Here is a 115,343-nt window from a genome sequence, read left to right on the forward strand (position 1 = left end):
GCCTCCCCGGCCCGTCCCGACGACGCCGCCTCGATGCTGCGCAGCTGCCTGGCCGCCGCCCGTACCGACGGCAGCGTCTGCGTCTTCCTCGAACCCATCGCCCTGTACAACACCCGCGACATGTTCGAGGACGGCGACGGCGGCTGGCTCTCCCCCTACGCCCCCCCGGCCCGCTGGGCGGAGACGCACGTCCCGATCGGCCGCGCCCGCAGCTACGGCGACGGCCGCGACCTGACCATCGTCACCTTCGGCAACGGCCTGCGGATGAGCCTGCGCGCCGCGGTCAGGCTGACCGCCGAGGGGTACGGCTGCCGCGTCCTGGACCTGCGCTGGCTCTCCCCCCTGCCGGTGGAGGACCTGATGCGGGCCGCCGACCTGACCGGCAGGGTGCTGGTCGCCGACGAGACCCGCCGCACCGGGGGCGTCTCCGAGGGCATCGTCACCGAGCTGCTCGACGCGGGCTTCACCGGCAGGATCGCCCGGGTGACCTCCCGCGACAGCTTCGTCCCGCTGGGCGAGGCCGCCGGGCACGTGCTGCTGTCGGAGGACGAGATCGAGACGGCCGCACGCAAGCTGCTCGGCCGACCCGCCAGGGTCCCGTGAGCGGCCCGGCCGAAATCCCGGAAAACCGCCTCGCGACGGTGACGTCTCGTGTTCAATCTGTGCCACGTCGTCACGGACCACGGCCCCGGTCCCGCGACGGTCATCCCTCCGCATCCCCCTGATCAGGAGGTAACATGCCCGACGTGGCGATCAAGAACACCGGTCAGCGCGTGGCGGACCTGGAGGCCTGGGCCTTCCGGACGGGTTCCGACCTGGCCGGCATCAAGGAGACCCTGAACGATCTCCCCACGATCATCCGTGAGGAGATCGTGACGTACACCGCGCCGATGTTCGAAGAGATCATGAACAGGATGGCGACCAGGGAGGACCTCTCCGCGCTGTCCGCCAAGGTCGACGGCCTGGACGTCAAGGTCGACGGCCTGGAGACCAAGGTCGACGGCCTGGAGGTCCGGATGGGCGCCATGGAAGGCGCCATGGGTTCCATGAACACCCGCATGGACTCCCTGGAAAGCTCCATGGGTTCCATGAACACCCGGATGGACTCCATGGAGGGACGCATGGACTCCATGGAGGGCAAGCTGGATCTGATCCTGACCAGGCTCGGCTGATCGCGCCGGCGGGTCCTGCGGGACCCGCCGGCGACGTCGTCGGCGAGGGCGGGACCGGTCTCGTCGGCGACCGGGCCGTGGCTCGTGCCGGTGCGCGGATCGACGCTGAGGACGGCGTTGGGACGGCGTTGGCGTGTTCTCCCCGCGCCGTGCCGGGCTCGTCATCCGGGGACGGGGGCGCCGGGGGCGATGAGCCTCCGCTCCCGCAGGTCCTCCCAGAGCTGTGCCGGGATCGGGTGGGAGAGGAGACGGTCGTTGTCACGTACCTCCCGCTCGTTGCGGGCGCCCACCAGGATGCTGCCGATCGCCGGGTGGGCGGTGGGGAACTGCAGGGCCGCGGCGATGAGCGGTACGTCGTGGCGGGCGCAGACCTCGGCGACGGCGCGTGCCTGCCGGAGGCGTTCGGCCGACGCGGGGACGTAGTCGAAGGTGGCGCCGGGTGACGGGTCGGCGAGGATGCCGCTGTTGAGGACACCGCCCGCGTTGATCCCGATGCCGTTCTCGAGGCAGAGCGGCAGCAGCTCGTCCAGCGCGCCCTGGTCGAGCAGGGTGTACCGGCCGGCGAGCAGGAAGTAGTCGAACCGTGCGTCCCGGGCGAAGTCGGCGAGCATCCCGGACTGGTTCATCCCCACCCCGATCGCACGGACGACCCCTTGCTCGCGCAGGCTGTCGAGTGCCCGGTACGCGCCTTCCACCGCCTCGGCGTAGTGGTCGTCGGGGTCGTGGATGTACAGGAGGTCGACGCGGTCGAGCCCGAGCCGTTCCAGGCTCTCCTCGAGGGATCGCATGACCCCGTCGTAGCCGTAGTCGAAGACCGGGTTGGCCCGTCCGGAGGTCTTGTAGAAGTGCTCGCCGTCGTGCAGCTGCTCGGGCGAGGGCGGGGCGCCCTCGCGGATCAGGCGGCCCACCTTCGTGGAGATCGTGTACTCGTCCCGGGGACGGTCGCGCAGGGCGCGTCCGAGCCTGCGCTCGGACTCGCCGTAGCCGTAGAGCGGCGCGGTGTCGAACGACCGGATCCCCAGGTCCCAGGCCGTCCCGATGGCGGCCGCCGCGTCCTCCTCGGGCACGCCGGTGAACAGGTTGCCCAGGGGCGCGGTGCCGAGGCCGAGGGGGCGGGCGGTTCCGGCCGCTGCGGCCACCGGGGCGAGCGGGGCGATCGGCGATGCCATGTGACGTCCTTTCGTACGGTCGGGCGGATCAGGCCGGGGTGGGTGCCTGGACGTCGAACAGGTACCGCTGAGCCGGGGAGAGCCGGTCGTACAGGCCCTCGGTGAGGTGGTCCTGCTGCACGAACTGCTGCATCAGGTCCCGCCGCGTGTACGTCAGGTGCAGCATGCGGCGGCGGGCGCCGTCCCTGTTGGACGTGCCGCCGTGCCACAGGCTCGCGTTGCAGACGGCGACGGAGCCGGCGGGGGCGGTGAAGAGGATCTGGCCGGGGTACTCGGCGTAGGGGTCCTCGGGGAACCTGGACTGGTCGCCGTAGTCGCCCCGCTGCTCCTCGCCCTCGGCCAGGTTCACCGTGGGCGTGTTGTTGTGCGGGAGGCGGTGCGAGCCGGGCACGATGCGCGTCGGGCCGTTGTCCAGGGTCAGGTCGTCGAGCACGATGAGCGCGTTCACCAGGCGCCAGTCCTCCTCCCCGCTCTTGGGCACGTCGCTGTGCAGGGGCTGGTCGCCCCCGCCCCGGTGCGGGTCGCGGATGTTGGCGCCGTGCAGCTTGAAGTCGCCGAGGAGGTAGTGGGAGGCCGCGAGCACCGGCTCGATCGCGAGTGCCGCGTCGAAGACGTCCGACTTGTTGAAGAGGTCGGAGAGCCGGGTCGCGCCGGCCTCGGCGTCCATGACCACGCCGCTGCCGGCCTCCGCCTCGACGATGCGGTCGAACTCCTCGCGCATGGCCGCGCACTGCTCGGGGGTGAGCACGTTCTCGACGACGAAGAACCCGTCGCGGTCGAGGGCCTCGCGCTGCTCGGGGGTCAGGGCGGGGGTCACGCCGAGCTCGGCGAGCGCCTGCATGCTGTCCATGGTTCGTACTCCTCTTGCTGTGCCGGCGCGGTGTGGCGCGGCCGGTGACCGGAGATCGTTACGGGTGTGGGCGAGCCGGCCCCGCCGACTCGTCGAGGATGGCGCGGAGACCGCGCTGGGTGGAGTGGACGTGCGCCAGGGCGGTCGCCTCGGCGAGGGCCGGGTCGTGTTCGAGGAGGGCGTTGAAGATGTCCTCGTGCTGGCGCAGGGTGAGCTGGGAGACGTCCTCCTGGGAGGCGACCCTCAGCCGCCGGGAGCGGATCGTGGGATCGGCCAGGCCGCGCAGCACCGCGGCCAGCCACATGTTGCCGGTCGACTCGGCGATGCAGTTGTGGAAGGCGGCGTCGTGCTCGACGAACGACTCGGGATCGCCGGCGGTCCTGCGCATCGCCTCCAGGTGCGTCCTGAGGGTGTCGAGGGCCTCGTCCGACATGCGCAGCGCCGCGAGGGCGGTCGCGGCCGGCTCCAGGAGCCTGCGGACCTCGATCACGTCGAGAACGGTGTCGTTGCGGGCGAGCTGGGCGGCGAACCCGATCCCGCGGAGCAGTTCCTCGGGCTGCAGGTCGGTCACGTAGGTCCCGTCGCCGCGCCGTACCGAGAGCATCTGGGCGTGGGTGAGGGCCCTGACCGCCTCGCGCATCGATCCGCGGGAGATGCCGAGCTGCTGCGCCAGCTCCGTCTCGGAGGGCAGCCTGGCCCCGGGGGGGAACACGCCGGACACGATCAGCTCGCGAAGTCGCTCGATGGCGATGTCTGTGATTCGCACGGCGGGGCCCCTCCGGGGTGAGGTCGGTGTGGTTACTTCTCGACCGGCGGGTTGATCAACTTCTCGATCTTCGGATCGTCGATGTTGTCCGGAGTGACGAGAGTGGCGCCGGTGTCGACATTCTCCACCGTGCCCCCGTCGACCATCTTCTTCAGCGCCATCACGCTCTCGTAACCGATCTTGTACGGGTCCTGGACCACCAGGGCGGCCACGGTGCCGGCCTTGAGCGCCTTGACCTCGTCGGGGGCGTTGTCGAAGCCGACGACGGTCACACCCTTGGTCTTCTTGGCCTCGAGCGCGCGGATCGCGCCGATCACGCTCGGCTCGTTGAGGCCGAACACGGCGTTGAGGTCGGGGTGGGCGCTGAGGACGTCGTTCATGATGGTCAGCGACTTGTTGACGTCGCCGTCGGTGTACTTCTTCGCGACGATCTCGATGTCGGGGTACTTCTCGGTGAGCCGGTCGGTGAAGCCCTTCTCCCGGGCCTGCGAGGTGGCCGAGGTGGCCAGGAACGGCAGGAGGGCGACCTTGCCCTTGCCGCCCAGTTTCTCGCCGATGAAGTCGGCGGCCTGGCCCGCGGCGTTCTCGTTGTCCGTGGCGATGAGCGGGATCGACTGCGGGTCGATGCCCGCGTCCGCGCTCACGATCGGGATCTTGGCCGCCGCGGCCTGCTCGACGATCGGGGCCAGGGCCTTGGTGTCGTTCGCCGCGAAGGCGATGCCGCTGACCTTGCGGTTGACGAAGTCCTGCAGGATGTTCGTCTGGCCGGTGATGTCGCTCTGGGTGGCGGTGCCGCGCCACACCAGTTCGGCGCCCAGCTCGTCCGCGGCGGCCTTGGCCCCGGCGTGCAGGCTTCCCCAGTAGAAGTAGCCGGTGGATCCGGGCACGACGGCGATGGTGAGCTTCTGGCCCCCTGCCCCGCCGCCGGACGCGGTGGTGGTGCCCTGGTCCCTGCCGCACGCGGTGAGGGCGAGTGAGAGGCACACGACGGAGACGAGGGCGAGCGAGCGCCGCGTCCTGCGGTGTGCCGGGTTCCTGCTGGTGTTCATGGTGACCTCGATCAGGCGGGGTGGTGCACGGCGGTGGAGGACGGGCGGCGGGGCGGTCTCTTGGGCCGGGCCGCGTGGGGCGGATGGGGGGGTCAGGTGGCCTTTCTGGCCCGGCGGTGGCGTATCTGGTCGTAGAGGACGGCCAGGATGACCACGACGCCGACGATGACGCTCTGCCAGAACGTCGAGATGTTGAGCAGGTTGCTGCCGTTGCCGATGAGCTGCAGGATCATCGCGCCGACGACGGCGCCGACGATCCTTCCCTCGCCGCCGAAGAGGCTGGCGCCTCCGATGACGGCCGCCGCGATGGCGTTGAGGTTGTAGTTGGTCCCCGCGGTGGGCTGGCCGCTGACGACCCGCGACGCCTCGAGGATGCCCGCGAGCCCCGCCAGGAGGCCGGAGATCACGTACAGCGCGATGAGGATCGCGGCGACGTTGATGCCCGACAGCCGGGCGGTCTCGGGGTTGCCCCCGATGGCGTACGCCGCGCGGCCGAGGGTGGTGCGGGAGAGCAGGAAGTGGCCGGCGAACGCCACGACCAGCATCAGGATGATCGGGACCGGGATCCCGAGCACGGTGCCGTTGCCCAGCCACTTGAAGCCGTCGGGCAGCCCGTACACGGCCTTGCCGTCGGTGATCAGCAGCGCCGCGCCTCCGCAGACGCTGAGGGTGCCGAGCGTGGTGATGAAGGCGGGAAGCCCCAGTTTGCTCACCAGGAGGCCGTTGACGAGCCCGACCAGCCCGCCGGCCGCGACGCCGGCGAGCAGCCCGAGGGGGACGCCCGTGCCGTACTCGACGATGGACACGGTGGAGACGACCCCGGCCAGGCCGACCACCGTGCTCACCGACAGGTCGATGCCGGCCGCGACGATGACCATGGTGGCGCCGACCGCGATGATGGCGAGGCTCGACATCTGGACGAGGTTGCCCAGGATGTTCGAGGTGGTCAGGAAGTGCGGGGTGAGGATCCACAGCACGACGCAGATCACGAACACGATCGTGAAGGGGGCGAGCTGCTGGCCCAGCGGGGCGACGAGGGCGCGCCAGCGCGCGCCGGGTGGCGACGAGGGCACGCCCGGTGAGCCGCCCGCGAGCCGCGGTGCTTCGTCGGTGGTCTTCACGGACGCTCCTTCGGGGTGCCGGTGGGTCGGGCGGGGGTGGGAGCGGCGGGGGTTCCGGGATCCCCGGGGGGCTCGGTGGTCCCGGGATCCCCGGTCGCTCCGGGGGCGGGCCCTGTGGCCCCGGTGGCCCCGGTGGCGGGCCCGGCCAGGAGCGAGTCGACGTAGCCGGTGACCCGGGTGAACTCCTCGGGTTTGGCCTGGCCGGTGGCGTCGTACATCACCGACTCGGACGTGGCGTCCTCGCGGTCGTACTCGCCGACGATGGAGCCCGCGCGCATGACGAGCACCCGGTCGCTCATGCCGAGGACCTCGGGCAGGTAGGAGGAGACCAGGATGACGGCCTTGCCCTCCCTGGCGAGGTCGTTGACGAGCTGGTAGACCTCCGCCTTGGCGCCGACGTCGATCCCCCGGGTCGGTTCGTCGAGGATCAGCACCTCCACGCCCGCGGCCATCCACTTGCCCAGGACGACCTTCTGCTGGTTGCCCCCGGACAGCTCCCCGACCTTCTTCTCGACGCCGTTGGTCACGATGCGCAGCCGTTCGGCGGTCGTGACGGCCAGGCGTCTCTCCTGGAGCGACCTCATGACGCCGTACCGGGCGTTCAGCGACAGGCAGGCCAGGCCGATGTTCTCGCGGACGCTCAGGCCGCCGACGATGCCGCTGGCCCGGCGGTCGTCGGACAGGTAGCCCAGGCCCCTGCGGATCGCGTCGCCGGGACGGCGCGGGTCGAGGGGCCGGCCGTGCAGCTCGACGGTCCCCGAGGTGCGGGGGATGTCTCCCACCAGGCAGCGCATCAGCGCCGTGCGGCCGGCTCCGAGCAGGCCGGCGAATCCCAGGACCTCGCCGCGGTGCGCCTGGAAGCTGACGGGGACGTCCTTGCCGTCGACGACGAGGTCGCGGACGTCGAGGACGACCTCGCCCCGGGGGATCGACTCCTTGGGCATCATGTCCGACAGCACGCGGCCGACCATCTCCCCGATGAGCTGGTCGACGTCCGTCTCCGCGGTCCGGTGGGTGGCGATCGTCCTGCCGTCGCGCATCACGGTCACGCTGTCGCAGACGACGAAGATCTCCTCCAGGTTGTGGGAGATGTAGACCACCGCGATGCCCCGGGCCGACAGCCTCCTGATCAGCGTGAAGAGCTCCTGCGTCTCGGTCTCGGTGAGCGCGGAGGTCGGCTCGTCGAGGATCAGGACCTTCAGGTCGCCGGCGACCGCCTTGGCGATCTCGACCATCTGCTGCTGCGCGATCGTGAGGGTGCGGGCGAGGGCGTCCAGGGGGACGCCCACGTTCAGCTGCTCCAGGGCCTCGGCGGCCCGCTCGCGCACGCCGTTCCAGGACACCACGCCGTACGAGGCGGGCGGGCGGCCGAGCGTGATGTTCTCCGCGACGGTGAGGTTGGGCGCCAGGCTCATCTCCTGGAAGACCATGGCGATCCCCAGCTCCCGCGCGTTCCTGGGGGTCTGGTGGGCGACGACCTCGCCGTCGACGCGGATCTCTCCGTCGTCGGGCCGCTCGGCGCCGGCCAGCACCTTCATCAGCGTGGACTTGCCGGCGCCGTTCTCGCCCAGCAGGGAGCGGATCTCCCCCGGTTCGATCTCGAAGTCCGCGCCGTCCAGTGCCTGGGTGCCCGGGAAGGCCAGCCGCACCCCCGACATGGACACGACCGGGCTCATCGGGCGTCCGCCCAGACCGCGCCGCCGGGCCAGGCGTGGTCGCGCAGGGTGGCCTCGTGCATCTGGGCGCTGTAGCCGGGGGCCGAGGGGGCGACGTAGCGGCCGTTCCTCATCCGCACCGGGTCGAGGAAGTGCTCGTGCAGGTGGTCCACGTACTCCACCACCACGTCGTCGAAGGAGGCGCCGACGGCGATGTAGTCGAAGATCGACAGGTGCTGGACGTACTCGCACAGGCCCACCCCGCCGGCGTGCGGGCAGACCGGGATGCCGTGGTGGGCGGCCAGCAGCAGGACCGCGACGACCTCGTTCACCCCGCCGAGCCGGCAGGCGTCGATCTGGCAGAAGCCCATCCCGCCCGCCTGGAGGAACTGCTTGAACATGACGCGGTTCTGGACGTGCTCGCCGGTGGCGACGCGGATCGGGGCGATCTTGCGGGCGATCTCCGCGTGCCCGAGGACGTCGTCGGGGCTGGTGGGCTCCTCGATCCACCACGGGTCGAACGGCGCCAGGGCCTCCATGTTGCGGATCGCCTCGTCGACGTTCCACACCTGGTTGGCGTCCATCATCAGCTTGCGGTCAGGACCGAGCACCTCCCGCAGGATGCCCGCGCGGCGGACGTCGTCGCCGATGTCGGCGCCGACCTTGAGCTTGAGGTGCCGCCAGCCGGCGTCGACCGCCTCGGTGGCGAGGGTGCGGAGCTTGTCGTCGCTGTAGCCGAGCCAACCCGCCGAGGTGGTGTACGCGGGCACGCCCTCGCGGTGGATTAGGGCGGTGCGCTCGGCCCGGCCGCCGACGCGTGACTCCAGCAGCTCCAGGGCCCGCTCGGGCGACAGGACGTCGGCGATGTGGCGGAAGTCGACCAGGTCGACGATCTCCCGGGGGCTCATCTCCGACAGCAGGCGCCACAGCGGCTTGCCCTCCCGCTTGGCGCGCAGGTCCCAGACCGCGTTGACGACGGCGGCCACCGCCAGGTGCACGACCCCCTTCTCCGGCCCGAGCCAGCGGAGCTGGCTCTCGCCGGTCAGCCGCTTCCAGAACCCGCCGAGGTCGGCCAGGGTCTCCTCAAGGTCGAGGCCCACCACGAACGGGGCGTAGGAGTCGATCGCGGCGGTGCACAGCTCGTTGCCCCGGCCGATCGTGAAGGTGAACCCGTGCCCTTCGAGGCCGTCTCCGGCGTCGGTGCGGATGATCACGTACGCGGCCGAGTAGTCGGGTGCGGGGTTCATCGCGTCGGAGCCGTCGAGCCAGCGCGAGGTGGGAAAGCGGAGGTCGACGGACTCGACTGCGGTGATCTTGGTCAAGGGGGCTTCCTTCGTCACGGCTCGTACGGCGGACCTCGTCACACCAAACATCGAATGTTTAGGCCACGAAACACCCGGCCCCGCGTGTTGTCAATAGATTTCCGGCAGGTAAAAATCCGGCGTTCCGGGCGCGGAGTCGTCCCGGGAAGGTTCACTCGTTGTCGGAGAAAGACCTGTTCACATCTTGTCGGTCGGAGCCTCAGGGAAACATTCGTCGCTTCTGTCCGGAGTTTACGGACCGACGTCTTCCTCGAGGACGCCTGGGGACGGAACCCTTGACTTTGAGCGCACAGGGACTTAAACATCGTATGTCTGACAGGACGTGGTGTCCTTGTGGCTTCCGGGCCGTCCAGGACACCGTCGCGAACCACGCTGAGGAGCCCCCCGTGCACATCGTCCGTTACCGCCGGGATCGCCGGTCACCCGCCGGCGTCGGCGTGCTCCGCGAAGGGCGGGTGGTCCCGGTCGAGGGGGCGGAGACCGTGGCCGCGTTGCTGCGGCTGCCCCTTGGGCGGGCGCGCGACCTGTGCGAGGGGGCCTCGGGAGCCGGGACCGCCCTGGAGGAGGTCGTCCTGCTGCCTCCCGTCGACGGCCGCACCGAGGTGTGGGCCGCGGGCGTGACGTACCAGAACTCGCGGCTGGCCCGGATGGAGGAGAGCCTCAACGAGGCCGACGTGTACGAGCGCGTCTACCACGCCGACCGGCCCGAGCTGTTCTTCAAGGCCGTCGCCTGGAAGGTGGTCGGGGACGGCGAGCCCATCGCCGTCCGGGCGGACTCGGCGATCAGCGTGCCCGAGCCCGAGGCGGCGCTCGTCCTCAACAGCGCGGGCGAGATGTTCGGCCTGACCGTGTGCGACGACGTGAGCTCGCGGAGCCTGGAGGCGGAGAACCCCCTCTACCTGCCCCAGGCGAAGATCTACGACGGCGCGTGCGCGCTCGGCCCGGCGATCCGGCCGGCCTGGGAGGTCGAGGACCCCGGCGCCCTGACCGTGGAGCTGTCCATCACCCGGGCCGGGCACAGGGTCTGGCACGGCTCCGCCTCGACCGCGCAGCTCAACCGCGGCTTCGCCGAGCTGGCCGGATACCTGTTCCGCGACAACACCTTCGCCGACGGGGCGGTCCTGTCGACGGGCACCTGCCTGGTCCCGGACCTGCCGTTCACCCTGGAGCCCGGCGACCTCGTCGAGATCGGCGTCGCCGAGGTCGGCACCCTGCGCAACACGGTCGTCCGCGGGGCCGGGGACCACGCCCGCGAACTGGAGCGGGTCCGCTCCGGGACGCTCTCGTGACCTCCACCCCCGGGTACAACGGGACCCTGCTCAGGGTCGACCTCGGCACCGGCGCCACCCGCGTCCTCACCCCGTCGGCCGACGACTACCGCCGCTACGTCGGCGGCGGGCTGATGGGCACCAAGCTCCTCCTCGACCTCACCCCCGCCGGGCTGGACGCGTTCGCGCCGGAGACGCTGCTGACGTTCTGGTCGAGCGTGATCGCCGGGCATCCCTACGTCGGGCTCCCCCGCTTCGCGGTCCTCGCCAAGTCCCCGCTCACCGGCGGGATCGGCGAGGCCCGGGTGGAGGGCCCGTTCGGCCTGGCCCTCAAGGCGTCCGGGCACGACGGGCTGATCATCGGCGGGGCCGCCGACCGGCCCGTCTACCTCCTCGTCGAGGACGGGCGGCCGAGCCTGCACGACGCCGGGGACCTGTGGGGCCTGGACACCGCGGCCGCCACCGACCGGCTCGTGGAACGGCACGGGCCGGACGCGCACGTGGCCGTCATCGGGGAGGCCGGCGAGTCCCTCGTCCGCTTCGCGAGCATCGTCACCGACCGGACGTTCCCGGCCGCCCGCATGGGGCTGGGCGCCGTCATGGGCTCCAAGAGGCTCAAGGCGGTCGTCATCGCCGGCGGTTCCGCCCCCGCCGTCCATGACGCGGCGGAGCTGGAACGGCTCACCGCCGAGTACGCCGGGCGGATCGCGGGGAACGACCTCACGGCCGTGCAGCACGACCCCCCGGGGTTCGGCGCGTGGATCGCCGACGGCGACGCGAACGCGGGCTACGGCGGAGGGACGAACTACAGCACCAGTCGCCTCCCCGCGCTGCCCGGCGACATGCGCGAGAGGCTCGTCTCCGCTCTGGTCAAGGGCGAGGGCAACTGTCCCGGCTGCCCGAACGACTGCATCAAGATCTTCGACAACGGTGTCGACGCCCGCGCGGGCGGCCTGCACCAGGAGGCCTTCGCCGCGTTCGGCCTGGGGCTGGGCATCACCGACACGGCGACCCTCCTCGACCTCAACGCCCGCTGCCACCTGTGGGGGGTCGACCCCGTCTCGCTGGCCTTCACCGTGTCGTTCGCCTGCGAGGCGGCGGCCAGGGGGCTCCTGGACGCGCGCAGGCTCGGCGCGGAGCCTCCGGCGTTCGGGGACACTCCCGCGCTCGTCGCCTTCCTGGAGACGGTGGCCCTGGGCAGGGAGCCCGTGCGCCTGCTGTCGGAGGGGGTGAGACGGGCGGCCGACGCCCTCGGCGAGGAGTTCGGCCCGCTGGCGATGCACGTCAAGGGACTGGAGATGGTCTCGTTCGAACCGCGCGCCTCGGCCGGGCAGGCGCTGGCGTACGCCGTGAGCCCGGTCGGGCCGCGGTACGAGATCGTCGAGCACGACATCGACTTCGACCCGGTGGGCGGGTGGCGGCACGGCCTCGACCAGATGCGGACGCTCGGCACGCTCGAATACGAGCCGATGGAACTGCTCGACGACCGGCGCGTGGTGCGGACCGGCCTCCTCGTCGACATGTGGAGCGGGATGGACGCGCTCTGCCTGTCGCTCTTCGCCGGTCCCCCGGTCCGCGAACTGGACCTGCCGGGCATCGCGCGCCTGGTGGCCGCGGTCACCGGCTGGCGGACGAGCGACAGCGAGCTGTTCGTCTGGGGCAGGCGGCGCTGGCAGCTGATGCGCGTCTACAACCTCCGCGAGGGCCTGCGCGCCGCCGACGACGCCCTGCCCCGGCGCTTCCACGAGGAGCCCGTCGACGCCGGACGCCACGAGGGGGTCCTGCTCGACGAGGACGGCTTCGCGGCGGCGCTGCGGCTGTACTACCGGATCACCGGATGGGACGACGACGGCGTCCCCACCCCGGAGACCCTGCGGACGCTCGACCTGGCCTGGGCACAGGCCCATCTCCCCCGTCCCTGACCCGCCCGGCGGGGACCCGGGACGGACGCGGCCGGTCAGAGCCAGTCGCGGCGCTTGAAGACCACGTACAGGGTGAGGCAGACGCCCGCCATGAGCACGACCGCGAACGGGTACCCCCACCTCCAGTGGAGCTCGGGCATGACGTCGAAGTTCATGCCGTAGATGGTCCCGACGAGGGTGGGGGCGAACAGGATCGCGGCCCAGGCGGAGATCCGCTTGACCTCCTCGTTCTGGGCGTTGCTCGCCTCGGTGAGGTTGGTCATGTGCTCGTTCTGCGCCTGGGCGACCATGGTGGAGTTGACCACCAGGATGTCCTGGAGCATCTGGCGGAACCCGCCGACCCGCTCGGCGACGGTGATCGCGTGGTCGGCCACGTCCCGCAGGTAGCGCTGCAGCTCCTGGTCCACCCCGTACTTCGCGGCGCCCGCGATGAAGCCCTCGATCATCCCCAGCAGCGGCTGGGTGGCCCGCTGGAACTCGATCACCTCGCGGGACAGCTCGTAGATGCGGCGGGAGACCCCGGGCTCGTTGCCGAAGACCTGCACCTCGATCTCGTCGATGTCGTTCTGCAGCCCCGCGACGACCGGGGCGTACCCGTCCACGACCGCGTCCAGGATGGCGTAGAGCACGGCCTGCGGGCCCTGGGCGAGCAGGTCGGGGTCGTGCTGCATCCGCCGGCGGACCTGGGACAGGTCGGGGGCCTCGCTGTGCCGTACGGTGATCACGAAGTTCGGGCCGACGAAGACGTGCAGCTCGCCGAAGTCGACCTCCTCGGTCTCGTCGAGGTAGCGGGCCGGGCGCAGCACCACGAAGAGGGTGTCGCCGTAGCGGTCGGCCTTGGGCCGCTGGTGGGCGACGATCGCGTCCTCGACCGCGAGCTCGTGCAGGTCGAACTCCTCGGCGACGTTGACGATGACCCCGTCCTCGGGCCGGTAGAAGCCGATCCAGGCCATGCTGCCGGGGGTGTTCTTCAGGCGCTCGAACGCCTCGGGCAGCGATCCGGGGGTGGCGGCGCGGTGCCCGTCGACGTAGATCGCGTTGTCGATGACGCGCGAGCGGGGCGGGGGCGGCTCGTCACCGGCGGACCGGGGGTCCATCGACCGCTCCGGGGAGTCCCTGCCGGTGGCGGAACGGCCGCGCACCAGGCTGCGCAACCCCCTCAGTCGCCGGTCGGTCACGCGTCCCTCCTCATCGGGTGCTCATGAACTCCTGCAGCGACTCCATCGCCGTACTGCGGATCCTCGCCCTGAGCATAGGGGTCCAGCCGAGGACGACCCCGGCCGGCCGTCCCATCGCCATCTTGGACCAGCGCCTGAGGTCGAAGTCGTCGTGGTGGCGGACGATCAGGCCGTCCTCGAAGCGGAACTGGGCGTCGATCTCGTTGACGACCTTCCTGCCCGTCCTGCCGAAGGTGTAGCGGGCGGTCCAGTGCGCGGCGCCCTCGTGGTCGCGGGCGGTGACGTCGCGGACGGTCACGCTGAGGTCGGCGCTGCGGCCGAGCAGCATCCGCCACATGCCCATGACCCTGTCGCGTCCCTCGAGCTCCTGGAAGACGGGGTCGCCGAAGGTGACGTCCGGGTGGTAGCAGCGCTCCATCGCGTCGGGATCGCGTCGTGCGAAGGCGTCGTAGAACGTTTCGATGAGCGCGGCGTTCCGGTCGTTCACGAGTCTCTCCCGACCATCGGTGTCCTGCGGACCGAGTGTAGTGCGCGCGGGGTCCCGGGCCCGGCGGCGTGCGCGGGACCCGGAATCATGTTCGGCACGGCCCGACTTTATCGCCAGCACACCGGCGGACGTGGGACGCTTTGCTCCCATGTCGCGAAGGAGAAGTGAGCGTTGTCCGACGTCTGGGTGACCCTGACCACGGCCCGTTCCGGGCCGCCCCTGTGGGTGGTGCTGCTGTCGGCGCTGGTGGCGCTGGGCGTGGTGTCGTGGTCCACCTCCTGGCAGCTGTCCCGGGGGCTGATCACCATCGCCCACGAGGGCGGGCACGCGCTGGTGGCGCTGCTCACCCGGCGCAAGCTGGAGGGGATCCGGCTGCACTCCGACACCTCGGGCGTGACCCTCACCAGGGGCAGGCCGCGCGGGCTCGGCATGATCCTGACCGCCGCCGCCGGGTACGTCGCCCCTTCCCTGCTGGGGCTGGGAGGGGCCTGGCTGACCGCGTCCGGCTACGTGGCGGTGCTGATCACGGTCGTGATCGGACTGCTGTTCTGCATGCTGCTGCTGATCCGCAACCTGTTCGGCGTGGTGAGCCTGCTGGCCACCGGGGGCGCGATCGCCGCCTTCACCTGGTACGCCGCGCCCGACATGGACGCGGTCCTGGCCTACCTGGCCGTGTGGTTCCTGCTGCTGGGCGGGGTGCGGCCGATCGTGGAACTGCAGGGCAAGCGCCGTCGCGGCCGGGCGCCCGACTCCGACGCCGACCAGCTCGCCCGGCTGACCTTCCTGCCCGGAGGGTTCTGGGTGTTCCTGTTCCTGCTGGTGGCGGGCGCGTGCCTGGTGGCCGGCGCCTACCTGCTGTTCCCCCCGGCGTTCGCGCTGCTCTGAGCGTCCCGCGCCGTCGTGCCGCGGCCCCGTCGTGCCCTGCCCCGTCGTGTCCTGCCCCGTCGTGTCCTGCCCCGTCGTGCCCCTGCCCCGCCGGTCCCTGCTCCGTCGGGTTCTCGTCCCGGCCGGGGTGGTGTCAGCCGGGGAGATCGGTGTTCGAACCGGCCGACCGGATGCGTTCGGTGAGGAACTCCTGCTCGGCGACGTTGCCGCCGAGCTCCAGGGCCGCCCGGTAGGACCGCACCGCCTCGGTGTCGCGGCCGAGACGGTGCAGGAGGTCGGCCTTGGTGGCGTGCAGGTAGAGGTACCCGGCCAGCCGTCCCTCCCGTTCGAGCGCCTCGACCTCGGTCAGCGCGACCTCGGGGCCGTGCACCATCGACACCGCCACCGCGCGGTTCAGCGCCACGACGGGCGACGGCCAGATCCGCAGCAGCTCGTCGTACAGGGTCAAAATCTGCGGCCAGTCGGTCTCCGCGTAACCGGGGGCCTCGGCGTGCAGCGCCGCGATCGCGGCCTGCAGGGTGAACCGGCCGGGCGGCCCGGCGGTGAGCGCCTCGACCACGAGCCGGTCGGCCTCGGCGATCATCTCGCGGTCCCAGGCCGAGCGGTCCTGCTCCTGAAGGCGCAGCAGGCGGCCGTGGGCGTCGGTCCGGGTGGCGCGGCGCGCGTGGTGGGCGAGCAGCAGCGCGAGCAGCCCGGCCACCTCGCGGTCGGCGGGCAGCAGGAGCCTCAGCGTGCGCGCCAGGTCGAGCGCGCGTCCGGCCAGCTCGTCGCGGACGAGGCCGGTGCCCGAGGGGGCGGTGTGCCCGGCCGCGTACAGCAGGTGCAGGACGGTGAGCACCGCGTCGACGCGCTCGGGCAGGTCGGCGGCGGACGGCACGGTGTACGGGATGCGCGCAGCGGCGATCTTCTTCTTGGCCCGGGTGAGGCGGGCGGCCATCGTGGCCTCGGGCACCAGGAAGGCCCGCGCGATGTCGGCGGTCGTCAGGCCGCACACCAGGCGCAGCGTGAGCGCGGTACGCGCCTGCTCGGCCAGCGCCGGGTGGCAGCACGTGAAGATCAGCCGGAGGCGGTCGTCGGGGATCGCCCCGCCGTCCGTCCCGGACGCCCCCGGCGCCCCGAACACCTCGGGCGCCTCCGGGTGATCGGGCTCCCCGGTGTCCTCGGGGCCGAGCAGCAGGGGCAGCTTCGTCTCCAGCGTCCGGCGGCGGCGGATGGCGTTGAGCGCGTTCCGCCGGGCGACCGTGGTCAGCCAGGCACCGGGCCTGTCGGGCACGCCGTCGCGCGGCCAGGTCCGCAGGGCCTGGACGTAGGCGTCCTGCACGGCCTCCTCCGCGGCGTCGAGGTCGCGGGTCACCCGCACCGTCGCGGCGAGCACGTAGGCCCACTCGCGACGGTGCGCGTCGGCGACCGCCCGTTCGGCGGGGTTCAGTTCTCCTCCTCCAGGACGTCGAAGCCGACCAGCGGCCTGACCTCGACGCCGCCGTTCACGATCGGCGTCAGCCGGGCCAGCGCCAGCGCGTGGTCGAGGTCGCGCGCCTCCAGCACGAAGACCCCGGCCAGCGCCTCCTTGGTCTCGATGAAGGGGCCGTCCGTCACCAGGTCTCCGCGGACCGCGGTCGCCGTGCCGGACTGTTCGAGCGACAGCCCGGCGACGATCCGGCCGCCCAGCCCGGCGACCCGGCCGGGCAGTTCCCCATGGGCCCGCATGACCTCCGGCGGGATGTCGGCCACCCCGCCGGGCGTCTCCCGCTCGTAGATGAGCACCGCGTACCGGGCCATCACGCCTCCCTCTCGCTCGTGAACACGTCGTCCAGCCATGTCGCCCATGCCCGCCGGGCGGCCTCCGCGTCCGCGTCCTCGGCGAACAGGTGGTGCGCCACCCCGACCGGCCATCCCCACGCGTCCCGTCCGTGGAAGCGGTAGAGCGCGTCGGCGGACCGTACCCCGAGGAAGGCGGGTGCCACGAAGTCGGCCACGCCCTCGATCGGGTCGAGGCCGGCCGGTGTCAGCGTCACCGGGTCGCCCGCCTCGATCCCGTCGGGGACGCCCAGCGCCCGGCACAGCCGCGCGAACCCCCCGGACGCGGAGCCGCCGGGCGCGTCGAGCCTGAGGTAGGCCGCGTCGCGCCCGGGGAAGTGGCGCAGGTACTCGCCGAGCGAGTGGTAGTAGAGCGCGGTGTGCCTCCGGCAGGCGTCGAGTTCCGCGTCGTAGTCGTCCCCGGCGATGACGCCCCGGTGGGTGAGGGTCAGCAGGGTGCCCCGCGGGGTGGGCCGGAGCCGGTGGTCGAGCTCGTTGAACTCGTCGGCGCCCGGCAGGGTCCGCGTGGTGAAGTGCCGGGGCGGTTCCCAGACGCTCACCACGCCGCCCTTGCCGGTCAGCCCCCGCTCGGCCCCTCCGACCCGGGGCTCGTAGTCGATCTCCCAGTACCAGCCGGTGGTGTGGAGCGTGAACGCCTCCCAGACCTCCTGCGGGCTCGCGGGCAGCTCGCCCTCCCACGTCACCTCGAACGCCCGGCCCGCCGTCTCCGTCGCCGTTCCCGCCGTCGTGTCCGCCGTCATGTGCCTCGTCATCTCCGTCGTCCTGATCGTCGCTCCCGGACCGCCTCCGGGCGGCCCCTCATGAGGACGACACGCGGGGAGCGCCGGAATCGACAACCGCGCACGGACATCTTCCACGATCACCCACCGTGACCGGATCTTTCCACGCCGTGGTCCGGGGATCGCGGCGTACGGGGGCGTGCCGGCGCGGCCGCCGCCCGGCCGTCCGGCACGCCCCCGTACTCCCGGGGACGGCGTACGCGGAGGGCGTGCGGCACCTTCCGGGGCCGGTGGGGGCGGGGCGCGAGGGAGAGCCGTCCGGGGTGACGGAAGCGTGATACACCGGTTTATTAGACATTGCACCGAATATGTGATTCATATCTCGGCGGTCGGGTAATTACCTGAAATTCGTCGCCCCCGTCATCACACCGCGTGACCGTCTTCCGCATTGACACGGGGCCGGTTTTTCACGTTTATTATCGGGAATATCATTTCTTCTGGGAGAGGCACTCGATGTCGCAGGCCGCCTATCTCGTCGGAGCGGCAGGGGCGGGTGCGCTTCTGGTCTCGCTGGGCGTCACCTGCGCCCTCACCCTGCACATCAGACGGCTGCGGCTCGAACGGGAGCGGGCGCTCTCCAGGGCCTACGAGGGGTTCGCCCGCGACATGCACGACCTCGTGGGGCACTGGCTCTGGCTGGCCTCGATCAGGGGGGAGCTGGCCCATCGCCGGGCGGCCGGTGACGGGCCGCTGCGCGAGGACCTCGAAGAGGTGCTGCGGGCCGTGCGGCAGGCCGCGCACTCGGTGCGGAACCTCTCCGCGGCGGGCCACCGGATCTCCTTCCCCGGCGAGGTCGCGCGGGCCAAGGTGCTGCTGGAGGGCTTCGGGGCCTACTGCTCGGTACGGGTGGACGTGGACGGGCTCCCCGAGGCGGTGAGCACCGCGCTGGGCGTCGTGGTCCGCGAGGGCGTGACGAACATGCTGCGGCACAGCCGGGTGAAGCGGTGCGCCGTCGAGCTGGTCGAGCAGGGCGGCCGGCTGCGCCTGACCCTCGTCAACGACGGGGCGCCCCGGCGGGAGACGTTCCCGCCCGGCAGCGGCGTGGGCAATCTGCGCCACCGCCTGGAGGAGCTCGGCGGCACGATACGGGCGAGTGGTGGCAAGGACGGGTGGTTCACCCTGATAGCCGAACTTCCTGGTAATTTTTCCGAATAAGCTTCACGTCCCTCGCAAAAGTGCAGGTAGCGCACACCCTCACGGTTAGCACTGTGAGTTTCGCATATGCGAGTGGTTCAGTTTGTAACTGGTGGTTTCTCGGGTTATCCGTAATTCTCTCTTCTGGAAGACAGCAGGGGAGAATGCCGTGGATGACCAGTATGAGCTTTATTGCCTGGCGGACCCGCTTTTCTATGACACGCTCAACGGCCGCCGGGGCGACCACCCCGACTTCGCGCTCGCGAGCCGGGACCTGCCCGAGGGCTGGCAGCACCAGGCGACCGACACCTGGATGCACTACGCGCCGCTCGCCGGCCGTACGCCCTTTCAGGGCTGGAAGATCCACGTCTCGGCCCGCGTCGAGGACGCTGAGCGCGCCATAGAGGCGGTCTGGGACTACTGCGTCCCCCGCGGCATCGCGTTCAAGTTCCTGCGCAGCCTGCCGGTCATGGCCATGCTGAACTCCAAGGCCGCCCCCCGGGGCGCCAGCGGCAAGCTCGTGACGATCTACCCGGTGGACGAGGCCCAGCTGGAGCTCACGCTCAAGGAGCTCGACGAACTGCTCACCGGCATCGAGGGGCCGTACATCCTCAGCGACCTCCGCTACGGCGAGGGCCCGCTCTTCGTCCGGTACGGCGGCTTCGCCGGGCGGCGCTGCCTGGCCGACAACGGCGAGCTGGTACTGGCCATCGAGGACGGCGAGGGGCGCCTGGTCCCGGACGTGCGGGAGCCGGCCTTCGGCGTGCCGTCCTGGGTGACGCTGCCCGCCTTCCTCGAGCCCCACCTGGCCGCCCGCAACGCGGTCACCACCGAGGGACTGCCGTACCGGGTCGAGAGCGTCATGCAGTTCTCCAACGGCGGGGGCGTCTACCTCGCCGAGGACGTGCGCACCGGCAAGCGGGTCGTGCTCAAGGAGGGGCGCCCGCACGCCGGGCTGGACGCCGCGGGCCGGGACGCCGTGGCGCGGCTGGCCCACGAGCGCGACATGCTGGAGCGCCTGTCCGGGCTGGAGGCGGTACCCGCGCTGGTCGACTACTTCACCCTGGGCGGCCACCACTTCCTGGTCGAGGAGTTCGTCGACGGCAACCCGCTGCAGCGCCAGCTCGTGCACCGCTACCCGCTGACCAGCGCGACCTGCGACGAGCAGACCATCGCCGAGTACACCGCCTGGGTGCTCGACGTCCTTCCCAAGGTGCGCCGGGCGGTGGAGTCCCTGCACGAGCGCGGGGTGGTCTTCGGCGACCTGCACCCGAACAACATCCTGGTGACCGAGGACGGCCGCCTGACGCTGATCGACTACGAGGTGGCCACGCTGACCGCCGACCGCGGGCGGGCGGCGCTCGGCCACCCGGCGTTCGGCGCGCCGGCCGACCGGCAGGGCGTCGAGATCGACCACTACGCCCTGGCCTGCCTGTGCCTGGGGCTGTTCGCCCCGCAGCTCACGATCATGCTGTCGCTCGACCGCGCCAAGGTCCTCGACCTGGCCAGGATGATCCGCGAGACCTTCCCGGTGCCGTCCGAGGTGATCGACGAGGCGGTCCGGGCCATCACCGGCCCCGAGCCCGCGGCGCCCACACCGTTCCCGAGGCCCGGCGCCGAGGACTGGCCCCGGCTCAGGGAGGCGATGACCCGCGCCATCCTCGCGAGCGCCACCCCCGAGCGCGAGGACCGGCTCTTCCCCGGCGACGTCGCCCAGTTCCAGCCCGGCGGGGGCGTGAACCTCGCCTACGGCGCGGCCGGCGTGCTGTACGCGCTGGAGCGGACGGGCGCCGAACGGCTTCCCCGGTACGAGGACTGGCTGCGCGCCAGGGCACTGGCCCCCGCCCCGGGGACCGCCCTGGGGTTCTACGACGGCCTGCACGGCGTGGCCTACGTCCTCGACCTGCTCGGGCACCGCCAGGACGCGGTCGACACCGTCGACCTGTGCCTGCGCGAGAAGTGGGAGTCGCTGGAGCTGGGGCTCTTCGGGGGCCTGGCCGGCATGGGCCTGAACCTCCTCCACCTGGGCACCACCACCGGTGAGCGCGCGCTGGGCGAGACGGCCATGAAGATCGTTGACATCTGCTCCGACCGGCTGGGCGGCCCCGACGACGTGCCGGAGATCAGCGGCGGCGGCAAGCCCCGCGCCGGGCTGATGTACGGCTCCTCAGGACCGGCCCTGCTGTTCCTGCACGCCTACGAGCGCACCGGCGACACCTCCCTGCTGGAGCGGGCCGAGGTCGCGCTCCGCCAGGACCTGCGGCGCTGCACCACCGGCGCGGACGGGACCCTCCAGGTCGACCAGGGCTGGCGCACGCTGCCCTACCTGGACGAGGGGTCCGTGGGCATCGGCGTGGTCCTCGCCCGCTACCTGGCCCACCGGGACGACGAGACCCTCCGCGCCGCCCTGGACGGCTGCCGGCTCGTCACCCGGGGACGGTACTTCGTGCAGTCCGGCCTGTTCACCGGCCGGAGCGGCATGGTCGGCGCCCTGGGCTGGGGACTGGCGCCCGAGCCGCGTGCCTCCGTCCCCGAATCCACCTACCTGGCCGAGCAACTGCGCGGACTGGACTGGCACGCGCTGCCCTACGGCGGCGGGCTGGCCTTCCCCGGCAACCAGTTGCTCAGGCTCTCCATGGACTTCGCGACCGGCACGGCCGGAGTCCTGTTCGCGATGAGCGCCGTGCTGCACGACCGGCCGGTGTTCCTCCCCTTCATCGAACCGCCCGGCGACACGAACACCCCGCAAGGGGTGTCGGCGCACGGATTCGCCGGGCGGTTTGGCCCCTGCGACACAGCGAAGGAGGTGTAACGAAATGGTCCTTCTCGACCTGCAGTCCCTGGAGACCCCCACCGGCGGTGGCGGCGGCGGCGGCGGCAGCACCCTGACCGTCCTCGGGTGCGAGTCCGGCAAGCCCAGCAACCTGAGCGTCGTGCTCTGCCACTAGAAACCCCTCTCCACCCCGAGTCACAAAACCCAGAAACGGAGCGATTCCCATGGTCCTTCTCGACCTGCAGTCCCTGGAGACCCCCACCGGCGGTGGCGGCGGTGGCGGCGGCAGCACCCTCACGGTCCTCGGCTGCGAGTCCGGCAAGCCCAGCAACCTGAGCGTCGTGCTCTGCCACTAGTGAGATCCGGTGCCCGGGACGGCCAGCGACGGCGGCCGTCCCGGGCACGCCCGTTTCCCGAGGGAGGAGGACCCGTGCGGGCAGCCGACCGGCTGGTGGCCGAGACCGTACGGCGGGGCGGACCGTGGCTGGCCGTGCTCGCGGTCGCCTCCGTCCTGGGGGCGTTCGCCCAGCTGGCGCTCCCGCTGGTGCTGGGCAGGACGGTCGACGCGCTGGTGGCCGGTGGAGCGGGCATGACCGGTGACGCGGCGGCCTGGGTCGGCGTCTGCGCCGGCGTCGTGGTGGCGGCCGTGGTCTGCGACGCCCTCGGCGTCTGGGCCGCCGGGTCGAGCGGCGCGCGTTCGGCGGCCTGGCTCAGGACCCGGGTGGTGCGCCACGTCCTCGGCGTCGGGCCCGCGATGACCCGCAGGTTCCCCGAGGGGGAGCTGGTGACCCGGATGGGCCTGAACACCGAGGAGATCGGACGCGCCCCCGAGGCGGTCGTCACCGCGGCCGCGCTGGTCATCCCCACCGCGGGCGCCGTCGTGGCCCTCACCTTCATCGATCCCCTGCTGACCGTGACGCTGGTCGCCGGGCTCGTCCTCATCGGGCTCGTCCTGCGCGCCTTCCTCAGCGCGAGCACCACCATGGCGGGCGAGTACCAGGCCGCGCAGGGCGACATCGCCGGCCGCCTGGTCGACGCCCTGGCCGGGGCCCGTACCATCGCCGCCGCCGGCACGGCCGACCAGGAGCGGGCGCGGGTGCTGACCGCGCTGCCCCTGCTGCGCAGGCACGCCATGGAGATGTGGCGGGTCAACGCGCGCGCCGGTGTGCAGGCCGGGGCCGTGGTCCCGCTGCTGGAGGTCGTCGTGCTCGGGGTGGGCGGGCTGCGGCTGGCCGCCGGGGACCTGTCGGCCGGCGAGCTGTACGCCGCCGCCCGCTACGTCGTGCTCGGCGCGGGCCTCGGCTCGGCGCTGGGCCAGGTCGGCCGCCTGGCCAGGGCGCGGGCCGCCGCGTCCAGAGTGAGGGAGCTGCTGGCCGAGAGTCCTCGCGTCTACGGTGCCCGGACGCTGCCTCCCGGGCCCGGCACACTGGAGTTCCACGGCGTCGAGGCGGACGGCCTGCGCGACGTCGACCTCGTCGTCCCCGGCGGGCAGGCGGTGGCCGTGGTCGGCCGCTCCGGCGCCGGGAAGTCGCTGCTCGCCGCGGTCGCGGGCCGCCTGGTGGACCCGTGCCGCGGCACGGTCCTGCTGGACGGCGTCCCGTTGCCCGAGCTCTCCCAGGAGGCGCTGCGCGCCGCGGTGGGGTACGCCTTCGAGCGCCCGGTGCTGCTCGGCGGGACCGTGGGCGGCGCCGTCGCCCTGGGCGCCGACCTCCCCGCTCCCGGCTCCCTCCCGCCCTCCGATCCGGTCTCCGCGCTCTCCGCAGGCTCCGCGGGCTCTGTGGTCTCTGTGGTCTCTGTGGGCTCTGTGGGCTCTGTGGGCTCTGTGGGCTCTGTGGGCTCTGTGGGCTCTGTGGGCTCTGCGCTCTCCGGCCGCGGCCCCCGGCACGCCCCCCGGTACGCCTCCGGGGGGGACGAGGTCGTGCGGGTGGCGGCGCGGGCGGCGCGGGCCGACGCCTTCGTCCGCAGGCTCCCGCTCGGGTACGACACCCCGCTGGAGGAGGCGCCCATGTCCGGCGGGGAGCGGCAGCGGCTCGGCCTGGCCCGCGCCTTCGCGCAGGGCCGTCGCCTGCTCGTCCTGGACGACGCCACCTCCAGCCTGGACACCGTCACCGAGCGCCAGGTCGCCCGCGCGCTCTCCGGGGAGCTGCGCGACCGGACGCGGCTGATCGTGACCCACCGGGTGGCGACCGCCGCGGCGGCCGACCGGGTGATCTGGCTGGACGAGGGCCGGATACGCGCCTGCGCGGCACACGGCGTCCTGTGGGCCGACCCGGCCTACCGCGCCGTCTTCCAGGCGGACGCCCCGTGAACCGGCCGCTGCGCCGGGCGCTGCGCAGGGATCCGTACCAGCTGGTCAGGCTGGCGGGGTGGTCGGTCGCGGAGACCGCGCCCTCGCTGGTCATCGGGCTGGCCATCGCGCGGGCCATCGACGAGGGCTTCGGCGCGGGACGGCCCGGGACCGGGTTCGCCTGGCTGGCCCTGCTCGGCGGCGCGTGGCTGCTGGCCGCGGTCGGTGCGCGGCAGGTCGTGCTGGCCGTCGCCGCGATCGTGGAGCCGTTCCGCGAGGATCTGCTCGCCCACGTCGTCGACGACGCGCTGCGCCACTCGGCCGCCTCCGGGCAGGGACCGGGGGCGGGTGCGGTGGCGCGCTCCAACCTCCAGGTCGAGCTGGCCCGCGACGCGTTCGCCTCGGTCATCACGGTGGTCAGGTCGTTCGCGTTCACCGTGGTGAGCGTGGCGCTCGGGCTGGCGGCCCTCGTCCCGCAGGTGCTGGTGCTGGTGCTGCCGCCGTTCGTCGCGGGGCTCGTCGTCTTCCTGCTGTCGCTGCGCGCCCTGGCCCGGCGGCAGCGGGAGTTCATCCTGGCCGACGAGCGCACCGCCACGGCGCTGGCCGGCATGGTCGGCGGGCTGCGGGACATCACCGCCTGCCGCGCCGAGCGGCGGATGGCCGACGAGGTCGGCCTGCAGGTGGCCGAGCAGGCCGGTGCGGCCCGGTCGCTGGCCCGGGTGACGGCGCTGCGCACCGTGTCCCTGGCGGTGGGCGGCCGGCTGCCGATCCTGCTGATCCTGGCCGGCACCCCCTGGCTGATCGGCGAGGGCGCGGGCGCCGGGGTGATCCTGGGCGCCCTGGCCTACGTCACGCAGTCGCTGGCGCCCGCGCTCGGCAACCTCGTGGAGGGGCTGGGCATCAACGGGGTCCGGCTGCGGGTGGCGCTCGACCGGCTGCTGCGCGACGGCGAGCCGCCCGCGCGGGCGGGCGCGCGGGTCGCGGCCGTGACCCGGGACGGGGGGGCCGAGCTGCGCGGCGTGACGTTCGCCTACGGCCCGCACGCCGAACCGGTGATCGACGGCCTGGACCTGTCGGTGGCCGAGGGCGAGCACATCGCCGTGGTGGGCCCCAGCGGCATCGGCAAGTCCACGCTCGCCGCGCTGCTGACCGGGCTGCTGCGGCCCGCGTCCGGACGCATCGAGGTGTGCGGGGTGCCGGCCGACCGGCTCGACCCGTCCGGCCGGGTGCTGATCCCCCAGGAGGCCTACGTGTTCCGGGGCTCCCTGCTGGAGAACCTCGTCTACCTGGCCGGTGACGCCTCGCCCGAGGCGGTCGGCGAGGCGGTGGCCGAGATCGGCCTGACCGGCCTGGTGACGCGGCTGGGCGGCCTGTCCGCCGAGGTCCGCTCCGATCTGCTCTCCCCCGCCGACCGCCAGCTGATCGCCCTGGCCCGCGCCTACCTGGCCCCGGCCCGGCTGGTCGTCCTCGACGAGGCGACGTGCCACCTGGACCCGGTGGCCGAGGCCCGCGCCGAGGAGGCGTTCGCCCGGCGGGGCGGCACGCTCGTCGTCATCGCCCACCGGCTGACCTCGGCCCTGCGGGCCCGGCGGATCCTCGTGATGGACGGCACCAGCGTCCGGCTGGGCACCCACGAGGAGATGCTCGCCACCTCCCCGCTGTACGCCGACCTGGCCGGACGGTGGGACCCGTCGAGCGCGCAGGAGCTGGTGCCGTGACCACCCGAGGGCCTGGGCCGTGACCCCGGCGCCGTCCCCGGCGTCCCCGGGCTCCCCTGTCTTCCCTGACCCTCGGGCCGTCCCACCGCGTTTCCCGTCCGGAGCCCAGGCCCGCCGTCCCCACCCCGGAGGAACCCGATGATCTACCCTCCCGCCGAGCGGCGACCGGTCGTCGACCACCTGCACGGACGTGCCGTGCCCGACCCGTACCGGTGGCTGGAGGACCCCGGCTCCCCGGAGACGCGGAGCTGGTCGGCGGCCCAGGAGGAGCTGTGGCGCGCCCACGCCGAGGAGCTGCCCGGCCGTGACCTGTGGCGCTCGCGGGTGGCCGCGCTGACCGGGGCCGGGATGGTCGGCACCCCGGCCTGGCGCGGCGAGCACCGGTTCTTCGTGCGCCGTACGGCCGACCAGCGGCACGCGGTCCTGTACCGGTGCGGTCCCGCGGGGACGGAGGAGGCGCTGATCGACCCGGCGGAGCTCGACCCGAGCGGGCTTACCACGCTCGACCACTGGCAGCCGTCCCCGGACGGCCGGCTGCTGGCCTACCAGCTGTCCAGGAGCGGGGACGAGCGCTCGGAGCTGCGGGTCATGGACGTCGTCACCCGGCGGGTGGTGGACGGCCCGATCGACCGGTGCCGGTACGCGCCGGTGGCGTGGCTGCCCGACGGGAAGTCCTTCTTCTACGTCCGCTCCCGCCAGGTCCGCCTGCACCGGCTGGGCACCCCCGCCGAGGACGACGCCATGATCATGGAGGAGGACCGCTCCTACGGCCTCGGGATCGGCCACGACGGGCGCTGGCTGACGATCTCGGCGATGGCCGCGGGGGGCAACGACCTCTGGCTGGCCGACCTGTCCGCCTCCTCCCCGGAGCGTCCGGACCTGCGGGTGATCCAGCGGGACGCGGGCGCGGTGACGGCCCCGGCCGTCGGCCGCGACGGGCGCCTGTACCTGCTCACCACCCTGGACGCGCCGCGCGGGCGGCTCTGCGTGGCCGACCCGGCGCGGCCGGGCCCCGAGGACTGGGCCGACCTGGTCGCCGAGGACCCCGAGGCGGTGATCGGCGAGTTCACCATCGCCGACCGGACGCTCCTCGTCGCGCGGACGCGGCACGCGGTCGCCGAGATCGACGTCCACGAGCTGGCCACCGGGGAGCGGCGCGGGCGGGTGCCGCTGCCCGGTCTGGGGTCGGCCGGCGGGATGACCGTCCGTCCCGAGGGCGGGCACGAGGTCTGGTTCACCTACACCGACAGCGTCACGCCCGCGAGCGTGCACCGCTACGACACGCGCACCGGCCTGACGACGCCGTGGGCCGCCCCGCCCGGCGCCGTGCAGGTGCCCGAGCTCCAGGCCCGCCAGGTGGTCTTCCCCTCGGCGGACGGCACGCCGGTGCGGATGGTCGTGCTGGCCCGCCCCGGCTCCGGCCCCCGGCCGGCGATCCTGTACGGCTACGGCGGGTTCGGGCTCTCGCTCACGCCGTCGTACTCCAGTTACGTCCTGCCCTGGGTCGAGGCGGGCGGGGTCTTCGCCCTCGCCCAGCTGCGCGGTGGCGGCGAGGAGGGCGCGGACTGGCACCGCGACGGCATGCTGGAGCGCAAGCAGAACGTCTTCGACGACTTCGCGGCGGCGGCCGAGAAGCTCGTCGCGGACGGCTGGACCAGCCCTTCGCTGCTGGGCGCGTGCGGCGAGTCCAACGGCGGCCTGCTGGTGGGCGCCGCGCTGACGCAGCGCCCGGACCTGTTCGCCGCCGCGGTCTGCTCGGCACCGCTGCTCGACATGGTCCGCTACGAGCTCTCCGGGCTGGGGCCGTCCTGGCGTCCCGAGTACGGCTCGGCCGACGACCCCGAGCAGCTGGGCTGGCTGCTGGGCTACTCCCCCTACCACCGGGTCACGAAGGGCGTCGACTACCCGGCGACGCTGCTGACGACGTTCGGCGGTGACTCCCGCGTCGACCCCATGCACGCGCGCAAGATGTGCGCGGCGCTGCAGTGGGCGACGTCGGGCTCGCGGCCGATCCTGCTGCGCCACGAGGGCGACGTCGGCCACGGCGCCCGCTCGGCGGACCGCGCGATCGGGCTGGCCGCGGACATGCTCGCCTTCCTCGCCGCCCACACCGGCCTGGAGGTCGGTTCCCCCCCGCGCCCGGCGGCGGGTGGTCAGCGGTAGCGGATCACGCCCAGCTCGGCCGGGTCGTCGGACCAGAGCCAGCCCGCCTGCCTGGCGATCCTGACCGCCTCGACGCGGGTGCGGGCGCCGACCTTGGTGAGGATCCGCGCCAGGTAGTTGCGCACGGTCCCGCCGGACAGGCAGAGCCGGTCGGCGATCTCGCCGACCGGGGCCCCCTCGGCCGCGGCCCCCAGGACCTCCAGCTCGCGCGCGGTCAGCGGGTTCCGCTTGGCGTGCAGCGCGGCGACGGCCAGTTCCGGGTCGACCACCTGCTCCCCCGCGGCCACCCGGCGCACGTACCCCGCGAGCTGGTCGGCCGGGGTGTCCTTGACCACGAAGCCGCGGGCCCCGACGTCCAGCGCCCGGCAGAGCGCGGCCGGGGTGGCGAGCCCGGTCAGGATCACGGGCGCGCACTCGGGAAGCCGGTGGCGCAGCTCCGCCGTCGCGGTGAGACCGTCGGTGCCGGGGAGCCCGATGTCGATGAGCGCGACGTCCGGCCGGAGCTGCACGCAGGAGGGGACGACCTCGTCGCCGTGACCGGTGTCACCGATGACCTTGATGTCGCTCTCCATGGAGAGCAGGGCGACCATGGCCCCCCGAACGAGATGCATGTCCTCGGCGATCAGGACACTGATCATGAATGGTCTCCCCTTGGTTCACGGTGAGGTCTCGCTCAATCCGAGTTCACTACCCCTGGAAGTCGGGTGATTACCGCAAGTCCGAGTTAAACACGGATCAGACGATATAGAAGTGGGATCAGTGCAGGTAGGAGGCTTCGCCGTACGCGAAAAGAATTTAATTCCAGAGTGATGTTTCCAATATGAACCGCAATTTCCTGATTTTTCCCAGCTCGGGGTTTTTTTCGGATGACCGATTTCGCGGCGATGCATACCGGTGGCACACCGGTGGCGTGCCGGTGCCCTCAGGGGCCGTCGGGCTCGCGGTTCTCCCAGGCCCAGGCGGCGATCTCGACCCGGTTGCGCACTCCGAGCTTGGGGAGGATGCCGGAGATGTGGCCTTTGACCGTGCTCAGCGAGATGAACAGCTCGGCGGCGATCTCGTGGTTGGTCAGGCCCCTGGCGATGGCCCGCGCCACCTCCGTCTCCCGTTCGGAGAGCGGCCGCCCCGGCCCGCGGGCGGAGGGGGCGGCGGCCGCCGTGAACCGGCGCAGCAGCCGCTGGGTGACCGACGGCGAGACCAGGGCGTCACCGGCGTCCGCCGCCCGGACGGCCTCGACGAGCAGGACGGGACCGGCGTCCTTCAGCACGAAGCCGGCCGCCCCGCCGCGCAGCGCGTCGTGGACGTACTCGTCGAGGTCGAAGGTGGTGACCACGACCACCCGGAGCGGGTCCGCGACACCGGGACCGGCCAGGAGGCGGGTGACCTCGATGCCGTTGAGCCGGGGCATCCGGACGTCCACCAGGCACACGTCCGGGCGCAGCCGCCGTGCCAGGAAGACCGCCTCGGCACCGTCGGCGGCCTCGGCGACCACGCTGATGTCGGGCTGGTCCTCCAGGATGAGCCGCAGGCCGCGGCGGACCATCGACTGGTCGTCGGCCAGCAGCACCCGGATCGTCATCGGCGGGCCCGCGCGGGGACGGGCAGGGTGGCGCGCACCAACCAGCCGGCCCCCGGGCGCGGGCCCGCGCTCAGCGTGCCGCCCAGGGCCTCGAGGCGTTCGCGCATCCCGACCAGGCCGTACCCGCCGCGGCGGGGGTACCCGGCCGGGACCGGCGGGGAGTCGTCGAGGACCTCGACGACGACGGATTCGCCGTCCCGGCCGACGCGGACCGAGACCGAGCGGGCCTGCCGGGCGTGGCGCGAGACGTTGGTCAGCGACTCCTGGACGACCCGGTGGACGGTGACGGCCACCTCCGGGGGCCACTGCGACTCGTCGGCCGAGCACAGCAGGCGCACCCGCGGGCCGCCTTCCCGCTCGCCGAAGCGCCCGACCAGGTCGCCCAGGGATCCGGGGCCGGCCGTGGCGGGGGACGCGTCGCCGTCGTCGCCCAGCAGGCCGACGACGCGCCGTACCGCGCGCAGCGCGTCGGACCCGGCGGCCTCGATCTCCGAGAACGGGCCCTGCGGTATCGCGGGCCGTCTGCGGGCGGCGAGCTGCGCGGCCTGGGCGTTGAGCACGATGCCGGTGACGTGGTGGGCGACGACGTCGTGCAGCTCCCTGGCCAGCGCCAACCGTTCGTCACGGCGCACCTTCTCGACGGCGGCCCGGTGGCGGGCCTCGAACAGCCGCGAGCACAGCCCCGTGGCCAGGGCGGCCGACCAGGCGACGGCGTTCAGCAGCGTCACGGGCGGGAGCCCCGGGGACGGCGGGGCGGCGAACCAGGTGGCGGCGACCAGCCCGAGCCCGCCGGCCGCGACGGCGGCGGCGCGCGGCGCCGGGAGCGTACCGACCGCGGAGCCGACGAGCACGGCCAGTCCCAGGGCCATGGCGGGGCCGGGTTCGCTGGGCAGCGACGCGAGACGGGCGACCACCAGGGCGGCCCCCGCGACGGCCAGGCCCGCGAGCGCCGCCCGCGTCCGGTCGCGCCGGCGCGCCAGGGCGATCGCGCACACCGCCGCCCCGGCGGCGCAGCCGAACCACCAGCGGGCGCCGCCCCAGGTGATCGCGATCTGGTACGCCCACAGGACGAGCGTCATCGCGGACACGACACCGAACCCGGCGTCGGCCGCGTTCCGCACCCGCCCGCCCGGCCGGTCCCGTACCTTCACGCCGTTCAGGCTAGAGGTCCCGGCCGCGCGCCGTACCGGCCGAAAGTACCGCCGCAGACGGCGCCGCCCCTGCCTTCGGCCGATATCCGGCACCGGGCGGGGCCCGCAGGATGAGGCCCATGCCACACGAAGATCCACTTTTGTCCGGGTCCCCCGGTACCCTCGCCGCGGCCCCGCCGGGCAGGCCGCGGATCGCCGCCCTCGACGTGCTGCGCGGGTTCGCGCTCTGCGGGATCCTGCTGGCCAACGTCAAGGCGATCGCCAACGCAGGCGAGGTCGTCCTGCGACGCTCACCGGCAGGCCCGCAGGAGACGCACGACGGCGTCCAGCAGGTCATGGGCATGCTCGTCGACCATCGCTTCTTCCCGATCTTCTCGCTGCTGTTCGGGATCGGGTTCTCGCTGCTGCTGGCCTCCGTCACGGGCCGCGTCGCCCACCCCCGGCTGCTCCTGCTGCGCCGGCTCCTCGCGCTGCTCGCGATCGGCCTGGCGCACTTCCTGCTGCTGTGGCAGGGGGACATCCTGACCGTCTACGCCGCCGTCGGCCTGCTGGTGCTGCTGCCCTCGACCTGGCTGCCGCGCGGGGCCGTGGCGGGCCTGGCCGTCGCGCTCGTCACGACGGCGCTGGTCCTCGGCGGCGACAGGACCGTGCTGGTCGCCGGGCTGTTCCTGCTGGGTTCGGCGCTGGTCCGGTACGGGGTGGCCGACCGGCTGGAGGACTCCACCCGGGTGCCGCTCCTGCTGGGCCTGGCCTTCGCCACGGCCGCGGCGCCCGCCCTGTGGGTGCAGACCGAACTGGCCGGCGGCATGGACGACCGGTCCTTCAATTTCTGGATCCACACGGCCGGGGCGCTGGTCGCGGGGGTGTACGTGTGCGTCCTGCTGGTGCTGCTCAGGACGCCGCTGCGACCGGCGCTGTCGGTCGTCTTCGCGCCGCTGGGCCGGATGGCGCTGACCAACTACCTGAGCGCCACGGTCCTGGTCCTGGGGGTCCGGCAGGTCCTGGGCTCCCCGCAGGACTGGTCCCCGGCCAGGGTGTACCTGATCGCCGCCTGCGTCCTCTGCGTCCAGTGGCCGCTGTCGGTCCTCTGGCTGCGCAGGTACCGACAGGGCCCGCTGGAATGGCTCTGGCGCTGGATCACCTGGGCCCGCCGCCCGCCGTTGCGCCGCGCGCCGGGACGGCAGGACTCCTCTCCCTAGGGCCGCGCTCAGATCGGGGCGGAGGCGGCGTGGTGCTCCATGAGAACGTCCGCCGTCAGGTAGCCCCCGCGGATCAGGTGACCCGGCGGGCGGGCGCGCAGCTCCCGGTAGTGACCGGCGATCCGGCTCGCCGCCACGGCCGGGACGGTGGCGCTCGTCCACAGCGGCCTGCGCCTGCCGACCGAGGCCGGGACCACCCACCAGAAACGGCACGCCTCGTCGATGCGGACGACGAGCCCGTAGTAGACGGAGACGACCGGCTCGCCCGAGGGCAGGCGGTGCACGTCGGCCGGGATGTTGTGCGCCCGGGCCAGCAGGGCCGCCAGTTCACCGGCCCGGAGGTCGACCGGGTGGGGCGCGAGCTCTCCGGGAGCGGTGTGATCAACGGTCACGCTGGCGAGGGTAGGGACCGGGCGGCCCCGGGCTCAACGTTGTTGCGCGATGTTGCGCGTTCACCCCGCGCGGAACGTCTCCGCCGCGGCCCGCAGCATGTCGCGGGCCTGCCGCCCGTACACGGCGGCGCCGCTCAGCGCCTGGAACGCCTTCTCGTACGCGGCCACGTCGCTCGGGGTGCGGTGCTGGATCTGGCCGGGCACGGTGTCGATCCGGACCCGGTCGGTGTCGTAGATCCAGAAGTTCTCCGGTGGCATGAGCGGCGGCCTGACCACCGCGGGGAGGATCCCGAAGGACACGTTGGCGACGCCGGAGGTCAGCTCCGCCAGCCGGTCGAGCTGGCCGGCCATCTCCTGCGGCCCGGCCAGCGGGGTACGGAGCGCCTGTTCCCCGACGACGAACGCGAACCGCTTGCCGCCGTCGCGCAGGACCTCCCGCTGCCGCAGCCTGGCCTCCACCGCGGCGTCGATGTCGTCGGGGATGCCACGGAAGTCGATGACGGCGCGCAGGTGTCCCCGGGCGTAGTCGTCGGTCTGCAGCAGTCCCGGGACCGCGGAGTGCTGCCAGACGCGGAACTGGCGCGTCCGCTCGTACAGCGGCTGGAAGGAGCGCTGGACGTGACCGAGGCCGTTCTCCTCCAGCCGGCGCCATTCGACGTACATGGCGTCGATGTTCTGGGCGGCCGCGATGAGGTCGACCACCTGCTCGTGCGCGTCGCAGGCCTCGCACCACGTCCGGATGTCGGTCTGGTTGGGCATCTGGACCGCGTTCTCGATCTTGGAGATCTTGGTGTGGTCCAGGCCGGTCTTCGCCGCCAGCGCCCTCCCGGTCAGCCCGGCACCGGCGCGGAGCGCCTTGAGCCGGGCCGCGAGAATGCCCTTGGCCTCGTCGATGCGCGCCGTGGAGGTCGCCATCTCCGTCACCTCGTCACCGCAGGGGGGTTGGTCCTTCGACCGTATGCCGCGTATCACGACCTGTCGCGAAAATTGCGAATCGTTGCGTACGCCGTCGGCGTGCTCCTCCCTGTGCTCCGGCGGCGTCCGGACGGGACCGCCCCGTCCGCGCACGCGCGGAATCCCCGCCCTCCGGGACGGGCCCGGAGGGCGGGCACGACCGTCGCGGGTGTGGTCGAATGGATCATCATGGACATCGCCTTGGACGACGCGACGATGACGGCGCTCGCGCGACGGCTGGTGGAGGTTCCCGGGATCGTCGCGGTGGCGCTCGGCGGCAGCCGGGCCCGCGGCACGCACCGCCCCGACTCCGACGTCGACCTCGGGCTGTACTACCGGGGCGACCTGGACGTGGCGGCGCTGCGCGCGCTGGCCGTACGGGAGGCCGGTGAGGGGAGCGAGCTGACCGAGCCGGGCGGCTGGGGGCCGTGGGTCGACGGCGGCGGCTGGCTGACGATCGGCGGACGGCGGGTCGACTGGCTCTACCGCGACCTCGACCGGGTGCACCGCGTCTGGGAGGACTGCCTGCGGGGCCACTACGAGATCGGGACGCAGGCCGGGCACCCGCTGGGGTTCTACTCCCACGCCTACGCCGGTGAGGTGGCGCTCTGCCGGGTGCTGGCCGATCCCGGCGGAGAGCTCACCGAGCTGCGGGAGAACGCCCGGTCCTACCCCCCGGCGCTGGGGACGGCGCTGGTGGACGGGCTCTGGGAGGCGGACTTCTCGGTGGGCCTGGCCCGGTACGGGGCGGCCGGAACCGACCCCGCGTACGCGGCCGGGTGCCTGTTCCGCGCCGTCGGCGTCGCCTGCCAGGGCCTGCACGGCCACGCGGGCCGCTGGCTGATCAACGAGAAGGGCATGGTGGCCTCGGCCGGCCGGCTGCCGGGGGCGCCGGGGGACTTCGCCGCGCGCGCCGGGCGGCTGCTCGCGGGCGTCGGCGGCTCCACGGAGGAGATCGGGCGGACCGTCGCCGACGCGGCCGTCCTGATGGCGGAGGTACGGGCGGCCGTCGGCCGCTGACCGGGCGCGTGTCCCGCGCCACGGGCCGGGCACGTCCGCCCGTACGGGCCAGGAATGTCGGGCGCAGGCCTTACGGTAGGGCGCGTGCCAGAGACGAACCACGAGATCACGCTCGACTCGGCCCTCACCGAGGAGGCCGTGCTCTCCACCTACCGCCGCATGTTCGCGGCGCTCGCCCGCGACAGCGGCGCGGTGGTGGACGACCCGGCGCTCGTCGACATCGCCGAGACGCTGTTCGCGGCGTTCGCCGAGGCCGGCGAGGAGTGGCTGACCCACGAGCAGATGCGCCACGTCTGCCGGGCCTACCCGCTCGACCGGTTCGAGAACCGGCTCCGGGTGCTGCGCGGCCTCGGCGCGATCCGCGAGGTCTTCCCCAAGCCCAACCAGCTCCGCTACCGCGCCTCCTTCACCAGCGTGGTGGGGCTGATGTTCATCCGCCGGATGATGGACGACGGCGGCCAGTCGGAGATGCACCGGCTGCTCGCGCTGGAGGACCTCAACGTGGCCGATCCTGCCACGACGATGGAGGAGGCCCGCACCAGCGCGCAGAACCTCTCGCGCGCCTTCCGCCTCTGGGCGCTGGAGCTGATCACGCTGACCGGCGGGACCATCGAGGAGCTGCGCGAGCAGGCGCCCAAGCTCTGGGGCACCGAGGAGATCACCCGGCGGGCGCAGAGCCTGCACGGGACCATCCTGAACCGTTGGCCCGACCTGGACCGCACCTGCACCGAGCTGCGCGCCGCGATCTACGCCTACAGCGACGCCTCGCGCCGCGCCGCCGGACGGCTGGCCGACTCCGCCGGTACGACGAGGAACCTGACGCTGCTCCCCGCGGAGACCTGGCGCACGTTCGCCCAGACCGCGAGCAAGGAGCGTCTGGCCGCGGTGCTCGACGGCTTCGTCTTCGACGCCCCCGCTCCCTGGCACGACCCGGCGGCGATCGTCCGGGCCGTGGACGAGAGCCCGCGCCCGGCCCCCGCCCAGCCCACTCCCCCGCGTTCGGCCCTGCCCGACCCCGGTCCCGCCGACACCTACGACCCAGGCACCGGCGGCCTGGACCACCTGACCTCGGTGGCCGAGGCCGCGCTGGCCGGGCGTTCCTCGGCCCGGCTGGAGCAGTTGCTCACCGCCGACGGCGAGTGGGTCTCGGCCCGCCGCCTGCTGGCCGACCTGGTCGCGGCCGATCTGCGCCCCGACTCCCCGTACCGGCTGCGCTGGTCCGACGGCCTCACCGCCGATCCCGCGGCCGAGCCCGCCTGGCTCTCCCACGGCCGGCTGGAGAGGACCGGCGGTGGCGACTGACCCGCACGCCCTCCCGGTCACCGGGGTCGCCGGGGCGGCCGGTGACACCGGAGGCTCCGGAGGCTCCGCGGCCGGGGCCGCGGCCGTCGGGCCCTTCGTGACGGAATCCGTTCCCGAGCGGCCCGAGGTGGCGCACGTCCGCGCGCGGGCCGGGGGTCCGCTCCGGCTCGGCACCGGGCGACCGGCTCCGCCGGGGATGGCGCGGCTGGGACGCGGTGACGGCACCGGCCTGGCGCTGCCGGTCTGGCCGGACGGCGCGACCCCCTCGCTCCTGGAGGAGTACCAGGTCACGCCGGTCGCGGTGGAACGATCCGGGGAGACCCGGCGGGTGCTGGCCGCCGCGCTGCGCTGCTGCTGGACCGACCTGTCCGCCGACCCCTGGCCCGGTGTCCCGGCCCCGATGGACGACGTGCTGTCGGCGTACCGGGCACTGATCGGGCGCGGCGACGACCTGATGCGCAACTGGGCGATCGGCGCGCTGCGCCGCCTGCACGACTCGGCCTGGCTGGAGGTCGCCGACGGCCATGTCCGGCTCGGTCCCCGGTGCGCCTCGTGGCCGGCGTCGTCGCACGCCCAACTGCGCGAGCTGATGCGCCGCCTGCCCTCGGGTGAGGAGGCGCGCGGAGGTCCGGCGGTCCTTCCCGTCACCGCCGACGGCGACGCTCTTCACGACCGTCCCGTCATCGCCGACGGCGACGCTCTCCACGACCGTGCCCCCGGCGAGGACGCTCCCGACGGCAGGGCTTCCGACGGCGGGACTCCCGACGGCGGGGGTCCCGGTGACGGTGCTCCCGGCGAGGGTGCCGGCGCCCTGGGTGACGACGCTTTCGGCGGACCCGGCGGGGAGTTCGAGGCCGCCCCGAGCGTCAGCGCTCCGGAGAACGTGGACGAGGACCTGCTCGGCCCCTTCGACGAGCGGCGCAGGGCCGAGATCGTGGCCGCGTTCATGGCGGTGGAGCACGCGGCCGAGCCGGTGCACGAGGCCCGCTTCCCCGCGCTGCGCGAGCCCGCGCTGCGCCACACGCTGGCCGGGATGCTGGAGCGCCGCGGCCGGGTTCTGATCCACGAGCGCGAGACGTGGACGTCGGGGTACGCGGACGGCGTGACCGCGGGGATGGGCCCGGTCCTGGGCCAGGCCGAGCGGGCGGTGCTGGTGCTGGTGCTGATCCACTCGGTGGCGATCCCCCGGGCCGACGGGCTCCTTCCCTCCGACAGCTGGCTGTCGCCGTTCCCCGCCCAGGTCGACGAGCTGCGACGGCACACCCGGCTGCCGATCGGCGAGCTGGAGGCCGCGCTCCGCGTCCTGCGGCACGCGGGCCTGGTGACCCAGGTGAAGGCGGGTGAGGAGGCCGGTGGCTACGTGCCGGGTCCGCAGTTCCACCGGCTGACCCCGCAGGCCAGGCGCCGCCTTCAGGAGGAGCTGATCCTCGCCGCCGGTCCGCACACACCGCTGGCCGCGGCCGTACGGGCGGCCCGGCGATGAGAGGGTGTGAACCGGCCACTTCACGACGGGCCACCGCGGCACGACGACTCACCCTGGCACGACGGGCCACCCTGGTGCGACGGGCCACCCTGGTGCGGCGGGCCGCCGTCCCGGTGCGACGGCACCTGGCGAGCGACCGCCGAGGGCCGTTGCGGGGGCGGCACCGGGCGAGCGACACGAGTCCGGCGGCACCGTCCGGTAGCCGGTGACGACGGCCACCGGGTGACGTGCCGAACCGGGCGACGTCCCGGGACGGGTGGCGTCCCGGGACGGCCTCCCGGAGCGAACGGCGTCCGGGACGGCGACCGGCGCAGTACCGCCGGGACGGGCTCCGATGTCGTGAGCAGAACGCAGGAGCCGTGAACACGATGGAAGAGGGGAACGGGGTTGACCGACCAGCGGAACCAGGCCGCGAAGGGCTCACGCGGGAGCAGCGCGAGGAGCGCGCCCCCCGACAGGGGCGCCTCCGGAGCCGAGGCCGCTCCGGCCATGGAGCCCGGGGACGTACCCGCTCCGGCCGCGGCGTCCCCGAGCGTGCCCGCTCCGGCCACGACCTCCCCTGGCGGGTCCGCCCCCGCGACGAAGGGGCGGGGCAGGGGCGCTCGGGCCACGGAGGCCCGTGACGTGCCCGCTCCGACCGGAATTCCCGGGGTCTCCGCGGTCTCCGGGGTCTCGGCCGGGACGCAGGCCACCCTGGTCTCCGTGGACGTCCGGGCGGGCGCGCCGACGGAGAACGTGGTGGGTGACCGGGTGCTGGTCGCCGTGCAACCGGTCAACATCTCCCGGCTCTCGACCCACCCGGTGCCGACCGTGCCGGGCACCCTCATCGTGGTCGCGGGTGCCGGGCCGAAGGACTCCAACGGCGCGGGCAAGTCGTCGTTCATCGCGATGATCACCGCGCTGCTCGGGGACGAGCAGTGGCGTTTCGCCTCCGGCGCCAAGTCGGTCTCGGAGCTGCTGTTCAACGCCGAACTCGCCGCGGGCGGTGGCGGCCGGACCTGGGCCAGCGCCGACCACGGCTACATCATCGGCGTCTTCGCACCGCCCGATCCGGCACCCGACGACGTCCCGCACGACGCCCCCGGGCGTCACCCGGCGCACGACGTCCCGCCCGGCGACACCTCGTCCGGCGACACCTCGCGCGACGACTCGCTGGACGCCGTCACCGTGTGGCTGCGGGTCAACCAGGAGGCCCCCCACCTGGAGATCAGATGGGTCCCCGGGATCCACCTGGCCTCGGCCGCCTCTGAGGCGGAACGGGTGGCGCGGGCGGACGAGCTCTGGGCGGCGCTGCCCCGCTCGGCCGGACGCCGCGACGTGGTGGCGCGCGACCTGACCAGGTTCCTGTACGGCGACCGGGTCAGATGCGTGTCCTTCCTGTCCACCTCGGTACGGAGCAAGGTCGCCACCAACCTGCTCTCCCAGCCGCTCAACGAGATCTCCCCCGAGCGGGTCTTCGAGGCGATCGCCGCGCTGACCGGCCTGGACGCCGAGCTCGACCAGGAGCGGGAGGCCCGGCGCGACGAGCACGCCCGGCGGGTCCGCGCGACGCGGGCCGTGGAGCTGCTCCGCGAGTTCGAGGACGAGTCCCGCACCCTGCTGGAGACCTTCGACCGGCGCGACCGGGCCCGCGTCCGGCTGGCCGAGGCCCTGCGCTGCTGGCGGGGACGGCTGGCGCGCAGGCTCGTCGACGCGGCACGGCGGGACGAGGCGCTGGCGGTGGAGCTGGAGCGGGTTGGGGCGGCGGGCGACCGCGCCGTCGAGGCGATCGGCGAGGTGCGGGCGGAGATCGCGACGCTCAAGGACGACACGCTCGAACGGGGTCTGGCCCAGGCCCGCAGGGAACTCGCCGACCTGCAGTCGCACGCGGCGAAGCTGGACGCCGACCGGGCGGTGGCGGAGAACTCCGTGGACGAGCTGCGCGGCTGGATCCCCGGCCTGGAGGAGCAGCGCCGCCTGGCCGACGGGCGTGACGTGACCACGGCCGGTGCCGAGCTGGCCGCGGCCGGAACGCGGCTGAACGAGGCGCTGAAGGCGCTGGGCGTGGCCGACCGCGAGAGCGAGGGGGCCAGGGCCGCGCTGGACGACGCCGAGGGCGGTCCGGCCGCGGCCCAGCTGAACGCGCTCGCCGAGGCGGGCGTGGGGGGCACCGGCCTGCTCGACGCCATCGACGTCGCCGAGCAGGCGCGCGACCAGGAGGGGCCCGACGGCGACGGCCGGGCACCGTCCGCGCCGGGGGCTCGGGGGTGGCCGCACGAGCACGCGGTGATCGTCGACGCCGCCGACCTGGAGGCCGCGGCACGGGCGCTGGACGCGCTGCCCGGTTCGGTGCTGGTCAGCGCCGCCGGAGTGACCGTGGTGGGGTCGTTCGAGGTGGCGGTCACCGGCAGGGAGGCCAGGATCAAGGCCGCCGAGCAGCGTCTGCACCGGGCCCGGGACGTCCAGGAGAGCGCGTCGGCGGCCGTGCGGTCCGCCGAGGACGCGGTGGCCGAGGCGGGCAGGCGGCTGGAGGGCGCCAAGGCGGCCGTACAGCTGACCGACATCGAGCGGCGGCTGTCCGAGCGGCGGCACGCGCTGATCGAGCTGGCCGAGGCGCTGGCCGCGATCGCGCCGAAGGCGGGCGAGGCGGAGCGCCGGGTGAGCTCGCTGGACTTCCGGTCCCGTACGCGCACCATGGAGGTCGAGCGGCTGGAGGGCCACCGGGCGCGGCATGAGGCCGACCGGGACCAGGCCGCGGAGCAGGCGGCGCGGATCGCCGCCGACCGCGAGGCGCTCGGCCTGGACGCGCTGGCCGGGGAGTGGGGCGGCACCGCCGAGGGGGCCCGTGGCTGGCTGGACGCCCTGGACGAGCAGGAGCGCCCGCTGACGGCCGAGGAGTGGTGGCGGGCCGCCGAGCGACGGCTGGACGAGGCGCTGCGCGACACCTTCCCCGGCGAGGACGAGGAGATGCCCGAGGAGCTGCGGTTCCTGGTCAGGGAGCGGGCCGCGCCCGGTGCCGGGCGTACCGCGCGAGAGCAGGCCACGTTCCCCGGTGTCTGCTCGGCGCTCGCCTCCTACCTGCGCGGGCAGGAGGAGTACGAGCGGCACCGGCGGCGCCAGATCGAGACGCAGATCGTCACCCGGCAGCGCGACCTGACGGCCGCGACCCGGGGAGCGGAGGAGGCCGCCCGGTCCACGGCCGCGCACCGGGCCGCGCTGACCGCCGCGATCAGGGCGCGGCTGGCCCGGGTGGCGGAGGAGTTCGACAGGCTCGACACCTCCTACGGAGGGTACGGGGCGACGCTGGAGTTCCCGGTGCCGCCCGCTCCCGCCGATCCCGAGCAGCGCTGGGCCTGGCGGGTGACCCCCAAGTGGCGCCGGGGCGAGGGCCAGGGGTTCGTGCCGTACGACCGGCGGGCCAACACCGCGCTGATGGACGAGAAGGCGGTGAAGCTGGTCTGCGCGGCGGCGATCGCGTCCTCGGGCGGCGGGCACCTGTGCCTGGTCCTCGACGAGCTGGGCCGCAACCTCGGCAAGGAGCACCGCAGGGAGGCCGTGGCGCTGTTCCGCCGGATCGGCGAGACGTACGGGATCACGGTGATCGGCGCGCTCCAGGACGACATGGAGCCCTACGCGGTCGACGCCTGCGGGCAGTACGTCAAGCTGCGCCGTTCCTCCGACGCCATGCCGTACAACGAGCCGCCGGTCGTCATCGGTCACGACGGTCACGCCGCCCGGGTGCGCGCCCTGGCCGCGGCGGTGAGCCGGTGAGCGGGCCGTCCGCAGGAGAGTGAGCGGCCCCCGGGGAGGACGGCGGGGAGTGACCCCGGGAGGACGGCGGGGGCATCCTCGGGGAGGACGGCGGGGAACTGCCCGGGAAGAACGGCGGGGAGGTGTCCCGGCGACGGTGCGCCGGGCCGCTCCCCGGTGTCACGGCCGTGGTCCGCGACGGCTGATGATCACTCCGGTCAGGCAGAGCGCGCCTCCGGCCAGGGCCGCCCACGGAGGCACCTCCCCGAGGAGCAGCCAGGCCATGAGGGTGCTCAGCGGGGCCGCCAGGTACGTCATCGCTCCCATCCGCCCCGCCGTCGAGCGGGACAGGGCGTACCCCCAGGCGGTGAAGGCGACGGCGGTGGGGAAGACGCCGAGGTAGACGGTCCAGGTGATCGCGGACGTCGACGCCCGGGGCAGCTCGTCGAGGAGCTGCGGTGTGAAGGGGAGGCAGAAGACCGCGCCGATGACGCATCCCAGCCAGGTGATGACGAGGACGGACGACCTGTCGAGCAGGGGTTTCTGCGAGACGACCCCTGCCGCGTAGGTGATGGCGGCCACGAGGGCGAGGAGGCTGCCGAGCCCTGCCGAGACGTTCTGCGAGGCGGTGGCCGTGCCGATGACGACGACCCCCGAGAAGGCGACGGCGCAGCCGATCAGCAGCGGCCTGGGGAAGCCCTCCTTGAGGACGAGACCGGCGAGCAGCGCGATGAGGACCGGCCCGAGGCTGACGATCATGGCCGCGGTACCGGCGTCGATCAGCTGCTCCGACCAGTTGAGCGTGACGTTGTACACGCCGAACCAGAGGAAGCCGTAGAAGACGAGCAGGGGCAGATCGCTCCGCGAGGGCATCGCCTCCCTGCGGGCCAGGACGAACACACCGAGGGCCAGGCTGCCGATGGTCAGCCGGGCGAGCGAGAGGGCTCCGGGCGACAGGTCGGTGCCCGCCGCCCGGACGCCGACGAAGGCGGAGGCCCAGAGCACCACGGCGACCAGCCCGGCGGCCACGACCCGGAGCGGTTCGCGTCGCTTCGCGGCAGGGGGATCGACGATCGGCGGAATCACGGTTGTTCTCCTGCTTTCCGGCCATACGCCATCGACGCGACATCACGCTGGAACGCGCCGGGACCACCGAGGGTCTCGTCAGCGAGGTCGCGTGCCATCTGTCATTCTTCCGGGGGAAGCAACCGGTTTTCGGCCATGGCCGTGACCGATTCGGGCATGCTCGCGATCGGACCGGCCGTGACCATGGTCGTGGCCTCGACCCGACCGGCCATGACCGTGGTCATGCTCGCGATCGGACCGGCCGTGACCATGGCCGCGGCCTCGACCCGACCGGCCATGACCGTGGTCATGCTCGCGATCGGACCGGCCGTGACCATGGCCGCGGCCTCGACCGGGCCGGTCGCGACCGGGTCATGTCGGCGCCGGTCCGATCGTCACGGTCCGGCGAGGACGAGCGGGTGGGGACGGGAGGGGCACCGTGTGGTGGGACGTCGCACTCGGCGTGGGCGTCGCGCTGGTGGCCGGGTGGCTGCTGCTGCTAGTGGCGCTTCTCGTCGTCCGCCCCGAGGCCGGGCTGCTGCGCGAGGCCCTGCGGATCCTGCCCGACCTGCTGCGCCTGCTCCGGCGGCTGGCCGCCGACGAGAGCCTGCCGCGCGGCGTGCGGGTCCGGCTCGGCCTGCTGATGCTCTACCTGGCGATGCCGATCGACCTGATCCCGGACTTCATCCCCGTGCTGGGCTACGCCGACGACGCCATCGTCGTCACCGCGGTCCTGCGCGGCGTGGTGCGACGGGCCGGGCTGGAGGCGGTACGCGGTCACTGGCCCGGCACCCCCGCGGGGTTCGACGCGCTGTGCCGCCTCACCGGGCTGGGCCCCTCCGGCCCCGGCCCCGGCGCCTGACGCGTCAGCCGTGGAGCGGCAACCGTTTGGTCAGCGCCGTGACCCGCTTACGCGGGCCGTACACCGCGACGGCGACGTACTCGACGTCCTCCCCCGGCGTCGCGGCCAGCGCGGTGAGGTAGTCGTCGTAGTCGCGGGCGTGCCGGGCCACCTCGTTGAAACCCACCGTGATCAGATCCTCCCGGGCACGGGCCCGGTCGTGGAGTTCTCGCAGCCGGTCACCGGAGGCGGTGAGCACGGGCACGGGGTGGGGGTTCAGCCCGGCGTGCACCCCGCCCGAGGCGTCCTTCCCCTCCGCCGCCGGTGGATCGGGCAGCCGTCCTCCCAGGCTCAGCCCGACCACGGCGGCGGCGTTCACCGCCAGCGCGGCAGGCAGGCCGTCACGGACCACCAGGACCAGCTTCGTCGCCAGAACCACGACGTACTCCTTTTCAGATGAACACCGATTCGCCGTCGAAGCTAGTCACATGCGTGCCGTACGGAGCGTCCGGGCGAACGAACGGCCGGAATCGGGAGGAGAATGCGAGCGTGGACGAACTTGATACGGAGATCATCCGGCTTCTCCAGACAGATGCGCGGCAGTCCAACCGGGAGCTCGCCCGCAGACTCGGCGTGGCGCCCTCGACCTGCCTGGAACGGGTGCGCGCGCTCACCCGGCGCGGCGTCATCCGTGGCTACCACGCCGACATCGACCACGCCTCGCTCAACCGCGGCGTCCAGGCCATGGTGTCGGTTCAGGTCCGCCCCCTGAACCGGACGGTCATCGACACCTTCAAGGACTCCGTGGCCCGGCTCCCGGAGGTGGTCAGCGTCTTCGTGCTCGCCGGTGGCGACGACTTCCTCCTCCACGTCGCCCTCCAGGACCTCGACCACCTGCACGCCTTCCTCCTGGACCGGCTCAGCAAGCGCCGGGAGATCGCCGGATTCCGCACGTCGGTGATCTTCCAGCGCGTCCACAACACCGTGCTGAGCAGGCTCCCGGAGCCTCCTCCCCCGGCGTGAGCCACCGGCTCGTCGGCCGTGTCACGGCCCGGCGATCACGGCCTCCCCGCGGCGCCCGGCCGTCACGAGGACGGGACCGGGGAACCGGGGCCGCCGTCCTAGAGCGGAGTCGTGTCGGCGGGCGGTTGGGCCTTCATCGCGGGCGAGCCGTAGACGGTCGGGACGCGGAAACCGCCGAGCCATTCGGTCAGGCGCGCCGCCTCGTCGTCGAGGGCTCGGCGCGCCGAAGCCGGTACCGGCTCCAGCAACCGCACCCGTACGACACCGGCGTCGTCCTGTACCCAGCAGCCCACCACCCGGCCGTCGGCCCAGGCGGTCGTGCCGGCGTTGCCCCGGCGGTCGAAGAGCCGGTCGCGGTGCGGGCCGAGGTAGAAGTCGCGTCCCTGCCAGCCCATGACGGTCGGATCGAGCACCGGCAGCAGGGCCGCCCACGGGCCGGGGTCGGGGGTCTCGTCGAGGTCGTCGGGCAGCACCCAGCCGGTGGCGCCCCGGTCGAGGGAGACCGCGACCGCGTCGAGCGCCGCGAGTGCCGTCCGTACCGCCGTCTTGGTGGCTCCCAGCCACCACGCGAGGTCGTCCACGGTGCCGGGCCCGAACGAGTACAACCAGCGGCGCACGATCTCGCGGTAGCCGTCGTCGGCGCTCATGGTCGCGGGGACGTCGCCGAGCCAGTGCCGCATCAGGGTCCAGCGCGGCCGCGAGGTGTACCAGCGGACGGCGTTGACGCCGCGCACGATGTCGGCGGTGGCGCCGAGGTGGGTCAGGACGCGCGACGCCGACCACGGGTCGGTCGGTGAGACCGTCACCCTGACGTCGATCATCGGTACCGCCCGGCGGATCTCCAGGGCCGAGCGGCCGTCGGGCGTGTCGGCGAGCGCCGCGAGGACCTCGGCGCGAGCGCGGTCGAGCCAGTCGTCGCCGTCGGCGGCGAGCCCGGCCCTGACCACGTCCCTGGCCATGCGGGCCCGTTCGTTGCCCGCGACCCGGGCTGACGCGCTGGGCCACACCGCGGGCAGCAGGTCGCGCGGGAAGACGAAGAGGGTACGGCGCATGGCCAGCTGTTTCACGAGGTCGCGGTCGTCGTAGAGGGCCCGGTCGACGTCGGCGAGCGTGAGGGACGCGACGCGCGCCCGGCAGGACAGGTGGACGGTCGCGGGCTCGGTGGCGTGCAGCACGGTCATCGCCCGGGTGGCGGCCTGCGGGGAACCGACGCGGAACGCCGGGGCCAGTGCGTGCCGGACGGCGAGTCGGGCGCGGCGTTCGTCGTCGGACATATGGCGCATCGCGCCATGGTGCCACAGCCGGTCCCTGATGACGGGCATATCGAGACCTTCAAGTTTCGAAACTACCCAGTATCGGAACTTGGCAGTTCCGATACTGGCTGGTATCGTTTCTTTGACGAGAGAGGAGGTGGACCATGACGGAAGGCACGCCGGACGGTGACGGCACATCCCCGCCCGAACAGACCGGACGTACCGGCAGGAAGCGGGACCATACGCGAGACGCCCAGATTCTCGACGCGACCCTCGACGTCCTCGCCGAGGTCGGCTACTCCGGCATGACCATGGACATGGTCGCGGCACGGGCGAAGGCGGGAAAGGCCACCGTCTACCGGCGCTGGTCCTCCAAGGGCGAGCTCGTCGTCGACGCGATCGCCCGGATGAAGTCCGGCAAGGCCGATGTGGGGAACCTGCCCGACACCGGCACGCTCCGCGGCGACCTCCTGGCCCTCTACAGGCCGCAGACGATCGAGGAGGGCGAGCGGACCCTGAGGATCATGACCGCGCTCGCCTCGATGATCTCCACCGACCCCACCTTCGCCGGGGCCGCCGACACCGCGCTCGTGAAGCCGTGGGCCGACGCGCACCTCGCGTTCATGCGCCGTGCCGTGGACCGCGGCGAAATCCCGGCGACGGCCGACATCGAGACGCTCTCCCGGGTCGTCCCGACGATGGCCGCCTACCGCGCGCTCGTCCAGCGCAGGCCCTTCGACCGCGAGTTCCTCGTCACCCTGGTCGACGGCGTGATCATGCCCGCGCTGCTCGGATAACCGCGCCTCGAACGACCCGCGCCACCCGGACGATCCGATCGGCGGCGCGCCGGCCACCCGGCCGGTTCCGGCGTTGGAACCTTCTCACCCCACATCGTCCTTCCCGGCCGACGCCGTTCTCGTCACCGGGCAGGCCGGGCGCCCGACCGCGCCCGAAACCCGTCACCAACGAACCGAGGAGCCGTCATGGCCATCACCACCACCACCCACCTGAACTTCCGCGGCGACGCCCGCGCGGCGCTGGAGTTCTACCGGACCGTGTTCGGCGGTCACCTCACCACCGTCGCGTACGGCGACTTCGGCATGCCGAAGGAGATGCCCGACGCCGACAGGATCGTCTTCGGCCAGGTCACGGCCGACAACGGCTTCACCGTCATGGCCTACGACGTGCCCTCCCAGGCACCAGCCGCCGCCGCACCCGCCGCCGCACCCGCCGCCACCACCCGCGAGCACGGCATGACGCTGACCGGCGAGCGGTTCTTCGTGTCCGTCCGCGGCGAGACCGTCGAGGAGGTCGGCGCGCTCTGGGACAGGCTCGCCGAGGGCGCCGACGTCATCGAGAAGTACGGCCCGTCGCAGTGGGCCCCGGGCTTCGGGATGCTGACCGACCGCTTCGGCGTCACCTGGATCCTCGACGTCGCCGCCCCGTACAACGGCTGACCGCCGACGCATCCGTCCGGTGCGGGGCGGCCGGGAATGCCTCCCCGGACCATCCGCGCCCCGGATGACGTGCCGGTCCGGGGCCGCACGCCGACCGGCCGCTACTCCGGCCCTCCGTCCGCGGATGTGTCGAGGTAGAGGCAGAAGGGGTGCCCGGCCGGGTCGAGGAGCACCCGTACCGTCTCCTGTGGCTGGTGGTCGGCGAGCGTCGCCCCCGCCTCGACGGCGTGCGCGACCGCGGCCTCGAGGTCGTCGACCTCCAGGTCGAGGTGCATCATCATCTGCTGGCGGCCGTCGGTGGCCGGCCAGACAGGCCGCACGTAATCCGACTCCGTCTGGAAGCCCATGTAGGCGACGCCGTCGGGCGGCATGACCACCACCCACTCCGACTCCTCCGTGGTGATCTTCCACCCGAGGAGACGCACGTAGAACCGTGCGAGCTCCCCCGCCTCGGGTGCGTCGAGCACCACACCCCACGACCGTGACCCTGAACGTCCGCGCATGGGGGCGTCATGCCCGAGGAGATCACGATCATGCGGTCTCTCGCGCCGGACGGCACGGCGCGGGCCGGAATGTGGCGCCCGGTCTCGGCGCGAGGGGACGGCCTGCATGCGGGTGCCCGATTTCACACGCCTATCGCCCCGTCGATCCGCTCGCGCAGCAGATCGGCGTGCCCGTTGTGCCGGGCGTACTCCTCGATCATGTGGATGAGCACCCAGCGCAGCGACACGGTCCCCCGCCACGAGTCCTCGCCCACGATGTCGAGGTCGGGCGCGCCCGTGACGAACTCGGTGGCGAACGCCACCTCGGCGTGCCACGCCTCCCACGCCTCGGCGACGACGGCGGGATCGGGCACCGCGCCGTCGAAGTCCCGGTCGGGGTCGGCCTCCGAGGAGAACAGCGGTGGCGCGTCCTGCCCGGCCAACACCCGCCGGAACCAGCGGCGTTCCACATCGGCCAGGTGCCGGACCAGTCCGAGCAGTGAGAGTGTGGAGGGCTCCACGGAGCGCCGGGACAGTTCCGTGTCCAGGCCCGCGCACTTCAACCGCAGGGTCGTACGCTGGGCCGCCAGGACGTCGACGAGCATGCTCCGCTCGCCGGCGGTGGCGGAGGTGCCGAACCGATGGTCGTGCTCGGGGTCGACGAACATCTCAGCTCTTCTGCGTGCGCCGGTCATATCCATCATTATCGGACCTGGCGGAACCGGCGCCGCGCCTGACGGCCCGACCGGTCGCGGAGAGCCCGCCATGCCGCCCGGCCGCGTCGCTCGCGGGGCGGCGGCCGGAGCCCGGCGTCGTGGCCGGTACGGCTTCCTCGTCCACATTCGGGCGGCGAGTCTAACGCCCACAGCAGGACCGGATCACTGACGGACGGTCGAACCTCGGCGTTCCTTGCGGATGTGCAGCTGGGCGGGCACCCGGGTGCGCAGTTCGGCGACGTGGCTGACGATGCCGACCGCGCGGCCGCCGTCGCGCAGCCCGTCGAGGATGTCCAGCACGCCGTCGAGGGTGTCCTCGTCCAGGGTGCCGAAGCCCTCGTCGACGAAGAGCGTGCCGATGTCCGCTCCCCCGGCCTCGGCGGTGACCACGTCGGCCAGGCCGAGCGCCAGCGCCAGGGAGGTGATGAAGCTCTCCCCGCCCGACAGCGTCGCCGGGTCGCGGCCCACGCCCGTCCAGCTGTCCAGGATGTGCAGGCCCAGCCCGCCGCCGGACCTGCTGCGGTCCCCCGCGGTGCGGTCGCGGCTGTGCTCCAGCAGGTAGCGCCCGCCCGACATGTGGTCGAGCCGCTCGTTGGCCGACTCGACCACCTGCCGCAGGCGCTCGCCGAGCACGTACGACGACAGCCGCATGTTCCACCGGTTGTCGGTGGAGTTGCCTCCGGTCAGCGCGGCGAGCCGTTCGGTCAGGCGGTGATGCTCGGCGGCGGGACGCCAGCGTTCCAGGCAGGCGTCCAGCTCGGCGCGGAGCGCGGTCAGCCGGGCGAGGCGGGCGGCCGCCTGGCTGCGCTCGGACAGCAGGCGGGCGTGGGCGGCGTCCGCGGCGTCGCGCGCCTCGCGCAGGGCGGACAGGTCGGGTTCGGGTTCGGCGGCGGCGGCGACCAGCTCGGGGTCGGCGAGCATCGCGGCGACCGCGGCGCTCTCGGTCGCGAGCTCGCGCAACCGGGCCGTCTTGGCCTCCCGCTCGGCGGGAGGGCGGACCGCGGCGCGGGCGTCGTCGAGATCGAGGAACCCCGCCTCGACGGCGGCGGCCGATGCGCGGTCGCGGGCCGCGACGAGTTCGGCGGCGGTGGACCGCTCGTCCCTGACCGCCTCGACGGCCTCCCTGAGCAGCGCGGCCTCGTCGGCCAGCCGGTCCAGCCGGGCCGAGAGCGTCGGGTCCTGGCCGCGCGCCTCGTCGATGCGCCGTGCCAGCCGTCCTGCCTCGGCGCCGAGCCTGTCGACGTCCGTACGGCGGGAGGCCAGCGCGACGGCCAGCTCCCGCGAGCGTTCCCGGAGCAGGTCGGCCTCGGCGGCGATCTCGCCCGCCCGCGCGGCCAGCTCGGGTTCGGCGCCCGCCGACTCCCGCAGCGCGGCCAGCGCCCGCTCCGCCTCGGCGAGCCCGGAGGCGGCCTCGTGCACGCTCAGCGTGGTCCGCTCGCTCGCCTCGCGGTGGGCGGCGACGGCCTCGACGACGCGGCTCGCGGCGCCGACGGCGGCGGACAGCAGCGCCGCCTCCGCGGCCAGCCGGTCGCGGCGGGCCTGGACCGTGGGGTCGGTTCCCCGGGCCGCGTCCAGGCGGCCGGTCAGGCGTTCGCGCTCGGCCTGCCGGGCTGCGTGGCGGGCCCGGCCCTCGGCCAGGCGCCGGGCGACCTCGGCGGCGGTCTCCCGTGCCGTGTCCAGCTCGGCGGTCAGGCGGCCGGCCTCCGCGGCGAGGGTCTCCTCGGCGCCCGCGGCCTCCCGGAGCGCGGCCAGCGCCCGTTCGGCCTGGGCGAGGCTCAGCTCGGCCTCCTCCGCGGTCCGCTCCCCCGCCGTGGCGACGGCCTCCTCCAGGCGGAGGGAGAGGGCCGTGACGTCGGTCTCCGCGGCCCGGCGCCGTTCCATGGCCGTCTCGAGGTCGGCCTGGGCGGTGCGCTCGTCCTCGGCGGTGGGCGCCTCGTCGGCCGCGGCGGCCGGGGCCGGGTGCTCGGGCGAGCCGCAGACCACGCACGCCTCACCCGGGACGAGCTTGGCGGCGAGCTCGGCGGCCATGCCGTCGATCCTGGCCTGCCGGATGTCCTGGTGCCGGTCGCGGAGCCGCTGGGCGCGGTCGACGGCCTCGGCCCGGACGGCCTGGGCGGTCTCCAGCTCGGCACGCAGCACCTCGCGCCGCCGTGCCGCGCCGAGCACCACGCCGGCCGTCTCGGCCTCGGCCCGTGCCGTCGGGACGCGCGCCGCGGCCGCCCTGGCCTCCTCCAGGCGGGTGGCCACCTCCGCCGACGCGGCGGGCAGTCCCCGCAGGGTCTCCTGGATCCCGGCCTCGGTCCGGGCGGCCTCGCGCAACTCGGAGCCGAGCCCGTCGAGCTCGGTGTCGAGCTCGGCCAGGCGGGCTTCCTCGCTCCGCAGCCCCTCCAGCCCGGCCAGTTCCTCGCGGCGTTCCCTCTCACCGTCGGCGAGGACCGCGCGGACGTCGTCCGGCCCGTCGGCGCCACCGTGGCCGAAACCGTCGCCGAAACGGTCGTCGAGCCCGTCGCCGAAGCGGTCGCCGAGCCCGCGGCCGAGCCCTTCGCCGAGGTCGGGCGGAAGGGTCGCGAGGCGGGAGGCCAGGCCGGCGCGGGCGGCGGCCAGCTCGGTGGCGAGGCGGTCGCGCTGCTCGGCGGCCCGCAGCCGGGTGACGGCGGCCTCCGCCGCCGACTCGGCGGCCGGGACGCGGGCGGAGTCCAGGCGGGCGGAGGTGAGGCGCTCGTCCACCTCGCGCCGGAGCTCCGGGAGGACCTCCAGGCGGGCGTCGGCCACGGCCTGCGCGGCGGCCAGCTCCCCGATCTCGCGGCCGGCGCGCTCCCGTTCCCGTTCGATCTCCGCCAGGCGCGTCTCCTCGGCGCGCAGCTCCCCCAGCCGGGTGATCTCGCTCTGGCGGTCGCGTTCCAGCGCGGCCAGGTGACCGAGCACGGCGCCGCGCCGGTGCGCGTCGGCGGCATCGCGGGCGGCCCGGGGGACGTCCAGGACGTCGTCGGGGCCGCCGGGGCCGCCGGGGCCGTCGGTGGTGTCGGTGTCGGTGTCGGCGTCGTCGGTGTCGGTGTCGGTGTCGTCGGCATGGTCGGCGTCCCGGCCGTCGCGACCGGTGCCGAGCAGGGCCGGGGACGCGTCGTGAACCCCGGCGGCGTCGAGCAGGGGAAGGGCACGGGCGACGGCTTCGGCGGCCAGCTTCTCGGCCTTGGCCGCGGTCGCGGCGCGCTGCTCGGCCTCCTGGAGCAGCGGCAGCACCCGGTCGGCCGCCGTCGCCTCCTCCAGGACGGCCTCCAGGTGTGCCCGCTCCTCGGCGGTCTCCTCCAGCGCGCGGCTCCTGACCAGCGCCTCGGCGTGGCGCCGGCGCCGGTCGGCGAGTGCCGCGCCGCGCTCCAGGCTCTCGCGTGCCCGCCGTACGGCGTCCTCGCTCCCGGCGTCCCGCGGGTCCAGCCGCGCGACCTCCAGCCGTGCGAGCTCCTCCAGCGCGCGGGCCCAGGCCACCGGGTCGTCCTCCACCGGGAACTCCGTCTGCGACCCTGCCTGCGACCCTGCCGGGAGCTTGGCCGATGGCTCCGTCGCGACCTCGAACAGGGCTCCCGTCGCGTCCTGCGCGGCGGCTCCCGTCGTGGAGGACGTACCGGCCGCGAGCGCGGCGGTCAGGACGGGGCCGGCGGCCTCCTCCAGGCGCTTGACGGCGAAGTCGACCTCCTTGCGCAGCGCCTGCTGCTCGCGGAACGCCTCGGTACGCCTGTCCGCGAGCCAGGACTCGGCGGTGGCGTAGATCTTCACCGAGAACAGGCGCTCCAGGACCCTGCGGCGGTCCTCCCCGTCGGCGCGCAGGAACTTGGCGAAGTCCCCCTGGGGCAGCATGGCGACCTGGAGGAACTGCTCGGCGTTCATGCCGAGCAGGGTGCCGACGAACTCCCCCGCCTCGTCGATCCGGGTGGTCAGCCCCACCCACTCCCCGCCCGGCGACAGCTCCTGCAGCAGGGCCTTCTCGTTCTCCCTGGTCGTGCCGGTGCCCCTGAGCTTGGGGCGCTGCCAGGCCGGGGATCGGGTGATCTTCAGCCGGCGGCCCCTGACCGTGACCTCCAGCGCCACGCTGGGCCCGCGGCCGGGCGGCGCGTGGTCGCAGCGCAGGCTCTTGGCGCTGTCGCGCCTGCCGGGCACCCTGCCGTACAGGGCGTAGCAGAGCGCGTCGAGCACGGTGGTCTTGCCCGCGCCGGTGGGGCCGTGGATCAGGAAGAGCCCGGCCTCGGCGAGGGCGTCGAAGTCGACCTGCTCCTCTCCGGGGAAGGAACCGAACGCGCTGATCCACAGACGGTGCGGGCGCATCTACGCCATCGCCTCCTTGGTGCGGGAGGCCTCCACGGCCTCGCGCAGCAGCCGGGTCTCCTCGGGGTCGGCGGCCTCGCCGCGTACCTCGCGGACGAAGTCGAGGGCGACGTCGATCTCGGCGCGCCCGGCCACCCGGGGACGGGTCACGACGTCGTCCGGGCCGCCCTCGGGTTCGAAGGACAGGGCGAGCGTGTGCGGGAAGCGGGCCCGGAGCCGTTCCATCGCCCCCTTGGGCCGGATCCGGTCGACGAGCGTCACCTGCAGCCAGTGGTCCTCGTGGCGGGCGTGCTCGGGCGAGGTGAGCAGGTCGTCGATGCGGCCGGTGAGGCGGGCGACCGGCCTGGGCACCGGCGCCTCGACGAACTCGGCGCCCTCGAACCCGGCGGGGCCGAGGTCGACCAGCCAGGAGCCCTTCACCTGACCGGCCTCGGAGAAGGAGTAGGCGATGGGGGAACCGGAGTAGCGGACGGTCTCGCTCATCCGCTGGCGGCCGTGCAGATGGCCCAGCGCCGCGTAGTCGACGCCGTCGAAGACCCGCACCGGGACGTGGGCCACGCCTCCCACGCTGATGTCGCGCTCGCTGTCGCTGCCCTGCCCGCCGGTCACGAACGCGTGGGCCAGGACCACCGACCGGGTGCCCCGGCGCCGCAGGTCCTCGTGGATCAGCGACATGGCGTGCCCGACCGCGGCGGTGTGGGTGCGCTCGGGCAGCTCCCAGGCCACCCGCACCAGCTCGGGCTCCAGGTAGGGGATGCCGTAGAAGGCGACGTCGTCGATGACGACCGGCTCGCCGACGCGTGCGGGGTCGGTGCGCAGGTGGACGCCCGCCGCGTCGATGAGCTCGGCGCCGAAGCCGAGACGGCGCGCCGAGTCGTGGTTGCCGCTGATCAGCACGGTGCGCACGCGGGCGTCGACCAGCCGGCGCAGCGCCTGGTTGCACAGCTCGACCGCGTCGACCGAGGGCAGCGCCCGGTCGTAGACGTCACCGGAGACCACGACCACGTCGATCCGCTCCGACCTGACCGTCTCGATCAGGTGGTCGACGAAGACGCCCTGGGCGGCCAGGAGGCTCTCCCGGTGGAACGAGCGGCCCAGATGCCAGTCCGATGTGTGCAGCACCCGCATGTCGCACGAAGCTAACAGGACTCAGCGACAAATGTGGCCACTCGCGTCACGCGGATCCCCCGCCCTGTCGGGGGTTCGGGGTCGTGAGTAGGCTTGAAGATCGAAGGGAACGATACCGGAGAGCGGGGGCGTAAAGGCGAGTGACGAACGGGGATCGGATCGGCCTGCAGGCCGGCCGTGGCGTTCTGAGCGTCGCCGCCGGCCTGATCCTGGTCGCCCTGGCGACGGTGGGCTACACGCTGCCGCCGTCGTTCGACCCGACGCCGCTGCGCGTCGACCCGGTCTTCCGGACGCTCCCGCCGCAGCCGTCCGCCGAGGTCGTGCCGGTCGCGGCGACCGCGCGGATCAGCGTCAGCGAGGTCACCGTCACCGCCGAGGACGGTACGCCGCTGCGGGCCACGATCCGCGCGCCGCTCACCCCGGGCAGGCACCCGGCGATGGTCTTCGTACAGGGGGCCGGAGCCGGGACGCGGGGCGAGTTCACCAGCCAGGCCGAGTGGCTGGCCAGGGCCGGCATCGTCACGCTCGCCTACGACAAGCGCACCGTGGGCTACGACTTCCGGCACCGTGACTTCGCCCTGCTGGCCCGCGACGCCGTGCGCGTCCTGCGGGAGCTGCGCGGGCGCGCCGACGTCGACCCGGCCAGGGTGGGGCTGTGGGGGGTGAGCGAGGGCAGCTGGGTGGTGCCCATCGCCGCGACCCAGAGCGACGAGGTCGGGTTCACCGTGCTGGTGTCGGCCCCCAACGTCTCCCCCATGCGGCAGGTGACGTGGGCGCTGGGCGAGCAGCTGGACCGGCTGTACGCCCCGCCCGGGGTACGCGAGCTGCTCATCCGGGCGATGGGGGCCGTCGACATGAACTTCCTGCGCTACGACGGCCTGCCCGCGCTGCGCCAGATGCGGCAGCCGGTCCTGGCCCTGTACGGCACCCGTGACCCGTCGATCCCGTTCGTGGAGAGCAGCAAGGCGCTGACCGGCGCGCTCACCGAGGGCGGCAACCCGAACTACACGATCCGCTACCTGCGGGGCGCCGACCACGGCATGCGCCTGCACGGCGGCCCCTTCGCCCCCGGTTACCTGCAGACGCTCGCCAACTGGATCCGGGGGCTGCCGGGCACGGCCACGCCGTCGGTGCACATCGCCGGCGCCACGCCGGTCCAGCGCCTGGAGGCCAGCGACGTGCCCGCCGCCCCCTGGTACGCCGGGGGGACGGTCATCGGGCTGGCGCTCTGCCTGGCGGCGGTGGGCTACGTGGTCGGCCCGGTGGCCGAGATGGCCGCCCGGATCCGCGGCCGGGCGGCCGCGGAGACCAACGCCCGCATCTGGCCGCCGATCCGCCGCCGCTTCCGCCGGATGGCGTGGACCGGGGTCGGGCTGCTGGTCTCGGTGCCGGCGTTCATCGTCCTGCTGGTGCTGTTCTCGGTCAACCAGGCCGGGGCCTGGCCCGCGGTACTGGCCGGATGGCTGGTCATCAGGATCCTGGCGCTGCTGATGCTGCTGCAGGAGGTCACGGGCGTGGCGGCCGTCGTCGAGGGGTTGCGCGAGGGCTGGCAGCCCTCGCGTCCCCAGAGTCTCGCCGTGGCCGGGGCACTGGGCGGCACCGGTCTGCTGCTGGTGGCCGCGGCCTACTACGGCCTGTTCTCCTTCCCCCTGTAGGGACCGGGTCCCCGCGAAGATCGGGTCACGGGGATCGAGGTGATGGGAAACGTCCGTTCGCATCCCTTTGGTACGCGTGAGCCGTTCGGCAGGTCGCCCGCGGCCGGGCCCGGATCGGGTTCCGCCCGTGGCGGCGGATGGGCGGTGGGCAGACCGCGGGCGGACGGCGGCAGGCTAGAGGTGGCCGCCGAGCCAGCGGTCGATCTCGGCGAGCACGCGCCCGCGGACCGGTTCGGGCGAGAGCACCAGGTCGTGCATGCCGCCCGCGATCCGGACGCACGTCACGTGCGGGCCGATGCTGGTCGACCAGCGGGCGATCTGCCGGGGGTCGAGCACCACGTCGGCGCCGCGCGCCTCGGGGGCGAAGGCGCGCAGCCGCAGTCCCTTCTCGGCGCAGAGCACCAGCACCGGCACGTCCACCCCCAGGCCGCCGTGCAGCCTGCGCTGTGCCCGGCGGACCGCGGCCAGCCAGGCCGCGTGCACCGGGAACCCGCCGATGGGCTTCCACTCCAGGTCGAAGTCCCACTCGCCGTGGTGGGTGCGGTGCAGGCTCGTGCCGTACGCGGTGGCCGCCACCAGGGGCAGGACGGCGCCGGCGGGCAGCCGGGACAGCGGGCCGCGCAGCAGGTCGGCGGCGGCCCGCAGGGGGGAGGGGACGTTGAGGTCGAGGAAGGGGCTGTTGAGCACCAGGGCCTGGACCAGGCCCCGGCCGCGGACCCGGTCGGCCCAGAGCGGGGCGATCAGGCCGCCGGTGGAGTGGGCGTTGAGGACGACCCGCTGGTGCCCGTCCCGCTCGCGGACGACCCGTACGGCCTCGTCGATCTCGGGGAAGTACTCGGTGAGGCTGCGCACGAACCCGCGGGTCTGGTGCGGCAGCAGCGAGCGGCCGTACTTGCGCAGGTCCAGTCCGTAGAAGTCGAAGCCCCGGGCGACGAAGTGGTCGGCCAGGTGGGTCTGGAAGAAGTAGTCGGTGAAGCCGTGCACGTACAGCACGGCTCCGCGGGCGGGGCCGTCGGCCCGCCGCCGCACCAGCGAGGCCACCACCGGCCCCTCGTGGTCGTCGGCCATCGGCAGGACCGTGAGCTCGTAACCGGGGCCGAGAACGTCGGGGGCGGGAACGTCGGGACCGGGAACGGCGGGGGCGGGAACGGCGGGGGCAGGCACGCCGGGAGCGGGAAGCGCGGGGCGGGGGACGTCGAGGGAGGGGACGCCGGGAGCGGGAACGTCGGACATGGTGCTCGGCGTCACTCGTAGGGGTTGTCCGGCCAGGACGGGACCGCCTCGGGAAGGTCGCCCGAGACCTTCATCGGGAACGCCGCCGCCCGCTTCTCCAGGAACGCCGTGACGCCCTCGGCCGCGTCCGGGGCGGAGCCGAGCGCGTTCATCAGGATCGAGTCTGCGCGGTGCGCCTCCCACGGGGAGGAGGCCGACAGGCCCGACCACATGAGCCTGCGGATCGCGGCGACCGAGACGGCCGAGGTGTTGTCGGCGATCTCGCGGGCGAGCGCGTACGCGGCCGGGAGGAGCTCGTCGGGGGCGAGGACCCTGGAGACCAGCCGGCCCTGGAGCGCCTCGTCGGCGGGGAACACCCTGCCGGTCGCGGCCCACTCCATGGCCTGGGAGATGCCGACGAGGCGGGGCAGGAACCAGCTGGAGGCGGCCTCGGTGACGATGCCGCGGCGGGCGAAGACGAAGCCGAACCTGGCGGTGTCGGAGGCGAGCCTGACGTCCATCGGGAGCGTCATCGTCACCCCGACGCCCACGGCCGGGCCGTTGATCGCGCCGATGACGGGCTTGAGCGACCTGGCGATCCGGAGCGCGACCGTGCCGCCGCCGTCGCGGGGGGAGCCGTCGACGGTGTCCTGCCCGGCGTACATCTCGCCGGTCCTGCGGTGGTCGAAGGTCTCGCCCCCGCCCGCGAGGTCGGCGCCCGCGCAGAAGGCGCGGCCCCTGCCGGTGACGACGACGGCGCGCACCTCGTCGTCGGCGTCGGCGAGGTCGAAGGCGTCGATCAGCTCGCCGCGCATCACGTAGGTGAAGGCGTTGAGGCGGTGGGGGCGGTCGAGGGTGATCGTGGCGACACCGTCCGCCACCTCGTAGTGGATCTCCGTGAAGGCCATGACCGAATCTTATTCCAGGGAAAATGTGCGATAAGTCCGGATGGGCTTCTTGAGTTGTTCACCGACTTGTCGCCCGCGACGCTGTTTTATCCCCCTAATATCTCCGTCGACGCTGAACGGCGAGGAAACGGGGGGCGGGTGCGGGACAGACCACGGCCGTCCGGTGTCGGCACGGTCATCGGCTGGACGGCACTGTCCGCCGTCGTCCCGGGCGCGGCCCACCTGCGCGCGGGATGGCGCAGGACCGGCCTGACCCTGCTGTCGGTGTACGCGGTGCTGCTGCTGGCGCTGCTCTGGGTGGCGCTCACCTCCGACCTGGGTGCCCTCGCCGGGCAGCTGGCCTCGTCCTCCTCCCAGGTGACCACGGTCATCGCGGCCTCGGCCGTGCTCGGGCTGGCCTGGTTCGCGCTGGTCGTGCACTCGTTCACGGTGATGAACCCCGGCCGCCTCCCCGGCGCGGGGCAGGCCGTCGCGGGGGGCCTGGCGGGGCTGCTCGCGGTGGCCGTGCTGCTGCCCTTCGGCTTCGTCGGGCAGTCCGCGGCGTTCTCGCAGTCGGCGCTGGACGACATCTTCAGCGCCCCGTCCACCCCCCGCCCCGCGAACGGCGACGGCGGCACGGCGAACGCGGACGACCCGTGGGCCGGCCGTTCCCGGGTGAACATCCTGCTGCTGGGCGGCGACGCCGACACCCACCGGGCGGGCGTGCGCACCGACAGCATCAACGTGGCCAGCGTGGACGTCCGGACCGGCAACACCGTGCTGTTCAGCCTGCCGCGCAACCTGGAGAACGTCCGCTTCGTCCCGGGCTCGCCCATGGCGAAGCGCTTCCCCGACGGCTTCCGCCTCCCCGTCAACCCGGACGGCTCGCGCGAGGACCTGCTCTTCGCGGTCTGGGAGTACGCCGACGCGCACCCGGAGATCTTCGGGGGACGCAGGCACCAGGGCACGAAGACGCTCATCGACACGGTCGGCTACACCCTGGGCCTGAAGATCGACTGGTACGCCCTGGTCAACATGTGGGGCTTCGCCCGGCTGATCGACGCGATCGGCGGCGTCACGCTGACCGTCCCCCAGGACGTGGTCTTCGGCAAGTACAACGAGGGCCTGGTCAAGGCGGGCACCCGGCGGCTGCGCGGCGCCGACGCGATGTGGTTCGCCCGCTCGCGGACCAACAGCGACGACTACACCCGGATGGGCCGCCAGCGCTGCGTGCTGGGCGCCCTACTCTCCCAGTCGGATCCTGCGACCGTGCTGTCCCGGTTCAACCGGGTCGCGCTGGCCACCAAGGAACTGCTGAAGACCGACATCCCGCGCCCGATGCTGGAGCACCTGGTCCCGCTGGCGCTGAAGGTGAAGAACGCGAAGGTGACCAGCGTCCAGTTCGTCCCTCCGCTGATCAACACCGGCTACCCCGACTGGAGCAAGATCCGCAAGATCACCGCGAAGGCCCTGCGTGCCTCCGCGGCCACCCCGCGGCGCCCGCTCACCGCCACCGCGGCCCCCTCCGCCACTCCGGGGACCCCCACCGGCGGCACCGGCGGCACCGGTGGCACCGACACCACCACGGCCACCGGCATCCCGCGGACCGGTGAGACCACCGGGCCGACCGGCAGGAGCACCGCCGACACCACCGACACCGCCGACAGCGCCGACACCGGCGGCACCGCGACCGGCGCGCCCACCCGGACGCCCCGCCCCCGGGCGAGCGCCACGGCCACGCCGGACCCGGCCTCCCCCAAGGGCATCAGCGAGGGCTGCGGCTGAGCGCACGTCCCGGGTCCCGGGAACACGCGCGCACGGCCGTCACCGGCCGCCGCCCGGCGACCTCCCGCCGAGCCGTACGGTGACCGTGACCGAGTCCCCGCTCCAGGCGGCCGGGCGGTCGAAGACGAGCGTGAGCCCGGCCCCGGTCGTGGCGCCCGTCAGCACTCCGTGCCCGTCCAGCACCCCGGTCACCGGCCGGTCCCAGGTCACGGTCAGGGTGTCCAGGTCGCGCCGCGGATCGGACACGGTCACCGTGGCCGTACCGTCGCCGGTCTCCCGGACCAGGAGCGCGCACGGGGCGGAGGCGGCCAGGCCGCCGGCGGCCCCGGCGTCCCAGAACACGACGGCGGTCAGGCCGAGCGAGGGGACCCGCACGCCCTGCCGCCGGGCGGTGTTGTCGAGCACCCGCACCCGGCCGGGGTCGGCGGCCCGGGACCGGGTCGCGGCCAGGCTCGCCCCCGGCAGGAGCAGGTAGAGGTAACCGGCCGAGACGGGATCGACGCCGTGGTCGAACCACAGGGTCGTGTAGTCGCGCGCCGCTCCCCCCGCCCGCTCCCCCTCGGCGACCCGCCTCTCGCGCAGCGTGCGCAGGCCGGAGGCGCAGGGAAGGACGTAGCCGCCGTGCCCCTCCAGGTGCGCCCAGCCCGCCGCCTCGTCCACGGTCAGGCGCGCGCCGGTCCTGCGGTTGTCCACGACGGTCTCGACCGGTACGCCGTCCTCGGCGGTGATGCCCGCCCCCATGCAGACCACGGCGTCGTCCAGGAAGAACCAGGACTTGAACGCCCGCATCGTGCTCTCGAAGCCGTTCAGGTGCTGGCCGACCGCCGCGTACACGCCGTCGGTGGCGCCGCCCACCCAGCGGACCGGCGGGCAGGTGTCGCCCCAGGCCGGTCCGGCGCCGTCCGCGAGCCGCCGGGTGGAGACGGTCGTGCCCGGCAGCCGGTAGGGGTCGACCGTGGCCCAGAAGGAGTCGGAGTACTGGTCGCCGTGGCCGCGGCCCCACCAGTGGAGCATTCCCGAGCCGGTGTGCCAGCCGCGCGGGTTCTCGCCGTTGCCGTGCTCGTAGTGGCCGATCCGGTCCGAGGCCATGCTGAGGCCCGCGCACCAGCCGGGTCTGCGGTGGACGGCGCGGGCGCTGCTCGCCAGGAGCCGGTGCCCGGAGGGCTCGGCCGCTGCGGGGACCGCGTCGTCGTCCAGCACCGCGGCCAGGCGGGCGTGGGCTCCCAGGTCCTCGGTCTCGGCCGCGGCGAGCATGGGCCGGTGGGTCTCCCGCAGCGCCCACCCCTTGACCGTGGACCGCCAGCGGGCCCGCTCGGCCGCCGACGCCGACTCGCCCAGCAGCAGGATCGACAGGGCGATCCTGCGCCCCCGGTCGTGGTCGCCGTACGGCCGCCTGCCGATCCCGCGGCCGGAGACGAGGTCCATGCAGAGACCGTCGTGGACGAACGGCGCGAACGACCTCTCGACCATGTCGAAGACGACCCGCCGGCGGGGATCCGTGATCTCCCACGGTGATCCGCGCAGCACCGCGAACAGGGTCGCCAGGCCCGACAGCAGCACCGCCCCGTACCCGCCCTGGTAGGGCACGAAGGTGTGCTGCAGGAACGAGCCGTCCCGGTGGAAGCCGTCGCCCTCCTCGACGTGGGGGAAGACCGGGGAGAGCGCAGAGGCGGCCAGCGCGACCCCGCCCGGGTCGGATCCCACGAGGGCGCGCAGCAGCGTCACCACGCACAGGTCCACCCGGTTGGCGCCGGTGCTGGTACCCTCGTAGTCGCGCAGCAGGCACGCGGGCACGAAGTGCTCCGCCGCCTGCCGCAGCGGCCCGCCCTCCCGCTCGGTCAGGTGCGGGCCGATCAGCACGGCCGCGTCGAGGAGCCTGCGCGGGACGCCGATCTGCCAGTTCCACCAGTTGCCCGCCGCCTCCGCGCCCGCGGCGTACACCCGGCTCCGGTAGTGGTCGATCCCGGCGGCCACGGCCGCGGCCAGGCCGGCGTCGCCGGTCAGCCCGGTCCCGGGCAGGGCGTACGCGCGGGCCATGGTCCGCAGTCGCTCCGGGGTGGCGGTGAAGGAGGGGAACGCCAGGCCCGGCCAGAGCGACGCGCCGGCCGGCGCCATGGTGTCCCGGTACCGGGCCGCGGTCCTTCCCAGCCCCGCCAGCCGGGTCCGGTAGGGCTCGGCCGAGGCGTCGAACCCCGACCCGGCCGTGACGTCCCGCCACCGGCGGCGCAGCAGGGCGAAGACGTCGTCCCGCCCGGACGCCGCGCGGGCCACGGGCGGGACGTCCGCCGCGGGCGAGGACCGGCCCGGGACGCGCGCGACCTCCGCCGGGATCAGCGCCCCGGCCGCGGCGACCCCGCCGAGCCGGAGAAGCGATCGCCTGGAACATCCGCTCACATCGGGATTGTCGCTCAAGGAGGGCGTTCGTCCCGCGTGTCGCGTGAAACGCGGTACGCGGGCACCTGACGCGACACGATCGTCACCGAGAGTAATCTCCGTTCTGAAGTGGATGATCCAGGAGGGCATCCCTCACGACAGAACGGGAGTCCAGAGTTGGTGCCACGACGATTCACCTCCGCGCTCATCGCGTCGGCCTGCGCCCTATCGACGCTGCTCGCCCCATCGGGCGCACCGGCCGCGGCCGGCACCGGCGCGCACGCCGCCGCCACCGCGCGAGCCGCCGTCACGCCCTGTGTGCAGCAGGGACGGGCGACCTACCCCGTCGAGTACTACTGGAAGAACGCGTTCGGCATGAGGCTGGGCGGCGGGTCGGTCTCGGTCGACACCTCCCCGCCCCTGTGGGGCGGGCGGATCGCGCCGGGCGGCACCTTCACCCTCACGCTGGCCCACCGCACGGCCCGGTGGCCGTTCCTGGTCAGCCGCTACACCACCACGTGGGACCTGTCGTCGCTGCTGGCCTACGCCGACATCGTCGGCCAGTCCGGGGCCGGCGCCGTCGTCGGCAGCGTCCTGTCGATCCCCTCGCAGGGCACCAAGGCCGACCCGCCGGCGAAGGTCATCACCTTCCAGGTCAGGCAGGGCACCGTCGGGGGCTCCATGACCATCCGGCCGACCGGGATCAGCAGCGTCCTGTCCGCTCCCGGCCAGCTGGGAGCCAACGCTCCCGCTCCCCCGATCCAGATCGTGAGCGGGCAGTCCATCTCACCCACCCAGGCCGCCGACGACACCGCCTCCACCGCGCCGGGCACGGCCGTCAGGGTGCCCGTCCTGGCCAACGACACCGCGGCCGCACCGACGATCACCGGCCTGAACCCGCCGGCCAACGGCACCGCGACGATCTCCGGCCGCGACGTGGTCTACACGCCCGCCGCCGGGTTCACCGGCACCGACGACTTCGCCTACACCGTCACCACGGCCTGCGGGACCGCCACCGCCAGGGTCACGATCACCATCCCGTGCACCTACACGCCCGTCGACCTGGTCAACGGCGGCTTCGAGGCACCGCCGGTGGCCACGATCGACAGCGCCGTCCCGGACGCCTCGTCGAACCCGGGCGTCGGCTGGCGCACCACCGCGACCGACAACCGGCTGGAGTTCTGGCGCAGCGGCCAGACCGGGGGCGGGAACGTCGCCGTCCCCGCGGCCGACGGCCGGCAGTTCGCCGAGCTCAACGCCAACCAGGTCTCCACGCTCTACCAGGACCTGCCCACCGTCCCGGGGACGCGGATGACCTGGTCGCTGTACCACCGGGGGCGCCAGGGCACCGACGTGATGCGGGTGCTCATCGGCGCGCCGGGGGCGACCGTGGCCCAGGTCCCCACCGGCGCCTCGTCCCCGGACATCGCCGACGGCAACACCGCCTGGGGCCACTACACCGGCGTGTACGTCGTGCCCGCGGGGCAGACCGTCACGCGGTTCGCCTTCGACTCGGTGTCGGCCGCGGGCGGCAGCCAGGGGGCCGGCAACTTCCTGGACGGCGTGGTCTTCACGACGCCGGCCTGTCCCTAGAGGTCCCGGACGGCTCGGGACGGCTCGGGGGCGGCTCCGGGGCGGCCCGCTCGTCCCGTCTCGTCCCGTCCCGGAGCGGGCACGTGGACGGGGGTCCGCTCCCGTCGGCCCCGTGTGAGGGAGACGTCCGGTCCAAGGGGGGGTACGCCCGTTCAGACGGCGTACGACTCCTTGGCCAGGCGGCGGACCCGGTCCTCGTCGATGCGGTGGCCCAGGCCCGGCTGGGTGAGCGGCACGGCCACCACGCCACCCGAGGCCCCGACCGGCGGGTCGACGATCTGGGCGCTGCGCGGCGGCTCGGCCACGTCGCAGGGCAGGCCGCAACCGGGCAGGCTGGCGGCGGCGACGGTGGCCGCGCGGGCCAGCCCGGTGCCGCGGCCACCGGCGCAGGCGATCTCCCAGCCGACCTCCACCGCGCGGTCGTGCACCCGGCGCACCTCGCGCAGGGACCCCAGGGCCGCCGGGCGGAGCAGCAGCGCCCGGCCGGCCCGCACGGTGATCGCCTCTTCCAGCTCCGCGGCGGAGGGGACCTCCAGCAGGACCGGCGCGGCGACCCGTTCCTGCAGGTCGGCGTGGTCGGCCAGGCCCGTGGGACCGGCGAAGGGACGCTCGATCGCGGAGAGCGTGTAGGCGTCGAGCGCCGCCAGCGCGTCGATGCCGGTGTAGGCGCCGCGCGCGTCCACGGCGATGCCCAGCACCGGGTACGCCTGGCGGACGGCGCGCAGCGGCTCGACGTCCCAGCCGGGATGGACGTCCAGGGTGACGTGGGCGTATCCGGCGCAGACGTGCCGGTTCACCCTCGCGACCAGGCTGTCCAGGTTGCGCTCGGCGCCGATCCTGACGGTGGCCATCAGGGAGGTGCGGGTACCGCCGAGCGCGTGGGCCAGCGGCACCCCGCGCATCCTGGCCCACAGGTCCCAGCAGGCCATGTCGGCCGCGGACCCCCCGGGGATCCGGCCCAGCTCGTCCGGGTGCTCCCAGTCCAGGCCGATCAACGCCTGGCCGAGCCCTTCCTCCAGCGACACCCAGGTCTTGGGGTCGGCGTCGACGACCTCGCCCCACCCGGTCATGCCGCCGTAGTCGGTGAGCCGGACGAGGATGCTCTCCGGCCGCCTGCCGTACGGCAGGATCAACCGGAACACCTCGAGATCACGGACACGCGGCATGGACCCCCCTCGGTCTCTCCGAGCTCGGAGGACTCCGAGCTCTGAAAACACGAATCCCGCCCTAGGGCGGGACTCCGTTCAACACCGGGAAGGTCGGCGTTCTTCCCCATGGTGCCACGCGGACCCACGGACATCCCCCGTGGCCGGGGAAATCCGGAACCGGGGCCGGGGGCGGACGGGCCGGCGAGAAAGGGGAGAAAGCGACCCCCACCCGGATCCCGGTCCGGGCCCATGATCGGGACAGGGGCCCGAGGCGGGAGCAGGAACCCGAGACGGGACCGGGACCCGGGCGGGAACCGGGGTCAGGGCCGGGACCGGGAAGGTGTCAGGTCCTGACCCGTCCCGACACCAGGATCCCGCCGGCCGCCAGCAGCGCCACCAGCGCGAAGCAGAGCAGGTAGACGGCTCCGAGGGTGCCCAGGGCCGCCAGCAGCGCGCCGGCGACCGCGACCGACACGACCGTGTAGACCGACTCCGCGACCCCCAGCGACGCGCTGTTCTCCCCCTCCTGTCCCGGGGGCGACAGCTCCAGGACGAGCACCGACAGCGTCGGGTACACGACGCCCATGCCGAGCCCCAGCACGATCTCACCGGCGAAGGCCGCGGCGATCGGGACGGCCGCGAAGACGGTCAGGCCCATCATCACGAGGCCCACGGTGATCAGCAGCATGCCGAACCGCAGCAGCGGGACGCGCTCGAACCGCCTGCGGCCCACCACCCACGAGCCGAACGACCAGCTCAGCGCACCGCCGGTCAGGACGAGCCCGGCCATGGTCAGCGACAGGCCGCGCTCGTCCCTGAGCATCAGCGGCAGGAACGCCTCACCGCCGATGACCGCACCCGCCGCGATGCCGCGCAGGGAGATCACCGAGGGCAGCCCGCGGGCGGCGCGCAGGGTCCCCGTGGGCAGCAGCCGGGGAAGCGCCGCGGCCAGCACGGCCAGACCGGCGACGATCAGGACGAGCCCGGCACCGCGCGTCGCGCCCCCGTACTGCATGAGCGACGCGCCGTACTGCATCAGGGCTGCTCCGACCGCGACGAGCAGCGCCCAGCCCAGCCTCCACGCGATCGAGGCGCGGGCGGGGACGGGCGGCTGGTCCGACATCGGCGCCGAGGCCAGCCCGCGCCAGAGCAGCAGCGCGGCCGGCAGGAGGATCACCGCCACGCCGTAGAAGACCCAGCGCCAGCCGACGCTCTCCACCACGACGCCGGTGATCGCGGGTCCCACCATGGAGGGCACCACCCAGGCGGTCGCGAAGATCGAGAACACCCGGGGGTGGAGCTCGGCGGGGTAGACCCGTGAGACCAGGACGTACATCGCCACCTGGAGCATGCCCGCGCCGAAGCCCTGGACGAACCGGCCCGCGATGAACACGTCCATCGTCGGCGCGACCCCGGCCAGGATCAGCCCGACCGCGAAGACCCCCGACCCGGTCCACAGCGGCGCGACCGGCCCGGCCAGGTCACCCCAGCGCCCGCCCAGCACGGTCGCGACCACCCCGGCCGCCAGCGCCCCGCTGAACGCCAGCCCGTACAGCGCGTGGCCGTTCAGCTCGGCGGCCACGACCGGCATGGCGGTGGCCACGGCCAGGTACTCGAAGGCCGCCAGGGTGATCAGGGCCACCGTCCCGACCGTCAGCGCCCGGTAGCGGGGGGCGAATATTCCGGCAGGGCGTTCTTCGATCGTCGTGCTAACCATGGGATAGACGGTACGGCCGGTGCCCGGCACCCGTCATCGGGCCCCTGGTTCGGCCCTTGGTCGTAGGACCGGCGTCCCGGTCCCCTCCCATAGGACCGGCGGCCCTTGCAGGAGCGACGTCCCCTGCGGGACGGGCGGCCCGCGCGGGACCGGCGACCGGCCTCACCCGGCGGCGCGTTCCGTGAGCGGACGCCGTCGCAGCGCGGCGTCGGCCAGCGACGGCGGGCGCCAGGCACCGTCCGGGGGGTACAGGTTCGTCCCGGGCGGGACGATCTCGTCGATCCGGTCGAGGGTGGCGTCGTCGAGGGTGAGCGGGGCGCCCTTCAGCAGCTCCTCCAGGTGCCCGATGGTCCGTGGCCCCGTGATCACCGAGGTGACGGCGGGGTGCGCCGCGGCGAAGGCCACGGCGAGCGCGGGAAGCGAGCAGCCCAGGTCCTCCGCGAGGGCGACCAGCTTCTCGAGGGCGTCGAACTTGGCGGCGTTCTCCGGGAGGGCGGGGTCGAAGCGCGCCGGGGTCAGGGCGGGACGGCCGGTGGACAGGTCGACGGGCCGCCCCCTGCGGTACGCGCCTGACAGGAAGCCCGAGGCGAGCGGGCTCCAGGTCAGCACCCCCATCCCGTACCGCCCGCAGACCGGGAGCACGTCGGCCTCGACGCCCCGGGCGAGCAGGGAGTAGGGCGGCTGCTCGGTCCTGAAGCGCTGCAGGCCGCGGCGCTCGGCGACGTGGTGCGCCTCGACGATCTCCTCGGCCGGGAAGCTCGAACAGCCGAAGGCGCGGATCTTCCCCTGGCGGACGAGGTCGCTCAGCACCGAGAGCGTCTCCTCGATGTCGGTCGAGCGGTCGGGACGGTGGATCTGGTAGAGGTCGATCCAGTCGGTACGCAGGCGCCTGAGGCTCTCCTCGACCTCCCTGAGGATCCAGCGACGCGAGTTGCCGCTCCGGTTGGGCCCCTCGCCCATCCTGAAGTGCACCTTGGTGGCGAGCACGACGTCGTCGCGGCGCCCCTTCAGCGCCTTCCCGAGGATCTCCTCGGACTCCCCCGCCGAGTACATGTCGGCGGTGTCGACGAAGTTGATCCCCCGGTCGAGCGCGGCGTGGACGATGCGGGCGCAGTCGTCGTGGTCGGCGTTGCCGACCGCGCCGAACATCATGGTCCCGAGGCAGTGGACGCTCACCTCGATGCCGGTGCCGCCGAGAATGCGGTAGCGCATGGTCAGGCTCCCTTGCTGACGTCCGGCGGGTGCCGGTGAGGACGTGCCGGGACGGTCGTGGCCGTACCCGGCGACGAGAACGCGGCGGCCCTGTGCCCGGCGTGCCCGGCGTGCCCGTCGGCGCCGTCGCCGTCGCGCCCCGCGATGACCGTGACGTAAGGGCCGCTCGAGTCCGCATCCTAGGAGCTGGAGTCGACTCTAGATCAAGTCCGTATCCTGGACGGCATGCGGGATGTCACACCGGGTTTGAGCATCGGGCAGGTCGCCGAGCGCACGGGACTGAGCGTCCACGCCCTGCGTTTCTACGAGCGCGAGGGCATCCTGATCGATCCGGTACGGCGCGGCCCCGGCGGGCGTCGCGTCTACGGTGAGGGCGACGTGGAGTGGCTGACCCTGTGCATCGTCCTGCGCGCCTCGGGCATGCCGTTGCCCGACATCCGCCGCTACACCGAGTTCGTCCGGCAGGGAACCGGTAACGAGGAGGAGCGGCTCGCCCTGCTGCGCCTGCACAGGGAGCGGGTGATGGCACAGATCGACGGCCTTTCGCGGTGCATGGACCTGATCAACCACAAGGTCGGCGTGTACGAGGACCTCCTCGACCAGGGCGCCGCCGGCCACCCGTGCTCGGCACCGCCTTCGTGACCGGGGTCCTCCCCGACGCCCCGGTGCTCTCGACGCCCTCGGTGCTCCGACGCCCCCGTGCTCTCGGTGCTCTCGGTGCTCCGGTGCTCTCGGTGGCCTGCGAGCGCGGGCGGGCCCCGGCATGCCCCGGTGCACCCCGCTGACCCACCGGGAACGCGTGGACCGCGCCGGACGGACGGGCCGCGCGGGCCGTACGGAAAAATTCCGGTTCTCCCTCGTGCGATGTCGATCCGGGCGAGGACCGTTCGTGTAGGAGGTGAGGGGCCGGCACCGTGCCGTGCCCGGCGGCGACGGGGTCCGCCACCGGGGGGTGGTGGCGCCGGTGGCCGCGAGAACCAGGAGGATCGACCATGAAGCGGTATCTGCTCAGCGTGTACCAGCCCGACGGCACCCTGCCGTCCGGTGAACTGGAGCCCATCATGCGGGACGTCGGGGCCGTGGAGCGGGAGATCAAGGAGGCGGGGGCGTGGGTCTTCGCCGGAGGGCTGTATCCGGCGAGCTCGGCCACCGTGGTGCGGGTCCGTGACGGTGAGGCGCTGACCACCGACGGCCCGTTCACCGAGGGCAAGGAGCACATCGGCGGGTTCACCGTCATCAAGGCACCCGATCTCGACGCCGCCCTGGAATGGGGACGCAAGCTCGCCGGCGCGACCACGCTCCCGGTCGAGGTGCGTCCCCTCGAGGGCGAGGCCGAGGACTGACCTCCGCCATGACGGGCCCGTCCGCCGAGCAGATCGAAGGCGTGTTCCGCCGGGAGTACGGCCGCGCGGTGGCCGTACTGATCCGCCACCTCGGTGACATCGACCTCGCCGAGGAGGCGGTCCAGGACGCGTTCACCGAGGCGGTACGGCGGTGGCCGGTCACCGGCCCTCCCCCGAGCCCGGCGGGGTGGATCATCACCACCGCCCGCAACCGGGCGATCGACCGGCTGCGCCGGGAGGCCACCCGCCAGGACCGGCACGCCCAGGCGGCCCTGTTGCACACCCCCGGTGAACCCGTCGAGGAGGGCCCAGTGCGCGACGACCGGCTGAGGCTGATCTTCACCTGCTGCCATCCCGCGCTCTCCACCGGCGCCCGCGTCGCGCTGACGCTGCGGTTGCTGGGCGGGCTCACCACGGCCGAGATCGCGCGCGCGTTCCTGGTCCCCGAGCCGACCATGGCCCAGCGGCTGGTCAGGGCCAAGAACAAGATCCGCGACGCGGGGATCCCCTACCGGATCCCCGCCGAGGCCGAGCTGCCCGATCGCCTGCGGGCCGTGCTGGCCGTGGTCTACCTCGTCTTCACCGAGGGGCACACGGCCAGCACGGGCGACCGGCTGGTCCGCGAGGACCTGTGCGCCGAGGCCGTCCGCCTGGGACGGCTGCTGGCCGAGCTGATGCCCGACGAGCCCGAGGTGCTGGGACTGCTCGCGCTCATGCTGCTCGCCGAGTCGCGCCGGGCCGCCCGCGTCACCCCCGGCGGCGACCTCGTGCTCCTGGCCGACCAGGACCGGAGCCTGTGGGACCGGGAGCTCATCGCCGAGGGGCAGGCCATCGTCCGGCGCTGCCTGCGGCGCGGCCTGCCGGGCCCGTACCAGATCCAGGCGGCGATCAACGCGGTGCACTCGGACGCGCCGATCGCGGCCGCCACCGACTGGCGGCAGATCCTGGCCCTGTACGACCGGCTGCTGGAGTTCGCGCCGGGACCGGTGGTGGCCCTCAACCGCGCGGTCGCGGTGGCCGAGGTCGAGGGACCGGGCGCTGCGCTCGACCTGGTCGACGGTCTCGACCTGGGCCGCTACCACCTGTTCCACGCCGTCCGGGCCGATCTGCTGCGGCGCCTGGGCCGCGCCTCCGAGGCGGCCCGGGCGTACGACGCCGCGCTCGACCTCGTCGGCAACGCGGCCGAGCGCGACTTCCTGCTGCGCATGCGCGCGACGGTGGATCCCTGACCGTCGCGGGACCCCGCCCCGCCCCGTCGCACGCGTCGTGGTCGTCACGGTCGTCGCACGTGTCGTACGCGTCGTGGTGGTCGTGGTGGTCGTGGTCGTCGTGGTCGTCGCACGCCTTGTACGCGTCGTGGTCGTGGTACGCGTCGCGCCCGGCCGCGCCGATCGGTCGCCGGTGATCACCAGGTAGAGCCGGTCGAGGTGAGCGGGGCCGGCGATCACACCGAGGTGACGGCCGGGCAGGGGGCCTCGGCCGTCACCAGGGACCGATGGGGCTCAGTGCGGGGCCCGGCCGGTTCCGAAGGGGTTGTTGACGGCGTAGCGCCACAGCCCGTCCGCCCCCCGTCGCGCGACGTCGGCCGCGGTTCCCCCGAGGTGGACCTCGTGGCCGTCGGCGCCCGTACCGCGAAGGGACCAGTCGACGACGAGCAGGGCGACGTCTCCGGCGACGTAGGCGTGCCGCAGCCGGGCGTCGATCGGCAGGCCGAAACCGAGGAGATGGCGGTCGGCGGCGGCCCGTTCCGCACCGGTGGCCGGATGGCCCGGGGAGGGGACGAGCACGCTCGCGTCCTCGTAGAGGCCGTCCAGGCGCTCGGCGTTCCCCGAGTTGAACGCGTCCACGTAGGCCGCGGGGAGCAGCTCGGCGTCGGTGGGAAGAATGGCGGTGGTGTCGTCATGACGTGTCATGACATACGCATCGTACCATAAAAATGATCTTCATTGGGAGGGGCCGGACGGCTCGGGCGGCAGGAGAGGACGGAGACGAAGAGTGACACGGGACGACGTGATCGACCTTGAGAGGCAGGGCTGGCAGGCGCTCTCCTCCACCCCGGAGGCCGCCACCGGGTTCTACGAGCGGATCCTCGACCGCACGGTCGTCATGCTGCTGCCCGGCGGCATGGTGCTCGACGACCGGGCGGCGATCGTGAAGGCCATGTCGGGGCGGCCCTGGTCCTCCTACGAGCTTCAGGACCCGCGCGTGTCCCACCCCACGACCGACACCGCGCTGGTCACCTACGGCGTCCTCGCCCGGCGCGACGGCGCCCCGCCGTACTCGGCCCTGATGAGCAGCCTGTACGCGCGCCGCCAGGACGGCTGGAGGCTGGTCTTCCACCAGCAGACACCGCGCTGAACCGGCACCCGGCATCCGGCCTCGGCACCCGGCACCCGGCCCCGGTATCCGACACCGGCGGCGATGTAAGGGGTAAGTCGTACCGCTGTAATGGTTGAGGTGTATTAACCGCTTACAGCACGCTGGACGTATGACAGACGAGATCTCGACCGGACGGCGGCCCGCCTGCCCCTCGTGCGGGCGGCCGGCCGCCGTTCCGGCGTCCACCCACCACACCTCGGAGGGAACCGTCCGGTACGCGCGATGCGCGTGCGGCCGATGGCTGGTCGTGCTGGCCGGGCGGGTCATCGGCGCCGGCGCCGGCACCGGGTGAACGCCCGGCCCCGGCCGTCCGGAAGGATCACCCGGCGCCAACGATCACCCGGCGCTGCGCCCCAGCGCCCGCTCGGCCCACTGGCCGACGTCGCGACGCTCGATCGCCGCCGCCATCAGGTCGGGGAAGGCGTCCGGTGTGCAGGCGAAGGCCGGCACCCCCATGGCGGCGAGCGCCGCGGCGTTGTCGTGGTCGTAGAAGGGCGCGCCCTCGTCCGAGAGCGCGAGCAGCACGATCACCTGCACCCCGGCCGCGGTCATCTGGGCGACCCTGCGGAGCATCTCCTCGCGCACCCCGCCCTCGTAGAGGTCACTGATCAGAATGAAGATCGAATCAGTGGGACGGGTGATGAGACCCTGGCTGTAGGCGATGGCCCGGTTGATGTCGGTGCCGCCGCCGAGCTGGGTGCCGAACAACAGCTCCACGGGATCGTGAAGCTGGTCGGTGAGATCGACCACCGCCGTGTCGAAGACGACCAGCGAGGTCCTCAGCGAGCTCATCGAGGCCAGGACCGCGCCGAAGACGCTGGAGTAGACGACGGAGGCGGCCATCGACCCGCTCTGGTCGATGCAGAGCACGACCTCGCGCTGGACCGCCCGCTGCCGCCTGCCGTACCCGACGAGCCTGGAGGGGATCACGGTGTTGCGGTCGGGCAGGTAGTTCTTCAGGTTGACGCGGATCGTGCGGTCCCAGTCGATGTCGGCGACCCGCTTGGGCCGGTGGGTCCGGGCCGAGCGGTCCAGCGCCCCGGTCACCGCGGCCTTCGTCCTCTGCACGAGCTTCCGCTCCAGCTCGGAGACGACCTTGCGGACCAGGGCCCGGGCCGACTCGCGCGCCTTCTCCGGCATCACCCGGTTGAGCGACAGCAGCGTGCCGACCATGTGGACGTCGGGCTCGACGGCCTCGAGCATCTCCGGCTCCATGAGCAACCGGGTCAGGTTCAGCCGCTGGACCGCGTCCTTCTGCATGACCTGGACGACGGTCGAGGGGAAGTAGGACCGGATGTCGCCCAGCCAGCGCGCCACCCTGGGCGCGGAGGCGCCCAGACCTCCGCTCCGCTCACCCGCCCCCGCGCCGCCGCCGTTGTACAGGGCGGCCAGGGCACCGTCCATCTGGGCGTCGGTTCCGGTCAGCGAGCAGCCGGTGCCGTCTGCGTCGCCGCCCAGGACCATCCGCCAGCGGCGCAGCCTCTCATCCATCGGTCCGTCCCGTCCTTCCCAGGATCGCCAGTACGGTCCGCACGGCCGGTGCCGCGCGCTCCTCGTCGAAGTCCTCCGCCTCCGGTGCCCGGTCGGCGGTGCCCGTGCCCAGCGAGCGGACGCGCGAGCCGATCGAGCGGCGTTCCGGGGCGGCGAAGGCACCGAACGTCCTGCGCAGCAGCGGCAGGACGTCGACGAAGGTCTCCGGGGCGAGCCCGGTGAGCCAGGCGTCGACCAGCCCGAGCAGTCGCGGATCGTGGACCAGCAGCAGCCCACCGCCCGACAGGAAGCCCTCGATCCACGCGGCCGCCCTGGCCGGAGGGTGCCCGGCCGACATCGCGCGCGACATCCTCCGGTCCACCTCGGTCGTGTCGAGGTCTCCGGCGTCCAGCAGGATCCTGGTGAGCCGTCCCTCGATGAGGCCGTGCAGGTCGGCACGGCCCGAGGCCGCGCGCAACGCCGCCAGCCACCGCGCTCTCGGCGCCTCCTCCGCTCCGGCGACCCGCTCCCCGGAACCGTTGACCCGCTCCTCGGAACCGTCGGCACCCGTGGAACCGGCCGAGCCCGCGGAGTTCGCGGAGTTCGCGGAGCCTGCCGGGTCGGTGTCGAGGAGGGCGACGGCGGCGTGCACGGCGTCGATGTGCCCGAGCAGGTCCTTTGCCGCGTCGTCGTCGAGGCCGGTGACGGCACCGCCGACACCGACGCAGATCCTGGTGAGCATGGCCTCGACGATGACCGTCAGGCCGGTGGCGGGCGTGCCGCGCACGTCGCCGTAGCGCTGGGCGCGGACCATGGCCGGGAGCGCGGCCATCAGGTGCGTGACGTCGCCGTCCAGCGCCGCCCGTTCCGACAGGGCGTCGAGGACGTGGGGCAGCGCCTCGGGCAGGTCGGCGAGCAGGCAGCGCTCCACCAGGCCGGTGAGGGTGGCCAGGGTGACCCCGCCGGACGCCCTGCCACCGGGCCCGCCCGCTCCCCCGCCCCCCGGACCCGCACCCGACGGGCCCGCGCCTCCGGGACCGGGTGCCGATCCGGGGAGCGTGCCGGACGCGCCGGACCGGGTGACCGGCGCCGTTCCCCCGTCGGCGAGGTCGCGGACGCGGGCGGCGGCTGCGGCCGGGACGGTCGTGCCCCAGGCGCTCGCCTCGATCAGGTCGATGTCGAACTCGGGCCGCCAGGCCAGCGACCACGACTCGCGGAAGGTACCCTTGCTGCGGCTCTGCTGCGGGGTGCCCCAGTCGATGCCGAGCAGGCGCAGCCGGTGCAGCAGCCTGCTGCGCTCCAGGTCGAGGGGCTTGCGCAGGTCGAGATCGTACTCGCGGTCGAGGGCCTCGGGCTTGAGGCGCACCCTGCGCTGTTCCTCGCGCAGGTGGCGCTGCAGGGGGACCATCGGGGTGCTGTCCGGCACCTGGCCGAGGCGCTCCCCCACGACCATGCGCCGCTGGATCAGCTCCACCGGCAGGTCGTCGCCCTCGCAGAGCACCGCCCTGACCGCCTCGGTCACCTCGGCCAGCCCGGCCAGCGGCCGTCCCCTGAGCACGGCCAGGCTCTCGGCGAGCCGTACCCCCTCGATGACGTGGGCGGAGGAGACCGGCAGGTCCTCCTCCCGCAGCACCCCGGCCGCTCCGGTCAGCCACCGCTCGACCGGACGGTCCGGGGAGGTGAACAGGTGGTGGTACCAGCCCGGGGAGGTGACGCCCGCGCCGTACCCGCTCCAGGCGGCCAGCCGCCCGTACGTCCACGGCACCCAGGTCATCTCGGCCTTGACCTTGGGCAGTCCCCTGAGCAGCGCGTCGTCGGCCTTCGCGGTGGGCAGCCCGGCTCCCCAGGCCGCCCCCTCGCGCGAGGTGCCCGTCAGCGCGGGGACGTGCCACGCTCCGCAGACCACGGCGATCCGCTGGAAGCCGTCCTTGACCGCCTTGCGGATCGTGCGCCGCATGAACGCCTCGCGCCGCGCCTCGTACTCGTCGGCGGAGTGGCCCTCGCGGACGGCCTCCATGGCCTCGGCGATCATGTGGAACGGGGTGTCGCCGCGGTGCTCGACCGCGTCCTCCCACCAGCGTTCGGGGTCGTCGTACCCGGCGGCGCGGGCCAGGGCTCCGATCGGGTCGATCCGTACCGTCTCCGGAGCGGCGTCCCTGTCCCCGCCGTCCCCGCCGTTCCCCTCTCCCCCGGGCACCGCGTCCCCGGTTTCCCCGGTGTCCCCGGTGTCGCCCCCGGCGCCCTCAGGATCCGTGCCACCCCCGGGACTCTCGGCGCCCTCCTCCTTGTCGTCCTTGTCGTCCTTGTCGTCCTTGTCCTCCGTGTCCCCGGCCGTCCCGGGATCCGTCCGCTCCGGTTCGGCCGATCCCGGACCTGATCCAGGACCCGGACCGGGACCCGCGTCCGGGCTCGCGTCGCCGGGCTCGCCGGGCCGGGAGGCGAGGCTGTGCACGGCGGGCAGGTCGCAGAACCGGACCGGGACGCCCGCCCCGAGCGCGTGACGGATCGCCTGCCACTCGGGGGAGAACTCCGCGAACGGCCAGAACGCGGCCTTGGACGGCTCGCCCGGCACGTGGGCGAGCAGCGCGACCGGCGGCCGCAGGTCGGGGTCGCGTGCCAGCTCGACCAGCCCGTCCGCCTCGGGCGGGCCCTCGATGAGCACGATGTCCGGCGCGAGCCGCTCGAGCTCGTCGCGCAAGGAGCGCGCCGACCCCGGGCCGTGGTGCCGGATTCCCAGCACGGAGACGCTCATCGGCACCACCCGGCCGCCGCGGGGACCCGCACCGAGGTCGTGGGGACGCCCTTCGGGGGGAGCATCGCCTCAGCCCGCGTCACGGCAGGCCCGGTAGAAGTCGCGCCAGTCGCGGCGCTCGCGCACCACGGTCTCCAGGTACTCGCGCCAGACGACACGGTCGGAGACCGGGTCCTGGATCACGGCGCCGACGATGCCCGCGGCCACGTCGGACGGGCGCAGCACGCCGTCACCGAAGTGCGCCGCCAGGGCGATGCCGTTGGTGAGGACGGAGATGGCCTCGGCGGTGCTGAGCGTGCCGCTGGGAGACTTGACCTTGGTACGGCCGTCCTCGGTGACGCCGGTGCGCAGCTCCCTGAAGACCGTGACCACGCGGCGGATCTCCTCCAGACCGGTACGGGTCTCGGGCAGCTCCAGGGAGCGGCCGAGCTGGCCCACCCGGCGGGAGACGATGTCCACCTCCTCCTCGGCGGTGGCGGGGACCGGCAGCACGACGGTGTTGAACCGGCGGCGCAGCGCGCTCGACAGTTCGTTGACGCCGCGGTCGCGGTCGTTGGCGGTGGCGATCACGTTGAACCCGCGCGAGGCCTGCACCTCCCGGTTGAGCTCGGGGATCGGCAGCGTCTTCTCCGAGAGCACGGTGATCAGCGCGTCCTGCACGTCGGAGGGCATGCGGGTCAGCTCCTCCACGCGGGCGAGCCGTCCCTCGGCCATCGCCCGCATCACCGGGCTGGGGGTGAGCGCCTCCATGGACGGGCCCTCGGCCAGCAGCCGGGCGTAGTTCCAGCCGTAGCGGACGGCCTCCTCGGCGGTGCCCGCGGTGCCCTGCACCAGCAGGGTGGAGTCGCCGCTGATCGCGGCGGCCAGGTGCTCCGACAGCCAGGTCTTGGCCGTGCCGGGCACGCCGAGCAGCAGCAGCGCGCGGTCGGTGGCGAGCGTCGCCACCGCCACCTCGACGATGCGCCGCGGCCCGATGTACTTCGGGGTGATCTGGTCGCCGTCACCGAGGATGTACGTCGTCACCGCCCAGGGGGACAGTTTCCACCCCGGCGGGCGGGTCCGGTCGTCGCTCTTGGCCAGGATCGCCAGCTCCTCGGCGTACTGGTCTTCGGCGTGGGCCCGCAGAACCGTTGTCACTACTGCAGCTCCTTCAACATGTCGTCACGGAAACGCAGGAGGGCGGCGACCTCCTGGATGGGGGGTTCGGGGGAGAAACGCGCGGCCATGTCGTGCAGGGCCGGATCGACGCGCTCCCCGGCGAGTCTGGTGACCTCGCCGACGTACCAGGACTGGTTGCCGGAGGAGAGCTTGAGGATCTTCTCCAGCACGGCGAGCGTCAGGTCGGGACCCCAGGGGGCGGGAACGCCCACCAGGCGGTCGACCAGCCGTCCGTGCCGGTCGGCGTGGTGACGGACGAAGTCCACCGCCACGGCCTCGCGCTCCACCGGGGGCAGCACCGCGAGCAGGTCGGCGAGCGGGTCGTCGAGGAAGAGCTCGCGGGCCCACGCCGGGTCGCCCTGTACGACCGCGGCCCTGACCCATCCGGCCACGACCTCCCGGCGCCAGTCGACGACCTTCATACGGACGATGTCGCGGGGCGAGGCTCCGAACAGCCGGGTCCAGACGGCCAGCGGGGTGCGGGCCACCAGCTGCTGGAGCCACCAGCTCTTCTCACCGGTGCCGTGCGGGGGCTTCGCCCGGATGCCGTCGCGTTCCATCGCGGCGTCACAGGTCTCGGGCGGGGTGACGAGTATCTTCCCGCCCCCGAGGATCCTGCCGGGCTTGACGGACAGGTGGCGCGCGGCCCGTTCGGCCATCCGCTGCCCGAGGCGCGAGCCCGGAAGCCTGCTGAGCAGGTAGGCGGCCTCGTTGCGGACCTCGCGGCGGCGGTCGTCGAGCGCGGCCTCCAGGAAGGGCTCGTCGTCGTCGGACAGGCCGTCGGCGAGGACCTTGAGAAAGGCCTCCCGGTCGGCGGGCGTCTCCTTCTCCCAGGTCGCCGCGAGCAGTTCCCTGGCCCCGGCCGGGTCCGCCGCCCGTCGCGCGGACAGGTAGACGCGGCGGTCCCCGGAGGTGCCGAGCTCCCAGACCTCGTCGCCGTCGAACCCGGTCACGGCGGCGGAGGTGACCTCCTCCAGCAGGAACTTCCAGGACGGGTTGAGACCGGCCAGCCAGCGGCCCCGGTTCCCGGCGAGCACACCGACGTGCGGCCGGATCGACCTGTCCTTGGCGGCGTGGTCGAGGAGCCTGGGCAGCAGGTGCGGGGAGAGCCGGTAACCGCGCCCCGCGGCCGCCTCAAGCCACTCGTCGAGCAGTTTCGGCCCCTTGCCCTCCACAAGGCCGGCGAACCGGTCGGCGGCGGCGGGCGGGATCACGGGCTGCTCCTCGGGCGCCGCCGTGGCCGGCGGCTCCACCCCGGTGACCGGCCGCCGTCCCGCACGCGTCCGCAGCGTGTGCACGGCCGCGCGTTCGAGCAGCTCGACCTCGCTCGCGGCCTGCCCGGGGATCGGGCGCCGGTCGGTCCCGACGAGCGCGGTGGAGACCAGGTCCTCCCATTCGGCGGAGGCGTTCACAGGACGATCACCCTGCCTTCCTCGTCCCAGGTCGTCAGGGGGCGCAAGCCCCTGGGGGTCCATTCGGCGGCGACGGTCACGGGGTGACCGCCGGAGACGGCGGCCAGCCGCCAGGGGGTTCCCACCGACGGGTGGAGGGCGAGCCCCCCGGAGGGGCCGGTCAGCAACCGCAGGTCGTTCCCTGCGGGGACCACCCCCTCCAGCAGTACGGGCCAGGAGTCGAGCCAGGGATCACCGGCCAGCGCCTCGGCGACCTGGTCGAGGGCCGCCCGCACGCTCGTGCCGGGCAGCGGGCCCGCTCCCACGTCCTCACCCCCCGCCGCCGTCGTGCCGGGCGCCGTCGTGCCGGGCGTCTCAGGCCCGGACGCCGTCGTCCCGGCCGCACCGGGACGGACCGCGTCGGACCCGTTCGAACCGACCCCGTTCGAACCGGCCCCGGCACCATCGGGACGGGCCTCCACGGAACCGGCCCCGGGACGGATCGTCCGGTGACGGGCGGCGACCACGGCGCGCAGCGGAGCCGAGCCGGGATAGAACGCCAGGTCGGCGTCGACGGTCGTGCCGGTGACCAGGGAGGCGTCCAGGGCCTGCCCGGCCGGTGCGAAGGAGAGCACCAGCGCGACCCTGCCGGTCTCGCGGCCACGGAGCCACACCCTGCGGGCGGTCAGCCTGTCGTTCTCCTCGTCACGCCGTCCCAGCACGTCCCACCGGTCGCGGACGGTGCCGCCGGCGATCACCTCCTCCTTGGTCATCGAGAAGCCGACCCGGTCGCGTACCCGCTGCAGGAGCCCTGCGGGCACCGCTCCCCCGGCGTCCGCCCCGGCGACGGCGTCACCGGCGCCGTCGGCGCCGTCCGCAGAAGACGCCGGGGACTCCGGGGACTCCGGGGACTCCGGGGACTCCGGGGACGCCGAGAGACGGCGGTGCGCCACGCAGAGCAGGTGCAGCAGCGCGTACTCGCCGAGGAGTCGGGCCGGCCAGTCGTCGCCGTCCAGGGTGGCGCCCAGCCGGGAGAGCGAGCCCGCCACCCCGGGGGCCTGGGCGTCGACCAGGCGCTTGGCCAGGGCGTCCCACTGGTCGTGGCGCCGGGATCCGGCGATGCCCTGCCTGATCTGGTCGGCGAGCCAGCGTTCCAGATCCGCGAGACCGGCGGTCACGCGCTGCTCGCGCCGGTCGGCCCTGCGGCCGTCGGCGGGCCCCGCCTCGGCGGACCTGGCCGCTCGGGCCGCTCCGGCCTCGGCCGCCTTGGCCGCTCGCCCGCGCCGCCCGTCCAGCCACTCGCCCACCCAGTCGGCGGGTTCGTCGGCGGCGGGGACACCGTCGGCCGACCAGAGCAGCAACAGGCCCAGCGCGTGCTTGCACGGGAACTTCCTGCTCGGACAGGTGCACTTGTAGGCGGGCTCGGACAGGTCGACGCACGCCCGGTAGGGCTTGGAGCCGCTGCCCTTGCACTCGCCCCACAGCGCGTCGGCACCGACCCCCGTCCCCGACCACTTGGCGGGAGAGGAGACTCCGTGGGCTGCCTTCTGGGAGGAGGCGTCGGGCGCGAGCGCCAGCACCTGATCCCGGTTCCACCGTTCGATCACGCAGCGAACGCTAGCCAACCTTGCCGACAAAACCACATCGATCTCCACCAGGCCGTCCCCGCCCGCGGGACGGGTCCCGGGACGCACCGTGCCGCGGAACGTCCGATGCCGCGGCAGGACCGCGGGACGCGCTCCGCGACGTGACGTACTGTCGTCCGCGATCCCTAGAATCCGTCTGTGACGATGCCTTCCCGGCCTCCGCTCGCCGAGGCCCTCGATCTGCTGCCGCATCCCGAGGGCGGCTGGTTCCGCGAGACCTGGCGGACCTCCGCCGAGCTCACCCCTCCCGGATACGACGGGGTCCGGGCCACGGCCACCGGGATCTATTTCCTTCTTCAGCCCGGCGAGGAGTCACGTCCCCACGTGGTCCGTTCCGACGAGATCTGGTTCTGGCACCGGGGCGGTCCGCTGACGCTCGTCCTCGGCGGTCACGAGGGGGTGCCCGCCACCACCGTGACCCTGGGTCCCCTGGTGGAGGAGGGCCAGCTGCCGCAGGTCCTGGTGCCCGGAGGCACCTGGCAGGCGGCCCGGCCCGCGGGCGACGAGGGGGTGCTGGTGAGCTGCGTGGTCTCCCCCGGTTTCGACTTCGCCGACTTCCGCATGATCTGACGACACCCCCGCCCCGACGTTCCCGCCCGATGTGACGCCCTCTTCCCGCGTGGGGAGAATGCGGTTACACGTCCATACCGGGAGGTCGAAGGTGACCAGCGAGATCGTCTCCGTCATCGGCGGAAAAGAAACGTCCAGCGGTGTGACCTACGAGTCGGTCGACCCGGCCCACCTGGACGAGGTGGTGGCACGGGTCCGGCTGGCGGACCCGGGCACGTTCTCCTCCGCGTGCCGCACGGCCGCCGCCGCGCAGAGGGAGTGGGCGCGCGTCCCGGCGCCCGTCCGGGGGCGGGTGATCGCCTCCATCGGGCGCCTGGTGGAGGCCAACGCCGTCGAACTGGCCCGCCTGGTCACCCGCGAGATCGGCAAGCCGTACGCCGAGGCGCTGGGCGAGGTCCGCGAGATCGTCGACACCTGTGACTTCTTCCTCGGCGAGGGCCGGAGGCTGTACGGGCAGACGGTCCCCTCGGAGATGCCGGACAAGAACCTGTTCACCTTCCGGGTCCCCGTCGGGGTGGCCGCGGTGATAACCGCCGGCAACTTCCCGGTGGCGGTGCCGTCGTGGTACCTCGTCCCGGCGCTGCTCTGCGGCAACGCCGTGGTGTGGAAGCCCGCCGAGTACGCGGCGGCCTCGGCGCACGCGCTCTACCGGTTGTTCGAGGCGGCCGGTCTGCCGGACGGCGTGCTGAACCTGGTCCTCGCCGACGGCGCCACGACGTTCGAGGGCCTGGAGGCGGCGCTGGCCGAGGGCACGGTGCACAAGGTCGGGTTCACCGGATCCACCGAGGTGGGACGTGCCGTCGGCGAGCTGTGCGGGCGCCACCTGCAGTCCCCCTGCCTGGAGCTGGGCGGCAAGAACCCGATGGTCGTGATGCCGGACGCCGACCTGGACCTGGCCGTGGAGGGCGCGCTGTTCGCGGGCTTCGGCACGGCCGGGCAGCGCTGCACCTCGCTCGGCACGGTGATCGTGCACGAGAGCGTCCACGACGAGTTCCTGGACCGGTACGCCCGTGCCGTGGCCGGGGCCGCGATCGGTGACCCGTCCGGGGACGTGTTGTGCGGCCCGCTGCTGGAGCGCAGGTTCGCCGACCGCTACGAGGAGTACCTGGGCTGGATCCTGCCGCACCACAGGGTCGTCTCCGGCCCGGTCGGCCGGATCACCGCCGACAGCCCGCGCGGCGACTTCACCGGGGAGGGCGGCCTCTACTACCACCCGGTGGTCGTGGACGGCGTCCGTCCCGACGACCGGCTGTTCCTGGAGGAGACCTTCGGCCCCATCGTCGGAGTGACCTCCTTCACCACCCTGGAGGAGGCGCTCCACCTGGCCGACCTGCCCGGTTACGGGCTCTCCTGCTCGATCTACACGACCGACCCCGCCTCGGTCTTCCGTTTCCGCGAGGGGATCGGCGCGGGCATGGTCAGCGTCAACAACTCCACCTCCGGCGCGGAGGCCCACCTGCCGTTCGGCGGCAACGGCAGGTCCGGGAACGGGAGCCGTCAGTCCGGGATGTGGGTCCTCGACCAGTTCACCCGGTGGCAGTCGATGAACTGGGACCACTCGGGAAGGCTGCAGAAGGCCCAGATGGACGTCGCCGAGATCGTTCCCGACCTGGAGTTCCGCCTCTGAGACCACCTCGCCACCATGACCATCATGTGAGACGATTCTTCTTGAAATGTGAGACCTCTGTTACGGTCGGAGCGATCGCCGACGAGGGAGAGGTCCCCATGACAGGCACGAACGCCGTCTACACCCACGGACACCACGAGTCCGTGCTCAGGTCCCACCGATGGCGTACCGCGGAGAACTCGGCGGCGTACCTGCTCGGGCATCTGAGGCCGGGCATGAGCCTGCTGGACGTGGGGTGCGGGCCCGGCACCCTCACCGCCGACCTGGCCGCGCGCGTCGCGCCCGGCCGGGTCACCGCGGTGGAGGTGAGCGAGGAGGCGCTCGGCCTGGCGCGGGCGGAGGCCGCGCGCCGGGGGCAGGACGGCATCGCGTTCGCGGTGGCGGACGTGCACGCCCTGGAGTTCCCCGACGACACCTTCGACGTGGTCCACGCCCACCAGGTGCTCCAGCACGTCGGCGACCCGGTGGGGGCGTTGCGCGAGATGCGCCGGGTGTGCCGGCCGGGCGGGATCGTGGCGGTACGCGACAGCGACTACACCGCGTTCACCTGGTTCCCCGAGGTGCCCGCGCTGACGGAGTGGCTCGACCTCTACCGGACGGCGGCGCGGGCCAACGGCGGCGAGCCCGACGCCGGGCGGCGGCTGCTGTCGTGGGCGCGCCGGGCGGGGTTCGCCGACGTCACGGCCACCTCCTCGACCTGGTGCTTCGCCACGCCCGAGGACCGGTCCTGGTGGGGCGGCATGTGGGCCGAGCGGGTGCTGCGCTCCGACATGGCCCGCCAGGTCCTCACCTCGGGCGTCGCCACCGAGGAGGATCTGCGCCGCGTCTCCCAGGGGTGGCTGGAGTGGGCCGGGGAGCCGGACGGCTGGCTGTCGCTGCTGCACGGCGAGCTGATCTGCCGCGCCTGAGGACCCGTGCCCCGCCCCCGTGGATCGCCCGGGCATCGCCCGCGGATCGCCCGGGGGAAGGATCCCCGCCCACCGGCCACGAGGTCATCCCGAAAAAGAGGTGACCCCGGAAACGACGTGGGCGCGGAGAAGGGCCGGGGCGCCCGCCGACGCGGACGCCCCGGGAACGGACGGGACTACTGCTTGGTGATCTTCACGTTGTCGATGCCGGCCTCGACCAGGGAGGCGCCGGAGGCGTCACCGGCCTCGACCAGGATGCGGACGCTCTGCCCGGCGAAGGCGGAGATGTCGACGTTGGCGGTGGCCCAGGCGCCGTCACGGTTGGCGGCCGAGCCGAGCTGCTGGAAGACCTGGGTGGTGGTGGAGCCGACGACCTTCACCCGCAGGAAGTCGGCGTTGGAGGCGTTGGAACCGTGCGCCAGGTACCAGGAGAAGCCCAGTTTCAGCGTCCCGGTCGGCAGGGTGATCGCCGGTGACCGGATGCTGCTGACCCCGCCGTCCAGGTCGTGCTCGCCCGCCGACGCGCCGGCGAGACGGCCGGTGACCAGGTCGTTGCTGCCGCTGACGGTGGTGCCCAGCTGCTTGGTGCCGCCGGAGGTGGTGGCCTCGGGGTCACCGCGTTCCCACGCGCCGGCCGTGGCGGTGTCGGTGCCGGACGGGTTGGCCGTCCAGCCGGTCGCCGTCTCGAACTCGTCGGAGTAGACGGTCACCCCGGGGTTGGAGCCGCCGCAGTACTGCGACTCCTTGCCGATGATCCGGTAGACGCAGTCGGAGTACTCGATGAAGCGCAGCACGGCCTCGCGGTTGCGGGTGGTCTGCGGGCCGATCTGCTCGTCGGGAGGGTAGAAGCCCGGCGAGGCGCTGACCGGGTACATCTCGAAGGTGTAGCTGAAGATCTTGTAGACGCCCCACATCCAGTCGTCGATCGTGCCGTCGGTGACGTACAGGTCGCTGGCCTGCTGGGGGGTGTAGCCGTTGGTGGAGGCCATGTTCTGGCCCAGGGTCGCGTGGGCGTCACGGTCGTCCTGGGTCAGTCCGGGCGCGGTGTCGTTGAAGGTGTAGCCGTACGGCCACAGGATCAGCTCGCCGTAGGTGTGCCAGTCGATGTGCGACTTGATCTGCTGCACGCCGCCGACGACCCGGCTGCGCACCCAGTTGGCCACCGCCCGCACCTCGGGGGCCGACTCCGCCGCGGGACCGCGGTAGGTGTCGCTGGAGGGCGAGCCGGACGAGCCGGCGCAGCAGCCCCAGTTGTAGCCCCAGTTGCGGTTCATGTCCGTGCCCACGTACGACGAGCCGGAGTTGGGCTGGCGGTTCTTGCGCCAGGAGCGGTAGGAGCCGCTGGCGATGTCGTACTCGCCGCCGTCCGGGTTGAGGTCCGGCATGATCCAGATCTCGCGGCCGTTGACCAGGTTCGCGATGCGGCTGTCGGTGGTGTAGCCGTCGGTGAACAGGTTGAGCAGGTAGATCGCCATCTCGACGGTCAGGTGCTCGCGGGCGTGCTGGTGGTGGGTGAACAGCACCTCGGGCTCGTTCTCGTCCGTGGCGACGTTGTCACTGATCTTCACGGCGATCAGGTCGCGCCCCTCGTACGAGGTGCCGTAGCTGATCTTGCGGGCGATCGTCGGGTGGTCGGCGACGATCTGGTTCACCGCGGCGGTCATCTCGGCGTAGTTGTGGTAACCCGAGTCGGACGGCGGGAAGTCCGCGCGCTGCTCCGGGCCGGTCGGGAATAACGCCCGGGGGACCCGGGTGACGGCGTAGCCGAGTTTCTTGATCTCGGCCACTTCCTCCTGGCTGGCGGTGACCACGACGGAGTCGGAGCCGACCTGGTCGATCGCGGCACCCGTGGCGGCGACCGCACTGCGCTGCTGGGACGTGCTCGGACCCTGGACCTTGTACTGGCTGTTCGGTTGTGGCTCGGCCGAGGCTCCGGCCCCGGTCATACCGAGACACAACAGCGCCAGGGCGGCGAACACCACGATCAGTCGGCGTCTCACCTGTGTCCTCCTCAGGCACGCACTGTAGGGATTGGTCGCGTGCCTCCACCGAGAGTCAAACAACGGCGTTGATTGGAAAAGGCCCAAATTTGGGCGCCGCGTGGACTCCGGGAGGAGATGCAGGGCCGGGAGAGAGGATCAGAAGACGATCCGGAACCAGAGCGTCCGGGCACCCCCCGGGGTCCCGGGGCGCACGCCCCACCGGTCCGCGAGCAGGTCCACCAGGAACATGCCCCGGCCGCCCTCGGCCTCGGGGTCGTTGCGCACGTGCGGCGCCGAGGCACCGGATCCCGCGTCGCAGACCTCGACCAGCACCGCCGCGGGCCTCACCGTCACCGTCATCGCGACCTCGCCGCCCGCCCGGGAGCCGGAGTGCACGACCGAGTTGGTCACCACCTCGCTCACCAGGAGAACGACGTCGTCGAGGGCGGGATGGTCCTCACCCAGCAGTTCCCTGACCCGGCCGCGCGCCACCGCCACCGACTCCGGCACCCCCTTGAGGGTCACCCTCATCCGAGGTGAGACGGCCTGCCGTCCGGTCCTCATCGTCGACCTCGCTCCCCGACACGCATATTCCATGCACGTCGCCCTCTGAGATGGCACACTCACTCACGGTGAACTGTTCTATCAAGGACTGCAATACCTCATGTTGAGATTCCACAGTTTTCCTATCAAAGGACGGAGGGAGGTAGATGCGTGGTTTCTCGACGCAGCCCCACGGCCCGGCATCGCCGCCTGGTCGCTGAACTCAACCGTCTGCGAAAGGACAGTGGGCTGACCAGGGTGGAGGTGGCCGAGCGGATCGGCTCCACCGACACCACCGTCTGGCGGTACGAGACGGGTCAGACCCGTCCCCGGCCCTCGGACGTGTCGGCCCTCACCGATGTGTACGGAGTGACCGGGGAGGCACGGGACTTCCTGATCCAGCTGGCCGTCGAGGCCAGGCGACGCGACTGGTGGCACCGCCACCGGCAGGCGTTCAAGCCGGGCTTCGACTCCTACATCGGACTGGAGGCGGAGGCGTCCCTCGTGCGCTCGTACGAGCCGCTCGTCGTCCCCGGCCTGATGCAGACCGAACCGTACGCACGTGCCGTGGTCGAGGCGACCTCCGTCGTCCAGACCCCCTCAACGGTCGAGGAGACGGTCGCCGTGCGCATCTCGCGTCAGCGGTTGCTGCACGGACCAGGCGACCCCATCCACCTCGTCGCGGTACTCGACGAAGCGGTGATCCGGCGCCGGATCGGCGGCGGCGGCATCATGACGGAGCAGCTGGAACATCTCGTCCACCTCGGCGGGCTGCCCAACGTGGAGATCCGGGTCCTCCCGTTCTCCGCCGGGGCCCACCCCGCGATGGACGGACCGTTCTGCCTGCTCAGCTTCCCCGAACCGGAGGATCCCGACCTGCTCTACCTGGAGCAGGCCGCGAGCGGGCTCCTGCCGGACGAACCAGAACAAGTCAGCCGGTACGTCTCCATGTTCGAGAGCCTCTGCGCCATGGCCCTCGACCAGGAGGCGTCGGCGGCCTTCATCGCCCAGATGGCGAGAAGGTTCTCCACCCCCTAGTACCCGAAGGAAGAAAAAGTGCGAGGGTCCACGATGGATCTGTCCGACGCCCAATGGCGCAAGAGCGGCCGCAGCACCGGAGGCAACTGCGTGGAGGTGGCGGTCGTCCCCGGTGACGCGACGACCGTCGTCCACAAGGCCGGCTCCGACCACCTCTACCTCGTCCGCGACTCCAAGGATCCGAAAGGCCCGGCGCTGGCGTTCACCCGGAGCGAGTGGGACGCCTTCGTCGGCGGCGTGAAGGACGGCGAGTTCGACTGACACACCTCCGGGGGAACCGCCTCACCGGTTCCCCCGGAACCCGACGGTCCCGTGCCCGGCCCTTTTCCGGCCGGGCACGGGACCCTCGGCGCACCGGACCCTAGGTCAGGTCCTCGCACTTCCTGGCGTCGGGATCACCGGCCGCCTTCGGCACCCAGCGGACGTTGGCGAACGAGGCCGAGAAGGTCCCCTCGGTGTAGACCAGGAACGGCGTGTTCACCACCTCCAGGTCCAGACCCCCCGCGGCGAAGCACGAGACGGGAATCTTGACCGTCGTCCTGGTGCCGACCGGGATCCCCTGGAACAGGGAGGTCGCCACCACCTCGGAGAAGCACGGGTAGACGCAGTGCACGCTCAGCACCGTCCTGGCGGACGGGGCCTGGTGCACGATCGTGTCGAAGACCAGCGCCCCACCGGCGTTGAGGTACCCCCGCAGGTCCGAGCCTCCGGCCGGGTCCTGCATGTAGATCTGGGCCGGGCCGGTGCCGCTCCAGGTCGCCTTCAGGCCGTCCTGCTGCACGTTGACGTCCGCGGGCTCCACGCTGATCTCGGCGTGCGCCGCCCGGCCGTCGGCGCCGATCTCGGTGCCGCCCCAGTTCTCCGCCGAACCGATCAGGCTCTTGTACGGCGCGACGTCCGTCCGGTTGAAGATCTCCAGATCCTCACCGGCCTCGCCACCGCCGCCCTGCTGGCCACAACCGGTCGGCGAGGTCTCGTCCAGCGTCCCCACCTGGGCGGTCTGGCCGTTGCGCAGGCCGTACCCGAGCGCGAAGAGCGGGTCGTACCCCTCGGTACCGGGGTTCAGCGGCGTCTGGCAGGCGCCCTTCGGCCACGAGAACGGCAGCTTGCCGGTGTAGCCCTCGCGGTGCTTGCCCCGCACCAGCAGGTCGGCGACGCCGCCGCCCTCGGTGCCCGGCAGCCACGCGGCGACGAAGGCGTCGGAGCGGTTGAGCTCCTTGTTCACCCACATCGGCCGGCCGCTGACGTAGACGGTGACGACCGGCGCGCCCTTGCCGCTGACCCGGTCGAGCACGGCCAGGTCACCGGGGTAGAGCCTGGCGGCCTCCAGCGAGCGCCGCGCCAGGTCCCCGACACCCTCGGCGTACGGGGTCTCGCCGATCACCGCGACGACCGCGTCGAACGCCGACGGGTCGACGCCCTCGCCGGTCTCGCTGAAGGTGACGTCGGCCTCGCCCAGCGCCTCGCGCAGGCCGCCGAGGATCGTCGTGCCGTTGGGGAAGTCGGCGTTGACGTTGCCGGTGCCCTGCCAGGTGAGCGTCCAGCCGCCGGTCTGGTTCTGCAGGCTGTCGGCGCTCTTGCCCACCACCAGGACCTTGGAGTCGGCCGCCAGCGGCAGCACCTTGCCGTTGTTCTTCAGCAGGACCTGCGACTTGCGCACGGCCTCCCTGGCGAGCCTGCGAGCCTCCAGCGCGTCGGCCGACCCGGCGAAGGCCCGCTTGGAGGGCTTGGGCCCGTCGAGCACACCGGCGCGCAGCTTCACCCGCAGGATGCGGGTGACCGCGTCGTCGATCCGCGCCATCGGGATCTCGCCGCTCTCCACCTGGGCGATCGTGTTGGCGATGAACGCCTTCCAGTCGTTGGGCACCATCACCACGTCGATGCCCGCGTTGACGGCCTTGGCGCAGCTCGCGTTGGTGCAGCCGGCGACCTGGCCGATGCCGTTCCAGTCCGAGACGACGACGCCGTCGAAGCCCATCTTCTTCTTGAGGATCTCGTCCAGGGCGCGCTTGCTGCCGTGCAGCTTGCCCTCGTCGATGCCGAGCTCGGCGTTGGTCCAGCTGTTGAACGAGACCATCACGCTCTGGGCGCCGGCCGCGAGAGCGCCGTAGTAGCCCTGGCCGTGCACGTTGATCATCTCGGCCTCGGACGAGGGGTTGACGCCCTGGTCCACGCCCTTGAGGGTGCCGCCGTCACCGATGAAGTGCTTGGCGGTGGCGATCACGCCGTCCTGGCCGATCCCCCAGGGGTGCCTGCCCTGCAGGCCCTTGGCGGCCTCGTACCCGTAGGCGCGGGTGATGCGGGGGTCCTCGGAGAAGCCCTCGTAGGTACGGCCCCACCGGTCGTCGAGGGGGACGGCGAGGGTCGGCGCGAACGCCCAGTCCTGGCCGGTGGCGCGGATCTGCCGGGCGGTCGCCGCGCCGATGTCACGGACCAGGCACGGGTCCTGCGCCGCGCCCAGGCCGATGTTGTGCGGGAAGACCGTCGCGCCGTAGACGTTGTTGTTGCCGTGCACGGCGTCGATGCCCCAGATCACCGGGATCTTCGTCCGGGTGGAGACGGAGGCGTTCCAGTAGGCGTCGGCGAGGTCGAGCCAGGCCTTGGGCGCGGCGTGCTTGTCGCGGTTCGGCCACGCGCCGCCGCCGTTGAGCACCGAGCCGATGAAGTACTGCCCGACCTCCGCGGGGGTGATCGCGGTGATCTCCGGCTGGGTCATCTGGCCGACCTTCTCGGCGAGCGTCATGCCCGCGAGGATCTTCGCGATCCGGCGCTCCTGGAGCCGGTTCTGCCCGATCCTGCTCTTGACCTTCGGCCACTCGGTCAGGGTGGGCAGCTTCTTCTCGATGCGGGCACAGCCGCGGAAGTCCAGGGCCGGCTTGCCGATCACCGGTTGCCGGCCTCCGGTCGCGCTCTCGGCTCCCGCGCTCGGGATGCCGGCCGTCCCGGTGGCCAGCACGGCGAGACTCGCGAGCACCGCGAATCCGCTCCTGCGGGCGCCCGGGCGGGCGAAGGGTCTGATCATCGAGGGTCCGTTCTCGAGGCACTGCGACGGTCACGGCGGTCCCCCCGGAGTCCGCACTTGGCAGATCCTGACGCTGTGACGCGACCTAGTCAATAGGCTCGCGGGAGCGCTCTCTCGGCCGAAGCGTCGTCCCGCGAACCCGCCGGGCGACGAAAAACGCTTCTACCAGGGGTCTCACCATCGGGATCATCCCGTGTCGCTCCGGGGTGGCGGTCGGACGGATCCTTTAGAGAGAGCGCTCTCAGCGTGTCGCCCGGGGTGCTGCCCCCCTTCAGGACTCACTGCCCGACGCCTTTACGCTGTAGATCAAAAACGTCGCCGGAGTGTGCGCTCCATCGCGCCACCCGTGCCGGAATCTGGGGTAGGACATATTCCTACATGTCAGAATCCTGGGAGTGAAGGAGCTCCCCCGGGCGCCGGAACTCGCACGGGCCCTCGGGATCGAGACCTCCGGGAGCCGCCCTCGACCCGGAACGGCCGGCCGACGGACTTGGAGTGACCCATGAGCGACCACGCGGACGAGATCACCCCCGAACGCCGGGCCCGCGGACCGGAGATCATGAGAAAGGTCCACGGCGAGGACCACGACGGGGAGGGGCCCGGCGACTTCTTCGGGATGACGGTCGAGCACCTGTTCGCCGAGGTGTGGTCCAGGGAGGGCATCTCCAACCGCGACCGGCGGCTGCTCCTGCTCGGCCTGCTCGTCGGCCAGGGCATGGACGACCCCGTCGAGGTGCAGCTGGACGCGGCGATCCGGACCGGCGACCTCACCCCCGGCGAGCTGCGCGAGATCGTCGTCTTCCTCACCCACTACGCCGGCTGGCCCCGGGGATCCCGGCTGAACACCCAGGTCGAGGAACTGATCGCCCGCGTCCTGCGCTCGTAGCGGCCCGCCGGGGACCGGGACGGGGCGGCCCCGGGCGGCCCTGTGAGCGGCCCGGGCGGCCCGGGCGGCCCGTCGCGGATCGGCCGCCGGTCAGAGCCTCTCGACGTTGGGCCCGCGGCAGCGGTTACGGGTGTCGAGGACGAAGGCGCTCGCCCGCTGGACGAGCGCGTAGTCGAAGCAGTCGTGGTCGGTGAGGACCACCACCGCGTCGGCCTCGGCCAGCTCCCGCTCGGAGAACGCGACCACCTCGACCCCCGGCGGCAGCAGGAAGGAGTCCACGTGCGGGTCGGCGGCCCGCACGTCGGCACCCAGCTTGCGCAGGCCCCTGACCACGTCGATCGCGGGCGACTCACGGCAGTCGCCCGCGTTCTTCTTGTACGCCAGGCCCAGCGCGAGCACCCGGCTGCCGTTGACCGGCTTGCGCGACCGGTTCAGCGCGAGCCCCAGCCGGCGTACCACCTGGTCCGGCATGTGGCGGTTGATGTCGTTGGCCAGTTCCACGAACTGGAAGTTGTGCCCCAGGCTGCGCTTGACCTTCCACGACAGGTACGACGGGTCGATCGGCAGGCAGTGCCCGCCGACCCCGGGGCCGGGGGTGAAGCGCATGTAGCCGAACGGCTTGGTGGAGGCGGCGTCGATGGCCTCCCAGACGTCGATGCCCAGCTGCTGCGCGAAGATCGACAGCTCGTTCACCAGGGCGATGTTGACGTGCCTGAAGGTGTTCTCCAGGAGCTTGCACAGCTCCGCCACCTGCGGCGAGGAGACCGGGACGACCTGGTCGACGAGCCGCGCGTAGAACGCCCGGATCCGTTCCAGGGAGGCCGCGTCGATGCCGGAGACCACCTTGGGGGTGTTCTCCAGGCGCCAGTGCCCGTTGCCCGGGTCGATCCGTTCCGGGCTGTAGCCGAGGTGGAAGTCCTCGGGCGCGCGCAGTCCGGACCCCTCCTCCAGCAGGGGCAGCAGGTACTCCTCGGTGGTGCCCGGATAGGTGGTGGACTCCAGCACGACCGCGGCGCCCCGCCGCAGCAGCGGGGCGACCGCCTCCCCGGCCGCGGCGATGTGGCGCAGGTCCGGCACGCCGTCGCGGAGCGGCGTCGGCACGGTTATCACGCAGACGTCGAAGTCCCCGGCGGCGCCGTAGTCGGCGCTCGCCAGGTAGCGGCCCGAGCGGTGGGCGGCGGACAGCGCGTCGTCGCCGACGTCCTCGACGTAGGACTCGGCCGCGTTGAGGCGCTTGACCCGCCGTTCGTCGACGTCGACGCCCACCACGTCGAATCCCGCCGCGACGGCCCGCATCGCGAGAGGCAGGCCGACATATCCCTGGCCGACCACGACCAGCTTCTCTCCCACGGCAGGACCTCCGTCGCCTCGGAAAAAGGAGAATACGAAACGACTTTAGGAGGGAATGTTCTCCCGGCACCGATCAGGCGGTGAACCGGGCGTGTCGCCGCCCGGGAATCGTCCCGGAAACGGCCTGGAATCGTCCCGGGAACGGCCTGGAACCGGCCGGGAAACGGCCTGGAATCGACGCTCCGGCCCTCGTGGACCGGCTCGGGACCGGCCGGGAATCACTCCGGGAACGGTTCGGCCGTGGTTCGCGGCCCGCGCCGGTCGGTGTCCCGGCGCGGGCCGTTCCGAACACCATATGCTTATAAATAGAATATATCCGGCTCTTGTGGATATTACGGCGTCCTCGCAGCTCGGCGAACCGGGTAAAGGTGCCGCGACGGCACGTACAACAGACCCGTCCGCCCGCATGTCGCTCCGCCCCGGAACGGAGCGGGGTACGTAGCATTCAGCCGTGTATTCCATGCGCGACATCGGCGCCGAATCGAAGAAGAGGGTCCGTTGACCGCGGGCGGCGCTTCTTCTCGCGTCCTTCCGCCGAATTCCGGCCGCCCGGCGCCGGCCGTTCCCTTCAACCGGACGTACGTCTCGGCCAACGAGATCGACTATCTGTCCGAGGCCGTGCGCCTGGGCTCCACGTCCGGGGACGGGCCGTTCACCCGGAGGGCCGCCGCGCTGCTCCGGGAGATGACCGGGGCGCGGCAGGTGCTGCTGACCACCTCCTGCACGCACGCGCTGGAGATGTCGGCGCTGCTGCTCGACCTCAGGCCCGGCGACGAGGTGATCATGCCCTCGTTCACCTTCGTCTCGACGGCCAACGCCTACGCCCTGCGCGGGGCGGTGCCGGTCTTCGTCGACTGCAGGCCCGACACCCTGAACCTGGACGAGACGATGCTGGAGGCGGCGATCACCGACCGCACCCGGGCCGTCGTCGTCGTCCACTACGCCGGGGTCGGCTGCGAGATGGAGCCGATCCTCGCCGTGACCGGGCGGCACGGCCTGGCCCTGGTCGAGGACAACGCCCACGGTCTCGGCGGCTCCTACCGGGGGCGCCCGCTGGGGTCGTTCGGCTGCATGGCGGCGCAGAGCTTCCACGAGACCAAGAACGTGCAGTGCGGTGAGGGCGGCGCGCTGCTGGTGAACGACGCGGAGCTCGCCGCCCGCGCCGAGATCGTCCGGGAGAAGGGCACCGACCGCGGGCGCTTCTTCCGCGGTCAGGTGGACCGGTATCGGTGGGTCGACATCGGCTCCAGCTACCTGCCCTCCGACGTCCTCGCCGCGCAGCTCACCTCCCAGCTGGAGTCGTTCGAGAAGATCCAGACCATGCGGCAGTGGGCCTGGCACAGGTACCACGCCGACCTGGCGGACTGGGCCGCCGCCAACGGGGTCCGGCGGCCGACGGTCCCCGGCGACCGCGAGCACCCGGCGCACCTGTACCACCTGCTGCTGCCCGACCTGGACACCAGGCAGGCGTTCATCGCCCACCTCGCCGGCAGGGGCGTGCAGGCGGCGTTCCACTACCAGCCGCTGCACACCGCCCCTGCGGGCCTGCGCTACGGCCGGGTGGCCCCGGGGGGATGCCCGGTCACCGAGGACGTCGCCGACCGCCTGGTACGGCTGCCGCTCTTCGCCGACCTGGACGACGCCGGGGTGACGCGCGTGGTCGAGGCCGTGCTCGACCACGAGGTGCGCCGGTGAGCTGGCGGGAGATGACCGGGAACCAGGCGCCGCGGACCGTGCGGGCCCCGTTCGACTCGGCCCGGTTCGGCCGCCCGGTGGAGCGCCTGACCGTCCCCGCGGGGGCCGGGCCGTCCTTCGAACCGGTCCGCGAGGCCGTCCTGGGGTCGGCGGCCGACGTCATCGTGCTCCGCTACCCGGCCGGGCACGTCGGCTGGTTCGCCGAGCTGACCTCGCTCGGCCGTACCGCCGTGCTCGCGGACTCGCTGGCCTACTGGCGGCTGCGCGCGGGACGGGGCCGCGCGCCGAGACCGCGGACGGACCTGCTGACCGGCGGCCCGCTCCCCCCGGCGGCCGTGCCCGGCCCGGTCTCCGACATCTTCGCCGCCTACCGCAGCCACTACGTGGCCAACCCGCTGTTCGACGCCGCGGCCGCGCTGGAGGGGTACCGGGAGTGGGCGGTGCGCTCGGCCGCGTCCGGCAGGTGCGTGGCCCTGCGGGAGCGGGACGCGGACGGCGCCCGTGCCGCGGTGACCGCGCCTCCCCTTCCCGCCCCTTCCGAGGACGGGGACGGAGCCGGGAACGGGAACGGGAACGGAGCCGGGAACGGGAACGGAGCCGGAGACGGGGACGGGGAGGGGAACGAGGGCGGGGGCGGGGACGACGGGGGCGGGGTCCTCGCGCTGGCGACGCTCTCCGAGGACGACGGGGCCACCGAGATCCTGCTCGCCGGGGTCGTCTCACGCGCGCGCGGGCAGGGCCTCTACGCCCACCTGCTGGCCGCGGTGGAGGAGCGCACCCTGGCCCGGGGCGGGCGGGAGGTCGTCATCTCCACCCAGGGGCACAACACCGGCGTGCAGCGGGCCTGGGCCCGGTACGGGTTCGAGCCCGTGCACACCTTCCTCACCGTTCACCTGGTCCGGAGCCGGCTGCTGCGTGGACGGCGACGCTAGCGCCGCCCGGCTGCCGGGGAACGGCCGGCCCGGCCGGCGACCCGACGCGCTCGCACACCACGTAGGTCGGCCGGCCCATGCCGTTGCCGTGGATGCGCCCGACGTACTCGCCGAGCACGCCCACGGAGATCAGCTGGGCCGAGGAGAAGAGCGTGATCATCGACGCGATCGTGGTGAACCCGGCCACGGTGGTGTCCCCGCTGGCGAAGCGCCAGAGCACGACACCGCCCAGCAGCAGGCCGACGGTGCCGATCAGGAACCCCAGGTAGCTGGCCGCGCGGAGCGGGGCCGCGCTGTAGCCCAGGAGCATGTTGACCGCGTGCCGCAGCAGCATGCCCGGGGTGTAGTTGGACCGTCCGTGACCGCGCTCGCTCATCTCCACCCCGACCGCCCCCACCCGGGTGGTGGCCCAGGACAGGGCCACGTCGACGCAGGCGTGCGGCCCGGACAGCTGCTGGAAACCGTCGCGCAGCCGGGTGCGGAAGGCCCGGAAGGCGCTGATCGTCCGCGCGGTGCGGATCCCCAGCCCACCGGCCATGGCGGTCTTGACCGACCGGGAGGCCAGGTTGCGGACGAGCCCGTGCTCCTCGCGGTGCGGCACGCCGTACACCAGGTCCAGGCCGTCGTCCTCCAGGGCGGCCAGCAGCAGGGGGATCTGCCCGGGAGGGTGCTGCAGGTCGTCGTCCATGGTGACGACCACCTCGCACTCGGCCTCCCTGATCCCGGCGACCAGCGCGTTGTGCTGGCCGTAGTTGCGCGACAGGTGCAGCGCCCGTACCCCCTCGACGCGCTGCGCCAGCTCGGTGGCGGCCCGCCAGGTGTCGTCAGGGCTCCCGTCGACGACGAGGATCACCTCGTACCGGACGGAGAGTTCGCGCAGGACCGCGACGACACCCGTCACCAGTGCCGGAAGGGTCCGCGCGGAGCGGTAACACGGAATGACCACCGACACGGACATTGATCCCCCGATTACGTCTCACAGCGAGCTAGCATCATGTGCCGCGATGATGAACACGATTGAACGGCCGGATATGGTACAAGCGGAAAATCGGACCAATCGCGAAAAACGTTTATTTTTCTGGCGAGGAGGTTTTATCTCCTCTCGTGGTGGCCAGCGCATCACATACCTGATGGCCAGCGCCACGACGGCCCTGCTCTATTACGCTCTCCTGGGCCTGGCATTGCTCGTCGTGAACGATGCGGTCTCCTACCTTCTGCTGGCGATGGCGGCCCATCTGACGACCGTGGTGATCGTCTACCCTTGGTACCGGCTGGTGGTGTTCCGCACGCGCGGCCGGTCGTGGATCGCGGGCTACCTGCGCTTCTACGCGGTCGGGCTCGGTTTCCTGGGGGCGTCCCTGGCCGGGCTCCCGGTGCTGGTGGAGCTGTGCCGCCTTCCCGTGATGGCGGCGCAGGCGGTGATCCTCGTCATCAGTCCCACGGTGACGTACGCGGTCCACCGCGCCTGGACGTTCCGCGAGCGGGTGAACGTCCGGCCCGGTTGAAAACGCTCCCCTTTCTCCGCAAAGGCCATTGCGGCGAACGGGCGCCGTCCGGATCCCCCCGTAGTTTTCAACGGGATCGACCGGCCGCCGTGGCCACGCGGTCCCGGTGGAAGGGGCCAGAATCGATGAAGGCACTTGTGCTGGCGGGGGGCAGGGGAACGAGGCTGCGCCCGCTCACCCACACGTCCGCGAAACAACTCGTTCCGGTCGCCAACAAACCGGTGCTGCACTACGGGCTGGAGGCGATCAGGGACGCCGGGATCACCAGTGTCGGCATCGTCGTCGGCGAGACCGGCGCGGAGGTCCGCGCCGCCGTGGGCGACGGCTCGGCGTTCGGCCTGGAGGTCACCTACATCCAGCAGGAGGCGCCGCTCGGCCTGGCCCACTGCGTGCTGATCGCCCGCGACTTCCTGGGCGACGAGCCCTTCGTGATGTACCTGGGCGACAACTTCCTGCTGGACGGCATCGCCGGCCTGGTGGACGCCTTCCGCGCGTCCGACCACGACGCGCAGATCCTGCTCACCAAGGTGACCGAGCCGCAGTTCTACGGGGTGGCCGAGCTGGGACCGGACGGGGAGATCATCGCCCTGCAGGAGAAGCCGGAGAACCCGCGCAGCGATCTCGCGATCGTCGGCGTCTACACCTTCTCCCCCGCCATCCACGAGGCGGTCCGGGCGATCGTCCCCTCGGCCCGCGACGAGCTGGAGATCACCGACGCGATCACCTGGCTGATCGACAACGGCCGTCGCGTGCACTCGCACTTCGTCACCGGCTACTGGAGGGACACCGGCCGCCTGCAGGACATGCTGGAGTGCAACCGCATGGTCCTGGAGGCGATCGAGACGACCGTCCGGGGGACGGTGGACGCGGCGTCGGAGATAACCGGGCGCGTCGACATCGGGCCGGGCGCGACGGTGCGCGGGTCGGTGATCCGCGGCCCGGCCGTCATCGGCGCCAACGCCAGGATCGACGGCTCCTACGTCGGCCCCTACACCTCGATCGGCGAGGGCTGCGTGCTGGAGGAGGCAGGGGTGGAGTACAGCATCATCCTGGCCGACTCCGTCGTCAGGGGCGTCTCGCCGCTGACCCGCTCGCTGATCGGCCGGAACGTGGAGGTCACCAGGGCCGTCGGGCTGCCCGACACGCACCAGCTCATGGTCGGCGACCACAGCCGGGTGCAGCTGCGCGCCTGAGGCACGGGCGCACCATCCCGCCCCGCCCCGCCCCGGACCGGACACGGGCGGACCGGCGGACCACCGCGCCGGGGCATCGCCACACCGCCCCGCCGGGGCACCGCGACATCGAGGCACACGTCTGGGAGGACGCATGGAGGCCACGGAGATCCGCCGTACGGTCGAGCTGGAGGACCGCCACTGGTGGTACCGCGAGCGGCGCGCCATCCTCGCCCGCGAGCTCCGGGAGCTGCGCAGGCTCGGTCCGCCGGGCAGGGCGCTCGACGTCGGCGCGGCCGGGGGCGGGAACACCCGCGTGCTGGTCGAGCACGGCTGGGACGCCCTGGTGGCGGACTTCTCCGAACTCGCGGTGGAGCTCGCCAGGGAGCGCGGGCTGCGGGCGATCCACGCCGACGCGCGGGACCTGCCGCTGCCCGACGCGGAGTTCGACCTGGTGATGGCGCTCGACGTGCTGGAGCACATCGAGGAGGACGACCGGGCCGCCGGCGAGCTGGCGCGCGTGCTCCGGCCGGGCGGCACGGCGCTGATCACGGTCCCCTGCGACATGGCCCTGTGGTCCGCGCACGACGTGGCGTCCGGCCACGTCCGCCGGTACACCCGCGAGGACCTGGGAGCGCTGCTGACCGGCGCGGGCCTGGTCGTCGACCGGATGTGGAGCTGGAACGTCCTGCTGCGGCCGGTCGTGGCCCGGCGCAGGAGGCACACCGCGGGCTCGGACGTGACGGAGACCCCGCGCCTGGTGAACATGGGCCTGCGGGCCGTGGTGATGGCCGAGAGGTACCTGCCGGTCACCTCGCTGCCTGGCGTCTCGCTCATGGTGCGGGCTCACCGCCCCTGACCTCCGCCGTTCCCGGCCCGTGAACTCCGGGGACTCCGGGCCGCACCGGCCCCGGACCGCACGTCCCGTGGATCCCGGGCCGCACCGTGCCCGGCCTCCGGCGTCCCCGGCCCCGTGCCGTCGTGAACGGCCGCGTCCGTGACGCGGTGACCTGGCGAGCGGCAAAGGACCCGGAAAGACATCACCGGGCGCGAGCGCCGGAGGCCCGGAGGGCCGCTCGTTTCACGAGGCTCGGCGCATGGCAGAAACTCCGCTCCATCGCCCTCCCTCACCGGGGCCGCTGCTGACCGTCGAGGACGGCGAGGCGGCCGAGCCCGCCTGGGAGCGGAATCCCGAGCCGCAGAACACACCGCCCCGCGGGATCGGACACCTGGCCGGATGGGCGCCCGCCGTGGCCGCGACCGCCCTGACCGGGGCCGTGCTGTACCACCACGGCGTCCCGGGCACCGACGCGGCCCTGTTCCTCCTCTACGTCGCGGCGTGCGTGGGACTGCCCGGCGTGCTGGTGCTGCGGCTGCTGTACGGGGTCAGGCGCACCTTCGCCGAGGAGGTCGCGCTCGGGCTGGCGCTCGGCTACGCCGTGGAAGTCTTCACCTACGCCGGAGCCCGCGCCCTGGGGGCGCCGCTGCTCGTCCTGGTCTGGCCGGTCGCCACCTGCCTGCTCTTCCTGGTCGTGCCGCGACTGCGCCGGCACTGGAGGGGCGACCCGTCCCGGCTGGTGAGGGCGCCGGCCTGGTGGTCCTGGTCGCTGGCGCTGCTCTTCGCCTACCTGCTCGCCTGGAGCGCGGTGTCGTTCTTCGCGCGCAACGCCCTGACCTGGCCCGCGCTCGGGAACGCCTTCCCCGACATGCCGTACCACCTGGCGCTGACCGGCGAACTCCGGCACCACATGCCGCCCACGATGCCGCTGGTCGCCGGGGAGCCCTTGCTCTACCACTGGTTCGTCTACGCGCACCTGGCCGCGGCGAGCTGGGTCACCGGCCTGGAACCCCTGGTCCTGCTCCTGCGTCTGGGCATGCTGCCCATGACGGGCGCGTTCGTCGTGCTGGCCGGGATGACCGGACGGCGGATCACCGGCTCCTGGACGGGGGCGGCGCTGACCGCGGCTGGCACGGTGCTGGTGACGACGCCGAGCCTCTACCTGGGCCGGAGCGGGGCGTTCACCTGGGGAGGGGTGCCCGACCTGATCTGGGCGAGCCCCACCCAGACGTTCGGCGCCCTGCTGTTCGCGCCCGTCGTCCTGCTCCTGGTCGACCTCCTCGAACACCGCCGCCGGACCGCCGGGCACTGGCCGCTGCTGGGGATCCTCCTGGCGGCGACGGCGGGCGCCAAGGCCACGTACCTGCCGCTGCTGGGTGCCGGTCTGCTGGCGGTGGCCGTGACCGGGACGGTCAGGTGGCGCAGGCCCTCCCGGCCCGCGCTCGTCGCGCTCGGGATGACCGCGACGTGCTTCCTGCTCGCGCAGTTCGTGCTGTTCGGCGGGGCGAAGCAGGCGCTCGTCGTCGCCCCCTTCTCCTTCATGCGGACGGCCTGGGCGGAGATGACCGGTGCCGGGGTCGAGGCCGTCCCCTCGTCGCTGTCGGCCGTGGGGATCGTCGCGGTGTTCCTGCTCGGCTGGACGATCACCTGGGGCGGGATCTCGGGGCTGCTGAGCCGGCCCCGGCTGCTCGCCCGTCCCGGGGTGACGCTGATGCTCGGCATCGGCGCGGCCGGTCTCGGCGCGGCCCTCCTGCTCGGCCATCCCGGCCGCAGCCAGCTGTTCTTCCTCTGGGGCGCCTACCCCTACCTGGCCGCCGTCACGGCCCTCGGGATCGCGGTCCTGCTGCGGCGCGCCGGGCAGTCGCCCCGCGCGACGTTCTGCGCGGCCGGTGCCGGGCTGGCAGCGGCCTATCTGATCCCGTTCGTGTGCGGCGTCAGGGTCCCGCTGGCGCCGGGCGCGCCCGACACCCTGCTCCACCGGCCGTACGCGCTGCTGCTGGCCGTCGTCACGGTGGCCGCGGCCGCACTGACCTTCATCCGGGGGCGGCTGCGCGCCTGGGCCCTGGTGGTCACCGCGCTCGCGGCCGTCGGCCTGCCCGCCGGGGTGCACGCGCGCGTGCTGACGTTCGTGTCCGGCGGGACGGGGACCACGACCATCGCGCAGACCACCGCGCGGACGGCACCGGAAACCATGACCGGGACCGTGACGGCGCCCCCGCCGGGCGCGCTCGACGCCGGACGATGGCTGCGGGCCCACTCGCATCCGGACGAGCTGGTCGCCACGAACGCGCTCTGCCGCTGGGGCAGGGAGGAGCCGTGCGACGGCCGGCACTTCTGGGTCTCCGCGCTGACCGAGCGGCGCGTACTGGTCGAGGGGTGGACGTACACCGCGCGGAACACGGACCGGTGGAGGCCGGACATGCCGATGCTGCGCCTGCCGTTCTGGGACGCCGAGCTCATCGAGCTGAACGACGCGGTCTTCACGACACCCACGGACGACGCCGTACGGCGGCTGCGGGATCGTCACGGGGTGCGCTGGCTCCTCGCCGACGAGCACCGCGGGACCGTGTCCCCCGAGCTCGGGAGGGTCGCGACGCCGCTGTTCCGCTCCGGTGACTACGCCGTCTACCGGCTTCCCGACGCCCCGGCGTAAGGATGGCGCTCCGGCGAGAGGACGGCGCGTCGGCGTGAGGGCGGGGTCCCGGGAGGTCAGCGGAGCGGGCGGAAGAACGCCTGGACGTCGTCGACCAGGAGGTCCGGGGCCTCCATGGCGGCGAAGTGACCGCCCCGGCCGAACTCCGACCAGTGCACGACGTTGTCGTCCCGCTCGGCGATCCGGCGGATCCCCGCGTCCCCGGGGAAGACCGCCACGCCGGTCGGGACGGCCGAACGGCCCATCGGCTGCGACCAGTCCATGGCACCGTCCCTGTACAGGCGCGCGGAGGAACCCGCCGTACCGGTCAGCCAGTAGACGCTCACGTTGGTGAGCAGCTGGTCGCGGTCGACGGCGTCCTCCGGCAGCTCCCTGGCCGGGTCGGTCCACTCCCTGAACTTCTCGGCGATCCACGCGAGCTGGCCGGCGGGAGAGTACTGCAGCCCGTAGGCCAGGGTCTGCGGCCGGGTGGACTGGATCATCGCGTACCCGGAGCGGTCACCGGTGTCGGTGTAGAGCCGCAGCCGGGCCCGCTCCGGTCCGGTGAGCTCCTCGGGGGCGACGAGGTCGCCCCGGGGATGGCCCAGCGCGCCGTTGACGTGCACGCCCACCACCCTTTCGGGCACGACCCGGCCTGAGCATCGGCGAGACCAGCGAGCCGGTGTCACCGCCCTGGGCGCCGTAGCGTTCGTAGCCGAGACGGTCCATCCACTCCGCCCACGCCCGCGCGATCCTGCGCAGGGTCCAGCCGGCGCTGCGCGTCGGCCCGGAGAACGCGAAGCCCGGCAGGGAGGGGGCCACCACGTGGAAGGCGTCGGCCGGGTCGGCCCCGTGCGAGCGCGGGTCGGTGAGCGGCCCGATGACCTTCGTGAACTCCACGATCGAGCCCGGCCAGCCGTGGGTCACGATGAGCGGCAGTGCCCCGGGCTCGGGGGAGCACACGTGCAGGGCGTGCAGGTGCTCCCCGTCGATCACGGTCGTGACCTGGGGGAAGCGGTTCAGTTCCGCCTCGTGCGCGCGCCAGTCGTAGCCGGTGCGCCAGTACTCGGCCAGCCCTCTCAGGTAGCCGACCGGCACGCCGTACGACCAGTCGGCGACCGGCGCCTCCTCCGGCCAGCGGGTGCGGGCCAGCCGCGCGCGCAGGTCGTCCAGGTCCGCCTGCGGTACCGCGATCCGGAACGGCCGCAACGCGGTGTCCTCCGCCATTCCCGCACCTCGCAATCGTCACCGCCGTCACCGATCCGTACGAGCCCGCCCTTACCCGACCGGATCAGATAAATCATCTTTCGACGGCATTCTGTGCGGACCGCTTCACCCGTCGATCTCACAGCCCGGCCCCTCCTCTCCCGGGTGTCGATCACGGTGCCTCACGATCTCGGCACGGATCCGCATGGGCACTTGCGGACTGCATCACCGAGGTGAGGGGCGGTCGCATGGCCACGCGTCGTCGGCGACACGCCGCAGCAGAACCCATTCCACAGATACTTACAGTTTGACCTGCGGAAACAGGATCACGCGAAGATCAACTCATATATCACTCCGCTGGACGTGACCCCGCGAGCAGGCACAGAAGACGAGCAAGGCGTCAAGCGGGGCCGGGACGTCGGCCATCAAGCGAGACAGGACAGCGATCAGGATGCCGGCCCCTGAGATTTCCATGTGAGGTTTCGCGAGCTTGATGGCATAGTTCCTCCATGCTCCGCGTGTTTCTTGCTCTTGCCACGATGACGGTTCTCCTGCTGGGCTCCTCGGCCGCCGAGGCGAACCGGCTCCCGAAAATACTTCCCCCTCCGGACGTTCCTTGGCCGGAAGGCGGAAAATTCTCCGTTTTCTTGTGCGGCGAGAACGATGCCTGGGATGCCTGCGGGGACGAGGAGGTGACTTCGGAGCAGAGGTATGCGGTCGAACAGAGACTACGGAAGATACCTCGGCTCGCGGATTTCCATTACCGGGACAAAGTGGATGAGTGGACGAGAATGGTAGAAGAGTCGCCCGAGCTTAGGGCAGCCATAGAAGTAAACGATATGCCGGAGGGCTTCCACGGCAGGTTGCTCCGGTGGAGTGACGCCAACGCGTTCGATTCGGTCACCAAGGCTCTACCGGGAGTCTCCAACACCTATGTCCTGCCTGATCTCTTCTGGAGAGGCAAGGCCGATGTGTCCATCACGCTCTGCGACACCAGCGGTGAATATGAGCTCTGCAAGGGACGAGGTAGCGTAACGGCTACCGAAAGGGCAGTGATCGAGTCTCTCCTGAGGAGGACAAAAGGCGTCAAGCGCATCTATTTTGCGGACCTTGAGCACGACATATGGGCAGCCAAGGAATTCATGGCCCGATGGTCGCAGGTGACAGGCCGAGACTCTCAAAACAAGGACGACGATACCGAACCCAGGCCACTGGAGAAGTATTCCGGGACCTACTATGTCAAGCTCGACGATCCGAAGCAGGCAACATCGGTCATGGACACGGTGAAGGGCCTGACCGGGGTGGCTCAAGTAAACAAGGAACCGGCATGACATGCGGCAAGGACGGAGCTCAGGCATTCGAGAGGTCGATACAAGCGGCACGAGACAACTCCTGCGTGCCATTCAGTCGATACAAAAATTCAGTCACCGCTCCAAGAGGTGCCGGCCGGGCCGCCGCGCCACTTCGGCGCTAATGACGGTGGGACAGGTCACGCCCCACCAGCTGGGCCACGTGGGATGCCTACTTCCGGTGCAGGATCTTTAAGATCTTTCCGCCCGAGACCGGCGCCTTTGGCCACCCAGGCAGCGGGGCGTGACCGCCTCTGACAAAGAGGAATCGAGGGCCGCTCGCGCAGGGGTATCCCTCTTCACATCGTGGGCTGTCGGCTCTCAGCAAGGCCGGGACTGCGCGGGTTGCCGAGGTCAGCAGACGGCTCATCGGATGCTAGACAGCCACGTCTTGTCATCAGCACGCCGCATGATCTCGGCGACGGCCCTCCGTGAACTGCACCAGCAGGAGACGGGAGGGGACGTCATGAAGGTCTACTGCGGCATCGACCGGGCGGAGAAACACCACGACATTCAGCCGCACTGCGCAACCTCCACAACCGCTTCCTCGGCTGCCTGACCACCCGCCGGCCCTACAGCGAACACCTCGCCTTTCCCACCGGAGACGGGTGCGGCTCTTTCCGAGGGACCGAAAGGTGCACCTGTTTCTGCGCTGGAGATGGATGCGGTACTCGAATCCTCGCAGGTCAGGCGCAACTTTTCTCATGCTTCAGCGAAGTTGATCATCATTGCTGCACACGGGAGGCCGGCTGGGGAGGGTCGGGAAGTCACGCATGCCGCGCATTGAGGTGGCGAGCAGGAGCAGCGGGGTGACGGCGAAGAAGGTGGCCAACACCCACATCGCGGCGCCGATCCCGAAGGCTGTCGCCAGGACGCCGGCGGCGGCTGCGCCGAGCGGCACGGTGCCGGAGATGACGAACCGGGAGACCGCCGTGACCCGGCCCAGGAGGTGCGCCGGTACGTAGTTCACGCGGAAGGTAGCGGTGACGGTGCCCGATATCGTGGCGCCGAGCATGACCACGAACGATCCCACCGTGAACAGCGCCAGCGGCCAGCCAGGGCCGCTGGCCGGCAACAGCAGCATGAACGGCGCGGTCGCGACATTGACCCCCACGTAGGTGCGCGCGCTGCCGAAGCGGGCGACGGCCCGGGACGCGAGCACGGCGCCCAGCAAGCCGCCCAGGCTGGCGAGGCTAATCAGGCCGCCCACGGTTCCCGGCGCGATACCTTCGGCGCGCACCAGGAAGACGATGCGCAGCGAGTACACGCCGAGCATCCCGAGGTTGATCATCGCCGCCACGATGAGCATGGGCAGCATGAACTCGCCGTACGTGAAGTACCTCAGGCCCTCGCTGAGCTGCCGGAGCATGCCGGGCCGCTCGCCCGCCGCCGCCCTCGGCTCGGGCGTGGTCCGCAATCTGAGCAGGCAGGCGGCCGAGACGATGAAGGTGACCGCGTCGATGAGCAGGCCGCCGACCGCTCCGGCCACCTCGGTGAGCAGACCGCCGAGGCCCGGGCCGGCGATCTCGGCGGCCGAGGCGCCGGCCTGGAGCTTGGCGTTGCCCTCCATCCGGTCATCCGGGGCCAGCAGGTGCGGCAGGTAGGCGTTGAAGGCCAGGGTGAAGAACATGCTGGACGTGCCGGCGATCAGCACCGCGGCCAGCAGCATGGGCACGGTCAGCACACCGGTCCAGGCGGCGACCGGGACAGCGGTCAGGACCGCGGCGGACACCAGGTTGGCGGACACGAGGATGCGGCGGCGCGGCCGGCGGTCGACCCAGGTACCGGCCGGGAGGCCGATCAGGAACCAGGGCAGCCAGCCGACTGCGGTCAGCAGGGCCACCGCGCCGGTGCCGGCATGCAGGACGGTTATCGCCAAGAACGGGACGGCCACCGTGGTGATCGCCGAGCCCAACCCGCTGACCGACTCCCCAGCCCACAGCAGGGCGAAGTTCCGGGTGCGGAACAGGCCGCCCGGCCGCCTTTTCTCAGCCGCGGTGCTGTGCGGCGAAACCCCCGTCTCGCGATTACCCACCGAACTCACGGTATCGCCACAGCCGGGAGTGGCGGCGGCATTCAACGGAGCGGTGCGACCGGGCGAGGTGATGGCGCCGCGCTCTCTGCTCAGCCACTCCCTCAAAAGGAGCCGCACCCACCGGAGACCCTGGGGGCTCCACCGCCCCCAGACCCCCGCGAACCGCGACAGCCGTCGACGCCCGAACTCGTTGATCACAGCCCGCCGTAGCGTCGCCAGCCATCACGGACCGAGCACGCTTGACACCGCCGCCGATCGGATGTCTCGGGCCTGGCGGCCCCGCGCTCGGTGTCGGCTTGCCATCGGCTGACGGGCCGATCACCGGCCGGAACTCCGCGTACAGCGGTATCGCCTTACGCGACCACACGCCGCCGGTCCGAATTCGCCGCCTGTCCCACGCGTGGCTCGCCGAGCTGAGCCGTGCCGTTCACTCGTGACGAAGGGGGCGAGCGCCTTTCTCCGTGGCTGTATCGCAGGACGGCTCACGCTCATAAGCCGAGCGTGAGCCGTACGAGCGCCGTTCGGAGGGCTACCCCCTTCGTCGGACGATACGGCTCGCGCCCATGAGACGAGATCCGCAGAGGTCAGAGACGTGCCCCGACGTCGGCGCCGTTGGACGGGCGCAGGAAGGACGAGGACGGGATCGAGCCGTCCGCCGCGCGGGGGCCGGTGATCGTGCCGGGGTCGGTGCCGGCGAAGGTCCAGGTGCCGCCGAGGTTCCAGGAGTTGCCCGAGCCCGAGGACGACGAGCCGAGCGAGACCTGCGTCGCGTTCGCCACCGACAGGTTCCTGGTGAGGGTGGAGTCGGAGTCGGCGAAGTCGAACCCGGTGCCGCCGTTGCGCCAGGCGGTGTTGCGGTCGGCGGTCAACCGGCCGGGGTTGCCGTTGTCGATGAAACCGCCGACCGCGTTGTCGAACGCGATCGAGTTGCGGATCACGTGGTCGGCCGCCGGGTCGGGGTCGCCGCCGCCGAGCTTGAAGCCGTTGCCGTCCCCGGTGTAGTCGGGCAGGTTCCACCGGTTGAACCCGTTGCCCCAGGCCACCGACGACTCCACGGTGATCGGGGACAGGAACATCCAGAAGTCCAGGCCGTCGTCGGAGTTGTTCCACAGCCGGGCGCCGCGCACCACGTTGCCGCTTCCCGAGCCCTCCTTGATGGCCAGGCCGTCGGCGCTCTCGCCGTTCTTGCGGGGGTCGCGGTTGCCGTAGGCGTCCAGGTCGATGATCTGGTTGCCGCCGGAGGCGCCCTGGAGGTGCAGGCCCGACTCGTAGTTGTCCCGGGTGATCAGGCGGTCGAAGACGGTGTTGTTGACGTCCAGGCCGAAGACGCCGTACGGGCCGTGGACGATCTCCAGGCCGATCAGGCGCCACCAGTCGCCCTCGATGTGGACGGCGCCCCGCTCGGGGCGCGGGATGCTGGAGCCGACCGCGCCGGGCGTGTGGGGCATGTTCTCCCCGTCGATGACGACCCGCTCGCCGTCGTGGTTGCGCATCGTGATGGGCAGGCCCGGCGTGCCGTTCTTGAGGATCTGGATGTTGGTGCTCGGCGCGTAGGTACCACCGCGGATGACGATCGTGTGCCCCGGCTGTGCCAGGTCCACGGCCCGCTGGATCGTCCGCAGCGGTGACGCCTGCGTGCCCGGGGCGGCGTCGTCGCCGTCGGTGGCGACGTACAGCGTGCCGGCCGGCGGCGGCTGGTCGCCGGTCTCGACGTCGAGACGGTCGAGGTTGGGCAGGCCGAGGGCGGTCGTCGGGTTCAGCCGGACGGTGTTGGCGCCGGCGTTCAGCGGGACGGTCACGGTCGTGGTGGCCCACGTCGACCACGCGCCGGTGCCCGCGAACGGGAGGGTCTGCACGGTGGCCCCGTTGACGATCAGAGCGGCCGCGCGGGCCGCGGTGCCGTTGGCGAACCGGATGCCCAGGGTCGCCGTGCCCGCGGTGGTGGCGTTCACGGTGAACTGGGCGTGGGCGCCTGCGGCGTTGGTGCCGTTGCAGAAGCCGGTGCCGGAGTATCCGGCGTGGTTGGAGTCGATGGTGCCGGTGCAGACCGCGGGCGAGGTCTCGGCCTCGTAGCGGGTGGGCGCGGCGTGCGCCGCGTTCACCGGCAGTGCGACGAGCACACCGGCCAGCAGGGCGACGCACGCGTGAAGAGGCGTCAGGCGCATCCTTGGTCTCCAAGGGTCGTCGGTTCTTCCGGATCTTCAGGCCCTCGGTCCGCCGGGGGGCCGTCCGCCCCGCCCCGCTGCACGCCGTCGCCGGCCGTACCGTCCCGGCGCGGCGGTCATGAGGGCCACCGGGGACCGCGCCGTGAACAACCGGTTGCAGACACATTCGCGTCACATCGCGGAAACGTCAATACGTCCCGGAGAAGCTGCACATACCACCGGGTATTTCGCCTGGTCTTCTCGTGATTCCTGCAACAACCGCTTGCAAAAAGCGCGAGAAAACAGTGTGTCCTGCGGTATCGCGCCGGTGGTGGCACGCCTGGACCCGTGACGGACGGCGGGAGCCGGGCGTGCCGTCCGGGCCCGCGATCGCCGCTCCCGCCCTGAAACTTTCACGGCCGCGCGGCCGCGGGACACGACCGCGGGCGCCCTCCCCTTTCCGCCGATGATGACCCCGGCCGGCGTGCCGCGAGCCGGTGGGCCGCCGCGCCGCGGACGGCCCCGTCCGCACGCGGGCCCTTCCCATGCCCGCCGGAGCGTGCTTAGCTTCGCTCCATCTAGGAAAGCGCTTACCGACCCATGGAGACGAAGGATGCGCCTCAAAGCCGTCACCACATGCGCCGGCCTGCTCGCCGTCGCGCTCGTCGGAGTGTCACCATCCGCCGCGCACGCCGCGCCCACCCGGTACGAGGCCGAGACCTCGCCCGCGGTCTGCACCGGCACCATCGACTCCAACCACGCCGGATACTCCGGCACCGGCTTCTGCAACGGCACCAACGCCGTGGGCGCCCACGCCCAGTTCACCGTGAACGCCTCGGCCGCGGGCACGGCGACGCTCGCGGTGCGCTTCGCCAGCGGGACCAGCAGCAGCCGTCCCGTCAGCCTGACCGTCAACGGCGCGGCCGCGCAGGCGGTGTCGTTCGAGGGCACGGGAGCGTGGAGCACCTGGGTCACCAAGACGCTGACCGTCACCCTGAACGCGGGAAACAACACGATCCGGTTCAACCCCACCGGCAGCGCCGGTCTGCCGAACATCGACCACATCGACGTGGAGGCGGGCGGCACGCCACCGCCGCCGCCCCCGGGCGACACGCTCTACGTGGCGCCGAACGGCACCGACGGCGCGCCCGGGACGCAGGCGGCCCCGACGACGCTCACCTCCGCGATCACCCGCATCGCCCCCGGCGGGACGATCTCCATGCGCGGCGGGCGCTACGACTTCTCGCAGACGGTCACCATCGCGCCGGGCAACAACGGCACCTCGGCCGCCCGCAAGAAGATCTCCGCCTACCCCGGTGAGACCCCGGTGCTGAACTTCTCGGCCCAGAGCGAGGACCCGGCCAACCGCGGCCTCGCCGTGGGCGGATCGTTCTGGCACATCCACGGCATCGTCGTCGAGCGCGCCGGTGACAACGGGATCCTCCTGGGCGGCAACGACAACATCATCGAGCGCACGGTGACGCGCTTCAACCGCGACACCGGGCTGCAGCTCTCGCGGCTGGTGGCCGGGGCGCCCCGGGAGCAGTGGCCGTCCCGCAACCTCATCGTGAGCGTGGAGTCGCACGACAACGCCGACTCCGACGGCGAGGACGCCGACGGCTTCGCCGCCAAGCTCACCTCGGGCCCGGGCAACGTCTTCCGGTACGCCGTCGCCCACAACAACATCGACGACGGCTGGGACCTGTTCACCAAGACCGACACCGGCCCGATCGGCGCGGTGACCATCGAGGACTCCCTCGCCTACGACAACGGCACCCTCAGCAACGGCGGCCAGGCCGGCAACGGCGACCGCAACGGCTACAAGCTCGGCGGCGAGGACATCTCGGTCGACCACGTCGTCCGGCGCAACATCGCCTACAACAACGGCAAGCACGGGTTCACCTACAACCGCAACCTCGGCACGATGACGGTGTCGAACAACGTCGGCGTCGGCAACACCGAGCGCAACTTCAACTTCGACGGCGGCTCGTCGGTGTTCCGCAACAACACCTCGTGCGACAGCGGGTCCAACGACCGGATCATCGGCAACTCCGACGCCTCGAACCAGTTCTGGTCCGGCTCGAACGGCTCCCGCTGCTCCTCCTACACCGGCGCACTGGGCTGGTCCTTCGCCGCGGACGGCCGCCTCGTCGTGACCTTCGGCGGCAGGCCCGTGACGCCGTAACGGCCTCCACCGGCCGATCGGCGCCGCACGGTCCCTCCACCGGCCGGCGCGGCACGGGCGGGCGGGGAGCGGGGGGCGGGGGCGGGTCGTGAGGTCCCGCCCCCGTCCCCGTCCCCGGCGCCCCCCCGGGGAGAGGCTCAGGACGAGGCGCCCGGAAGGCTGTAGACCGCGCAGTCCGCCGAGCGGAACCGGAGCGTCGCGAACTCCCCGACCCTCGGGCTCAGTCCCTCCCGGCCCTCCTCGACGAAGAGCCAGCGCACCCCGTACCGCTCCTGCAGGCGCCGTACCGCCTCCGCCGAGGGTGCCCGGAAGACCGTCTCGTTCAGCGAGAGCCGCTCGGTGTCCCAGAACGGGATCTGCATCACCGACCCGCCCGGGCGCCACCGCTCCAGGTTCTTCGCGGTGTACGACCAGCCCTCGACCAGCACGCGCCGCTCGGTCAGCGCGGAGATCCAGAAGTGCCGGCTGTCACAGGGCGCTCCGGCCCGCCAGACGCAGTGCGCGTTCGTGGCGACCAGCTCGTCCGGGCGCGAGTGGGCCCGCAGCCAGCGCCCGGCCGCGAGCATCCCCGCCGGGACCTCCTGCGCCGCCGGCCGGCTCACCCGGTAGACGGCGTTCTCCCCGCCGCCGTACACGATCGACCAGGCGCGGGCCTGCCACGCGGAGAGCGGGCCGACGGCGGTGACCAGCGCGATCAGCAGGGCCCAGCCGCGCGGGCGCCGTCCGGCCTCGCGCAGGAACACCACCGCCGACAGCACCACGGCCGCTACCGCGAGGTAGGGCAGGTACAGGACGGCCTCGCTGCGGCCCGGGGCCAGCGGGACCCGCACGTCCGCCAGGACGCGGATCAGGCAGGCCAGGGCCACTCCCGCGACCGCCGCCCCCACCAGCGCCAGACGCGGCACGCCCGTCCCGCGTACGGCGGTCAGGAATCCGTAGGACGCGGCGACCGCCAGATAGGGGTAGGCGCCCTGGAGGAAGTAGCCCTGGTTCAGGGCCGGTCCCCCCAGCAGCAGCACCGCGCCGATCCCGGCGGCGCCGATGCCCAGGACGAGGACGGTGCCGGGACGCGCGAGCGAGCGCGGCCGGCTCAGCAGCCCGGCGATCCCGCACCAGGTGACGGCCCAGCACGCGGCGTACAGCAGGGTGATCCCGAGCAGGGAGGCCGGTGAGGGCTGGGCGTGCTCCCCGAGGCCGGTCAGCTCGCCCCAGGTCCTGCGCATCATCGCGAGCGGATCGAGGGACATCGCCTGCCGGGCACCGCCGAACAGCACCGCCTGCGCGTACAGCAGGCAGGCGAGGGCCATCGCGAGCGCGCCGAGCACGGTCCACGGCGGCCTGCGCCGCCTGACCCCCTCGGCCACGCCCAGCGCCGCGAGCGCCACGACCAGCATGGGCAGGTACGTCGCCTTGGCCCCGGCCACCGCCGCCAGCAGGATCGCCGTCAGCGTCCACCGCCCGGCGCCGTACCGCCGGCGTCGCTCGAAGAGGTCGATCAGCAGCAGGACCACCGGGGCGAACAGCAGGGCCCCGAAGGTCTGGGTGGGGCTCTCCCACGCGGAGTGCTGGACGCCCGTCCAGGTGAGCAGCCCGTTCGCGTTGGCGTACAGGCTCGGCACGGCCACGAAGACCGTGCCCGCCACGGACAGCGCCGATCCCGCCCTGGAACCGGTGACGCGGTGCCCGATCGCCCCCACCAGGACGACGAAGGCGACGAGCATCGGGAACATGCCCAGGCGGAAGAGCAGGACCAGGGGTTCCAGGCCGGTGACCCAGCTCGCCGCGGCCAGGTGCGCGTAGACGAACCAGTGGTACAGCAGCGGCTCCCCGGCGACCACGGGCACGGTGGGCGGCACGTGGTGCCTCAGCTCGCCGATCAGCGCCAGGTGGTACGGCATGTCGAACAGGGACGTCCCGGCCGCGGGCCAGGTCAGGGCGGTGGTCCTGAAGTAGGTGAAGGCGCTCCAGGCGGTCACGTGGACGACGAGCAGCGCGAGGAACCACGCGTACCAGGCCGGTTCCCCCGGGCGGGCCGCGCCGCGGAAGTGCGCGCGCAGCCGGGGGACGGCGGCGAAGACGGCGTACGTGCCGAGCGGCCAGAGCAGGACGAGCAGCGGCGCCCCGGCCGCCCGCGCGGCGAGGTAGACGGGCACCTCGACGGCGTACCCGAGCGCCAGCCCGAGCGCGAGCTCCTCGGCGAACGCGAGCGTGCGCGCCCCCCGGTACAGGGCCCGGACCAGCAGCAGCCCCGGGAACGCCACCCCGAGCGCGACGTAGCCGCCGAAGAGCAACGTGTCGGTGACCGGGACCCCGTACAGGCGCAACGCGGCCACCACGACGACGGCCGCGAACACCGCCGGAGCCCATGTCCGGGTCCGGCCCCAGGTGCGATTCACCCTTTTGAAAGGTGTTTTCCGTCTTCTTCGTGAAAGGACCGTACCGGATACGGACGCGGATGTTCCGGTTTCCGCCGTGACCTCCGGTGAACCGGGCGCGGAATCCTGATCGGTCACAGATTCTGTCATACGTGCGATTCTGGCGACCCGGGCGCGCGGGCCGGGCGCGCGACCCCGTACCGGGAGATGTTTTACCGGCCGTTTGTGCAGCTCGGAGCCTGTGCCCGGACGGACGGAGCGTCACCGGAGCGGCCGTGGTGAAACGCTCCCGGAAAGGCGGACGACCCCGCCGGAGAACGGCGCGAACCGGGACCGCGGCCTTTTCCCGGATGTTCCGCCGTCGTTTCCCGCCGACACCGTCCCCGCAGGGGGCGACATCCACCGGCCGCCCCGGAAGGTGCGTTACCGTCGAATACCCGGCCCGGCCCCGATGGACCGGATCCTTATTCGCGACATCACCCGGAACGGGGATTCCCATGCTCGATTTCCTCATCGGCAGCGGACGCTGTGGTTCCACCCTCCTGTACGAGGTCCTCACCCGCCATCCGCGGGTGGGGTTCGTCACCAACCTGGACGACCGCTTCCCCCGGACCCCGGACGTGGCCAAGCGGATCGGCGGCGGGATCTACCGCAGGACACCGGCCGGTTTCCCGGAGAAGCGGCTGCGTCCCTGCGAGGCCCACCGCGCGCTGAGGCGCGAGGTGTCCCCGCTGGTCGTCGACTCCTTCCAGGACCTGACGGCCGCCGACGCCACCCCCTGGCTGGCCGGGCGGCTGAGGACGTTCTTCGAGACCCGGGCCGCCGTCCAGCGGGCCGGACACTACCTGCACAAGTTCACCGGCTGGCCGCGGGCCGCGTTCCTGCACGAGGTGTTCCCGCAGGCGCGGTTCGTGCACATCGTGCGGGACGGGCGCGCGGTGGCCAACTCGTGGCTGCAGATGCCGTGGTGGCGCGGGCACCTGGGGGCGCCGGGGTGGCACTTCGGCCCGCTGCCCGAGCACTACGCCCGCGAGTGGGAGGAGCAGGGCCGCTCGCAGGTGCACCTGGCGGGCATCGGCTGGAAACTGCTGATGGACGCCACCGAGACGGCGCGGGCCGCGCTCCCGCCGGAGTCGTGGCTGCAGGTGCGCTACGAGGACCTGCTCGACGACCCGCGCAAGCAGACCGACCTGGTCCTGGAGTTCCTCGGGCTCACCTGGACGCCCGCCTTCGAGCGGGACTTCGGGCGCCGCGCCTTCTCCTCCGCCCGGTCCGAGGCGTTCCGGCGGGACCTGACCCCCGCCCAGGTCGCGCTGCTCGACCGCTCCCTGTCCGGTCACCTCCACGACCTGGGCTACCGGCTCTGACCGCGGGGGCGCGCCCGGACGCGGCACGCCGTACGGGGGGCGTGCTCAGACGCGGCGCGCCGTCTGCGCCAGCTCCTCGTAGAGGCTCTCGAACCACTCCGCCGTGCCCGCCATCTCGACGGTCTCCGCGCTGGCCGCCGCCCCGGACCGGAGACGGCGGTGCACGGCCGGTTCCATCGCCCGGAGGATCCCGGCGGCCAGCGCGTCCGGCGACTCCGGCTGCGTCAGGATGCCGTTCCAGCCGGAGGAGACCAGCTCCGGGATCCCGCCCACGTCGGTGGAGACCACCGGCACCCCGGCGGCGAGCGCCTCCATGACCACCACGGGCAGCCCTTCGTAGTGCGAGCTCAGCACCAGCAGGTCGGCCGCGGCGACCAGCCTCCTGGCCTGGCGCACCCGGCCCAGCACGCGCACCCGGTCGCGCAGGCCGCGCCGCTCGATCTCGCGGACGACGTCCTCGCGCAGCGGCCCGTCCCCGGCCAGCAGGAAGACCGCGTCGTCCCGCTCGGCCAGCACGGTGGCGGCGGCCCGGATCAGCAGCGCGTGGTTCTTCTCCGGCCGGAAGTTGGCGACGCAGACCACCAGGAACGCCCCCTCGGGCACGTCGAACCGGCGCCTGACGATCCCCGAGCGCAGCGCCCAGGAGCGCTGCTCGGCGACGTCCACGCCGTGCACCCGGGTCAGCAGGCGGCGGGCCCCGCGCACCGAGGGGGAACGCGCCACCTGCGAGGAGACCGCCACCGTCCGGTCGTCGAGCCTGCGGGTGAGGTAGTCCAGGGCCATGCTGGCCGCCGCCGTCAGCCGCCGGAACCGCACGGTGGTCGGCCTGCGGCAGTAGTGGACGGTGGACACCAGGACCGGCCGCCGCGGGGTGAGCCGGGCGGAGAGCCAGAGCGCGGCGGCCGGGGTCGGCGAGTGCACGTTGAGCACGTCCGGGGCGAGCCTGCGGACGACCCGGACCAGGCGGGCGTAGACCAGCGGGCGCGGGTCCGGGCTGAGGTCGACGACGGCGATCCCGGACGCGCGCAGCCGGTCGATGAGCTCGCCGGTGGAGGCCTGCAGGCACACCACCGTGTAGTCCTTGTTCACCCTGGGGGCGCGCCGTAGCCGTTCGACGAGGAGCACCTCCACCCCGCCCGCGTCGAGGGTCTTGACGACCTCGCACACCCGCAGTTCCCTCGGCGTGCCGCCGGGCGGCCGGGACGGCCCGCTCACCGGACGACCCCGGGGACGGCCGCGGGCCCCGGTGGCGGCGCGGGGTCGGGCACGCGCCCGGACGCGGTGAACCGGAACCGCCGGGGACCGGTCGTGGTCCAGGCGAGCGCGGAGAGCAGGCTGACGATCAACATGATGGGCATCCGCTGGCGGAAGATCAGGCCGATGTTGGCCATGGTGGTCGCGTAGGCGATCGTGCCGGGGATGATGAACAGCACCAGGACGAACAGCAGCGTCCGGTTCCAGACCCACAGGCGGCGGCCGCCGCGCAGCGCGCTGTAGAGGAGGTAGTACCAGATGAACGTGTCCACCTTTCCGAGCTGCAGCGTCATGCTGCCCGACGTCCAGGGGAACGGGGCCAGCAGCGTGTAGAGCAGCTTGGGGGCGAGCTCGCTCCAGGCGTCGCCGCCGTCCTCGAACAGCACGCCCGACCCTCCCCCGGCGTTGGCCCGGCGGACCGACTCCGACTGCCCCACCTCCAGCTGCTCCTGCAGCATGGTCAGGGAGGCCCCGCCGTCCATCCCGGCGAGCAGCACCAGCAGGGGGATCAGCAGCAGGGTCGAGACGATCATGGAGCGCAGGGTGAGCTTCCGCCTCATCGGCGAGAGCCCGACCGTCAGCGGCAGGGCGCACATGAACACCATGTAGGGACGTACGTGCCAGATCATCCAGAGCAGCGGGATCATCAGGATCAGCTTGCGCACGTCGAAGCGCTGCACGTTCGAGACCACCAGCCACAGGCAGGTGACGACGAGGAAGGCGTTGATGCCGTCCTTGAACGTGTCGGAGGTGTGCAGCAGCAGGGCCGGCAGGAAGGCGACCACGACGAACAGCCGGAACGCCGCCTGCTCGCTGGCCCCGATGAGCTGCGCGAACCGGTACATGACAATGCACAGCAGGCAGGCCAGGGTGGCCACCACCGCCGTGCAGCCCAGCGCGGCCGGCCCGTCGCACAGGTAGACGACCAGGGCGAAGAGGTTGCAGGGCACCTCCATGGAGTGGATGGAGGCGATCTGGTCGGCGGTGACGAACCGGAAGCCCGCCTGCCTCCAGTAGGTGGCGATCTCCCCGGCCCTGGCCAGGTAGGTGCGGTTGTCCCCGCCGTACTCGATGAGGCCGGGTCGCATCACCATGACGTGCACGACCAGGCGGGCGACGAAGGCGAGGAGCAGCACCGGAAGCAGCCGGTTGGCCTGCCGCACCCCCAGTCCCGTGTAGGTCACGAAGATCAGGAACGCCGCCAGGAAGGCGACGAGGAAGTACTCCATGAATCGGGTTCACCTCGAAGACGCGTCAGGGGCGTGCACCGCCGAGGACACCCGGCGGGCCGGCGGAGGGGTCATTTGACGCCGCGGACGACGTACATCCCGCGCCGGCGCCCGATCGAGACCTCGCGCAGCCCCAGGTCCTCGGTCCAGCGCCTGATCGTCCGGCGGAACTGCGGCTTCTCGTAGCGCGGGGAGAGCCAGTCGAAGGTGTCCAGCACCGACCACTCCCGCATCGTCTCGGCGTCCTTCAGCCCCAGGTGGCGGTGGTTGGCCACCGGCACCAGCCGGGCGAGCCCCTGCCCCACGCCCGGTACCGAGCTGAGCGCCATGGACAGCGGCAGCAGGCGCGGTACCGCCCGTTCCACCAGCGGGTACAGCCGCTCGGGAGGCATCCGCCGGGTGAAGGGGCGGATCAGCTGCCGCAGGTGCGGGTAGGCGACCGGAGCCGCGTAGACGTCGACGCAGAACCGGCCCCCCGGCCTGAGCTGGTCGAGCAGCGTCGTGAACGTCCGCCGCACGTCCGGCGTGTGCTGGATGACCCCCAGGCAGACCAGGAAGTCGAAGGACTCGCGCGGGAAGGGCGGCTCGTACACGCTCGCCTGGACGAGCCGGAGGTTGGGGAAGCGGCCGTTGGAGGCGGCGTTGGCGTGCACGGCTCCGGACAGGTCGAACGAGGTCACCAGGGCGCCGGTCTCGCAGAGCACCTCGGTGAACCGGCCCGCCCCGCTGCCGCACTCCAGCACGGTCCTGCCCCGCAGCTCGGCGGCGGACCAGCCGCTCGCGGTCATCAGCCGGTCGCGTGAGATCGGCATGCCGACGTGGGAGTCGAGCTGCGTCAGCCGGTGCCGGTTCCACTGGAACCCGAACCCGTCGGCGTAGCCGTCCCGGGGGACGAAGCGCGGGATCCCGCGGTCGACGGGGTACCTCGCCCCGCACCGGACGCACCGCAGCGCGCTCCGGTCGTCGAAGGCGCCGTTGAACCCGCCGCCGGACCCGCCGTCGAGCGTGCCGCCGGGCGTGCCCTCGGCCCCACCGTTGCCACCGGTTCCGCCGGAGCCGCCGGAGCCGCCGTGCAGCGGCCCCCGGCACCGGGGGCAGCAGAGCGGCGGGTGCCGGGTGACGCCGGTGCCCGTACCGCCGGTCTTGTCTTCCGCAAAGGTCATCCGGCCAC

At 72.9% G+C, this 115,343-nt stretch carries 93 protein-coding genes and 1 pseudogene (1 of these 94 running past the window's edge); 45 read left to right on the forward strand and 49 right to left on the reverse strand.

The features are described from left to right. Positions 1–603, forward strand: the final stretch of a protein-coding gene (locus ACIBCT_RS26450; protein ID WP_399192922.1) for a thiamine pyrophosphate-dependent enzyme. 1,632 nt of this gene lie to the left of the window's left edge; 603 of the gene's 2,235 nt are visible here — the last part of the coding sequence; its start codon lies beyond the left edge, outside the window; its stop codon occupies positions 601–603. 134 nt (positions 604–737) lie between these two features. Further along, positions 738–1,172 (forward strand): hypothetical protein, encoded by a 435-nt coding sequence (locus ACIBCT_RS26455; protein ID WP_399192924.1) that lies wholly within the window; start codon positions 738–740, stop codon positions 1,170–1,172. A 161-nt stretch (positions 1,173–1,333) separates the two neighbouring features. Here the strand turns inward: ACIBCT_RS26455 and ACIBCT_RS26460 are convergent, their stop codons facing one another. The 7 genes from ACIBCT_RS26460 to ACIBCT_RS26490 form a co-directional block, all read right to left on the reverse strand. Then, a complete protein-coding gene (locus ACIBCT_RS26460) occupies positions 1,334–2,341 on the reverse strand; it encodes an aldo/keto reductase (RefSeq protein ID WP_399192926.1) in 1,008 nt (335 codons plus the stop codon). A 28-nt stretch (positions 2,342–2,369) separates the two neighbouring features. Beyond that, positions 2,370–3,191, reverse strand: a complete 822-nt coding sequence (locus ACIBCT_RS26465) for a phytanoyl-CoA dioxygenase family protein (RefSeq protein ID WP_399192928.1) — start codon at positions 3,189–3,191, stop codon at positions 2,370–2,372. Between the two features lie 58 nt (positions 3,192–3,249). Then, complete coding sequence (locus tag ACIBCT_RS26470; RefSeq protein ID WP_399192930.1) at positions 3,250–3,957, reverse strand: FadR/GntR family transcriptional regulator; 708 nt, start codon at positions 3,955–3,957, stop codon at positions 3,250–3,252. Between the two features lie 32 nt (positions 3,958–3,989). Further along, positions 3,990–5,006 carry an ABC transporter substrate-binding protein gene (locus ACIBCT_RS26475; RefSeq protein ID WP_399192932.1) on the reverse strand — a complete coding sequence of 339 codons (1,017 nt, stop codon included), beginning with the start codon at positions 5,004–5,006 and terminating at the stop codon, positions 3,990–3,992. A gap of 92 nt (positions 5,007–5,098) precedes the next feature. After that, positions 5,099–6,127, reverse strand: coding sequence for an ABC transporter permease (locus tag ACIBCT_RS26480; protein ID WP_399192934.1), 1,029 nt, complete (start codon positions 6,125–6,127; stop codon positions 5,099–5,101). Continuing rightward, the gene (locus tag ACIBCT_RS26485; protein WP_399192936.1) at positions 6,124–7,803 is read right to left on the reverse strand and encodes an ATP-binding cassette domain-containing protein; all 1,680 of its coding nucleotides are present in this window, start codon (positions 7,801–7,803) and stop codon (positions 6,124–6,126) included. The genes ACIBCT_RS26480 and ACIBCT_RS26485 overlap by 4 nt, the downstream gene beginning before the upstream one ends. Further along, positions 7,800–9,104 (reverse strand): enolase C-terminal domain-like protein, encoded by a 1,305-nt coding sequence (locus ACIBCT_RS26490; protein ID WP_399192938.1) that lies wholly within the window; start codon positions 9,102–9,104, stop codon positions 7,800–7,802. The genes ACIBCT_RS26485 and ACIBCT_RS26490 overlap by 4 nt, the downstream gene beginning before the upstream one ends. A 386-nt stretch (positions 9,105–9,490) precedes the next feature. Here ACIBCT_RS26490 and ACIBCT_RS26495 point away from each other — a divergent pair, with 386 nt between their 5' ends. Both ACIBCT_RS26495 and ACIBCT_RS26500 read left to right on the forward strand, forming a co-directional pair. After that, positions 9,491–10,393, forward strand: a complete 903-nt coding sequence (locus ACIBCT_RS26495; RefSeq protein ID WP_399192940.1) for a fumarylacetoacetate hydrolase family protein — start codon at positions 9,491–9,493, stop codon at positions 10,391–10,393. Next, entirely contained in the window at positions 10,390–12,294 is a 1,905-nt protein-coding gene (locus ACIBCT_RS26500) for an aldehyde ferredoxin oxidoreductase family protein (protein ID WP_399192942.1), read from the forward strand. The genes ACIBCT_RS26495 and ACIBCT_RS26500 overlap by 4 nt, the downstream gene beginning before the upstream one ends. 35 nt (positions 12,295–12,329) lie before the next feature. Here the strand turns inward: ACIBCT_RS26500 and ACIBCT_RS26505 are convergent, their stop codons facing one another. Next, on the reverse strand, positions 12,330–13,472 hold the full coding sequence (locus ACIBCT_RS26505) for a magnesium and cobalt transport protein CorA (RefSeq protein WP_399192944.1): 1,143 nt from the start codon (positions 13,470–13,472) through the stop codon (positions 12,330–12,332). A gap of 10 nt (positions 13,473–13,482) precedes the next feature. Then, complete coding sequence (locus tag ACIBCT_RS26510; protein WP_399192947.1) at positions 13,483–13,959, reverse strand: nuclear transport factor 2 family protein; 477 nt, start codon at positions 13,957–13,959, stop codon at positions 13,483–13,485. Positions 13,960–14,130: 171 nt separating this feature from the next. On the opposite strand from ACIBCT_RS26510, the gene ACIBCT_RS26515 reads away from it, so the two are divergent. Further along, a complete protein-coding gene (locus ACIBCT_RS26515) occupies positions 14,131–14,844 on the forward strand; it encodes a M50 family metallopeptidase (RefSeq protein WP_344900539.1) in 714 nt (237 codons plus the stop codon). A 133-nt stretch (positions 14,845–14,977) separates the two neighbouring features. On the opposite strand, the gene ACIBCT_RS26520 is transcribed toward ACIBCT_RS26515, so the two are convergent. From ACIBCT_RS26520 to ACIBCT_RS26530, 3 genes are read right to left on the reverse strand one after another with little or no spacing between them, the layout of a single operon-like run. Next, positions 14,978–16,219 (reverse strand): RNA polymerase sigma factor, encoded by a 1,242-nt coding sequence (locus ACIBCT_RS26520; RefSeq protein ID WP_399192949.1) that lies wholly within the window; start codon positions 16,217–16,219, stop codon positions 14,978–14,980. A 50-nt stretch (positions 16,220–16,269) separates the two neighbouring features. Next, positions 16,270–16,623 carry a YciI family protein gene (locus tag ACIBCT_RS26525; protein ID WP_399192951.1) on the reverse strand — a complete coding sequence of 118 codons (354 nt, stop codon included), beginning with the start codon at positions 16,621–16,623 and terminating at the stop codon, positions 16,270–16,272. Then, positions 16,623–17,414, reverse strand: coding sequence for an SRPBCC domain-containing protein (locus tag ACIBCT_RS26530; protein ID WP_399192953.1), 792 nt, complete (start codon positions 17,412–17,414; stop codon positions 16,623–16,625). The genes ACIBCT_RS26525 and ACIBCT_RS26530 overlap by 1 nt, the downstream gene beginning before the upstream one ends. 480 nt (positions 17,415–17,894) lie before the next feature. On the opposite strand from ACIBCT_RS26530, the gene ACIBCT_RS26535 reads away from it, so the two are divergent. The 7 genes from ACIBCT_RS26535 to ACIBCT_RS26565 all read left to right on the forward strand — a co-directional run bounded on the left by ACIBCT_RS26535 (position 17,895) and on the right by ACIBCT_RS26565 (position 27,516). Then, a complete protein-coding gene (locus tag ACIBCT_RS26535; protein WP_399192955.1) occupies positions 17,895–18,596 on the forward strand; it encodes a sensor histidine kinase in 702 nt (233 codons plus the stop codon). A gap of 148 nt (positions 18,597–18,744) precedes the next feature. Next, on the forward strand, positions 18,745–21,387 hold the full coding sequence (gene lanKC, locus ACIBCT_RS26540; protein ID WP_399192957.1) for a class III lanthionine synthetase LanKC: 2,643 nt from the start codon (positions 18,745–18,747) through the stop codon (positions 21,385–21,387). 4 nt (positions 21,388–21,391) lie between these two features. Next, positions 21,392–21,523: a SapB/AmfS family lanthipeptide gene (locus tag ACIBCT_RS26545; RefSeq protein ID WP_344900551.1), complete on the forward strand. Its 132-nt coding sequence runs from the start codon at positions 21,392–21,394 to the stop codon at positions 21,521–21,523. A gap of 49 nt (positions 21,524–21,572) precedes the next feature. After that, positions 21,573–21,704 carry a SapB/AmfS family lanthipeptide gene (locus tag ACIBCT_RS26550; RefSeq protein WP_344900551.1) on the forward strand — a complete coding sequence of 44 codons (132 nt, stop codon included), beginning with the start codon at positions 21,573–21,575 and terminating at the stop codon, positions 21,702–21,704. Between the two features lie 74 nt (positions 21,705–21,778). Then, positions 21,779–23,656, forward strand: a complete 1,878-nt coding sequence (locus ACIBCT_RS26555; RefSeq protein WP_399192959.1) for an ABC transporter transmembrane domain-containing protein — start codon at positions 21,779–21,781, stop codon at positions 23,654–23,656. Beyond that, complete coding sequence (locus tag ACIBCT_RS26560; protein WP_399192961.1) at positions 23,653–25,353, forward strand: ATP-binding cassette domain-containing protein; 1,701 nt, start codon at positions 23,653–23,655, stop codon at positions 25,351–25,353. Before ACIBCT_RS26555 ends, ACIBCT_RS26560 begins: the two co-directional genes overlap by 4 nt. 138 nt (positions 25,354–25,491) lie before the next feature. After that, positions 25,492–27,516: a prolyl oligopeptidase family protein gene (locus tag ACIBCT_RS26565; RefSeq protein ID WP_399192963.1), complete on the forward strand. Its 2,025-nt coding sequence runs from the start codon at positions 25,492–25,494 to the stop codon at positions 27,514–27,516. Here ACIBCT_RS26565 and ACIBCT_RS26570 read toward each other — a convergent pair. The 3 genes from ACIBCT_RS26570 to ACIBCT_RS26580 form a co-directional block, all read right to left on the reverse strand. Next, the gene (locus ACIBCT_RS26570; protein ID WP_399192965.1) at positions 27,507–28,154 is read right to left on the reverse strand and encodes a DNA-binding response regulator; all 648 of its coding nucleotides are present in this window, start codon (positions 28,152–28,154) and stop codon (positions 27,507–27,509) included. The genes ACIBCT_RS26565 and ACIBCT_RS26570 overlap by 10 nt on opposite strands. A gap of 284 nt (positions 28,155–28,438) precedes the next feature. After that, positions 28,439–29,095: a response regulator gene (locus ACIBCT_RS26575; RefSeq protein WP_399192967.1), complete on the reverse strand. Its 657-nt coding sequence runs from the start codon at positions 29,093–29,095 to the stop codon at positions 28,439–28,441. Further along, positions 29,092–30,246 carry a sensor histidine kinase gene (locus ACIBCT_RS26580; protein ID WP_399192969.1) on the reverse strand — a complete coding sequence of 385 codons (1,155 nt, stop codon included), beginning with the start codon at positions 30,244–30,246 and terminating at the stop codon, positions 29,092–29,094. Before ACIBCT_RS26580 ends, ACIBCT_RS26575 begins: the two co-directional genes overlap by 4 nt. Positions 30,247–30,365: 119 nt before the next feature. On the opposite strand from ACIBCT_RS26580, the gene ACIBCT_RS26585 reads away from it, so the two are divergent. Beyond that, entirely contained in the window at positions 30,366–31,445 is a 1,080-nt protein-coding gene (locus tag ACIBCT_RS26585; RefSeq protein WP_399192971.1) for a DUF418 domain-containing protein, read from the forward strand. 8 nt (positions 31,446–31,453) lie between these two features. Here the strand turns inward: ACIBCT_RS26585 and ACIBCT_RS26590 are convergent, their stop codons facing one another. Both ACIBCT_RS26590 and ACIBCT_RS26595 read right to left on the reverse strand, forming a co-directional pair. Next, positions 31,454–31,837 carry a hypothetical protein gene (locus ACIBCT_RS26590; protein WP_399192973.1) on the reverse strand — a complete coding sequence of 128 codons (384 nt, stop codon included), beginning with the start codon at positions 31,835–31,837 and terminating at the stop codon, positions 31,454–31,456. A gap of 60 nt (positions 31,838–31,897) precedes the next feature. After that, positions 31,898–32,752 (reverse strand): helix-turn-helix domain-containing protein, encoded by an 855-nt coding sequence (locus tag ACIBCT_RS26595; protein WP_399192975.1) that lies wholly within the window; start codon positions 32,750–32,752, stop codon positions 31,898–31,900. Between the two features lie 210 nt (positions 32,753–32,962). Between ACIBCT_RS26595 and ACIBCT_RS26600 the strand changes: the two genes are divergently transcribed. The 4 genes from ACIBCT_RS26600 to ACIBCT_RS26615 all read left to right on the forward strand — a co-directional run bounded on the left by ACIBCT_RS26600 (position 32,963) and on the right by ACIBCT_RS26615 (position 40,346). Further along, on the forward strand, positions 32,963–33,811 hold the full coding sequence (locus ACIBCT_RS26600; RefSeq protein WP_399192977.1) for a nucleotidyltransferase domain-containing protein: 849 nt from the start codon (positions 32,963–32,965) through the stop codon (positions 33,809–33,811). Between the two features lie 84 nt (positions 33,812–33,895). Further along, the gene (locus ACIBCT_RS26605) at positions 33,896–35,113 is read left to right on the forward strand and encodes a hypothetical protein (RefSeq protein WP_399192979.1); all 1,218 of its coding nucleotides are present in this window, start codon (positions 33,896–33,898) and stop codon (positions 35,111–35,113) included. After that, positions 35,103–36,596, forward strand: a complete 1,494-nt coding sequence (locus ACIBCT_RS26610; protein WP_399192981.1) for a hypothetical protein — start codon at positions 35,103–35,105, stop codon at positions 36,594–36,596. Before ACIBCT_RS26605 ends, ACIBCT_RS26610 begins: the two co-directional genes overlap by 11 nt. Before the next feature lie 624 nt (positions 36,597–37,220). Then, positions 37,221–40,346, forward strand: coding sequence for a chromosome partitioning protein ParA (locus tag ACIBCT_RS26615; protein ID WP_399192983.1), 3,126 nt, complete (start codon positions 37,221–37,223; stop codon positions 40,344–40,346). 159 nt (positions 40,347–40,505) lie between these two features. Here the strand turns inward: ACIBCT_RS26615 and ACIBCT_RS26620 are convergent, their stop codons facing one another. Both ACIBCT_RS26620 and ACIBCT_RS26625 read right to left on the reverse strand, forming a co-directional pair. Beyond that, positions 40,506–41,411, reverse strand: coding sequence for a DMT family transporter (locus ACIBCT_RS26620; RefSeq protein WP_399192985.1), 906 nt, complete (start codon positions 41,409–41,411; stop codon positions 40,506–40,508). Between the two features lie 101 nt (positions 41,412–41,512). Then, positions 41,513–41,701, reverse strand: a complete 189-nt coding sequence (locus ACIBCT_RS26625) for a hypothetical protein (protein WP_399192987.1) — start codon at positions 41,699–41,701, stop codon at positions 41,513–41,515. Positions 41,702–41,829: 128 nt separating this feature from the next. Between ACIBCT_RS26625 and ACIBCT_RS26630 the strand changes: the two genes are divergently transcribed. Next, on the forward strand, positions 41,830–42,252 hold the full coding sequence (locus tag ACIBCT_RS26630; RefSeq protein WP_399192989.1) for a YkvA family protein: 423 nt from the start codon (positions 41,830–41,832) through the stop codon (positions 42,250–42,252). A 4-nt stretch (positions 42,253–42,256) separates the two neighbouring features. Here ACIBCT_RS26630 and ACIBCT_RS26635 read toward each other — a convergent pair whose 3' ends face one another. Then, positions 42,257–42,670 (reverse strand): DUF2000 domain-containing protein, encoded by a 414-nt coding sequence (locus ACIBCT_RS26635; RefSeq protein WP_399192991.1) that lies wholly within the window; start codon positions 42,668–42,670, stop codon positions 42,257–42,259. 110 nt (positions 42,671–42,780) lie between these two features. Here ACIBCT_RS26635 and ACIBCT_RS26640 point away from each other — a divergent pair, with 110 nt between their 5' ends. Further along, entirely contained in the window at positions 42,781–43,254 is a 474-nt protein-coding gene (locus ACIBCT_RS26640; RefSeq protein ID WP_399192993.1) for an Lrp/AsnC family transcriptional regulator, read from the forward strand. Between the two features lie 98 nt (positions 43,255–43,352). Here the strand turns inward: ACIBCT_RS26640 and ACIBCT_RS26645 are convergent, their stop codons facing one another. Beyond that, positions 43,353–44,576 (reverse strand): winged helix DNA-binding domain-containing protein, encoded by a 1,224-nt coding sequence (locus ACIBCT_RS26645; RefSeq protein ID WP_399192995.1) that lies wholly within the window; start codon positions 44,574–44,576, stop codon positions 43,353–43,355. Positions 44,577–44,671: 95 nt separating this feature from the next. On the opposite strand from ACIBCT_RS26645, the gene ACIBCT_RS26650 reads away from it, so the two are divergent. Then, the gene (locus ACIBCT_RS26650) at positions 44,672–45,304 is read left to right on the forward strand and encodes a TetR/AcrR family transcriptional regulator (protein ID WP_399192998.1); all 633 of its coding nucleotides are present in this window, start codon (positions 44,672–44,674) and stop codon (positions 45,302–45,304) included. 186 nt (positions 45,305–45,490) lie between these two features. Then, positions 45,491–45,964 (forward strand): VOC family protein, encoded by a 474-nt coding sequence (locus tag ACIBCT_RS26655; protein ID WP_399193000.1) that lies wholly within the window; start codon positions 45,491–45,493, stop codon positions 45,962–45,964. 101 nt (positions 45,965–46,065) lie between these two features. Here ACIBCT_RS26655 and ACIBCT_RS26660 read toward each other — a convergent pair whose 3' ends face one another. The 4 genes from ACIBCT_RS26660 to ACIBCT_RS26675 all read right to left on the reverse strand — a co-directional run bounded on the left by ACIBCT_RS26660 (position 46,066) and on the right by ACIBCT_RS26675 (position 52,607). Beyond that, the gene (locus ACIBCT_RS26660) at positions 46,066–46,434 is read right to left on the reverse strand and encodes a VOC family protein (protein WP_399193001.1); all 369 of its coding nucleotides are present in this window, start codon (positions 46,432–46,434) and stop codon (positions 46,066–46,068) included. Between the two features lie 155 nt (positions 46,435–46,589). Further along, positions 46,590–47,141, reverse strand: a complete 552-nt coding sequence (locus ACIBCT_RS26665) for a DinB family protein (RefSeq protein WP_399193003.1) — start codon at positions 47,139–47,141, stop codon at positions 46,590–46,592. Positions 47,142–47,324: 183 nt separating this feature from the next. After that, a complete protein-coding gene (locus ACIBCT_RS26670; protein WP_399193005.1) occupies positions 47,325–51,479 on the reverse strand; it encodes an AAA family ATPase in 4,155 nt (1,384 codons plus the stop codon). Beyond that, a complete protein-coding gene (locus ACIBCT_RS26675) occupies positions 51,480–52,607 on the reverse strand; it encodes an exonuclease SbcCD subunit D (RefSeq protein ID WP_399193007.1) in 1,128 nt (375 codons plus the stop codon). 140 nt (positions 52,608–52,747) lie between these two features. On the opposite strand from ACIBCT_RS26675, the gene ACIBCT_RS26680 reads away from it, so the two are divergent. Further along, the gene (locus ACIBCT_RS26680; protein ID WP_399193009.1) at positions 52,748–54,262 is read left to right on the forward strand and encodes an alpha/beta hydrolase family protein; all 1,515 of its coding nucleotides are present in this window, start codon (positions 52,748–52,750) and stop codon (positions 54,260–54,262) included. Positions 54,263–54,436: 174 nt separating this feature from the next. Here ACIBCT_RS26680 and ACIBCT_RS26685 read toward each other — a convergent pair whose 3' ends face one another. Together ACIBCT_RS26685 and ACIBCT_RS26690 are read right to left on the reverse strand one after the other, a co-directional pair. Further along, on the reverse strand, positions 54,437–55,495 hold the full coding sequence (locus ACIBCT_RS26685) for an alpha/beta hydrolase (RefSeq protein WP_399193011.1): 1,059 nt from the start codon (positions 55,493–55,495) through the stop codon (positions 54,437–54,439). Positions 55,496–55,506: 11 nt separating this feature from the next. Then, a complete protein-coding gene (locus ACIBCT_RS26690; protein ID WP_399193013.1) occupies positions 55,507–56,382 on the reverse strand; it encodes an enoyl-CoA hydratase-related protein in 876 nt (291 codons plus the stop codon). 138 nt (positions 56,383–56,520) lie between these two features. Here ACIBCT_RS26690 and ACIBCT_RS26695 point away from each other — a divergent pair, with 138 nt between their 5' ends. Continuing rightward, positions 56,521–58,146, forward strand: coding sequence for an LCP family protein (locus ACIBCT_RS26695; RefSeq protein WP_399193015.1), 1,626 nt, complete (start codon positions 56,521–56,523; stop codon positions 58,144–58,146). A gap of 39 nt (positions 58,147–58,185) precedes the next feature. Here the strand turns inward: ACIBCT_RS26695 and ACIBCT_RS26700 are convergent, their stop codons facing one another. Beyond that, positions 58,186–60,540 (reverse strand): polysaccharide lyase 8 family protein, encoded by a 2,355-nt coding sequence (locus ACIBCT_RS26700; RefSeq protein ID WP_399193017.1) that lies wholly within the window; start codon positions 60,538–60,540, stop codon positions 58,186–58,188. Between the two features lie 159 nt (positions 60,541–60,699). Here ACIBCT_RS26700 and ACIBCT_RS26705 point away from each other — a divergent pair, with 159 nt between their 5' ends. Beyond that, positions 60,700–62,112: an Ig-like domain-containing protein gene (locus ACIBCT_RS26705; RefSeq protein ID WP_399193020.1), complete on the forward strand. Its 1,413-nt coding sequence runs from the start codon at positions 60,700–60,702 to the stop codon at positions 62,110–62,112. A 152-nt stretch (positions 62,113–62,264) separates the two neighbouring features. Here the strand turns inward: ACIBCT_RS26705 and ACIBCT_RS26710 are convergent, their stop codons facing one another. The 3 genes from ACIBCT_RS26710 to ACIBCT_RS26720 all read right to left on the reverse strand — a co-directional run bounded on the left by ACIBCT_RS26710 (position 62,265) and on the right by ACIBCT_RS26720 (position 66,189). Continuing rightward, positions 62,265–63,278: an enolase C-terminal domain-like protein gene (locus tag ACIBCT_RS26710; RefSeq protein WP_399193022.1), complete on the reverse strand. Its 1,014-nt coding sequence runs from the start codon at positions 63,276–63,278 to the stop codon at positions 62,265–62,267. 325 nt (positions 63,279–63,603) lie between these two features. Beyond that, the gene (locus ACIBCT_RS26715) at positions 63,604–64,977 is read right to left on the reverse strand and encodes an MFS transporter (RefSeq protein ID WP_399193024.1); all 1,374 of its coding nucleotides are present in this window, start codon (positions 64,975–64,977) and stop codon (positions 63,604–63,606) included. A gap of 162 nt (positions 64,978–65,139) precedes the next feature. Continuing rightward, complete coding sequence (locus ACIBCT_RS26720) at positions 65,140–66,189, reverse strand: aldo/keto reductase (protein ID WP_399193026.1); 1,050 nt, start codon at positions 66,187–66,189, stop codon at positions 65,140–65,142. A 225-nt stretch (positions 66,190–66,414) separates the two neighbouring features. On the opposite strand from ACIBCT_RS26720, the gene ACIBCT_RS26725 reads away from it, so the two are divergent. The 4 genes from ACIBCT_RS26725 to ACIBCT_RS26740 all read left to right on the forward strand — a co-directional run bounded on the left by ACIBCT_RS26725 (position 66,415) and on the right by ACIBCT_RS26740 (position 68,948). Continuing rightward, entirely contained in the window at positions 66,415–66,831 is a 417-nt protein-coding gene (locus ACIBCT_RS26725) for a MerR family transcriptional regulator (protein ID WP_399193028.1), read from the forward strand. Positions 66,832–67,181: 350 nt separating this feature from the next. Further along, on the forward strand, positions 67,182–67,532 hold the full coding sequence (locus ACIBCT_RS26730) for a YciI family protein (RefSeq protein ID WP_399193030.1): 351 nt from the start codon (positions 67,182–67,184) through the stop codon (positions 67,530–67,532). 8 nt (positions 67,533–67,540) lie between these two features. Further along, positions 67,541–68,761, forward strand: coding sequence for an RNA polymerase sigma factor (locus tag ACIBCT_RS26735; protein WP_399193032.1), 1,221 nt, complete (start codon positions 67,541–67,543; stop codon positions 68,759–68,761). 37 nt (positions 68,762–68,798) lie between these two features. Then, on the forward strand, positions 68,799–68,948 hold the full coding sequence (locus ACIBCT_RS26740) for a hypothetical protein (protein WP_399193034.1): 150 nt from the start codon (positions 68,799–68,801) through the stop codon (positions 68,946–68,948). 86 nt (positions 68,949–69,034) lie between these two features. Here the strand turns inward: ACIBCT_RS26740 and ACIBCT_RS26745 are convergent, their stop codons facing one another. After that, positions 69,035–69,445: a YybH family protein gene (locus ACIBCT_RS26745; RefSeq protein ID WP_399193036.1), complete on the reverse strand. Its 411-nt coding sequence runs from the start codon at positions 69,443–69,445 to the stop codon at positions 69,035–69,037. Positions 69,446–69,527: 82 nt separating this feature from the next. On the opposite strand from ACIBCT_RS26745, the gene ACIBCT_RS26750 reads away from it, so the two are divergent. Beyond that, a complete protein-coding gene (locus ACIBCT_RS26750) occupies positions 69,528–69,890 on the forward strand; it encodes a DUF4440 domain-containing protein (protein WP_399193038.1) in 363 nt (120 codons plus the stop codon). A gap of 130 nt (positions 69,891–70,020) precedes the next feature. After that, positions 70,021–70,203 (forward strand): hypothetical protein, encoded by a 183-nt coding sequence (locus tag ACIBCT_RS26755; protein ID WP_399193039.1) that lies wholly within the window; start codon positions 70,021–70,023, stop codon positions 70,201–70,203. 44 nt (positions 70,204–70,247) lie between these two features. Here the strand turns inward: ACIBCT_RS26755 and ACIBCT_RS26760 are convergent, their stop codons facing one another. The 5 genes from ACIBCT_RS26760 to ACIBCT_RS26780 form a co-directional block, all read right to left on the reverse strand. Next, positions 70,248–71,402, reverse strand: a complete 1,155-nt coding sequence (locus ACIBCT_RS26760) for a VWA domain-containing protein (RefSeq protein ID WP_399193040.1) — start codon at positions 71,400–71,402, stop codon at positions 70,248–70,250. Then, complete coding sequence (locus tag ACIBCT_RS26765; protein WP_399193042.1) at positions 71,395–74,133, reverse strand: DUF5682 family protein; 2,739 nt, start codon at positions 74,131–74,133, stop codon at positions 71,395–71,397. Before ACIBCT_RS26765 ends, ACIBCT_RS26760 begins: the two co-directional genes overlap by 8 nt. Positions 74,134–74,202: 69 nt before the next feature. Next, positions 74,203–75,270 (reverse strand): AAA family ATPase, encoded by a 1,068-nt coding sequence (locus ACIBCT_RS26770; protein ID WP_399193044.1) that lies wholly within the window; start codon positions 75,268–75,270, stop codon positions 74,203–74,205. Beyond that, on the reverse strand, positions 75,270–76,703 hold the full coding sequence (locus ACIBCT_RS26775; RefSeq protein ID WP_399193046.1) for a DUF5691 domain-containing protein: 1,434 nt from the start codon (positions 76,701–76,703) through the stop codon (positions 75,270–75,272). Before ACIBCT_RS26775 ends, ACIBCT_RS26770 begins: the two co-directional genes overlap by 1 nt. Beyond that, a complete protein-coding gene (locus ACIBCT_RS26780) occupies positions 76,700–78,289 on the reverse strand; it encodes an SWIM zinc finger family protein (RefSeq protein ID WP_399193048.1) in 1,590 nt (529 codons plus the stop codon). The genes ACIBCT_RS26775 and ACIBCT_RS26780 overlap by 4 nt, the downstream gene beginning before the upstream one ends. A gap of 183 nt (positions 78,290–78,472) precedes the next feature. Here ACIBCT_RS26780 and ACIBCT_RS26785 point away from each other — a divergent pair, with 183 nt between their 5' ends. From ACIBCT_RS26785 to ACIBCT_RS26795, 3 genes are all read left to right on the forward strand, one after another. Next, the gene (locus ACIBCT_RS26785; protein ID WP_399193230.1) at positions 78,473–78,898 is read left to right on the forward strand and encodes a cupin domain-containing protein; all 426 of its coding nucleotides are present in this window, start codon (positions 78,473–78,475) and stop codon (positions 78,896–78,898) included. Between the two features lie 91 nt (positions 78,899–78,989). Then, positions 78,990–80,525, forward strand: a complete 1,536-nt coding sequence (locus ACIBCT_RS26790; protein ID WP_399193050.1) for an aldehyde dehydrogenase family protein — start codon at positions 78,990–78,992, stop codon at positions 80,523–80,525. A 98-nt stretch (positions 80,526–80,623) separates the two neighbouring features. After that, a complete protein-coding gene (locus ACIBCT_RS26795) occupies positions 80,624–81,433 on the forward strand; it encodes a class I SAM-dependent methyltransferase (RefSeq protein ID WP_399193052.1) in 810 nt (269 codons plus the stop codon). A gap of 176 nt (positions 81,434–81,609) precedes the next feature. On the opposite strand, the gene ACIBCT_RS26800 is transcribed toward ACIBCT_RS26795, so the two are convergent. Continuing rightward, positions 81,610–83,433, reverse strand: a complete 1,824-nt coding sequence (locus ACIBCT_RS26800) for a M14 family zinc carboxypeptidase (protein ID WP_399193054.1) — start codon at positions 83,431–83,433, stop codon at positions 81,610–81,612. Positions 83,434–83,571: 138 nt separating this feature from the next. Beyond that, complete coding sequence (locus ACIBCT_RS26805; protein WP_399193056.1) at positions 83,572–83,979, reverse strand: ATP-binding protein; 408 nt, start codon at positions 83,977–83,979, stop codon at positions 83,572–83,574. 150 nt (positions 83,980–84,129) lie between these two features. Between ACIBCT_RS26805 and ACIBCT_RS26810 the strand changes: the two genes are divergently transcribed. Both ACIBCT_RS26810 and ACIBCT_RS26815 read left to right on the forward strand, forming a co-directional pair. Continuing rightward, positions 84,130–84,996, forward strand: coding sequence for a helix-turn-helix domain-containing protein (locus tag ACIBCT_RS26810; RefSeq protein WP_399193058.1), 867 nt, complete (start codon positions 84,130–84,132; stop codon positions 84,994–84,996). Positions 84,997–85,029: 33 nt separating this feature from the next. Beyond that, entirely contained in the window at positions 85,030–85,257 is a 228-nt protein-coding gene (locus ACIBCT_RS26815) for a DUF397 domain-containing protein (protein WP_344900660.1), read from the forward strand. A gap of 100 nt (positions 85,258–85,357) precedes the next feature. Here ACIBCT_RS26815 and ACIBCT_RS26820 read toward each other — a convergent pair whose 3' ends face one another. Beyond that, positions 85,358–88,018, reverse strand: a complete 2,661-nt coding sequence (locus tag ACIBCT_RS26820) for a glycoside hydrolase family 3 N-terminal domain-containing protein (RefSeq protein WP_399193060.1) — start codon at positions 88,016–88,018, stop codon at positions 85,358–85,360. 502 nt (positions 88,019–88,520) lie between these two features. Between ACIBCT_RS26820 and ACIBCT_RS26825 the strand changes: the two genes are divergently transcribed. Continuing rightward, positions 88,521–88,904: a carboxymuconolactone decarboxylase family protein gene (locus tag ACIBCT_RS26825; RefSeq protein ID WP_399193062.1), complete on the forward strand. Its 384-nt coding sequence runs from the start codon at positions 88,521–88,523 to the stop codon at positions 88,902–88,904. Positions 88,905–88,994: 90 nt separating this feature from the next. On the opposite strand, the gene ACIBCT_RS26830 is transcribed toward ACIBCT_RS26825, so the two are convergent. Then, positions 88,995–90,254 (reverse strand): nucleotide sugar dehydrogenase, encoded by a 1,260-nt coding sequence (locus tag ACIBCT_RS26830; RefSeq protein ID WP_399193064.1) that lies wholly within the window; start codon positions 90,252–90,254, stop codon positions 88,995–88,997. Between the two features lie 498 nt (positions 90,255–90,752). On the opposite strand from ACIBCT_RS26830, the gene rffA reads away from it, so the two are divergent. Both rffA and ACIBCT_RS26840 read left to right on the forward strand, forming a co-directional pair. Beyond that, positions 90,753–91,949, forward strand: a complete 1,197-nt coding sequence (gene rffA, locus ACIBCT_RS26835; RefSeq protein ID WP_399193066.1) for a dTDP-4-amino-4,6-dideoxygalactose transaminase — start codon at positions 90,753–90,755, stop codon at positions 91,947–91,949. Next, a complete protein-coding gene (locus tag ACIBCT_RS26840; RefSeq protein WP_399193068.1) occupies positions 91,946–92,881 on the forward strand; it encodes a GNAT family N-acetyltransferase in 936 nt (311 codons plus the stop codon). Before rffA ends, ACIBCT_RS26840 begins: the two co-directional genes overlap by 4 nt. Here the strand turns inward: ACIBCT_RS26840 and ACIBCT_RS26845 are convergent. Further along, complete coding sequence (locus ACIBCT_RS26845) at positions 92,832–93,839, reverse strand: glycosyltransferase family 2 protein (protein WP_399193070.1); 1,008 nt, start codon at positions 93,837–93,839, stop codon at positions 92,832–92,834. The genes ACIBCT_RS26840 and ACIBCT_RS26845 overlap by 50 nt on opposite strands. 172 nt (positions 93,840–94,011) lie before the next feature. Between ACIBCT_RS26845 and ACIBCT_RS26850 the strand changes: the two genes are divergently transcribed. From ACIBCT_RS26850 to ACIBCT_RS26865, 4 genes are all read left to right on the forward strand, one after another. Next, positions 94,012–94,386 carry a GtrA family protein gene (locus tag ACIBCT_RS26850; protein WP_399193072.1) on the forward strand — a complete coding sequence of 125 codons (375 nt, stop codon included), beginning with the start codon at positions 94,012–94,014 and terminating at the stop codon, positions 94,384–94,386. A 125-nt stretch (positions 94,387–94,511) separates the two neighbouring features. After that, positions 94,512–95,579 carry a glucose-1-phosphate thymidylyltransferase gene (locus tag ACIBCT_RS26855; RefSeq protein ID WP_399193074.1) on the forward strand — a complete coding sequence of 356 codons (1,068 nt, stop codon included), beginning with the start codon at positions 94,512–94,514 and terminating at the stop codon, positions 95,577–95,579. Between the two features lie 133 nt (positions 95,580–95,712). Next, on the forward strand, positions 95,713–96,417 hold the full coding sequence (locus ACIBCT_RS26860; protein ID WP_399193076.1) for a class I SAM-dependent methyltransferase: 705 nt from the start codon (positions 95,713–95,715) through the stop codon (positions 96,415–96,417). A 238-nt stretch (positions 96,418–96,655) separates the two neighbouring features. Next, complete coding sequence (locus ACIBCT_RS26865) at positions 96,656–99,049, forward strand: hypothetical protein (RefSeq protein ID WP_399193078.1); 2,394 nt, start codon at positions 96,656–96,658, stop codon at positions 99,047–99,049. 56 nt (positions 99,050–99,105) lie between these two features. On the opposite strand, the pseudogene ACIBCT_RS26870 reads toward ACIBCT_RS26865, so the two are convergent. Then, positions 99,106–100,255, reverse strand: a pseudogene (locus ACIBCT_RS26870) (epoxide hydrolase family protein). 488 nt (positions 100,256–100,743) lie between these two features. On the opposite strand from ACIBCT_RS26870, the gene ACIBCT_RS26875 reads away from it, so the two are divergent. Next, the gene (locus ACIBCT_RS26875; protein ID WP_399193080.1) at positions 100,744–101,565 is read left to right on the forward strand and encodes a permease-like cell division protein FtsX; all 822 of its coding nucleotides are present in this window, start codon (positions 100,744–100,746) and stop codon (positions 101,563–101,565) included. Between the two features lie 727 nt (positions 101,566–102,292). Here the strand turns inward: ACIBCT_RS26875 and ACIBCT_RS26880 are convergent. Both ACIBCT_RS26880 and ACIBCT_RS26885 read right to left on the reverse strand, forming a co-directional pair. Then, the gene (locus ACIBCT_RS26880; protein WP_399193082.1) at positions 102,293–103,618 is read right to left on the reverse strand and encodes an MFS transporter; all 1,326 of its coding nucleotides are present in this window, start codon (positions 103,616–103,618) and stop codon (positions 102,293–102,295) included. Between the two features lie 584 nt (positions 103,619–104,202). Next, positions 104,203–105,783, reverse strand: coding sequence for a CBM35 domain-containing protein (locus tag ACIBCT_RS26885; protein WP_399193084.1), 1,581 nt, complete (start codon positions 105,781–105,783; stop codon positions 104,203–104,205). A 592-nt stretch (positions 105,784–106,375) separates the two neighbouring features. Here ACIBCT_RS26885 and ACIBCT_RS26890 point away from each other — a divergent pair. Then, positions 106,376–107,947 carry a carbohydrate-binding protein gene (locus ACIBCT_RS26890; RefSeq protein WP_399193086.1) on the forward strand — a complete coding sequence of 524 codons (1,572 nt, stop codon included), beginning with the start codon at positions 106,376–106,378 and terminating at the stop codon, positions 107,945–107,947. Positions 107,948–108,084: 137 nt separating this feature from the next. Here the strand turns inward: ACIBCT_RS26890 and ACIBCT_RS26895 are convergent, their stop codons facing one another. After that, a complete protein-coding gene (locus tag ACIBCT_RS26895; RefSeq protein ID WP_399193088.1) occupies positions 108,085–110,343 on the reverse strand; it encodes a hypothetical protein in 2,259 nt (752 codons plus the stop codon). 476 nt (positions 110,344–110,819) lie between these two features. On the opposite strand from ACIBCT_RS26895, the gene ACIBCT_RS26900 reads away from it, so the two are divergent. Then, positions 110,820–111,689 carry a sulfotransferase family protein gene (locus tag ACIBCT_RS26900; RefSeq protein WP_399193090.1) on the forward strand — a complete coding sequence of 290 codons (870 nt, stop codon included), beginning with the start codon at positions 110,820–110,822 and terminating at the stop codon, positions 111,687–111,689. Positions 111,690–111,734: 45 nt separating this feature from the next. On the opposite strand, the gene ACIBCT_RS26905 is transcribed toward ACIBCT_RS26900, so the two are convergent. The 3 genes from ACIBCT_RS26905 to ACIBCT_RS26915 form a co-directional block, all read right to left on the reverse strand. After that, a complete protein-coding gene (locus ACIBCT_RS26905) occupies positions 111,735–112,904 on the reverse strand; it encodes a glycosyltransferase (protein ID WP_399193092.1) in 1,170 nt (389 codons plus the stop codon). Continuing rightward, on the reverse strand, positions 112,901–114,172 hold the full coding sequence (locus tag ACIBCT_RS26910; protein ID WP_399193094.1) for a hypothetical protein: 1,272 nt from the start codon (positions 114,170–114,172) through the stop codon (positions 112,901–112,903). Before ACIBCT_RS26910 ends, ACIBCT_RS26905 begins: the two co-directional genes overlap by 4 nt. Before the next feature lie 71 nt (positions 114,173–114,243). Then, positions 114,244–115,335, reverse strand: coding sequence for a methyltransferase domain-containing protein (locus ACIBCT_RS26915; RefSeq protein WP_399193096.1), 1,092 nt, complete (start codon positions 115,333–115,335; stop codon positions 114,244–114,246). Positions 115,336–115,343 lie beyond the last annotated feature (8 nt).

Origin of the sequence: Streptosporangium sp. NPDC050855 (assembly GCF_044456585.1) — a bacterium.
Taxonomy (GTDB): domain Bacteria; phylum Actinomycetota; class Actinomycetes; order Streptosporangiales; family Streptosporangiaceae; genus Streptosporangium; species Streptosporangium longisporum.

What these genes read in the sequence shown, in the direction of transcription:
- ACIBCT_RS26525 (WP_399192951.1), bottom strand. Translation starts at nt 16,623, where the DNA reads ATGGCCCGGTACGCGGTGCTCATCTACGAGCGGGAGACGCCCGGCGGG.
- ACIBCT_RS26900 (WP_399193090.1), top strand. Translation starts at nt 110,820, where the DNA reads ATGCTCGATTTCCTCATCGGCAGCGGACGCTGTGGTTCCACCCTCCTG.
- ACIBCT_RS26675 (WP_399193007.1), bottom strand. Translation starts at nt 52,607, where the DNA reads ATGCGGGTGCTGCACACATCGGACTGGCATCTGGGCCGCTCGTTCCAC.
- ACIBCT_RS26535 (WP_399192955.1), top strand. Translation starts at nt 17,895, where the DNA reads ATGTCGCAGGCCGCCTATCTCGTCGGAGCGGCAGGGGCGGGTGCGCTT.
- ACIBCT_RS26625 (WP_399192987.1), bottom strand. Translation starts at nt 41,701, where the DNA reads ATGACCACGGTCATGGCCGGTCGGGTCGAGGCCGCGGCCATGGTCACG.
- ACIBCT_RS26845 (WP_399193070.1), bottom strand. Translation starts at nt 93,839, where the DNA reads ATGTCCGTGTCGGTGGTCATTCCGTGTTACCGCTCCGCGCGGACCCTT.
- ACIBCT_RS26530 (WP_399192953.1), bottom strand. Translation starts at nt 17,414, where the DNA reads ATGACGAGGCACATGACGGCGGACACGACGGCGGGAACGGCGACGGAG.
- ACIBCT_RS26725 (WP_399193028.1), top strand. Translation starts at nt 66,415, where the DNA reads ATGCGGGATGTCACACCGGGTTTGAGCATCGGGCAGGTCGCCGAGCGC.
- ACIBCT_RS26550 (WP_344900551.1), top strand. Translation starts at nt 21,573, where the DNA reads ATGGTCCTTCTCGACCTGCAGTCCCTGGAGACCCCCACCGGCGGTGGC.
- ACIBCT_RS26755 (WP_399193039.1), top strand. Translation starts at nt 70,021, where the DNA reads ATGACAGACGAGATCTCGACCGGACGGCGGCCCGCCTGCCCCTCGTGC.
- ACIBCT_RS26815 (WP_344900660.1), top strand. Translation starts at nt 85,030, where the DNA reads ATGGATCTGTCCGACGCCCAATGGCGCAAGAGCGGCCGCAGCACCGGA.
- ACIBCT_RS26730 (WP_399193030.1), top strand. Translation starts at nt 67,182, where the DNA reads ATGAAGCGGTATCTGCTCAGCGTGTACCAGCCCGACGGCACCCTGCCG.
- ACIBCT_RS26655 (WP_399193000.1), top strand. Translation starts at nt 45,491, where the DNA reads ATGGCCATCACCACCACCACCCACCTGAACTTCCGCGGCGACGCCCGC.
- ACIBCT_RS26855 (WP_399193074.1), top strand. Translation starts at nt 94,512, where the DNA reads ATGAAGGCACTTGTGCTGGCGGGGGGCAGGGGAACGAGGCTGCGCCCG.
- ACIBCT_RS26585 (WP_399192971.1), top strand. Translation starts at nt 30,366, where the DNA reads ATGCCACACGAAGATCCACTTTTGTCCGGGTCCCCCGGTACCCTCGCC.
- ACIBCT_RS26795 (WP_399193052.1), top strand. Translation starts at nt 80,624, where the DNA reads ATGACAGGCACGAACGCCGTCTACACCCACGGACACCACGAGTCCGTG.
- ACIBCT_RS26685 (WP_399193011.1), bottom strand. Translation starts at nt 55,495, where the DNA reads ATGTCCGACGTTCCCGCTCCCGGCGTCCCCTCCCTCGACGTCCCCCGC.
- ACIBCT_RS26485 (WP_399192936.1), bottom strand. Translation starts at nt 7,803, where the DNA reads ATGAGCCCGGTCGTGTCCATGTCGGGGGTGCGGCTGGCCTTCCCGGGC.
- ACIBCT_RS26645 (WP_399192995.1), bottom strand. Translation starts at nt 44,576, where the DNA reads ATGCCCGTCATCAGGGACCGGCTGTGGCACCATGGCGCGATGCGCCAT.
- ACIBCT_RS26710 (WP_399193022.1), bottom strand. Translation starts at nt 63,278, where the DNA reads ATGCCGCGTGTCCGTGATCTCGAGGTGTTCCGGTTGATCCTGCCGTAC.
- ACIBCT_RS26820 (WP_399193060.1), bottom strand. Translation starts at nt 88,018, where the DNA reads ATGATCAGACCCTTCGCCCGCCCGGGCGCCCGCAGGAGCGGATTCGCG.
- ACIBCT_RS26825 (WP_399193062.1), top strand. Translation starts at nt 88,521, where the DNA reads ATGAGCGACCACGCGGACGAGATCACCCCCGAACGCCGGGCCCGCGGA.
- ACIBCT_RS26745 (WP_399193036.1), bottom strand. Translation starts at nt 69,445, where the DNA reads ATGACACGTCATGACGACACCACCGCCATTCTTCCCACCGACGCCGAG.
- ACIBCT_RS26765 (WP_399193042.1), bottom strand. Translation starts at nt 74,133, where the DNA reads ATGAGCGTCTCCGTGCTGGGAATCCGGCACCACGGCCCGGGGTCGGCG.
- ACIBCT_RS26735 (WP_399193032.1), top strand. Translation starts at nt 67,541, where the DNA reads ATGACGGGCCCGTCCGCCGAGCAGATCGAAGGCGTGTTCCGCCGGGAG.
- ACIBCT_RS26785 (WP_399193230.1), top strand. Translation starts at nt 78,473, where the DNA reads ATGCCTTCCCGGCCTCCGCTCGCCGAGGCCCTCGATCTGCTGCCGCAT.
- ACIBCT_RS26760 (WP_399193040.1), bottom strand. Translation starts at nt 71,402, where the DNA reads ATGGATGAGAGGCTGCGCCGCTGGCGGATGGTCCTGGGCGGCGACGCA.
- ACIBCT_RS26850 (WP_399193072.1), top strand. Translation starts at nt 94,012, where the DNA reads ATGGCCAGCGCCACGACGGCCCTGCTCTATTACGCTCTCCTGGGCCTG.
- ACIBCT_RS26565 (WP_399192963.1), top strand. Translation starts at nt 25,492, where the DNA reads ATGATCTACCCTCCCGCCGAGCGGCGACCGGTCGTCGACCACCTGCAC.
- ACIBCT_RS26570 (WP_399192965.1), bottom strand. Translation starts at nt 28,154, where the DNA reads ATGATCAGTGTCCTGATCGCCGAGGACATGCATCTCGTTCGGGGGGCC.
- ACIBCT_RS26545 (WP_344900551.1), top strand. Translation starts at nt 21,392, where the DNA reads ATGGTCCTTCTCGACCTGCAGTCCCTGGAGACCCCCACCGGCGGTGGC.
- ACIBCT_RS26665 (WP_399193003.1), bottom strand. Translation starts at nt 47,141, where the DNA reads ATGACCGGCGCACGCAGAAGAGCTGAGATGTTCGTCGACCCCGAGCAC.
- ACIBCT_RS26860 (WP_399193076.1), top strand. Translation starts at nt 95,713, where the DNA reads ATGGAGGCCACGGAGATCCGCCGTACGGTCGAGCTGGAGGACCGCCAC.
- ACIBCT_RS26875 (WP_399193080.1), top strand. Translation starts at nt 100,744, where the DNA reads ATGCTCCGCGTGTTTCTTGCTCTTGCCACGATGACGGTTCTCCTGCTG.
- ACIBCT_RS26805 (WP_399193056.1), bottom strand. Translation starts at nt 83,979, where the DNA reads ATGAGGACCGGACGGCAGGCCGTCTCACCTCGGATGAGGGTGACCCTC.
- ACIBCT_RS26460 (WP_399192926.1), bottom strand. Translation starts at nt 2,341, where the DNA reads ATGGCATCGCCGATCGCCCCGCTCGCCCCGGTGGCCGCAGCGGCCGGA.
- ACIBCT_RS26865 (WP_399193078.1), top strand. Translation starts at nt 96,656, where the DNA reads ATGGCAGAAACTCCGCTCCATCGCCCTCCCTCACCGGGGCCGCTGCTG.
- ACIBCT_RS26670 (WP_399193005.1), bottom strand. Translation starts at nt 51,479, where the DNA reads ATGCGCCCGCACCGTCTGTGGATCAGCGCGTTCGGTTCCTTCCCCGGA.
- ACIBCT_RS26720 (WP_399193026.1), bottom strand. Translation starts at nt 66,189, where the DNA reads ATGCGCTACCGCATTCTCGGCGGCACCGGCATCGAGGTGAGCGTCCAC.
- ACIBCT_RS26715 (WP_399193024.1), bottom strand. Translation starts at nt 64,977, where the DNA reads ATGGTTAGCACGACGATCGAAGAACGCCCTGCCGGAATATTCGCCCCC.
- ACIBCT_RS26475 (WP_399192932.1), bottom strand. Translation starts at nt 5,006, where the DNA reads ATGAACACCAGCAGGAACCCGGCACACCGCAGGACGCGGCGCTCGCTC.
- ACIBCT_RS26915 (WP_399193096.1), bottom strand. Translation starts at nt 115,335, where the DNA reads ATGACCTTTGCGGAAGACAAGACCGGCGGTACGGGCACCGGCGTCACC.
- ACIBCT_RS26595 (WP_399192975.1), bottom strand. Translation starts at nt 32,752, where the DNA reads ATGGCGACCTCCACGGCGCGCATCGACGAGGCCAAGGGCATTCTCGCG.
- ACIBCT_RS26650 (WP_399192998.1), top strand. Translation starts at nt 44,672, where the DNA reads ATGACGGAAGGCACGCCGGACGGTGACGGCACATCCCCGCCCGAACAG.
- ACIBCT_RS26910 (WP_399193094.1), bottom strand. Translation starts at nt 114,172, where the DNA reads ATGGAGTACTTCCTCGTCGCCTTCCTGGCGGCGTTCCTGATCTTCGTG.
- ACIBCT_RS26690 (WP_399193013.1), bottom strand. Translation starts at nt 56,382, where the DNA reads ATGGCCTTCACGGAGATCCACTACGAGGTGGCGGACGGTGTCGCCACG.
- ACIBCT_RS26455 (WP_399192924.1), top strand. Translation starts at nt 738, where the DNA reads ATGCCCGACGTGGCGATCAAGAACACCGGTCAGCGCGTGGCGGACCTG.
- ACIBCT_RS26885 (WP_399193084.1), bottom strand. Translation starts at nt 105,783, where the DNA reads ATGCGCCTGACGCCTCTTCACGCGTGCGTCGCCCTGCTGGCCGGTGTG.
- ACIBCT_RS26575 (WP_399192967.1), bottom strand. Translation starts at nt 29,095, where the DNA reads ATGACGATCCGGGTGCTGCTGGCCGACGACCAGTCGATGGTCCGCCGC.
- ACIBCT_RS26890 (WP_399193086.1), top strand. Translation starts at nt 106,376, where the DNA reads ATGCGCCTCAAAGCCGTCACCACATGCGCCGGCCTGCTCGCCGTCGCG.
- ACIBCT_RS26465 (WP_399192928.1), bottom strand. Translation starts at nt 3,191, where the DNA reads ATGGACAGCATGCAGGCGCTCGCCGAGCTCGGCGTGACCCCCGCCCTG.